Raw genomic sequence first — 103,853 nt, forward strand, 5'->3', positions numbered from 1 at the left:
GCTCACCCGTGGCCTGGATACGGTTGCGGCCCAGCTTCAGGTCCACGTCCAGGCCGTGGATGCGCAGACCGGCCAGCGGATCGGCTTCTGCAGCAGCGGCATCGGCGGCGGCGGCCGCGATGTCGACCTGGGCCTTGAGCGCGCCCGTCAAGGGCTGCTTGTTCCAGCGCGTGCCCTCTTCGAATCGCAGGTCCACCGCGGCATGGCGCAGCTGGCTCAGGTTCTCGATGTCAGCCTGCACATCGCCGCGCACGGTCAGCACGGCGGGCGGGATGTCCTTGCCCAGCCAGGGCGACAGATCCAGGCGCTGCGCGCTTATCGTGCCCGCAATACGGTCGCGGCCTGCTCCCTGCGCGGTATCCGATTGCAGGTCGAGTTGAGCGGCCAGGGTGGATTTGTCGGGCAATTGCGCCCGCGCCCGGGCGCTGCGCAGCACCAGCGGCGTGCGCGGCGCCAGATCGGCCGTCACATCCAGCAGCAGCCCGGAGCCTTCACCGTCCAGCTTTGCCTGGATGCCATCCAGCGACCCGGCCGCATCCGCGCGCAGCACGACCAGGCAGGCAACCCGGGGCGGTTCGGCGGAGTCCGCGCGGACACCGGCCTTGGAATCGGCCTTGGCATCCGCTTTGGCGTCCGCTTTGGCATCCGGTTTCTTGCCGGCGCCCGCAGGACGCTCATACACGCTGCTCAGCTTGTCGGCCTCGCACAGCGGAGAATCGGGGCCGGTTCCACGCGCCGTCACGTCCAGGCGCGCGGTAAACGGCCAGGGGTCCGCCATGCCTTGCAGGTCGGCCTGGCCCGCGATGTCCGCCTGCGCAAGCGCGTGACCCACGCGCAGGCTGGCGATGCGCAATTGCGCGCCCTGCTTGCCCGCCGCAAATGTGGCGTCCAGGTTACCCAGGCTCACCGGCAGGGGCTGGCCGTCCTGTTCGAGCTGGAAGTCACCGAGGGCCAGCCGGTCCACGGCAATGTCCACCGGCAACGAGGGCAGCGTGAACGGCTCACCGTCGTCTTGCGCCGGCGCGGTATCGGCCGTCGCGGGTAGCGAAATATGCACCGATCCCGCCGATACTTCGCGCACGTGCAGCAGGCGGTCGCCCAGGGCGCGCCAATTCACATCCAAACGCAGATCGGTGAGGTCCACGCGGGTGCCGCCGGCATCCAGGTCCAGCTTGCCGACCGAGACGCCGCGCAGCAACGAGCCGTTCACCTCCAGCGCCTGCCCGTTCAGTTGCTGCGCTGCCGTGGTCAACAGCAGCCGCGTTCCGTTCTGCGAGCCGACCAGCCAGAACAGGAATCCTCCCGCCAGCACGGCCAGCATGGCCAGGCCCGGCAACCACCACACCAGCACATGGCGCAGGAATTTGCGCAACCCCTTCAAAACGCGATCCCCAAGGAAAAATGCAGGCGCAGGTCGCGGTCGCGCTGGCCGTATGCGACGTCCAGGAACAAGGGGCCGGCCGGCGTGCGTACCCGCGCGCCAACGCCATAGCCCACCGCCATCGACATGTCGCCGAACGATTCCGCGGCGTCGCCGGCGTCCACGAACACGCCCATGCCCCAGCGTTCATTGAAGTAGTGGTCGTACTCGATGCTGCCGACCAGCAGCGTGGGCGCGCCCACCACGGCATCATCTTGCTTCACGCCTATGCTTTGGTACTTGTAGCCGCGGATGGAGCGCGCACCGCCCGTGCGAAAGCCAAAGTCGTCCGGCACCCGCACCTTGCTGTTGGACCACACCCGGCCAACTTCGCCGCGCACGGTCAGCACGTCCAGCTTGCCGACAGGCCACCATTTCTGCGCCCTCAGCCGGGCACGGGTGTAGGGTTCGCCGGTATCGAGCGTCACGCCCACGCCGCCGCCGACGGCGATCAGGTTGCCCTCGCGCGGATCGTACTTGTTGTCCACATCGCGACGCAGCCATTCGGCCGTCGCGGTCAGGGTCGGCAGCTTGTACTGGTCGCCGCCGTCGATCTTCACATGGTCTTGCGCCAGCAGCAGGCCCCAGCGGGTCTCGTATTCGACCCGGCTGTCGCCCGCGCCCTTGCGCTCCTGCAGGCGCGTCGCGCCCAGGGCGTAACGCGTGACATCCAGCCCCTGGATATCGGAATGGTCGAACAGGACGCCGAAGGAATCCTTGTAGCCTCGCTCGTTCGGGGGCAACAGGAAGTCCGTGTAGGCGCGCTGTTGCAGCCGGTCCACGCTGAAACCCGTCTCCATGGTGACAGGCTGGCCGAACACCACGTTCTGCCGGTAGAGCGACTCCACGCGCAGGCCGGCCTCGTCGTCGACCCCGATGGACCCGGTGAAGCGCTTGGGCGGCGCTTCGACCACCCGCACCTGCACGGGCAGGGTCACCTCGCCATCCGAGTCATAGGCCGGCGGCGGAGGCGGCATGGCGCCGGACACGGTGGGATCGCCCGCCGGCGTGGCCGCGGCCAGGCCGGTCGACCCTGGCGCGCGCGCGCGGTCGGCGTTGGGCTCGGGCGTCGGCTGCGCGTTGCCCGGCTGCTCCAGCGATACGAACGCGCCGCGGAAGAAGGCGGTGGATTGCAGGTCCTGTTGCCAGGTGTCCAGCTTGTTCTGGTCATAGGCGGCGCCGGGCGAATAGCGCACGTAGCGCTCGACGAGTTTCTCCGGCACCCGCTTCAGGCCTTCGGTGGTGAGCTCCCCCATGCGGACCTGGGGGCCGCTGTCTATCGTGACGCGCAGCGCGGCAGACGCCGCGTCTGCCTCGATTTCAGCCTCGGACGCGGTCATGCGCGCCAGCATGAAGTCGCGCGAAGACACCGCGTCCAGCAGATTCGACTTGGCCTTGTTCCAATCGCTGTTGATGAAGGGCTGGCCCGTCTTGAGCTGCCAGTCGTCACGCAGCTTCTGCACCCGTGTGGCGAACTCGGGCCGGGTAATGCGGCCGGTGAACTTGAGGTCCACGGACGAGACCGTGGTGCGCTTGCCGGAGACAATGCTGATGTCCCAGGTTTCCCCGCCGATATCGGTGCCGGCCTCGAGCTTCACCGTGGGGGAAAAATAGCCCTGGGTGGCCAGGGCCGCCAGCGTCGCGTCGCGCGCGCGCCGGCGCAGGCGGTTGATTTCACCGCCGTCCTGGTCCTCTGCCAGCCGCGCGATCGCGTCGACCGCCTCGGTAATCGCCTGCAGGGCGGCCGGCGGCACGCCGCCGGGATCCACGATGATCTCCGGGCGTTTGGCCAAGGCCTCGCCCGTCATCATGAAAAGTCCTGCCAAGAAGGCGCGGGCTGCCCACCGCATGCGTCAGGTCGGTTGTTGCACGACGATGGACGGGAATTTCCCGGCCATGTCGCGGGGAAGCGCTGCCACGCCAGCCGCCAGCTTGCGGGCGATGCCGCGGTAGAGGGCGGCGGCTTCGCTGCCCGGGTCGGACACCACGGTCGGCGAGCCCGCGTCGGTCTGTTCGCGGATCGCCAGGGTCAGCGGCAGGCTGCCCAGCCAGGGCGTTTGGTATTGCTCGGCCATGCGCTGGCCCCCGCCCTCGCCGAAAATGTGCTCGGCATGCCCGCACTGCGAGCAGATGTGGATGGCCATGTTCTCGACCACGCCCAGGATCGGCACGTCGACCTTCTGGAACATGCGCAAACCCTTGCGCGCGTCCAGCAACGCCACGTCCTGCGGCGTAGTGACGATGACCGCACCCACGACTGGCACCTTTTGCGCCAACGTCAGGGCCACATCGCCCGTGCCCGGGGGCATATCGACGATCAGGTAGTCGAGATCGCGCCAGTTGGTCTGGCGCAGCAGCTGCTCCAGCGCCTGAGTCACCATGGGGCCGCGCCAGATGGCGGGCGAATCGGCGTCGATGAGAAAGCCGATGGAGTTGGCTTGCAGGCCGTGGCCGGTGAGCGGCTCCATGCTTTTGTTGTCCAGGCTTTCAGGACGACCGGAGATACCCAGCATGGTCGGCACGCTGGGACCGTAGATATCGGCATCCAGCACGCCCACCTTGGCCCCCTCGGCCGCCAGGGCCAAAGCCAGGTTCACGGCCGTGGTGCTCTTGCCCACCCCGCCCTTGCCGGAGGCCACTGCAATAATGTTGCGCACATTGGGCAGCGGCTTCAGGCCTTTCTGCACCGCATGGGCAGCGACCTTCCAGGTTACGTCGACCTGAGCGTCGGCCACGCCAGCCGCGGCCAGCGCCGCCACGGCGGCGTCGCGCACCTGCGCGCGCACGGCGTCGGCGGGATAACCCAGTTCCAGCGACAGCGAAACACGCCCACCGTCCAGTTTGATGTCACGATCTTTTACAGAAACACCCAAATTCATACCGGTATTCGGGTCTTGCGCGGCGCGCAGCGCGGCGCGAATTTGTTCTATCGTTATACTCATGTCACTATGGTTCCGTAGGCAGCGCGGCTTCTGCGGGCCGCCATCCCCTAAAGGATAGCGGATACCCGGGAACCTTTCGCTGCGTTTTGCATCCGATCTTCATGACCAACACACTTATCCGCTTCTTTCGTGCCGTCCTATTCGCCGCCCTGGCCTTGATCGGCATGGCGATGGCGCTGGTGTTCATGCTTTCCACGGCGATCGCCGTGGCGATCCTGTACGTGGTCGCCAAGGTGCGCGGCAAACCTTTCGGCGTGCGCGCCTATTGGAGCCAGCGCCAAGGCGCCCGCCCGGGACCGTTCCAGCCCGCCACCGCCCCCTTCGCCACGCAGCCGCGCGGCGATGTGATCGACGTCGAAGCCCGCGAAATCCGCTGACGGCGGCTTTCCAGCATGCTTGCGCCGCCCCCGGCGCAGGCGGGCCGGGGTTTGATGCGCCCCCTGGCCGAGCTGCCGCATCCGCCGCAGGTTCCCCTCACATTGCAACCCGCCCGATTCGCCCGCCGCGAAGGGCGGGTTGAGCCATAGCAGGCCCCGGCCGGGCAAGTCCCTGCCGTTGCCCTAAAATGGCCGGCTTACCCCCCTTTTTCCCTCAACCTCCAAAGACAACCATGTCTCGCACCCTCTTTGTCACCACTGCGCTGCCCTACGCCAACGGATCTTTCCACATCGGCCACATCATGGAGTACATCCAGGCTGATATCTGGGTTCGTTCGATGCGAATGGCGGGCCACACGGTGCACTTCGTGGGTGCGGACGACGCGCACGGCGCGCCCATCATGCTGAAGGCGGAAAAGGAAGGCATCACGCCGCAGGCCCTGGTGGCCCGCTACGCCGCCGAACGCCCTCAGTACCTGAACGGCTTCCACATCCGCTTCGACCACTGGCATTCCACCGATTCGGCCGAGAACGTCGCGCTGTCGCAAGACATCTACCGCGCGCTGAAGGCCCAGGACCTGATCGAAACCCGCTCCATCGAGCAGTTCTACGATCCGGTCAAGGGCATGTTCCTGGCAGATCGCTACATCAAGGGCGAATGCCCCAAGTGCCATGCCAAGGACCAATACGGCGACTCCTGCGAGGTCTGTGGCGCGGTTTACGCGCCCACTGAGCTGATCAATCCGTATTCGGCCCTGACCGGCGCCACGCCAGTGCTGAAGTCCTCTGACCACTTCTTCTTCAAGCTGTCCGATCCGCGCTGCGTGGAATTCCTGCAGCAATGGACCACCGGCAGCAACGCCGCCGGCGGCAAGCACCTGCAACCTGAAATGCTGGCCAAGACGCGCGAATGGCTGGGCGCGGACGATGGCGAAGCCAAGCTGGGCGACTGGGACATCTCGCGCGACGCCCCCTACTTCGGCATCGAGATCCCGGACGCGCCGGGCAAGTATTTCTACGTCTGGCTGGACGCCCCCGTGGGCTACCTGGCGTCGCTGAAGTCGTATTGCGCGGTCAAGGGCATGGATTTCGACAAACTGCTCGATCCCGCCGGCCCCACGGAACAGGTCCACTTCATCGGCAAGGACATCGTGTACTTCCACGCGCTGTTCTGGCCCGCGATGCTGAAGTTCGCCGGACGCAAGACGCCTGACGCGGTGAACGTGCACGGCTTCATCACCGTCAGCGGCGAAAAGATGTCCAAGAGCCGCGGCACGGGCATTTCGCCGCTGCGCTACCTGGAACTCGGCATGAATGCCGAATGGATGCGCTACTACATCGCCGCCAAGCTGAACGCGCGGGTCGAAGACATGGACTTCAACCCCGAGGACTTTATCGCGCGCGTCAACAGCGACCTGATCGGCAAGTACGTCAACATCGCCAGCCGCGCCGCCAGCTTCATCACCAAGCATTTCGATGGCGTCCTGGGCTATTCGGGCGACACCTCGGCGCTGGCCGCGGAGTACGCCGAACAGGCTGAGTCCATCCGCGCCGCGTTCGAGGCGCGCGAGTACAACCGCGCCATCCGCGAAATCATGGCCTACGCCGACCGCATCAACCAGGCGTTCGATACGGCCCAGCCGTGGGTACTGGCCAAGGGTATCGCCACGGCCGACGAGGCACAAAAAGCAGCCCTGCAGGACATCTGCTCGCGCTCGCTGGCGGGCTTCAAGGCGTTGTCCGTAATGCTGGCGCCGGTATTGCCCGCGCTGGCCGAACGCGTGGCCCTGGAACTGTTCGGCGCCCAGGCGCCCTTCACCTGGGCGGATGCCTCGGTGCTGCCGCAACGCGTGGCGCCGTTCAAGCACCTGATGCAGCGTGTCGAACCGCAAATGCTGGAAGACCTGTTCGAACCGCCCGCAGCCCCCGTCGTGGTTCCCGGCGGCGAGCCCATCGCCGACACCATCTCCATCGATGATTTCGCACGCGTCGACCTGCGCATCGCCCAGATCGTCAACTGCGAACACGTGGAAGGCTCGACGAAGCTGCTGCGCCTGACCCTGGACGCGGGCGAAGGCCGCCACCGCAACGTGTTCTCGGGCATCAAGTCGGCCTACAAGCCGGAAGACCTGATCGGCAAGCTGACCGTCCTGGTGGCCAACCTGGCGCCTCGCAAGATGAAGTTCGGCGTCTCGGAAGGCATGGTGCTGGCGGCCAGCCACGCGGATGAGGCGGTCGACGCCGGCATCTACGTGCTGGAACCGTTCCCCGGCGCCAAGCCCGGCATGCGCGTGCGCTGATCCCGCAAAGCCCGCGAAATGCAAAGAGCCCGCCTATAGCGGGCTCTTTTTCATTGATGTCCTGGCTTATGCCTTGCTGGGCGCCAGCGCCGGATCCAGCGAGATGCGCTCGTCAAAGACGAAGCACTTGCCGTCGTAACCCGGACCGCCGGTTTCCTCGAAATACTTGAGGATGCCGCCATCGAGCTGGAAGACGTTTTCGATGCCGGCTTCGTTCATATAGATGGCGGCCTTTTCGCAGCGGATGCCGCCGGTGCAAAAGCTCACGACGGTCTTGCCCTCGAGTTCGGCCCGGTGGGCCTGCACTGCTGCGGGAAACTGCGTAAAGCGTTCAATGCGCCAGTCGATGGCGTTCTTGAAAGTGCCCTCATCGACCTCGAAGGCATTGCGCGTGTCCAGCATGACCACGGGCCGCCCTGCATCGTCCGCCCCCTGCTCCAGCCAGCGCGCCAGCGTGCGCGCGTCCACGCCTGGCGCACGGCCCGCCTCCGGGCGGATCGCAGGGTGATTCATGCGGATGATCTCGCGCTTGATCTTGACCAGCAGCTTGCGGAACGGCACCGTCGCGCTGTGGCTGAACTTCACTTCCAGGTCCGCGAAGCGCGGATCCGCGCGCAGCGTGCGCAGGAAGGCGTCGATGCCATCAGCCGAACCTGCCAGGAACAGGTTGATGCCCTCTTCAGCCAACAGGATGGTGCCCTTGAGTCCGGCCAGGCCAGCCTCGTCCAGGAGGCGGGCGCGCAACTCCGGCAAGGAATCCAGCGAAACGAATTTGTAGGCGGCGATATTGACGACGGAAGTCATGGAAAAGCGGAAAAAAGCGGGCGGCGAAAGGCGTAATAGTAATCGCTGGGCGGTTTTTCCCGCCTGCCGCCCGGCTTGATCCCGCTCAACGATTGACGATTTCCTGCTCGACCACCGCGTCCAGCACCCAGTTCAGGGTGGAAGCGTCGGCGGGCGGATTCGGGTTGCTGACTTCGACCACGCGCAGGCGGTAACGGACGCCCGGCTGGAAATTGAAGCCCGTGATTTCGCCGTACCAAAGCTGCCACGGCTGCGCCGCGCTATCACGCACCTGGTAGCACATGGAGCGGCCTGCGCCCGAGCTGCAGGGAACGCGTTCCGAGTTCACGTAGACCAGTTTGGTGGGCCCTTGCTGACCGCCGGCGATGGGATCGGCGCGGCGGCCAAAGTCCAGCCTGTCGCCCGAGCTGAGCACCCATGTCATGCGCTGGGGATTGTTGGCGCTGTCCACGGAGGAGGCAGTAATGCTGGTCAGCGCGGCCAGGAAGTCCTGCTCGAGTTTCATGTTCTGCGGCGCGCAGGCCATCATCGTCGACACCGGGCGCCCCTGCACGATCAACAGGCCATTGGCGACGGTATAGGAACCGTTGTACTGGTTGCAGCCGGAAAACCCCGAGATGCGCGGCGAGCCTCGATCATGGACGAAGCTGGCCGTGAGCGGACGCGAATTGGACGACGGGTGTGGAATCTGCCGCAGGGCTCCGCCGAGCAAGGTCCAGCGCGCCAGATCCCAACTGGTCTGCGCCAACATGTCGGACGCGGAAGCCGGCTGAAAGCGCGGGTCCTGCCCATCCGCGGCGCGCTGGGGCGGCGAAGAGCAAGCGGCCAGTCCGATGGACAACAGGCAAGGCGCCAGCCAGCGCAGGGATGCGGAAAAGGGCATGAGAGTCTCCCGAAAAAACGTGGAATGCCACGCCCGCGCATGGCGGCGGGCCGGACCGCGCCATTGTAGGCCGGGCCCGGCACCGTTTTTCATGACTTGACACGCTTGGACAGGCGTCAAGCCCTACGGGTCAAGGAGTAGGAGGGTCCTGGCGCCGCTCGAATTCCAGCACGTCGCCGCCGCGCAGATTGAAGGTCAGGTGCCGCGGCGCTCCGCCGTTATCCAGCGTGAAAGTGTCGATCGACGCCAGGCCGCGCAGATAATCCGCTTCCAGGCGGGCACGCTCCGGCGCCGGGCAGGCCATGCGCGTGGCGGCCGGCGCGTCGATGTAAAGCTTGCCGCTGTCGAGCTTGTAGGTGCCCATGTAGCGGTTGCATCCGGAAAAACCATTGACGCGGTACTGCTTGCCTTGCGCCAGGAACGTCAGGCGCACAGGCTCGCCGTTGTCGCCATGCGGGATGTCGCGCAGCGCGCCGCCCGCTTGCGTCCAGCGCACCAGTTCCCAGCTGGTCTGAGCCAGCGAATCCGCGCTGCTGGCAGCGTTGGCCGCGGCGGCGCCTTGCGGACGCGCGCCACCCGTGGATCCGGCGCAACCGGCCAGGGCCGCGGCAAGCAGAGCCAGGCCAAACAAACGGCTACGCGTGGACAAGAGCTTAGGCATGTACGGAACTCCATCAATTTCCATACCCCGACTGTAACCGGCCTTGCGGCCGCGCATGCATGTCCTAAGCCCATAAGCGGTATCCAAAAGCAGCACGGCATGCGGCCGCCACGCTCCAATTGCATGGCCTTGCTGCATCGAAAGCCCCATGGCGGCGCTGCACGCCGACGCGCAGAATCAGTACAGATCGTCACCCTGGTCAAGCCGGCACGCGGGGCACGGGAACCGATTGCAACGACCGCAGGCGCAGGTGTCCGGCCCCCTCTGGGGCCAAGAAAAAGATCAATCCGGGGAGACACGGCGATGGGCTTTCTGAGAACGTTGTTGGCATTGTCGGTAGTGCTGGACCACTTGGGCGGGGGCAACACAGATCATCTGGTGGGAGGCCGCCTCGCGGTACAACTGTTCTACGTCATTTCGGGATTCCTGATTTCCTACGTGCTCACCGCCACTGATCACTACCAAGGCGCGGTGGGCAAGTTCTACGCGAACCGCTTCCTGCGCCTGTTTCCGATCTACCTGGCCGTTGCGGGGCTGACGCTTGCGGCCCACGTGATGAGCGGCGGCGCGTTCTTCCGCATCTACGACGCCCTGCCCTTCAGCGCCGAGCTGTTCCTGGTGCTTTCCAATATTTTCATCATGGGCCAGGACTGGCTCATGTTCTTCGGCATCGAGCATTCCGCGCTGAAGTTCACGGGCAGCTTCGCGCACAGCGAAGTACCGCTCTATGAGGGCTTGCTGGTGCCTCAGGCCTGGACGCTGGGCGTGGAAATGAGTTTCTACCTGGTTGCGCCCTTTATTCTCGGCTCACCGCGCAGGCTGCTCGCCTTGCTGGCCGCATCGCTGGCGCTGCGCGGCGTGTTGATCGCCAGCGGTGTCGGCTTGAGCGATCCATGGACCTACCGGTTCTTTCCGACGGAGCTGGCGCTGTTCCTGCTTGGTTCGCTGTCGCACCAGGTGCTGTTGCCGCGCTACAAGGCCTGGACGCAGCGCATCACGCGCCTGCCCGAGATCGGCACTGCGGTCCTCGCAGCGTACTGTGTGCTGCATTTCTCGATCGCCATGAACCACAACATACGCGACGGCCTGGCGGTGCTGCTGTTCGCGGCGCTGCTGCCGCTGGCCTTCCTGTTTCAGTCGCGCCACAGGCTGGACAAGGCGATCGGCGAATTGAGCTACCCGATCTATATCTGCCACTCGCTGGTGATCATGTTCTTCACGTGGATGCTTGAAGACGCGCACCTGGACCAGCCGCTGCTGTTCTCGGCCCTGGTTATCACGAGCACCATTGCGTTCTCGGCCCTGCTCAATAGTGTGATCGCCGATCCCGTGGAACGCCTGCGCAGCCGCCTGCGCACCGACGACGAGGCGCTGGCGCCCGCCGCCGACGCCCGGCGGCGTCCCGCCAGCGCGCCCGCGCAACCTCTGGGGTCTATTCGCCGCGCGCCTTGATGTAGGCGGCCAGCACTTGTTCGATCTGCCGTTTTTCCTGCGAGCTCAGGCGGGCATAGGTGGCGTAGGAGACAGATTCGAAAGGCCAGGCGGCAGGCAGCCCCGCGTGCTCAGTCCCGGACTGGGCACCGTCGGGACCCGGATTCAGCATCGGCCCTTCGCCGGTGCTGAGCCACATGGGATTAACGCACAAGGCCCGGGTCAGCTTGATAAGCGCATCGCTCGACGGCCTGCGGCGCTGCCCGCTTTCGTAGTTGCCGATAGCGCTTTGCGACAGGTTGCTCGCGGCCGCCAAGTCCTTTTGAGTCCATCCCTGAAGCATTCTTGCGTTGCGCAGACGATGGCTAAACGTGTCCAATCGATCAACCCGAGACATTAATAAGAATTTATTTATTTGATTAAAACATCTCAAGACTGACGCCAAATAAACGGATTACGCCCACGTTTGCCGGGCTAATCCTCAAATCGCGTCAGCTGGCTGCCAACACATGCGCCGCATCTGGGAAAAGCCCGTGGCGCCGCGCTGCCACGCCACGGAAAAAATCATATCTATCATTGACTTGCATTTCCTCGCCAGCATTGCTGCGCGGCTGTCGGCGCGGGCGCCTGAACGCCCCCGAGGTGAAAAACCTGCGCAAGTTTATGGCGTTTGAAGTATTCAAAATCGAAAATAATGTATCGGCGATACATAATGGTTCCACGGCGGGAACATCGAAACGGACAAGATTTCAAGTGTTTCCATGGCGCCCTGCCCAGGGTTTCTGTTACTGTCAGAAACTACAGAAACGTATCTTCACAAAAAAACACGCCCGTGTTCAAATGAAACACGGGCGTGACTTCCAAGCAGCATCGAAGCATGGGCGGCCATCGGCGAAGGCATGAAACCAGGGGCACAACCCCCGGCCACGCGCCCATCCGAACAACACCGTCCGGCGCTCTCGCGTCATGGCGCGCAGCACGGGGAGAGGGGCATGACACGCAACGCCACGCCTAGGCATCAGGCACAGCGGCCATACCCTGCCCCCCATTGGAAGCATCAATGAACAACACGCTGGATGTCATTTTTCTGGTCCATGACGGCGCCAGGCACGCAGGACTCATCGAAGCCTTGTCGCACCTGGGCTTCAACGTCCGCCGCTGCCACGATCTGGCGGACGTCTATGACAGATACTCCCACCACCCCAGCCCGCTGGTAGTGCTGAAGGCGCCCTTGCCAGACATCCACAACGCCGCGGTCCGTCTGCGCGCGGTGGATCGCAGCCTGGGCATCGTCGCGATCGCCGCCTTCACCGATGCGGAAAGCCGCATCCGCACGCTGCTATGCGGCGCGGACGCGTGCCTGCCGCCGGATGTATCCGGACTGGAACTGGCGGCGGCGCTGCAGGCGCTGGTGCGACGTGCGGTAGGCCTGGATGGCGCCGATGCGGCGTCCGACGGACACTCCGCTGATGACCCCATGCATGAAACCTGGCGCCTGACGAACAAAGGCTGGACGCTCATCAGCCCTTCGGGCCGGACTCTCGGGCTGACCACAGGCGAACGCGACTTCCTGTCGCGGCTGGTGAACGCCCCCGACCGCAAGGTCAGCCGCGATGCCTTTTACGCGGACGGCTCGGACGAGGCCGATAGCGGCATCACGCGGCGTCGCTTCGTGGACGTCATGATCAGCCGCTTGCGGCGCAAGGCGGCGGCCAACCAGATGACGTTGCCGATCCGCGCCGTGCATGGCTGGGGCTACATGTTCGCAGCGGATATCACGCTGGACCTGGATTTTCGGGTAACGGGGGAAGAGAGCCGACAGGAGGCCCAGCACGACTGGCGCCGTGAGACGGCGGACGCGAGCGCGTCCAATTGACGCCTGGCCCGCAACGGGCCCGGCAGCCGGACGAAAAAAACGCGGCGCTGCCTCGAAAGGTTAAGACGCCGCGCTAAAACAACACGTGAACCTGGAGTCATCAGCCGGCACTGATGCCTACTACCTGGATCACGCGATTCCAACATTCGTGCCTCATACTGCTCACGTACGGTCAGACCGTTGAACCCGAGCGGGGTCTCTAGTCCCTGCACAGGCTGCGACGTGATCAACGCCGAGCGATTCGTCCGCCAGGTAAAACAGCGGGCGTCCCGCCCTTATCAGCGGCGTTCCGTATGGATAGCCGCGTGATGCAAGAAGTTTAGGACCTCGGGCAGGAATGCAGTAATTCTTTGTTGATAGCCTTCCATACATAAATGGTATAGGGCGGCATGCCCCCTACAATGCCGGCAAAGGACTTGGGACGCGTTCCCGCCAAACCTCATGCCCACACTGCCCGTTCCCCTCGCGCGCCGACTCCGGAAGGTGCTGGCACTCTTTCCGCCCAACTGGTGCCTGGCCATCCTGGTGGCCCTGGACGGATATGCTTTCATGCACCCCGTGCTGCGCGAGGTCCGCGCGCGCGAATATGGTTTCTGGCTTGCCATCGACAACTGGCACGAGGTGATGCGCGTGGTCGGCCTGCTGGAAATACCGCGCCTGGTGCTGGGCGTGGGACTGCAGGTCATTGCGCTCGGGCTGATCCTCAAGGCCCGCATCGCGTGGGCGTTTTCGCTGGTGCTGCTTATCGGTGTCGGCACATTCGCCATCATGGGCGACAGCGGCCGCGCCGGCCTGGGGATCTATACGCTGGTTCTCGTCATCGCGCTGATCGCCTATTGGCGCCGCTTCGACCGCGCCAGCGTCACCGCGGGCTCCTTGTTCGCCCTGGTCAGCATGCTTTCCTTGCTGATCTATGCGGTCTTCGGCACGCTCTACCTGGGCAATGAATTCAACCCGCCCATCACGGATGCCACCACCGCGCTGTACTTTTCCATCGTGTCCATGTCCACGGTGGGCTACGGTGACATCACCCCGCACACCGGGACCGCGCGGCTCTTCACCGCGTCGATTATCATTCTCGGCATCACTATCTTCGCCACCTCCATCAGCGCGATCGCCGGACCGGTGATCGGCGGCAATCTGAAACGGCTGGTCAAAGGCAGGTTCTCCACCGCCATGCGCAAAAATCACATCATCATCGCGGGCGCGACGCCCCTGGCCATGAGCGTCTACGACGGTTTGCGCCGGCGCGGCGACGAAGTCACCGTCATCGTGCCTGCCGGCGTGCCGCAGGAATATCCCGCAGCCACAGACTTGATCGAAGGCGACCCCTCCAGCGTGGAAGTGCTGCACAACGCGGGCGTGACGCGCGCCCGTTATGTGCTGGCGCTGCGCGATGACGACGCGGAAAACGCGTTCATCGTGCTGGCCGCGAAGGAAGCGGCCGGAGAAGACGGCGCCAAGACTGTCGCGCTCGTCAACACCAGCAAGCACCTGGAGAAGATCCGCCGGGTCAATCCCGACCTGGTGTTCTCGGTGCAGCTGCTGGGCGCCGAATTGCTGGCCCGCGCCATCAACGGCGAACCCATGGACAGCCAGAGCATCACCGATCTGTTCTTCGCCAAGGCCACCCCGAGCGGAAAAAACGCCTGAAGACTAAGCCGCGGCGCCCGGTTGCTCATGGCCGGCGTACCAGCGCACGAACTCGGCAGACGGCATGGGCCGCGCGAACAGATAGCCCTGGATGAAGGCCACGCCGCGCGCCTTGAGGTAGTCGAACTGATACGGCGTTTCCACGCCCTCCGCCACCACCGCCAGTCCCAGGCGGTGCGACAGCGTAATAATGGCGTCCAGCACCGGCGCCTCTTCGCCCGCAGGCCCGATGGCCTGCACGAAACCCTGATCGACTTTCAGGTAATCCACCGGGAACTTCTGCAGATACGACAGCGAACAATGGCCCGTGCCGAAGTCATCGATGGCCACGCGCACGCCCTGGGCGCGCAAGGCGTCGATATTGCGACGCGCCTGGCCATTGTCCGTGATCAGGCTGCGCTCGGTTATTTCCAGCACCACCAGCGGCCGCCTGGCCGCGACCTTGACAGCAAAGGCCTGCACATCGGACAGCAGTTCCACGCTGGACAGATGCTCGGCCGCGATGTTCACGCCGATATGAAAATCCGGCGGCGTGGGCCAGGCGCGCATGTCGCGTTCGATCAACGCCAGCAGATGCTGGGTCAGGGGAATGATCATGCCCTCGGCCTCGGCCGCGGCAATGAAGACGTCCGGGCGCACCGGCCCGATACCTGGCCGCTCCCAGCGCATGAGCGCCTCCACGCCCTCGCAACGGCCCGTGGCCTGCCCATACACGGGTTGGTAGTGCACCAGGAACTCGTCCGCGAGGATGGCGCGACGCAACTGCTCCTTGAATGATCGCCTGCTGACCTGCAAACGATGCGTGCCCACGGCCAGCCCGAACCCGAGCAGCAGGGCGACCGGCAGATACGTCGCCATGGACCGCGACCACGCGAGCACCAGGATCTCCGGCGGAGCCAGGACATTGACCCTGATCCCTCCCGCCCCGGCCTGGTCCGTTTTCTCGTGTCGCAACGGGACGGCGCGCGCTGCCGAGCCGCCCCACGAGTCGCTGCGGATAGGCGCGCCGTTCCTGCCCACGACCAATTCCAGCTGCAGGTCGTCCATGGTGGCAACGGCGTTCAACAGGTCCTGCACATAACGGCCGTCCACCACAATGATGCCGCCGCGGCCGTCGGCACCGGACTTGCCCATCAGGATGGCCGGGCGCTCCGGCGCCAGGGACGTGCCGGCCACTGAGATCTCCCAGTACTCCGAGACGACATTGAGTTTCCATTTGCTGAAATCGTCGAGCGAGGCATCCACCGGCCCCACGGCCGATGAACAATAGACGCGCTTGTCGCGGACCAGGACCAGTGAGCGGAAATACGGGTTCAGCGTGCCCCAGCGCTGCAACGCCGGCAGCACCTCGGCGCACGGCTTGCCAGCAAGCTCCGCAACCCGCCCCAGCATGTCCCGCGATTGGGAAAGAATGTTCTGGGTCTGGGCGCGCACGATGCGCGCGGCCGTTTCACCGGCAAGCCGCTGCTCGTTGTGAGCCTGAAGCCAGGTCCAGCCCACACAGGCCAGGATGGGAATAACCAATGCCAGCGCCACTGGCAGATAACGCCAGGGCGATGCGCCGCTCGTCACTCCCGATGTCGCCATGTCACCTCGCCGTGTAGGTCGTGCATGGCCGCCACGCGACCAACCTGGATAGGACACCAAGGCGGGCGCAGCGTCAAGGAACTCTGCGCGCGTGCGTCACGCGGGCCCTGCGCGCAGCAGTTCGCAGATAAGCGCCACATGCGCCTGCCGCCGCTCGGGCAGATCAAGGCGTTCGCCTGGCCCCAACAGCACGGACATGACCAGGGTATGGACGATGGGCGACAGCAGCAGCCAGGGATGCTTGAGCGCCACGCAGTCGGCGCACAGGCCGCGAGCCCGCGCGCGCTCCAGAAGCCGCGCGATGTCGGCCTGATGCGCTTCGGCGGTCTCCTGCCGCCAGCGCGCGGCCAGATGGGGGACGCGACCGCTTTCGGCCAGCAGCAGCCGCATGGTGCTGATCATGGCCGGATTGCCCAGGCTGACGTACAGGTGATTGACGATGCGCTCAGCCAGATGGCGCGGCGACTGCGCGCCATCCACCACGGCCTCGATATCGAGTCGCGAGGGACTCAGGTGGCGCGCCAGCAGGGCTTCGAAGACGGCTTCCTTGCTGTCGAAATGCGCATAGAGTCCGCCCTTGGACAGGCCTGCCCGCAGCGCGATGTCATCCATCCTGGCGCCGGCATAGCCCGCCTGCGAGAACTCCTGGAGCGCGGCGTCGAGGATCTGCCCGACGCGCACTGCCGGAGGAAGACGACGGCGCTGCATGACCATCCCTCTGCTCCTGTGCAATGGGTTTCATTAAAAACCGACCAGTCAGTCGTTACTTTGATCCTGGTCAAGGAATGCTCAGCCGCCGCGCCGCACAATACCTACAAGCATCAACCCGGTATCGGGTGCGCCCCGAAGGCGGCGCCACAAGCCTGCCTGCCCAGGGACGCACCCGGCCCCCCGCGCTGGAGAGACCCCGCATGACATGCCGCCCGTTTCCGGCCACGATCGCCACGCGTTTCGTACCCGCAGCCGTGCTTGCGCTGCTGGCCAGCGGCTGCGTTTCCATGGTGCCCGACTACCACCGCCCCGCCCTGCCCGTGCCGACCGCCTACTCGGCCCCCAGCCCTGAAGCAGCGGCAGCGGGAGCCGCGGCGGCAGCCGAAATCGGCTGGCGGACCTACTTCCCGGACCCGGTGCTGCAAACGCTGATATCCACGGCGCTGGACAACAACCGCGACCTGCGCCGCGCGCTGCTGCGCGTGGAAGAAGCCCGTGCGCTGTATGGCATCCAGCGCGCCGACCAGTTCCCCACCGTGGGCGTACAGGCAGACGGTTCCCGCTCGCGCGTGCCGGGCGACCTGAACCTCACCGGGCAACCGCTGGTTTCCAGCCAATATCAGGTCGGCCTGGGCATGGCCAGTTGGGAACTGGACTTCTGGGGCCGCGTGCGCAGCCTGAAAGACGCCGCGCTGCAAAACTACCTGGCTTCCGACGCAGCCGCCCGTGCCGCCACGCTGAGCCTGGTCGCGGAAGTGGCGGACAGCTATCTGTCCTTGCGCGAGCTGGACGAGCGCCTGGCGCTGACCCGCGAAACCATCGCTTCGCGCGAAGAATCGTTGCGCATCTTCCGCCGCCGTTTCGAGGAAGGCGCGATCTCGAAACTGGATCTGACCCAGGTCGAAACGCTGTGGCAGCAAGCCAAGGCGCTGGGCGCGGATCTGGAACAGACCCGCGCCGCGCAGGCCAGTGCGCTGGAACTGCTGGTGGGAGCCCCGCTGGACCTGCCCACGCTGCCCGCTCGCCTGGACGATGGCGCCGTCATGCGTGAACTGCCGGCAGGCCTGCCGTCGGACCTGCTGGTCAACCGCCCCGACATCGTCGCCGCCGAACACCAGCTCAAGGCCGCCAACGCCAACATCGGCGCGGCTCGCGCTGCCTTTCTGCCCACCATCACCCTGACGGGTGCCTTCGGTACCGCCAGCAGTGAACTGGACGGCCTGTTCTCCGGCGCAAGCCGCGCCTGGAATTTCGCGCCCAGCATCAATCTGCCCATCTTCGACGCCGGCCGTCGCTCATCCAACCTGGAGCTGACCGAAGCGCGTCGCGACCAGGCGGTGGCTGCCTACGAAGAAACCATACAGACGGCGTTCAAGGACGTGTCCGATGCGCTGTCGGCCCGCTATTGGCTGGCCGAGCAGGTCGACGTGCTGCGCGCGACCGTGGCGGCGCAAAGCGAACGCGCCCGCCTGGCGCAATTGCGGTATGACCATGGCGCCTCGCCCTATCTGGAGGTGCTGGACGCGCAACGCGATCTGCTGGCGGCCCAGCAGAAACTCGCGCAGACACGTCGCGCGCTGCTGTCCAGCCGGGTCCGGCTGTATGCGGCGCTGGGCGGCGGAACGCAAGCTCCTGCCGCCGCCCCGACCGCGTCCGTCCCCATCCACGGCACCAGCCCCCGATAAACCAAGAACCAAGGATTCCCGATGTCCCTGCCCACCCGAAAACTGGTCCCCGTCCTGATCGCCCTGGCGGTTGCCGCCGGCGGCTATTACGGCTGGCGGTTGCTGTCCGACAATGGCCCGGGCGTAGGGTTCGTCAGCGGCAATGGCCGCATTGAAGCCACCGAAATCGACGTGGCCGCCAAGCTGGCGGGACGCGTGCAGGAAGTGTTGGCGGTCGAGGGCGAATTCGTCGCCGCCGGCCAGCCGCTGGCACGCATGCAGATCGACACCTTGCAGGCGCAGCGCGAGGAAGCCCGCGCCCAGCACCAGCAAGCCGTCAATGGCGCAGCCAGCGCCAGCGCGCAGGTCGCGCAGCGCGAGAGCGATAAGCTGGCCGCCGAAGCCGTCGTGGTCCAGCGCGAAAGCGAACTGGACGCCGCGCGCCGCCGCCTGGCACGCTCGGAAACACTATCCAAGGAAGGCGCCTCGTCCATCCAGGAGCTGGACGACGACCGCGCCCGCGTGCGCAGCGCCCAGGCCTCGGTGCAGGCCGCCCGCGCGCAGGTGAACGCCGCGCAGGCTGCCATCGACGCCGCCCGTGCCGCCGAGGTCGGCGCGCAATCCGCCGTCACTGCAGCGCTGGCCACCATCGCCCGCATCGAAGCCGACATCGCCGACAGCGAACTGCGCGCGCCGCGCGACGGCCGGGTGCAGTACCGCGTGGCGCAACCCGGCGAAGTGCTGGGGGCTGGCGGCAAGGTGCTGAACATGGTGGATCTGTCCGACGTCTACATGACGTTCTTCCTGCCCGAACAGGCGGCAGGCCGCGTGGCGCTGGGGCAGGACGTGCGCATCGTCCTGGATGCCGCGCCCCAATACGTCATCCCCGCCAAGGTGTCGTTCGTGGCCAGCACCGCGCAGTTCACGCCCAAGACCGTGGAAACGGCCAGCGAACGGCAGAAGCTGATGTTCCGCGTCAAGGCCCAGATCAGCCCCGAACTGCTGCAACGTCACTTGAAGCAGGTCAAGACAGGGCTGCCCGGCGTCGCCTGGCTGAAGCTCGATCCCGATGCGCAATGGCCCGCCAGCCTTGAAGTCAAGGTGCCCTGATGGCCTCCCCGGACACCGCGCCCGTGGTGACGCTGTCCGGCGTCAGCCTGCGCTATGGCAAGACCGTGGCGCTGAATGGCATCACGCTGGACGTACCCGCCGGCCGCATGGTCGGGCTGATCGGCCCGGATGGCGTGGGCAAGTCCAGCCTGCTGGCCCTGATCGCGGGGTCGCGCGCGGTGCAGGAAGGCAAGGTGAACGTGCTGGACGGCGACATGGCCAGCCGCCGCCACCGCGACGCCGTCTGCCCACGCATCGCCTACATGCCCCAGGGCCTGGGCAAGAACCTGTATCCCACCCTCTCGGTTGAGGAAAACCTGCAGTTCTTCGGCCGCCTGTTCGGCCACGACGAAGCCGAACGCCGCCGTCGCATCGACAGCCTGACCCGCAGCACCGGCATGTCCGCCTTCCTATCGCGTCCCGCTGGCAAGCTGTCCGGCGGCATGAAGCAGAAGCTGGGGTTGTGCTGCGCGCTGATCCACGACCCCGATCTGCTGATCCTGGACGAGCCGACCACGGGCGTGGATCCGTTGGCGCGCGCGCAATTCTGGGACCTGATCAACGAGATCCGGCGGGAGCGCAGCGGTATGAGCGTGATCGTTGCCACCGCCTACATGGACGAGGCGCAACGCTTCGATTGGCTGATCGCCATGGACGAAGGCCGGGTACTGGCCACGGGCACACCTGCCGAACTGGAGCAACGCACCGGCGCGGATTCGCTGGAAGCCGCCTTCATTGCGCTGTTGCCGGAGGAAAAGCGGCGTGGCCACAAGCCTGTGGAAATCGTGCCGCTGGCGATCGACGAGGACGCCGAGGTCGCCATCGAAGCGCGCGACTTGACCATGCGTTTCGGTGACTTCGTTGCGGTGGACCACGTCAACTTCCGCATCCGAAAAGGAGAGATATTCGGCTTCCTGGGATCCAACGGCTGCGGCAAGTCCACTACGATGAAAATGCTGACCGGGCTGCTGCCCGCCAGCGAAGGACAGGCGTGGCTCTTCGGCGCCGAAGTCGATCCGCGCAACATCGATACGCGCCGCCGCGTGGGCTATATGTCGCAGGCGTTCTCGCTGTATGGCGAATTGACGGTGAAACAGAACCTGGTGCTGCATGCGCGCCTGTTCCACGTTCCGGAGTCCGATATCCCGGCGCGCGTGGACGAGATGACGCAGCGCTTCGACCTGGGTGAAGTGCTGGATACCCTGCCCGAGAACCTGCCCATGGGCGTGCGCCAGCGACTATCTCTGGCCGTGGCCATGGTGCACAAGCCGGAACTGCTGATCCTGGACGAACCGACCTCGGGCGTGGACCCCGTGGCCCGCGACAATTTCTGGCGCCTGCTGATCGCACTGGCGCGGCAGGACCAGGTCACCATCTTCATCTCCACGCATTTCATGAACGAAGCCCAGCGCTGCGACCGCATGTCGCTGATGCATGCGGGCAAGGTGCTGGTCAGCGCTTCGCCGGATGAGATCACCCGCATGCGCGGCGCGAAGACGCTGGAGGAAGCCTTCATCGCCTACCTGATCGACGCCGGCGCGGGCACCAAGCCGGAAGACACGGCAGCCGACACGGCTCCCGCCCTGGCGTCCGCCCCCACTGAAGCGCCAGAACGCGGCGGTTTCAGCCTGCAGCGCATGCTGAGCTATATGTGGCGCGAATCGCTGGAGCTGCGTCGCGACCCAGTTCGCGCCACGCTGGCCCTGGCGGGATCTCTGCTGCTGATGTTCGTGATGGGCTTTGGCATCAGCATGGACGTCGAGGACCTGCGCTACGCGGTCATGGACCGCGACCAGACCGGCCTGAGCCAAAACTACAGCCTTAACCTGGCGGGCTCGCGCTATTTCATCGAACACCCACCGATTTCCAGCTACGAGGAAATGGATGCGCGCATGCGCAGCGGGGAATTGTCCTTGGCCATCGAAATACCGCAGGGCTTTGCCCGCGATGCCGAGCGCGGCAACGGCGCGCAGATCGGCGTCTGGATCGACGGCGCCATGCCGCAACGCGCCGAGACCATCCGCGGCTACGTGCTGGGCATGCACCAGGGATGGCTGATGCAACAGGCGCGCGAGCGCCTGGGCACGGGCGCCACCCTGCCCGTCAGTATCGAAACTCGCTTCCGCTATAACCCGGACGTGCGCAGCCTGCCCGCCATGGTACCCGCCGTGATTCCGCTGTTGCTGCTGATGATGCCGGCGATGCTGACGGCGCTGGCGGTCGTGCGCGAGAAAGAGCTGGGCTCGATCATCAACCTGTATGTCACCCCCGTGACGCGGCTGGAGTTCCTGCTGGGCAAGCAGGCGCCCTACGTCGCGCTGGCCATGCTGAATTTCCTGCTGATGGCCCTGCTGGCCGTAACGCTGTTCGGCGTTCCCATAACCGGCAGCTTCCTGACGTTGCTGGCCGCCGCCCTGATCTACAACGTGGTGGCTACCGCCATCGGCCTGCTGGCCTCCACGTTTACTCGCAGCCAGATTGCGGCGCTGTTCTTCACCATGATAGGCACGCTGGTCCCCGCCGTGCAGTTTGCCGGCCTGCTCAACCCGGTCTCGTCGCTGGAAGGCGCCGGCCGCCTGATCGGGCAGATCTACCCGGCCACGCACATGCTGACGATCAGCCGCGGCGTCTTCAGCAAGGCCCTGGACTTCTCCAACCTGCAAAGCTCGTTCTGGCCTCTGCTGATCGCCATACCCGTCATCCTGGGCGCCTCGGCGCTGCTGCTCAAGAAGCAGGAGACCTGAGATGCGGCACCTGGCCAATATCTACCGTCTGGGCGTGAAGGAATTGTGGAGCCTCGCGCGCGACCCGATGATGCTGATCCTGATCCTCGTGTCGTTCACGCTGATGATCTACACGGCGGCCACCGCCGTGCCGGAAACCCTGCACAACGCCCCCATCGCCGTGGTGGACGAAGATGTATCGCCCCTGTCCGCGCGCATCACCTCCGCCTTCTATCCACCCCATTTCACTGCGCCAGAGGTGACGACCTCGGCACAAGCGGATGCCGGCATGGATGCGGGACGCTACACGTTCTCGGTGAACATTCCGCCCAACTTCCAGCGCGACGTGCTGGCCGGCAGGCCTGCGGAAATCCAGCTCAACGTGGACGCAACCCGCATGAGCCAGGCCTTCACGGGCAGCAGCTACATCCAGCAGATCATCAGCGACGAGATCAACGAGTTCGTCAAACGCTATCGCGCGCCCACCGAGCTGCCGGTGGAGCTGGCCGTGCGCATGCGCTTCAACCCTAATTTGACCCAGGCCTGGTTCGGCGCGCTGATGGAGATCATCAACAACGTCACCATGCTGTCCATCATCCTGACGGGCGCGGCGCTGATCCGCGAACGCGAACACGGCACCATCGAACACCTGCTGGTGATGCCCGTGACGCCCACCGAAATCATGGTTGCCAAGGTCTGGTCGATGGGGCTGGTGGTTTTGGTGTCTGCTGGGCTATCGTTGACTTTCGTGGTACGCGGCTTGCTGCAAGTGCCGATCGAAGGATCGGTGGCGCTTTTCCTGGTTGGAGCGGCGCTGCACCTGTTCGCGACGACTTCAATGGGCATATTCATGGCCACGCTTGCGCGCAGCATGCCGCAGTTCGGCATGTTGCTGGTACTAGTGCTGCTGCCCCTGCAAATGCTGTCGGGCGGCACCACGCCGCGCGAAAGCATGCCTCAGTTCGTGCAGGACATCATGCTGGCCGCCCCCACCACCCACTTCGTGGAACTTGGCCAGGCGATTCTCTACCGCGGCGCGGGCATCAGCGTCGTGTGGCAACCCTTCCTGGCGCTGGCGCTGATAGGTTCGGTCCTGTTTGCGTTTTCCCTGGCGCGCTTTCGCAAGACCCTCAGCCAGATGGCTTGAGGCCTGTGTGTTCGTTACCCCTTACCACTCTTTTAAAAGGACGGATGATGAAGAAAACCACTGCCTCCACGCCCCAGGGCCTCGCCAGCGCCAACGCCGCCTACTGCCAGCGCATGGCCCAGCTTGCGCAAGAAAGCCAGCAACGCTGGATCGAACTGGGCCGCCGCCTGGCCGGCGGCAGCGCCGAGCAATACCTCTCCACGCTCGCGCCATTGCAGCAATCCGGAAACTGGCAGGAGATTGCCCCCGCGCTGGGCGAAATGACGCGCAAGCAATGGCAGTCCCAGCTTGAAGCCAGCCAGGCCATCACGCACGCGCTGCTCGAAGAACAAGCCACCCTTGCCGCCGGCATGAGCGAGGCCATGCGGGGCTGGTTCAAGCAGGCCACGGGCGGCGACATGGGCATGGACGCCACGCCTATGGCCCAGATCTGGAAGACCCTGTCGAACCAGATGGCTTCGGCTTGCTCGGCCATGCGCGAAGCCAGCCAGCCAGGAGCCCACCATGACGGCTGAACGCAAGGCCCTAGTCACGGGCGGCGCCGGTTGCCTGGGCCAGGCCATTGCCCAGGCGCTGCATCAGGCCGGCCACGACGTGATCATCACCTATCACTCCAACGAGACCGCCGCGCGTGATTGGGTGGATTCCGAAGCAGCCCAAGGGCGTCGCTACGCCATGTACCGGGTGGACGTAGCCGACTACGACTCCTGCCAGGCGTTGGCCCGGCGGCTGGAGGAAGACGGCCACCAGATCGACATCCTGGTCAACAACGCTGGCGTCACCCGCGACGCCAGCCTGCGCAAGATGAGCTACGACAACTGGACGGACGTGCTGCGCAGCAACCTGGATTCCATGTTCAACATGACGCAGCCGCTGTGCGGCGCCATGGCTGATCGAGGCTGGGGCCGCATCGTCAACATATCATCCGTCAACGGTAGCAAGGGCGCGTTCGGCCAGACCAACTACGCGGCGTCCAAGGCCGGCATCCACGGTTTCACCAAATCCCTGGCGCTGGAACTGGCCAGGAAGGGGGTCACGGTAAACACTGTGTCGCCGGGTTACCTCGCGACCCGCATGGTGGAAGCGGTGCCCGAGGATGTGCTGAACGAGAAAATACTGCCCCAGATCCCGCTGGGCCGCCTGGGCCGCCCGGAAGAGATCGGCGCGCTGGTCGCCTTCATTTGCAGCGACGCCGCCGGTTTCATGACGGGCAGCAATGTCGCCATGAACGGCGGCCAGCACATGTATTGATGCGGCATCTGGCCGCCGCGGGCTCACTCCCGCGGCGCGCCCAGTTCTTCCAGCAGGAAATCCACAAAGGCGCGCACCTTGGCGACCATGTGGCGGCGCGACGGATACACCGCGTACACGTAGGTTTCGTCCGGTTTCCAGTCCCGCAGCACCGCTTGCAGGGCCCCGCTGTCGAGGTCCTGCTGCACATACACGCGCGGCACCAGGCTGACGCCAAAACCCGCCCGCAGCGCGTCGCGCACCGCCAGGCTGGAGCTGACCTTGTAGCGCCCCCGCACGGGCACGCGCTCGGCCTGCTCTCCGCGCTTGAAGGTCCATTCGTCCGCGTGGCCGGACAGCGTGAACTGCACGCATTCCATGTCGCGCAGCGCCAGCGGCGAGGCCGGCACGCCGTGGCGCTCGAAGTAGGCAGGCGCGCCGCAAAGCACGTGATCCAACGTCATCAGCTTGCGCGCCACCAGGCTAGAATCCTCCAAGCGGTCAGTGCCGCGTATGGCAAGGTCGTAGCCCTCCTTGACGATGTCGATGCGGCGATCCTCCAGGTTCAGGTCCAGCGACACCTGCGGATAGCGTTGCAGGAAGCGCGGCATGGCGTTGGACAGCCGCACCAGGCTTAATGACATGGGCGCGCTGACCCGCAAGGTGCCGGAAGGCTCGTGTTGCAAGGGTCCCAGCGATTGCTCGGCTTCGCTCAAGTCGTCCAGGATGCGCGCCACCTGCTCGTAGTAGCGGGCGCCGGCCTCCGTGAGGCTCATGCGGCGAGTGGTGCGGTTGAGCAGCCGCGCCGCCAGGTGGGCCTCCAGTTCGGCAATGTTCTTACTGACCGCGGCGGGCGACAAACCCATCTGCCGCGATGCGGCCGCAAAGCCGCCACGCTCCACCACTTGCCGGAATACCTTCAACGCCGTCAGATGATCCACGGATTATTTACCCATAGTGAATGATGTTGCCATCCGATTGGATATTATCGCGCCACATTGATTCAATTAGTCTGTCGCTATCTGAACTTTGCCCGGTTCTTCCGGAGCGTCTGACCATGAACCGCGGTCCCGATCTGCTATTGACTGCCGTGGCCCCCGCCATCTGGGGCAGCACTTATGTCGTCACCACCCTGATGCTGCCGCAGGACTATCCGCTGACGGTCGCCATGCTGCGCGCCCTGCCCGCCGGCCTGCTGCTGTTGCTGGCGGTGCGCCAACTGCCGCGGGGCATCTGGTGGCTGCGCGCCTTCATTCTCGGCGCCCTGAACTTCTCCGTCTTCTGGGCGCTGCTGTTCGTGGCCGCCTACCGCCTGCCGGGCGGGGTGGCCGCGACGCTGGGCGCGATCCAGCCCCTGGTGGTGATTCTGCTGGCGCGCAGCCTGTTGGGCACGCCGGTGCGCGGCTTGTCGGTGCTGGCCGCGTTGGGCGGCCTGGGCGGCGTGGCGTTGCTGGTGCTCACGCCCAAGGCCGCGCTGGACCCCGCGGGCATCGCGGCCGGGCTGACCAGCGCGGCCTCGATGGCCCTGGGCACGGTGCTCAGCCGGCGCTGGCAGCCGCCGGTGTCCGCGCTCACTTTCACTTCGTGGCAGCTGACGGCGGGCGGCATCCTGCTGGTGCCGCTGGCGCTCGCCGCCGAGCCCGCCCTGCCGCCGCTGACCGTGCTCAACGTAACCGGCATCGCCTACCTGGGCCTGATCGGGGCGGCGCTGACCTACGTGCTCTGGTTCCGGGGCGTGGCAAGGCTGGAACCCGCCGTGGTGTCTTCGCTGGGTTTTCTCAGTCCCATCACAGCGGTGTTGCTGGGTTGGGGCCTGCTGGGCCAGCACTTGAGCGCCGCGCAGATCGCCGGCATGGCGATCGTGGTCGCCAGCGTGTGGCTGGGCCAGCGCGTGCAGCGCCCGGCTCCGCCCGCGCCAGCCGCGCGGGCGAAGTCGCCGGCCTGATCGACGAAGCGGCGCGCGCCTGCGCCTCGTGAGCGCGCAACAGGCACCTGGCGGCAGGCGCTTCCAAACGAGCGGATCAGGGGACGCACCTACCGTTTCTGTGCTGCTTTTTTTGTAACTTTGCAGTCGCTAAAACATCTGCAGCACAGATCACTTCCCTATGAAAAATGGGTGCAGGCACAAAGATGCGCCAAAACTGATCCGCTTTTTTCATCTGCTTCTGAATCTGTACTGATAACGGCCGCGGTTCTAACTTCGTGGTGTAGCTCAAACACCCGTCAGCGCACGCCGTCTTGTGGCGGTTGAGGCGCGCTGGCGCAGAAGTCAGGAATACCGCCATGGATAGCGACGCGCTATTGCTTGCCCGAATACAGTTCGGCTTTACCATCTCGTTTCACATCATCTTCCCCGCCATTACGATCGGCCTCGCCAGCTACCTCGCTGTGCTGGAGGGCCTGTGGCTGCGCACCCGCAACACCGTCTACCGCGACCTCTATCATTTCTGGACCAAGATCTTCGCCGTCAACTTCGGCATGGGCGTAGTGTCCGGCCTGGTAATGGCGTATCAGTTCGGCACCAACTGGAGCTTCTTCTCCGATTTCGCCGGCAGCGTGACCGGGCCCTTGCTGGCCTATGAAGTGCTGACGGCCTTCTTTTTGGAAGCCGGCTTTCTCGGCGTGATGCTGTTCGGCTGGTCGCGCGTGGGGCCAGGCCTGCATTTCTTCTCGACCGTGATGGTGGCGCTGGGCACCCTGGTGTCGGCCACCTGGATCCTGGCCTCCAACAGCTGGATGCAGACGCCAGCCGGCTATGAAATCCTGGACGGCCGCGTGGTTCCCACGGACTGGCTGGCCGTCATCTTCAACCCTTCGTTCCCCTACCGGCTGGCCCACATGGGCATCGCCGCCTTCCTGGCCACCGCGCTGATGGTGGGGGCCTCGGGGGCCTGGCACATGCTGCGCGGCGACCGCAGCCCCGCCGTCAAGAAGATGTTTGCGATGGCCATGGGCATGCTGCTGCTGGTGGCGCCGCTGCAAGCCGTGGTGGGCGATTTCCATGGTTTGAACACGCTGAAGCATCAGCCCGCCAAGATCGCGGCCATCGAGGGCCATTGGGAAAACGAGCCCGGTGCCGGCGTGCCGCTGACACTGTTCGGCATTCCCGACATGGAGCGCGAAGAAACGCGGTACGCAGTCAACATCCCGCGCCTGGGCAGCCTGATCCTGACGCACAGCTGGGACGGCCAGTTCCCCGGCCTGAAGTCTTACCCGCCGGAAGACCGGCCCAACGCCACGGCCGTTTTCTGGTCGTTCCGGGTGATGGCCGGCCTGGGCATGCTGATGATCGCCCTGGCCGTATGGGCTGCGTGGTCGCGCTGGCGCGGCCGGCTGTACGAATCGCGCTGGCTGCACCGCTGTGCGCTATGGATGGGCCCCTCCGGACTGATCGCCATCCTTGCCGGCTGGTATGTCACGGAGATCGGCCGCCAGCCCTGGGTGGTGTATGGCGTCATGCGCACTGCCGACGCGGCCACGCCGCATGGCCTGGGCGAACTGACGCTGACGCTCGCGCTATTCGTGGTGGTGTACCTGCTGGTGTTCGGCGCGGGCGTGTCCTACATGCTGCGCCTGATCCGCATGGGCCCCAGCCCCGCGCCAGGCCATGCGCCGCTGTCCGGCGGCCCCGGCGAACCGCGCCAGCCGTCGCGGCCGCTGTCGGCCGCCTCCACCCTGGCGGGCATCGAGCCCGCGCAACGCAAGCACACGGGAGTCTGAGGCCATGGGCATCGACCTAGCATTGGTATGGGCCGTCATCATCCTGTTCGGCGTGATGATGTACGTAATCATGGATGGCTTCGATCTGGGTATCGGCATCCTCTTTCCGCTGATTTCCGACCGCGAAGAGCGCGACGTGATGGTCAACACCGTGGCGCCCGTGTGGGATGGCAACGAGACCTGGCTCGTGCTGGGTGGCGCCGGCCTGATGGCGGCCTTTCCGCTGGCCTACTCGGTGATCCTGAGCGCGCTGCACCTGCCACTGGTGTTCATGCTGCTGGGCCTGATCTTCCGCGGCGTGGCGTTCGAATTCCGCTTCAAGGCGGACGAGCATCACCGTCCGCTGTGGGACCGCGCCTTCGTGGCCGGTTCGGTCTGCGCGACCTTCTTCCAGGGCGTGACGCTAGGCGCCTACATCGAAGGCATCCCCGTGGCGGACCGCGTTTACCAAGGCGGCGCCTGGGACTGGATCAGCCCCTTTTCGCTCTTCACCGGCGCGGGGCTCGTGGTGGCCTATGCGTTGCTCGGCTGCACCTGGCTCATCATGAAGACCGAAGGTCGCCTGCATCGCCACATGTGCGACATCGCGCGGCCGCTCACGCTGGCCCTGCTGGCCGTGATCGCGGCGCTCAGCGTCTGGACGCCCTTGGCCCAGCCGCAGATCGCGCAACGCTGGTTCAGCCTGCCCAATATGTTCTGGTTCCTGCCTGTGCCGCTGCTGGTCGCCGTGGCCGGCTTCGATCTCATCCGCCGCGTCAAGGGCGCGCCCAACGCCGGCCCCTTCGTGCTGTCCCTGGCGCTGCTGTTCCTGGGTTACAGCGGCCTGGGCATCAGCATCTGGCCCGCCATCATCCCGCCTGACGTGTCGATCTGGACGGCGTCCGCGCCGCCGCAAAGCCTGGGCTTCGCGCTGGTGGGAGCGCTGGCGATCATTCCGATTATTCTCATGTACACCGCCTGGTCGTACTACGTGTTCCGGGGCAAGGTGCGTCTCGGCGAGGAGTTCCACTGATGAACGGCTCCCAACCCTCCTTGCCCTCGTGGCGCAGCCGCCTGCTCTGGCTGGCGATGATCTGGGCATGCAGCGTCGCAGCGCTGGGTGTTGCGGCTTATGCGCTGCGCCTGGTGATGAGATCCATCGGCATGTCCACCTGAATACGACCCACGCAAACGGACCCACCCATGAAGCGCTATGAACGGCTGACAGAAGAAATCACCGCCTCGATCCGGTCGGGCCTGCTGCAGGCGGGCGACCGCCTGCCCTCGGTGCGGCAGACCAGCGCCAGCCGAGGGGTCAGCCCCTCGACGGTGTTCAAGGCCTACTATCTGCTGGAAGCGCGCGGCCTGATCCGCGCGCGCGACCGCTCCGGCTACTACGTGCTGCGCGCGCCGCATGCCACCCTGCCTGAACTGGACGGCCTGTCCAGCGCCAGCGCCGGCCGCCATCCTGTGGACGTCAGCGACAACGTGCTGCAGGTGCTCAACGCGACGCTGCGGCGCGACATGCAGCCTTTCGGTTCGGCCTTTCCCAGCCCCTCGCTGCTGCCATACGGGCGGCTGGCGAAGTTCATGGCGGCGACCGTCCAGCGCCTGGACCCCTGGGGTTCCATCGATGACCTGAGCCCGGGCGACGCCGCCCTGCGCCGCGCCATCGCGCTGCGCTACCTGGCCGATGGCATGTCCGTGCCCGTGGACGACATCATTATCACCAACGGCGCGCTGGACGCGCTGAACCTGAGCCTGGCGGCGGTCACGAATCCCGGCGACGCAGTGATCGTGGAATCCCCCACGTTCTACGCGGCGCTGCAATCGCTGGAACGCAACCACCTGCATGCGATCGAAGTCGCCACGCATCCGCGCGAAGGCATAGACCTGCAGGCGCTGGAGCAAGCCATCCTGCGCCATCGGCCGCGCGCCTGCTGGCTCATGACCACCTTCCAGAACCCGCTGGGCAGCCTCATGCCAGACGACAAGAAGGAAGCGCTGGTCCGCCTGTTGGCCAGCCATGATGTCGCCCTGATCGAGGACGACGTCTACGGCGAGCTGTACTTCGGAGAAAACCGCCCCAGGCCGGCCAAGGCCTTTGACCGCGACGGCATCGTGATGCACTGTTCGTCGTTTTCCAAGACCCTGGCCCCGGGCTACCGCGTGGGCTGGGTAGCCGCCGGCCGCTACACGCGACGCATCATGCGGAACAAGCTCACCACCAGCCTGGCAACCGCGGCTCCCACTCAGGCCGCCATCGCCGCGTATCTGGAAAAGGGCGGCTTCGACCGCCACCTGCGGCAGTTCCGTCAGGCGCTGGCCCAGCAGCAAGGGGAACTGCTGCAAGCCATCGCCCGCTACTTTCCCAAGGGGACCCGCGCCACGCGGCCGATGGGCGGCTACTTTGTGTGGGTGGAATTACCCGCGCACATCGATACCCTCAAGGTCCACCGCGCCGCGCTCGGACACGGCATCAGCATCGCGCCGGGTCCGTTGTTTTCGGCATCCGGCGCCTTCGGCAACTTCCTGCGGCTTAACTGCGGACATCCCTGGAACCCGGACATGGAGCAAGGCATGGCGACACTGGGCAAGCTGCTGGCGGGCGGCTAGGCGCGACGACCGGCCGGAAACCTCGATACATAGCGGCCCCGAGGGGCCGCTTGGCTTTTGCTCAGTTCGCCGTCGCGCCAGAATCCTTGACCGCCTTCGCCCAGGCCGCGATCTCGCTCTGTATAAAGGCGCCGAACGCCGCCGTGTTCAGGCTGGACGCCTGGGCGCCTTCTTCCATCAAGCGCTGCTTGACGGCCGGCGCCGCCAGCGCGCTGCTCAAAGCCTGGTTCAGCGTGGTGACCACGGCGTCCGGCGTGCCGGCCGGCGCAACGATGCCGTGCCAGGACACCGCCTGAAAGCCCGGCAGGCCCGCCTCCGCCATGGTGGGCGTGTCCGGCATGGCGGGCGAACGCTGCGGCGAGGTGACTGCCAGCGCGCGCAGCGTACCGGCCTTGACGTGCGGCAGCACGCCGGGGATGGTCGTGAACATGAAGTCGATCTGGCCGCCGATCAGGTCCGTAATGGCCGGACTTCCCCCCTTGTAGGGGATGTGCGTGAACTGGAGCTTGGCTGCGCTCTTGAACATCTCGCCCGCCAGGTGGCCGGGGGTACCCGCGCCGGCCGAGCCCATGTTGGTCTTGTCGCCCTGCGACCTGATGTACGCGACCAGCTCCCGCACGTTGGCGGCCTGCACCTGCTTGCCCACCACCAGTACATTCGGCACCGTGGCCAGCAAGGTCACGGGCGTGAAGTCCTTTACCGCGTCGTAGGAAATGCGCGAATACAAGGAAGGATTGATGCCATGCGTGCTGGCGGTGGCCAGCAGCAGCGTGTAGCCGTCCGGCGCGGAAGTCGCCACCTGCTTGGCGGCGATGGTGCCGTTGGCGCCGCCCTTGTTGTCGATGACGATGGTCTGGCCCAGCGCCTTCGCGGCCTCGGCGGCAACGGTGCGCGCCAGGATGTCCGACGTGCCGCCCGCGGAGTGCGGCACGACGAGCGTGATCGGTTTCACGGGGAAGGACTGGGCATGCGCCAACGGCAGCGCAGGCAACAGACAGGCGACCAGCGCGGCGCGCGCCAGCGTGGAAATTCGGAACATTGACGGCTCCAGGTTTGTTATCGATAGCGGCGCCGTCGGCGGGCGCCGTCAAGTCCGCGCGGATGCGCGGTCCCTCAATCCGAGCCCAGTTGCAGCTTGTTGGGCTGGCGCTTCTCGATGGCCCACTTCAATAACGCGGCCGAGCGGTAGATGCCGTGAGCGAACTTGCCGTAAGGCAGCGTCAGGAACAGCGCCATCACGACGCCCAGGTGGATCGCCAGCAACAGCGCCATCGCGCCACCGTCACGGCCCGCCAGCAGGGCCAGGCCCGTGGCGCTGGTCAGGAACAGCAGCGCAATGAAGCCGCGGTCCATCGGCTTTTGCGCCGCGTCGCCCTGTTGTGGATGGCGTTTGAGGTTCAGCCACAGCAGCCCGGCTGGCCCGATCAACAGACCGATGCCGCCCGCCGTGCCCAGCAGAACCGGCGCGCTCCAGAACGGATAGGGCGCCTCCAGGCCGAACGCGTAGTGGTACAGCGTGGCTACGCAGGTGGCCGCGAAGCACAACATGAAGCCGTAGAACGTGAAGTGATGGAAACGCCTGCGCCATAGCGTGAAAGCATCGTCGGCGTTGTTGCAGCCCTTGCCATGGCCACCGTCCAGGTAGCGCAGGCGCAAGGCATCGTGCGCGGCCTCGGCCACCGCCGCGCCGGTGGCGGTCCCCGGGCTCACGTCGCGCCAGAAGCGCGTCACGCCCACGCCCAGTGCCAACACAGCCAGGCCGAACACCACGCCAAACATCAGCGCCAGCGTGTTGTGCGGGAAAACCGCGTAGAAGTTGCCGGCCATGGGTTCATGGAACAGCCCGCCTCCCATCAGCGCGGCCAGGGCCAGGAACAGGGCCAGGCCGGCGGCAGTGGCAAGCGACAAGGCCAGGCCATTGCGCTTGTACAGCTTGCCCAATGCGGGTGGCCAGGCATAGTCGGTGTAGGTCTGCACCCGCACGCGCGCCATGGACTGCGGCACGTTCACCGCGAACTCGTGCGGCGGCGCGTACTGGCAGGCGTGCAGACAGGCGCCGCAGTTGTGGCACAGATTGGCCAGGTAATTGATGTCCGCCTTGCCGAACTCCAGGCGGCGGGTCATCGCCGGAAATACGGCACAGAACCCTTCGCAATAGCGACAGGCGTTGCAGATCTGCATGACGCGCGCCACTTCCGCTTCATCATCCGTCAAGGCGCCGGATCTGGGCTTCCCGCCATGCCATTGAATGGTCTGTTCCGTCATCGCCGGGCCGGAGCCGGCGAAAGACTGGGCCTCGCTGGCCAGGGCTTCAAGCTGCTTCATGTTGTGCTTCCGCGTTGTGCCGGCCGCGCGCGGCCGCTGCGGCCCGCGTGCCGGCAATGCGCCCAAAGGCGGTGCCGATGGACATGCCGACTCCGGCCGTGTAACCCTTGCCCAGCACGTTGCCGGCCATCATTTCGCCCGCCACGAACAAGTTGTCGCTGGGCACGTCGTTGAAGCGGACCGCGGCGGTGTCGTCGACCTTCAAGCCCAGGTAGGTGAAGGTGATGCCGGGCCGCAAGGCATAGCCGTAGAACGGCGCGGTATCGATAGGCCGCGCCCAGTGCGTCTTGGCCGGCGCCAGGCCCTCGGTATGGCAATCGTCCAACGCGGTATGGTCGAACGTGCCGACGCGGCAAGCCGCGTTGTAGTCGCGTATGGTCGTTTCGAATGTCGCCGGATCCAGCCCCAGCTTCACCGCCAATTCCGGCAAGGTATCGGCCTGCACGCCGGGAAATACCGGCGGCATGAAGCGGCCGACGGCCTTGGCATCGATGATGGAATAGGCGATCTGGCCCGGCTGCATGGCAGTCAGGCGGCCCCAGATGGCGTAGCGCTTGGGCCAGAAATCCTCGCCTTCGTCGTAGAAGCGCCTCGCCTCGCGGTTGACCACCACACCCAGCGACACGCAGTCGATGCGCGTACAGATACCGCCATCGTACAAAGGCGCGCGCGCGTCGATCGCCACGCAGTGCGATTGCGACGGGTCGCCGATGCTGTCCGCGCCTGCGTCCAGCATGAACTTCAACAGCACGCCCATGTTGTAGCGCGTGCCGCGGATCAGAAAATTGTCGGCCGGCCACTCGCCGCGCTCGTTCTGGCCCCAGGCCTCCCGCATCCATTCGCGGTTGGACTCGAAGCCTCCGGCCGCCAGCACGCAGGCGCGCGCCTCGATGCGCTCATCGCCGATGCGCGCCGCCACGAAACGCCCTCCATCCAATTCCAGCGAGTCAACCGGCGCGTCGTAGCGGATCCGCACGCCCAGCGCCTCGGCGCTGCGGTAATAGGCATTGACCAGGGCCTTGCCGCCGCCCATGAAGAAGGCATTGGTGCGCGCCACGTGCAGCGCGCCGGACAATGGGGGCTGAAAATTCACGCCATGGCGGCGCATCCAATCCCGACAGGTGGAGGATTCACGGATAACCAGGCGCGCCAGATGCTCGTTGGTCAGGCCGCCGGTCACCTTGAGCAGGTCCTGCCAATATTCTTCCTCGGGATAGGCATCGACCAGCACGTCTTGCGGCGCGTCGTGCATGCAGCGCAGATTGCGCGTGTGCTGCGAATTGCCGCCGCGCCATTCACGTGGCGCCGCTTCCAGCAGCAGCACGCTGGCGCCCGCCTCGCGCGCCATCAGGGCCGCGCACAGCGCCGCGTTACCCCCACCCACCACCAAGACGTCGACCATGCCGTTGTTCCTATTCCAAGGAACGGACTGTAGCGAGCGCGGGCGCCCGCGGATATCAGGCAGGCGTCAACAGGTCTTCATGAATCGTGAAGAGTCACCACCGGCCATTTGCCCTCGCGCGCCAGGGTGCGCGAGACGTCCGCCAGCACCAGCCGGGCGGCCAGCGCCGCAGGCGAAAGCTCGTCCTCGGACAGGCTGGCCAGCAGATTGGGGCGGAACAAATGCGCGTCGTCGATGCGCGCCATGTGCAGTTGGCCCGGCGCAATGCGGGCCATGGCGGAACTGGGCTGGATGGTCGCCACGTGGCCCAGCTGCACCACGTCCATCAGCACGGGCAGGCCGTCCACTTCCACCGCCACCAGCGGCGTGCGGCCCGACTGCTGATAGGCGTGGTTGACCAGAGCCCGCAGCCCGTGGCGCGCGCTGGGCAGGACCAGCGGCAGATGCGCGATGGCCTCGATGCGCGTGGTCGCGCCAGCCGGCAGCCCCGCCATGCCGGGTCGGGCCAGGAGAAACAGCGGTTCATCCAGCAAGGGCGTGACGCTCCAGCGGCGCGCGGACTCGGCCTGAAACACGATCGCCAGATCCAGCAAGCGTCCATTGAGCATGTCGCTCAGGTGCCCTGACAATGCCTCCACCAGGTGCAGGCGAATGTCCGGATAACGCTGGCTCATCGCCTGCACGAACGGCGCGCCCAGGATCGCCGCCGTGGTGGAAGGCAGACCCACGCTGACGTGGCCGGCCAGCCTGGCCTGCTGCGCGGCCTGCACCGCGTCGTCGGCATGCCGCAACGCCAGTTGCGCCTGGCGGAAGAATGCCAAGCCGGCGTCGGTGGGCTCCACGCCGCTGGCGCTGCGCCGCAGCAAGCGGGTGGACAACTCGCCCTCCAGCCGGCTGATCTGCTGGCTGAGCGCCGACGTCACCATGCCTATGGATTGCGCGGCGCGGCCGATGCTGCCCGCCTCCACGACGCGGACGAAGTAACGCAGCTGGCGGAGTTCCATGAGCGGCCCTGGCTTTCGGTGAGGGATGACAGGGCCGATTGTAGAGGCCGGATACGCGTGGCGTTATCCGGGGATCGTCAGGCCCCTGGCCACCGCAGGACGCGCCACGAAGGCTTCCAGCACCCGGGCGACATTCTTGAAGCGCGAGAACTCCACCAGCTCGCCCGCGCCGTAGAAACCCACCAGGTTGCGCACCCAGGGCAGGATGGCGATGTCGGCAATGGTGTACTCGTCGCCCATCACCCAGTCACGGCCTTCCAGGCGCTGGTCCAGCACGTTCAAGAGGCGCTTGGATTCTTCCGCGTAGCGGTCGCGCGGGCGCTTGTCTTCATAGTCCTTGCCCGCGAACTTGTGGAAGAAGCCCAGCTGGCCGAACATCGGGCCGATGCCGCCCATCTGGAACATGACCCATTGCAGGGTCTCATAGCGCCCCGCCGTGTCCGCCGGCAGGAACTTGCCCGCCTTGCTGGCCAGGTAGATCAGGATGGCGCCCGACTCGAACAGGCCCAGCGGCTTGCCCTCGGGACCATTGGGATCGAGGATGGCCGGGATCTTGTTGTTCGGGCTGAGCGACAGGAATTCGGGCGAAAACTGGTCTTTGGCGTCGAAGCTGACCCGGTGGACCTCGTAGGGCAGCCCGGTTTCCTCCAGCAGGATCGACACCTTCACGCCATTGGGCGTGGGCAGCGAATACAGCTGGATGCGGTCGGGGTGCCGGGCGGGCCACTTCTTGGTGATGGGAAAGGCGCTGAGGTCGGTCATGCGGGGGCTCCAGGGAGGGGCGGAAAGGTCGGGGTAATCCTAGCGCAAATCCGGTCCGCCGCGCCGCCGGATGAAATCCCCTAGCGCAGGTCTTCGGGATTCATCGACGCATCGCGCACGTACTTGTCGCCCGGCTCAGGTTGCAGCGTGGCCTCAATCTCCGGCGGAAACGCCGGGATCTTGCTGGTCTGCATCACCGCCCAGCGCATGATGGCGTGTAGAAGATTGAACGGCATCATCAGCAGGGACAGGAAGCCCGGACCTTGTGCATCCTCGGCAAAGGCGCGCTGCTTGGATAGGGCGAAGGTCTCCGGCTTGCCGTCCGCCGGCACGCAATGCAAGACCGCGTCCTGCACGGCTTGCGGGCCGTCCTCCATGTAGCGGCGCAGAAACTCCCAATGGGAATACGCGTCTTCGACCCGGTACGTGACCGAGCTGAACGCAAATGTCTCCCTGACCGTCACGCCGTCCGGATCCAGGATCAGCCCGCGGACATCCCAAGTCCGGTGCTGAAACCCGTCGACCCCTCCGCCAAGCGTGAAGTAGAGCTTGTTCCACTTCGCCGTCAGCACCGCTCCGTCCAGCCGGAACACGTGTACCAGCTTGTGCTTGCGGTCCAGGGCGATGGGATAGTACGTCCACCGGAACATCTCCTTGCCCGCGACCCATGCCCCGGCTGCCGCGAGCGCCGCGCCCATCGCCATGCTGATGAAAACCGCCGTCCAGAGCCCGTTCTCATTGGGCAGCCCGTCCACCAGGGCCCAAGCCAGCTCCCGGATAATGCCCACGCCGAAGGCCACGCCTACGAGCCCCATCAGCGCCAGCATGCCCCGGTAGGCGTACCAGCGGTCCGCCAAGACCAGAGCATTGGAATTCATCTTCACCACGCAGGAATCGGCCGCCAGCGGTACGTCCAGCCGTTTCTTCTGCTGCAAGCGGTGTTCGCGGTCGAAGTCCCCAAGCGGCCGGTCGTTGGGGAATTTGCGTATCAACCCCGTGTAATCCATTCAATGCTCCAGAACTCGCCGGCTCGGTTGCGGCGCGGCCGCGTCAGGCCGACGATCCCTCCGCTCGACGTCTGAACATTCATATGTCCCGTCAATATCTGAAGTAGCGCAAACCGTAGTCCCTGCAATCGCCCGGCTTGCGCCTCTTGTTGGACGCCGCCCGCAGATTCAGTTTGCTGGGGCTAGCCCAACCAAATCCACGAAAGACCGATTCTGAGAATCGCGCGAACCGCTCCGTCTTCCGTCCGGCAAGCCAAGCAAAAAAGATACTGACACCGAGCATGCCCGGCAGCATGAAACCAAAGTAGCCGGCATACACCCACGCATGCCCGCTCCAGCTGAAATTCTCTTGCTTCGTGGCCAGGATCAAGTCAAAGATCAGCACAACAATGAACGTGAAACCCATGATGGCCGCCCAAACGCGAAAGGTCGAAAAATAGTGCGACCAACGTCCCTCAAAGCAATGAGGATAGACAGCAACCAATCCGTCCGACTCGCGGCGGGCTCCTAAAGCCGACCAAACCCCGCTTTCGGACGCTTCCGCGACAACCTCCAGGTTGTCTCCATCATTGAAAGGAAACCTCCAGAACCAGCCCCGCAATGGCTTCCCGTCGAGCGTGAACTCCACATAGTCCGCCGTTTCCGCGGTATCCAGCGTCGCAATCGAGATGGCGGCGCCGGCCATCCCGACCAGGCTAGCCGACACCGCGGCGGGGCCAAGCCCGCCGCCAATCTGACTTAGGACGAAGTCATGTCTGCGACGCGACCGCGTCAGCCCCCTGATCTCCCCGCTCAATTTTTGAACGTTCATTTCCGGCATCAGTACCTGAAATAGCGCAGACCATAGTCCTTGCCATCACCCTGCCGACGCTTCGCTTTCGATATTGCACGCAGATTGATCCCAGCGGGATTGCTCCAACCGAATCCCTTGAAGATCATTTCCGCGACATGCGCGAAGCCTTCCGTCTTGCGCCCCGCCCGCCAGGCCAGGAAGCCGAACACGACGAGCAAGGCCGGCAACAGGTACATGGCATAAATGCCATAGGCCTCGAGCTGGCCCGCGATGCTGAACTTGCCTTTGAACAAGGCAAACACCGCATCCAGGCACATCATGAATCCAAAAATCACCGCGACGATGATGCCCCAGAACCGGAACGTGGACAGATAGTGGGATCTGCGCCCTTCAAAGCAGTGGGGATACACCGCCACCAAGGAGTCCGATTCGCGCCTGACGCCATAGGCGCTCCAGGCGCGCTCGCCACGTTCGGCGACCAGTTCCACGTCGTCTCCTTCTTGAAAGGGGAAACGCCAGAACCAACCCTGAACAGGTTCGCCGTTCAGTGAAAACTCCACGAAGTCGGCGCTCTCCGAACTATCGATCGAGGCAATCGCGATACCCGCCCCGCCCATGCCTGCCAGCGCGGCAGATACCGCGGACGCTCCGACATCACCGCCAATCTGGCTCAGGACAAAGTCCCGATTACGACGGGACTTCTTCAGCTCCGTGATCTTTCCGGCGATCTTCCGGACATTTCCATTGAGCTCATTGGTCATTCCATTCCTCACATCAAATCACGTCACGTCAGCAAGAGCAGCGACGAAGCCTTCCTCCTGCTTCTTCGGTTCGTCCTGAGGTTTGCCGAAAGTACGACGGCCAAACGCGCTGGTTTCACACCACTCTTCCAGTGCATTCGGCGTGAAGTACCAGACCAGCAGCTGAATACCCACCAACACTATCGCGATCTCCCAGCCCACCAGGATACCAAGCACACGAGCGAATGAGGCTACCGCCATCCGCGACGCAACCACATCCACAGCCACCACCATCACATTCATACCTGCGCGCCGTCCCACGATCTTCAGCAACGAGGCAGAAGTCGATATTGCCGTGATCACCGCGGCCCCGCCTGCGACAAAGCCTATGGCCGACTTGATGCCGACCAGCACCATCAGTGTGTACTGCTTCTTTTCCCTGCGCTCCATGGCTTCGTTGAAATCTATGGATGCGCCGATAAAGCTCGCGCCGGCACCCAACATTCCCCCGACCAATTTCCATTTCTGGAATCCGTATGCCTTTTTTCCCGCCAATTGATACGGCACGATGGCGATATCAATCACGGCGGCGCTCAAGGTGGCCGTGGACGCGACCAGCTTTGCATAAGTCGTAGCCGTCTTGTCGGTCGCCGAAATGAGCTTCTTGAAGTTCCAAACTTCAATCAATCCCACCACCACCGTAATGCGCATGGTGGTAGCCCCGTTGCGCCCGGTAGCCGGCCGCATCTTGCCCCACATGTCCCGCAGCACTTTGTGGCTGGGTTCCTTGGCGATGGCCTCGTTGGCCTCCAGGAAAGTGCGCGCAGTCCGCAATCGCTGCAGCGCGACCTGACGCGCCACGCCTTCGGACCGGGCCTGTTCTCTCACCAGCGCCAAGGCGTCGGCGTCGCTGATGCCCGTGGACAACAGAAAGAGATTCTGGACGATCTTCTCACCCACGAAATCGCTTACGCGGTTCAGCTGCAACCAGCGGAAAGCCGTATCGCCCACCGTCATCATCAGCTTGTCGATGCCGGCATTTTTCAAAGCGCGCGGCAATGGCCCCAGCTTTTCCACCTTGCTTTCACCAACCAGGGACACCGCCCTCTTGTAATACCCCGAGAAGGTTTTCAGGTTGCTGAGCACCCGTTCGACGACACCGAGACCCGTAGGCAATGGCGTTTCCTTGCCCTTCACGGCTTCATCGAGGGCATTGGTCACCGCGGGCTTCAGTTGCTTCTGGTTTGCGGCGATTGCGCGCCAGAACAGGGACTTCCTGTCCCCTGCATCACGGCGTTCTTCCACCAAGGTTTTGAGATACTGGGCTCCCGCCGCGCTGGATCCGATGCCTTCGATCAGGTCGCCGACCACTTCAATGAACTCGTGGCCGTCATCCTCGACTTCCTCGCTGTAGTCTTCCAGCGTATCGAACAGAAGGCCCCATTCCAGCCATTTGATGAGTTCCACCGTCCTGGCATTCGCCAGCGTAGTCGCCATCTCCTGGAACCTCTCGTAGTTACTGTTGAAGCGATTCAGCTTGTCCCAGTCGATATTGTCGTTGTAGCGATCCCAGGCATGCGCGACCTGGTCCTTCCGATAATTCTCCAGATTCCGGGCGCGAGTCTCGTCCGCCTGAATGATCTCCGCGTCATAGGCGTTGAAATCCGCCTCCGCCTGCGCTCTATTGGCCGCCGGGACGTACTGGTCCAGCAGCACGCGACGGCGGCTGCGGTACTCGGCGTCCGTTATCACGCCATTGGACCGCTCGTTCTCCAGCCCGGCGAATGCCTGCTTGCCCTTCATGTCCGGCACATGCTGATTGATGACCTGGTTGCGGCGCATCACCTCATAGTGCCGGTTGCCGCCGCGCTGCCCCAGTTGCACGGCCTCGGCGGTGCGCCTTGCGGCCTCGTCGGCCTTGTTCTCCAGCGCCGCCTTGGCGCCTTCGATGTTGCTGGCCGCGGTAATCTGTAGCGCGCGTTCCTCGCCATATCGCGCCATCGCACCCAGCGCGTCATTGCAGTATCCGTTGAGCTCGTCGGCGATTCCGATGGCGTCCCACAGCGCCAAACTCATCGGCCAATAGCTGACGCCCATCGTGGGATCGCCGCATTTATCGAGCATTTGCGCCAGCAACAGCTCAAGCGTCTTATCCACAAGGCCGCCGAGCGGCCGGTTGCGCGGATACCAGGGCGTCTTCGTGAATTGCTCTTTCAGCGTCGCTTCGTCGAAAGACCCGTCGACATTGCTCAACTTGCGCTGGCGATCGAGTCCCGTGTAGGGAAGCCAGGGCGGCTCGCCCGTCAGGCCGCTGAACTGGTGGTCTCCGTATTCCAGGATCTTCTTGAAATTTGATTCGACGGCCAGAATGGATTGATGGTTCTTGGCCTCGCAGCGGCCCTGCGCCCAGACGGCGGGCTCGATCGCCTGCATCCGCGTTGCACGGTGCTCCTGCTTTTCGTAGCGCGCGCGGGTCTGCGCGCTCCATTTGTGTTCGCTATAGGCCAGCCACACCTTGCCGCATTGCTCCGGCTTCTCTATGACGATGTAATGCATGCGCAACCCATTGTGCCCCTGGTTCGCGCATTTCATCGCCGGCTGCAGCCGGGCGCTGTCCGCGTCGTCGCAACGCCAGAGCATGCCGTCGGCCGTCACAGAATAGACTTCCCAGTAGTTAGCGCCCTGCGGGCCTTTCTCGTAGAACAGGTAGAGAAAGCCCATGCGCAGCGTACGGGTCACGTACTTGTACTGTTCGCTGTCCAGCGGCACATCCTTCACGCGTTCGCCGCTTACGCCGTCCAGCGCATGCGCCGGAAACCCCGCGGGCACCACGGCGTAACGCGTCGGCAGTATCGGCAGGCCGCCTGCCTTGCACACATTGCAAGCCGTACTCATTCTTCTTCCCTAACTTGGTGATGCGCCGGGCGCGACTGCCGGCAATCGCGGGCAATCGCCGTCCAGTCCGCTTCGGTCAAATCCATGACGAGCCTGGCAAAGCCGACATCCGGCGCGCGGGCGTCCAGTAGCGCGGCCAGCCTGGGATGTTGGTCGAATGCGGGGTGCACCGTCAGCGCCCGAATGGCCATGGCCTCCCAGTCGCGCGGATCCAGCAATCCCCTGGCAGCCCCGCGCCGCACGCATGCCGCGGTCTGCGTCAAGGTTTCATCTGAAATGGCGGCGGCCTGTCCCGCCACCGCGCGCCACGCGCGGTTGATGGCGGCAGAGGACTCGATGCGCTTCCATTGGTCCGAGTCGAACTGAAGCGTGCCGACGGTCCGAGCGCCGCCTGCCTGTTCCGTCCCGCCCCCACAGATTGCCAGGCGCGTCCAGCGGTCGACGGTCACCCATCGGTCCAACGGACCCAGCAACGCCTGGCGCTGCCCAGGCGTTGCCAGATTCCAGACCAGATCCAGGACGGCGGGATCCTGCAGGCGCAACAGGGAGCGGCCTCCATCCGGCCGCGATTGCAGCATGGCCCGGCCCAGGTGGTGCGCCAAGGCCGCGGCATCCGTTGCGCCAAATAGCCAGCCGCCGATGCGGCGCCCCAGGCCTAGCCGCAGGGATTCCGGCGTCCAATCCCGGATCGCCATGCCGGCCGCCACCCGGCTGATATCGGCGTCGCAGGCGCGCGCCAGATCCAGCGAGACGAGCCGAGGCCAAGCCTTGGAATCGACATTCCGATGCGCAAGCCGGACCGAAGTGGTCCGCGCATCGAGTTCATCGGCCAGGCCCCGCCATTCGGAATCTTCCTCAGGCGGCCGCAACAGAGGGTCTAGCAGCAACCAGCAACGCGACTCCCCATGGGATACCGCAAGCCGTTGCAGCGCCTCTCCCAGTTGAATGTCCGATGTGAATGGCCCCATATCTGTCCGCCCTGGCTACAGTTCAACCGCTGCCGCACCTGAAGCCGCGGCGCTCTGCATTCTCAGCTGGCATCCTTCGAAGTCACCCTCCGGCAGCCCCAGTTGCAAGGGCGCGCTTTGCGGCCCCGCCCAGTTATGCACACCCGCCTTCAACTCCACCTTCCCCGGCGCGTGCAGCTGAATCCCGCCGCCTTCCACCCGCAAATAGGCGCCGCCGGCGGTCGCCAAAACGCGCTTGGCGGCCTGCACGTTCACGGCAGCCTGCGCCGAAGCGAAAGTCACCGCCTTTTCGGCGGACAGCGTCATCTTGGCGTCCTGGCTCTGCAAACGCAGCTTGCCGCCGGCCGCGTGCAGCAGCAGTCCCTGGCCTTGCACCGGGCTGTCGCCCGGCGCCTTGCGGCCTAGCGTGAATAACACCGCGCCGCCGACTACCCCCACCGCCAGGTTGGCGCTGCTGACCCAGTTGACGTCCGGCGCCACCTGCGACAGCGTCGCGCCGGCTGCCAGGAAGGCGTCCGCCGGGGTGTACTGGCCGATGCCGCTGGGCGCGCTCACCTGCAACTGTGGTTCGCTATAGGCGGCAACGGACTCGCCCTTGGGCGCGTCCTGCTTCGCGTCGATCACCTCCAGGACGTGCTTCAGGGCGTCCGGCGCCGGCAACGTTTGCGGATCGCCTTCCAGCACCGCCTTCTGGCGCGTTGCCGCCTGGGCCAGTTCCTCCGCTGAACGTGCCGCCCGCGCAATCTGCTTGGCCGCTTCCGAGCTTTCCAGCAGCGCGCCCTCGGCATCCCTGCGCAAGTCCGCGCTGATCAGCAGCCCGGCGCCTGCCCGCAGCGCCACGGCCTCCCGGGTCGACAGCTCGGCGCCGTGGCCCAGGTCCTGCAGTCTTTCGTTGTCTCGCTGCTGCTTGATGTGGCCCAGATGGAGGCGGCTCTCCGCCTGGGTGGTAGACGCGGTCAGACGGGACTGGCCGGGCGTGTCGTCATGCACCAGTTGGTTGTAGCCTCCCGTGCCCTCCGCGCTGCTGCCCAGTGCCTGCGTCTTGAAGCCGGACATCACCACATTGTGCGCGTGGCCGTCGGCCCCCCCCGCGAACCAGGCAGGCGCGTTGCCGGTGGCATTGGCGCCGCCGGCCTGCACCAGATTGTGCGATGCGTCCTCGGCACCTTCACCGTTGTAGAGCGCGCCGACCACCACGGGCCGGTCGATGTCGCCGTGCAGGAACTCGACCAGCACCTCCTGCCCGACGCGCGGCACGAAGTTGCCGCCCCAGTCGCCGCCCGCCACCGGCTCCGCCACTCGCACCCAGGTGCCCAACTCGTCCTTGGCGGGCGCGTTCTCGTCGCCCGAAGGATGCTCCAGGCGGCTGCTGGATGCCTTGCCGCGTTGCCAATGGAACTGCACCTTGACGCGGTGGTCACGGTCGGTGTGCACCGGCGCCTCGGCGCCCACCACCAGCGCCGTCTGCGCGCCGTACACGGTGGGCCGCGGATGCAGGCGTTCGCCATGCCCGTCGCGTGTGGCCTTGCGGAATTCCGTATCGATGCCTATGCAGGTAAAGGTGTTGCGGTAGAAGTCGGCCTGGGACGGCTCCATTCCGTCCTCGCCCAGCGTCTCGCGGACGGCGCGCCCCAGGTCCTCGTCGAAATTGTTGCGGGCCTCGTGCCGCACGGCGATCGCCACATAGGCGCCCCCGCCCTGCTGGTAATGCCCGGTCAGTTCAAAGCGCTGGCCCGGCGCCAATGTGCGCACGGTGCCCGCACCCTCGCAACTATCCTGGTTCACGCGCAGCGCGGCCAGCGCAATGTGCGCCAGACGCTCGCCCTGCGCGCTGTCCTCGTAGGCGTACTGGCCGGGATAGTCGTTGACGACCAGATCCATCGCGCCCTTGGCGCCGCCGCCATCGACCTGCGCCGCCACGGGTCTGGCCTGGGCGCTGCGGTAATCCCAGCTCGCCATGCGCACCGCGTTGGTCTGCCAGCGGGCACGGCGGCTCCAAAGCTGGATGCTGTCTTCGGTCTCCGTGACGTCGGCGCGCGCAAAGCGCACGCTGGCCTGCGGGCCCGGCGCGAAGGCGTCGTTATGATCGGCGATGATCAGCGTGTGGCTGCCGTCGCCGTCACCGGCCTCATGCTCCACCCAGTAGAACAATCCTTCTTCAGCCAGCAGGCGCTCGACGAAGTCCTGATCGGTCTCCCGGTACTGCACGGTCAGGCTGCGCTTGGGATAGGAAGCGCGATCCTTCACCGCCCAGCGCCACTGCGGCACAAGTCCTCCCTGGCCCTTGTAGTCGCCGAAGACGCTGTCGACGATCTCGAAGACGGTCTTGTCCTGATAGGCAAAGCTGTCGTGCCGGGCGCGCAGGAAAGCCAGCCAGGGCTCCAGCGTCAGGCCGTAGCGCGCCAGGCCGCCATTCGCGCCGCGAAACTCGGCCGCGGTGACATAGCCGTTCCAAATACGCGGCTGTTCGCGGCCCAATGCGGTCTGCATGCGCAACGTCGCAGGCTTGCCCAGCAATTCCGCCAAGGGAATGCCGGCATCGTCGGACAAGGCAGTCAGTTCAAGCCGGAACGCGCCTTCCGACAACGTTTCCGTGGCGGTCAGCGTTTCCGCAACCAGCCGGTTGGCGCCCAGCGGCGTGCGCAAGTCCAGCAGACGGTTGGCCTGGTCGACGGACGCGATCGACATTCGGGAAAGGCCGGCGTTATCCAAGGGCATCTCAGGCTCCGGCGTCAGGCAAGGCGATAGCGGAAGTCGCCGTTCTTGCCGGCGGTTACGCGTATGCGGGCGATGGCCTCTCCTTGCGCCATGCGGCCCAGCACTTGCTCCGCAATCTGCGGCAACAGTGTGCCGTTGAGAATGTGGTCCACGTTGCGCGCGCCGGTATCCACTTCGGTGCAGCGCGCCAGCACCGCCTCCACCAATGCCTCGTCCCACTCGAACGCCGCGCGATGATTGGCTTGCACCCGCTGGGCAATACGCCCGAGCTTCAGCTCGATGATGCGGGCAAGCGCGTCATCGTCCACCGGATAGTAGGCGACGGTCTTCATGCGGCCCAGGAAGGCAGGCTTGAAGGCTTTGTATAGCTGCGGCGCCAGCATTTCCTGCAACGCCTCGGGAGCCGGCCGTTCTTCCGCGCTCTTGTTCAGGCAGGCCTGCATGATGGCCGACGAGCCGACGTTCGAGGTCAGAATGATGAGCGTGTTGCGGAAGTCGATCTCGCGGCCCTCGGCGTCATCCATCACACCCTTGTCGAACACCTGGAAGAACAGCTCCAGCACGTCCGGATGCGCCTTTTCTATTTCGTCCAGCAGCACCACGCTGTAGGGCTGGCGCCGCACAGCCTCTGTCAGCACGCCGCCCTCGCCGTAGCCCACGTAGCCCGGCGGCGAGCCCTTCAGGCCCGATACGCTGTGGGCCTCCTGGTACTCGCTCATGTTGATCGTGACCAGCTTGCGCTCCCCGCCATACAACACGTCCGCCACGGCCAGCGCGGTTTCGGTCTTGCCTACGCCCGAAGGGCCGACGAACAGAAACACGCCCTTGGGCTTGTTCGGATCTTCAAGGCCGGCGCGCGCGGTGCGCACACGCTGCGCGATGGCATGCAGCGCATGGTCCTGTCCGATGACGCGCTCGGCCAGCAAAGGCTGCAATTCGAGCACCGTGCGGATTTCGTCATTGACCATGCGGCCCAGCGGGATTCCGGTCCAGGCGGATACGATCTCGGCGATGACCTGGGCATCCACGAAGGCGGGCACCAGCGGCGCTTCGCCCTGCAAGGCGCGCAACTGCTGCTGCAATTCCGCCAGTTGCGTCTGCCCGGGCGTGGCGGCGGGTTCGGCCACCTTCCCTGAACGGCGCTTGCCGGTGGGTTCCGGCGCGCCGTTGCCGCCGGCCGCTTCCAATTCTTCGCGCAGCGCGTGGATCTGCCTGACCAGTTCGCTTTCCTGCGTCAGTCGCGCCTCCGCTTGCGCAAGCGCGGTGCGCGTTGATTCCATTTCCTGGTCCAGTTCGCGCAGGCGCGCCGATTGCGCCACGCCCGCCGCGGCCTCACGGCGCAGCGCCGCGTGCTCAGTCTCCAGGCGCGCCAGGCGATGGCGGGCGTCGTCGATCAGCGCCGGCGTGGCGCTGCGGCCCAGCGCCACGCGCGCGCATGCCGTATCCAGCACGCTGACGGCCTTGTCCGGCAACTGGCGGCCGGTGATATAGCGGTGCGACAAGCGCGCCGCGGCCACGATGGCCTCGTCCAGGACGCGCACGCCGAAGTGCTGCTCCATCAGTGGCGCCATGCCGCGCAGCATGCTCGCGGCCAGCTCTTCGCTTGGTTCTTCGACCTTCACGACCTGAAAGCGGCGCGCCAGCGCGGCGTCCTTCTCGAAATACTTCTTGTATTCGCTCCAGGTGGTGGCGGCGATGGTGCGCAACTCGCCACGCGCCAGCGCCGGCTTGAGCAGATTGGCCGCGTCGTTCTGGCCTGCCTGTCCGCCCGCGCCGATCATGGTGTGGGCCTCGTCGATGAACAGGATGATGGGCGTGGGACTTTGCTTGACCTCGTCGATCACGTTCTTCAGGCGGTTCTCGAATTCTCCCTTGACGCTGGCGCCGGCCTGCAGCAAGCCCATATCCAGCACCCGCAGCGCCACATTGGCCAGCGCCGGAGGCACGTCGCCCGCCACGATGCGCAGCGCCAGGCCCTCGACGACTGCCGTCTTGCCCACACCGGCCTCGCCGGTCAGGATGGGGTTGTTCTGGCGGCGGCGAGTCAGGATGTCGATCATCTGGCGGATTTCGGCATCACGGCCGATCACCGGGTCGATCTTGCCTTCGCGCGCGCGCTCGGTCAGGTTGGCGGTGTATTGGTCCAGCGCCGGCGTCTTGGACAGGCCGGCAGCAGGGGCCGCGCCGTCCTGCGCAGCACCGCTCGCCGGGCCGTCGCCCAGCGCCACCGACTGGCCCGCCTCTTCGGAACCCGCCGTCAATGCGGCGAAGTCGTGCTTCAGCTCATCCAACCTGAAGGATTCGAACAGGCGCGAACCGCGGCGCGCCAGCTGCGCCAGGTCGGGCTCGGTCAGCAGCGCCAGCAACAGATGGCCGGAGCGAATGCGCGTGGTCTGGGTATCCAGCGAAGCGATCAGCCATGCATGCTCGAAAAGCCGCGGCAGATGCGGCGAGAACACTGGCGTGCGCGTGTTGCCGTTCTTGAAACCGCGGATCTCGGCATTCAGGTCCGCTTCCAGCACCGACGCCTCGATGCCGCTGCGGCGCACGACGATGCTGAAGTCGCTGGCGGGTTTCTCCAGCAAGGCCAGGAACAGGTGTTCCAGGTCCACCTCATAGTGTCCCTGGGCCATGCACAGGCTGGCAGCGCGCTCGGCCGCCTGGCGGCAGGTCTGGTTGAGCTTTCCAATCAGGGTCTTCAACGGTGTGGCCATGTTCTCGGTCGTTTTTTCTTAGTGAATGGTGTGCAATTCGTAGCTGGCGTCGTCGCGGTCGGATGCCACGGGTTCGGTACAGAGAAAGGAGTTCCAGCCCAGGCGCGCGCCGCCCGCTACGCCCAGCACGCTGCCGCCGACGTCCTCTTTCGCCATGACCAGCCGGACTTCATACTCGAAGCTCATGCCGCCGAACATGGTCAGCAGCTTCTCCAGCGCCTGGGCGCGCGCCCCTCCGGGCAGGAAGTCGGTGAACGCTGCCTTGGACAAGGGGCCTATCCACAACCGGATGCGCATGTCGCGCTGCCAGATCCGATCGCCGGCCATCGCCGATACGCCCAGCACCGCGCCGGGCATGCCCAGCTGCGTGCGGTTCTGCGGCGGCACGTGATACCAGCGTCCCACGAACTGCTCCACGCGCAGCGCTACCTGGAAGTAGTCCGCCAGCACGCGCTGCAGATAGGCCGCCGATACGGGCCGCTGTCGCGCCGCCGCCGCGTAGTGCGCCAGCGATTCGTCGAACACCCGGCCCTGTCCCGATTGCAGGCGGTCACGCAACGCCGGATGCCCGATGCCCCCCAACGCCAGCAGCAACGGCAGGTAGTGATGGTCTTGCTCGGTCTCGTGCCGCAAAGGCATGCGGTACTTCTTCCAGGCCGCATAGAACAGCGCCGCCGCCCGGTTGGAGAAGATGTCGAAGAAGGCGCGCGCACCGCGGTCACGCCGCGAGCTTTCGCGCGTGCTCAGGATTTCGGTGTAGTGCAACGGCATCGCGCCTTGCGCGCCCAGGAGGCCGAAGAAGGCGGGCTCTATCTCCACTCGCCCCAGGTTGCCGGAAGCCAACGCCGCCAGCCTGGCCTCGGCATCTTCCAGCGCCTGTCCCTGCTTGTCATAGGCCGTCAGCGCCGCGATCTCGCTGGCGGGAAAGCCCAATGACGAAGAATTCAGGAAGCGCAGGTGGGTGGGCACGGCGTTGCGCGCGCGGCTGCCCTCCTGCCTTGCGAACCATGACTCCAGCACCCGCACGGCCTGGAAGAACTTGAAGCGCTGCGGCTCCGCCAGCAGCGACTCGATTACGCTAGGATCGCGTCGCCGTTGCATGGAGGGCACCGTAGGATTTCTTCCGCGCCGCGGCGCGACAACACGACCAGCTGCACAAAGCTGTTGGCGTGCACATAAAGGCCAAAGAAGCGGTTGATCACCGCCACGAAGGCATGCAGGCTGGTGCCGACGAAGTTGTCTTCGTTGATGGTCAGCCGGATCTCGATGCCGCGCACGAAGGTTGCGAAGGGTTCACCGGGCATCCAATGCGTGGCGGGCTTGTAGTCCAGCCCGACCAGTCCTTCTATCTGACGCGCCGCCACCGCCGAATGCGACAGGTCATACAGCCGCAGCGTCTCTTTCAGCGCGGGCAGGCCACTGTGCACCAACGACAGATGGTTCAGCGCCAGGTGGGAAATGAGCCGCCAGTGCGCCGCCCGCCCCTGCTGGAAGCGGTGCGTGTGCGTGGGACGTCTCAACATGCGGATCTCGCGCGCAATGGAGCCGCCCTCCAGGAACAGGTCCCCGCCGGGCTGTCCCACCGCCAGATGCGCCGGTAGGTCCCGGTTGGTGCAGGTCAGTTCCAGGCTCAAGGTCTCGGTCTGCGGCAGCGAGGGATCGAAGTCGATGTCGACGATGGACAGCTCCATTTCGTAGCCAGGACTGCGTTCAGCCACCATGGCGTTGCGCCGCGCCGTCCAGTAATGACCGGCGCCTTCGGGCGTCTCGCCATGATGCAGCGAATAGAAGGGACGGAACTCCACGACCGAATCGCCCTGCGTGTTCTGCCGCACCTGGCGCACGCGGTCGATGGAATAGATCTCGTAGCCGTATGCGCGGCGCGCATCGGCCACTACCGGATAGGATGCCTGCGCGTGCGTGAGCCGGATGGGATCCGCGCGCTGCGCGAACAGATTCACCACGGGCGAGCAGCCAAGCCGGAAATTGTCGGCAGAGGCAGATTCCAGCAGGCGCGCCGTGTTGGAGTCCGCGCGCACGCCCTTGAGCGCCAGATGCAAGGTAATCTCGCGGACCGGGCCCGCAGCGCGCCGCAACGCCGCAAGATCAATGTCCACGAAATTGAATTTCTCGGAAAACGCAAAGTACTCCGCCAACAGCCGGTATGCCGGATGCGAGCTGGCGGGAAAATCGATCAGGGCCTCGTCCTCGGCCAATCCCACCTCTGACAGCGGCACGTCCTGCATGCGGTTCCAGCGGCCGGGCTGCGTTTCCAGATAAGCCGCGGCCGTGCGCAGGAACAGGCAGTCTCGCAGCGCGGCCACGAACGAGGGCTCGCCATGCAGGTAGACACGCAGGCGGTCCACCGCCAGGCTGGAAAAATCCTGCGTTTCGGCCAGGCAGGCCAGCGTCAGCGAGAGGCGGCCCGTGACCCCGGCCGGCAGGCTGGCTGCGGACGGCGCGTTGGCCGTGGCGGCAAATACCGCTTGGCGGATGCTCACCGGCGCCAGCGTTACCTCGTATGCCGTGCGGAAGCGGCAGGCCACGCCGCGCACGGGGTGCGATTTCAATTCCGTGCCCCGCGTCATGCGCACGGGGGCAGTCAGCTGCGAGGCCAAGCCGCCCATGTCGAACTGCGCTATCGAACATGAAGGGAACGGGCGCAGGTAATGCGGATACATCACCTCGAACAGCGCTTCGGTGAACTCCGGGTAGTCGTCATCCAGCTTCTTGTTGATGCGCGCGCCCAGGAGGGCGAACGACTCGATCATGCGCTCGACATGCGGGTCTTCGCAGGTTTCGCCGGACAGCCCAAGCCGCGCGGCGATCTTGGGATAGCGCTGCGCAAAATCGCGCGACGAACCGCGCAGAAAGCCCAGTTCGCGTTCGTAGTAAGGCAGCAGTTCTTCCATCTTTCCCTTCTTCGCCGGCGAGATGCCGCCGGCGCCCGCGTCCATGGTTTGTTGTCAGGCGGCCGCCGCGGCCTTGGCCCGGCCTTTGCTCACCGAGTACTGCAAGGTGGACGGCTGCAACGTCGCGTCGAACGTGACGGGCTCATGCGCCGGGCCCACGTCCAGCATGGCGGTAATCGCGAAATACAGCACCGAGGTCGCGCGGCTGTCCACCTGCAGCAATACCCTCACGTGCGTCAGGCGCGGCTCGTGACGGGCTATCGCCTGCTCCAGGGAACGGCAAATGAATTCGCGGTCGTAGTGGCTGGCCAGGCTCAAGCCCGAAAAATCCGACAGGCCATAGGTCAGGATGGACCGCTGGCAGTTCGGATAGCGCTTGAGCGATTCCTCGGTGAAGACCATGCGCGTATTGAGCAGGGCCTCGATGTCGCGCGCGACCGTTTCCTTGATTTCTTCCACCGACAGGCGTCGCAACGCGTGCGGTGTCTGCCCGTCGCTGTCGAACAACTTGTCGAACAGGCTGGGTTCGAATCCTTTCATCGCGGCCTCATTCAGGAAAGGCCCCGGACGACCCGGGGCCTTTACCGTTCATGCGGTCAGGTTCAGACCGAGTACGTCTTGTCGTTCTTGGTGAGGCTCCATGCACCCTGGGCATTGCCGCCCTGGTTGCCACCCACCTTCTGTTGCGTGTACTTCCACTGGACCGCGGCGTACTTCAGCGAGAACGACTCGTGGGGCAGGCCTTCGCTGACGACTTCCGGCGCCACGCGCGAGATGATCACGTACTTGAGCTTGATTTCCAGGTACTTGACGCGATTGCCCTCGCCATCGGCGCGCAGGAAATCGATAGTCACTTCGTCGAACGTGGTGCCGCCGGACGCGTGCTGATACAGCAGAGGGCTGACGACGTCGAGATCCTTGGTGAAGACCATCTCGCCATGCTCGGTGCGCTCGGCGGTATGGCCACCGGAGGTGGAAGCGGTAGCCGAACGCGGCTGGATGATCTCATGGCGCCACGATCCGACTTCGATCCAGTCCGGATGGTCCTTATCCTGCGACTCGCCCTTGAGCGCGGGATTGCCGAATTTGACGTAGATGTCCTTCATTAATAGCCTCTCCAGTTAAAAAACGTCGAATCTGACGTCGTTACGACTTCTGAGCCTGGGCGGGGAGTTCCGCAACCAGGCGCAACGAAATCGAGAGCTCGTCGAGCTGAAAGTGAGGCCGCAAAAACGCCACGGCCCGGAACACGCCGGGACGCCCCGGAACCTCGGCAACCTGCACCGATGCCTCCCGCAAGGGGAACTGTGCCTTCTGCTCCTGGCTGGCGTTGTCGTCCAGCAGCACGTACTGGGACACCCAACGGTTCAGGAAGCTCTCGACAGATTGCGCGGAGGCAAAACTGCCGATCTTGTCTCGCATCATGGCTTTCAGGTAGTGCGCCACGCGCGATACCGAAAAGATGTACTGCAGCTGCGCCGACAACACCGCGTTGGCGTTGGCGCTGTCGGTGTTGTATTTCTTGGCCTTCTGCACGGACTGGGCGCCGAAGAACGCCGCGTAGTCCGAGTTCTTGCAATGCACCAGCGGAATCAGGCCCAGATCGCTGAGTTCCTTCTCGCGCCGATCCGTGATGGCAATTTCGGTCGGGCACTTCAGCGCGATCTCGCCGTCGTCGGTCTTGAAGGTATGGGTCGGCAGGTTCTCGACCAGGCCGCCGCCTTCGACGCCGCGAATCGCCGCGCACCAGCCAAAGTCAGCGAACGCCGCGGTCAGGCGCGCGCCGAATGCCCAGGCGGCATTGCACCAAAGGTACTTGGCGTGGTCGGTCCCATCCACTTCCTCTACGAAGTTGAAGCCCTCCACGGAAGTGCCTTCCTTCGGGTCGTAGGGCAAACGGCCCAGGAAGCGCGGCATGGTCAGGCCGACGTAGCGGGAGTCTTCCGAATCGCGGAAGCTGCGCCACTTGGTGTATTCCACGGTATCGAACACTTTGGCCAGATCGCGCGGACGGCCCAGGTCTGCAAAGCTGTCCAGGCCCAGCAGTTCGGGCGACGCCGAAGCGATGAAGGGCGCGTGCGAGGCAGCCGCCACATGCGACATCTGCTCGATGAAATACATGTCCTCGGGCTGGCGCGTGATCTCGAAGTTGCCCAGCAACGCCCCGAACGGCGAACCGCCGAAGGTGCCGAACTCTTCTTCGTAGACCTTCTTGAACATCAGGCTCTGGTCGAAGTCGATAGCGGTCTGGAAGTCGCGCACCAAATCGCGCTTGGTGACGTTGAGGACCTTGATCTTGAGCATCGGGCCAGTGTTGCTCTCCTGGCAGAGGTAATGCAGGCCGCGCCAGGTGCTCTCCAGCTTCTGGAACTCGGCGCCATGCATCACTTCGCTCAACTGAGCCGAAATCAGGCGGTCCAGCTCGGCCACGCGGGCATCGAGCATGGCGGACAGGTTGTCCGACACGACCACGGTGCCTTTCATGACTTCACGGGCAAGTTCGCCAATCAGGTCCTTGGCGCGATCGTGCTCGGCCGTGGACTTGGCCACGCGGCTCTGTTCGACGATCTGGTCCAGCAGGCCCGAGTCTGCCTCGGCGGCATGCGCGGAGGTGTTCTGCGCGGCGGCGGAATTACTCATTGCTGCCTCCCTTGCCGTTCTTGCCGGCTTCGCTGGTCAGTTGCTGCAGTTTCTCCGTGCTGCTGAGCACTTCGCCCAACAGGTCTTCCAGCTTGTCGTTGCCCGCCAGCTTGTTGCGCAGGTCGGCCAGCTTGGTGCGGATATCCAGCAGCTCCTTGAGCGGCTCGATCTGTTGCACCACGGCCTCCGGCCGGAAATCCTCCACCGAGCGGAACTTCAGGTCCACGCCAAAGGTGCCGCCTTCGTCGGTCAGGCGGTTCTTCACGCGATACGCGGCGCGCGGCTCCAGGCCTCGCATCACATCGTCGAAGTTGTCGACGTCGATGTTGACGAACTTGCGGTCCTTCAGGCGCGGCAGCTCGGCTTCCGACTGCGCGCTGAAGTCGCCAACCACACCCACGACAAAGGGCAGTTCCTTCTGCTCGATCGCGTCGCCCTTCTCGACGTCATAGGTCAGCTGCACGCGCGGAGGACGTACTTTCTGGAGTCTTTTCTGAACGCTTTCTTTCTTAGCCATGGGGGCTCCAAGCGAAGTGCATAGTGAAGAGGCCGTGGGCCCGATCAGGGTTTGAGGAGGTTGCCGAACGGATCCGGCGCGCGGCCGGCCGCAGCAGCGCCAGATGCCGCAGGGGCCGTGGACGGCGTTGCGGCTGGCGCCGCCGGGGTATTAGCCGCGGGGGTTGCCGCAGAAGTCGCGGCAGGCGCGGCCGGCGTGGCTGCGGATGTTGCCGCGGTATTGGCGGCAGGCTTGGCCTGTTGCCCGGCGGCCGCGCCTTGGGCGTCCGAGCGCCGCGGCTGGCGCGGGCGGGGCGGCTTATAGCCTTCGGGAAACAGCACGTCCTGGCCCAGGGTTTCACGCATGGCGGCAGCCAGCGCGACCGCATCGGTGCGGGCGTTGCCGGCAAGCAGCGCGTTGGCGCGCAAATCGGCCAAGGACTGCATCGCCACGCGCAGGCCACCCACGGCGCGCACGGTCTTGGCCGTGAAGTCCTCGGGGTCGCGGTTCAGCGCCTCGTCGGCCGCGACGATGGCCTCGCCGTACTTCTGTTCGTCGAAACGGATCTTCGCGATGTACGACCAGGGCTCCCCGCGCGCGGGGTTCAACACGGCAATCTCCTGGAATTCGGCGACGGCCTGATCGTTGCCCTTGGAGGCCAGCGTCTGCGTGGCGTGCGTCATCGACTGCTTGTATTCCGCGTCGGTCTGCGGCTTGGGAGAAGTGGCGCAACCCGCGAGGAAGGCCAGCATTCCGCTGATGAGGAGAACCCGGGATATGTGCATATTTTTGGTGTGTAGGAGGGTGTAACCAAGGCCGCGTATTTCAACAACCTTTTGTTAGCACCACACTACAGTGCATTACTTCATGTAACTCACCACCAAATTTCGCGCATCGTGCTGCGATCTGTATGTTGTCGCAGCCTTCCGGTATAAAGAGCCATGTCAAAACATCTCTATTTTTCTCGGTGCATGGCAGCGGCGGCAGCCGTCGCGGCAAGCGCCGTAATCAGCGGTTGCGCAGCGGTTTCAGCGATTGGAGCGGTGGCGGGAATGACCGGCGGCGTGATGGATATGGCGGGCCTGAAAAAGGACCCGAATGCGCCTGTCGACGTGAAATTGGCGATACACGCCGGAGAAAATTTGAATGCGAGTAGCGGCCAGCCAATGGCTGTGGTTACGAAAATATACTATTTGAAGAATGCCGAGGCATTTCAACGCGCACCGCTCACGCAATTGGTTGATACTGACGCCGAAAAGGCGGCGTTGGGTGACAGCATCATCGCTGCGCGCGAAGTCACCCTGACGCCGGGACAGCGTTACGAGCACCTGGAAAAAGTGCCTAAAACCGCTGCCTACATCGCTGTCGCGGGCTTGTTCTACGCGCCCGCGCCACAGCGTTGGAAATACGTATTCGAAGTAAAAGCCGCCGAGGACACCGGCATCGTCATGGGCGCCCATGCCTGCGCGATGACCGTGGTCACCGGAAAAACCGTGTTGCCACCGGGCGTGCCCGGCTTCGACCCGGCCCGCCTCGGCTCGGTGCAATGCCCGAGCTGAACGCGAGCCGCCCCCGTCGACCCGCCGTCATGGACGCCCTCTATATATAAGAAGCAAGAGCCAGCAAACGTGAGCCATTCAGCGAAGATATTGTGGGGAGAGGGGCTGTTCCTGCGGCCCCAGCATTTTCAACGCCAAGACGCGTACCACGAGGCCCGCCTCGCGGAAATGAGCCGCGCGCTGCACCCCTATTCCTGGGGCTTGCGCGCCGCACGCTTCGACGCAGCCGCCCTCGCCAACGGCATGCTGCGCGCGACCGAACTCTCCGCGATCTTTCCCGATGGCGAAATCTACAGCGCGCCCCACAACGACGACCTGCCGCCCGCTGTGGCGCTGGACGGACTGGATGGGGCCAGCACGGCGGTTTTCTACCTGGCGCTGCATCCGATGAAAGACATCGGCGGCAACTACCGTGACACGCGCCAGGAGCAAGGCTTCGATGCGCGCTACGCGCACCAGGACAGCCCCGCCCCCGATCTCTACACCAACGCCAGCACGGCCGAACTCGCGTTCCTGCGCAAGAACGTGCGCCTGCTTTCGGAACACGAACCGCGCGACGCGCTGCTGACCATTCCCGTCGCGCGCGTGCGCCGTACCGCCAGCGCGGGCTATGAACTGGACACCAGCTTCATCGCCCCCAGCGTCACCGTACAGGCATGCAGCGCGCTCTTCGAACAGCTGCGCCGCCTGCTCGACGCGCTGCAGGCGAAGGTCAATGCGCTCTATGGCTTTCACCGCGAGCCGAACAAGAACATCATCGAGTTCCGCTCGGGCGACGTGGCCTCCTTCTGGCTGCTGCACACCTGCAACGAGGCCTACTCCGCGCTGTCGCACCTGTTCCACAACCCGCAACTGCATCCCGAGCGCCTGTTCCAGGAAATGCTGAGGTTGGCGGGTGCGCTCATGACCTTCTCCAAGGTCCATACGCTGGCGGACCTGCCGGCCTATCAGCACGACGCGCCTGGCGCGGCCTTTGCCCAACTGGACGAGATCCTGCGCGACCTGCTCGACACGGTCATCTCCACCCGCTACTTCTCCATCGTGCTGGAAGAGCTGCGCCCCTCATTCCATGTGGGCCGGCTGGACTCCGGCAAGCTCGACGAGACCACTGCGCTCTATTTGTCGGTCTCTGCCGCCACGCCTGCCAGCGAACTGGCCGAAACCGTGCCGCTGCGCTTCAAAGTGGGCGCGCCCGACGACGTCGAAAAACTGGTGCTGTCGGCGATGCCGGGCGTGCAGCTTGTGTACACGCCGCAGGTTCCCCCCGCCGTGCCCGTCAAACCCGGTGCCTGCTACTTCACCTTGCAGACCCGCGGCTCGCTGTACGACCGCATGCTGCAAGCGCGCAGCATCGCCATCTATGCCCCTTCGGGCATCCCCGACCTGAAACTGGACCTCATCGCCGTCACCCGCTAGAGCTTGCCCATGACCGCCGACGCGCCTTCCCTGATGCCCGGAGCCTCGCTCCCTCCCCGAGCCGCGGACTTTTACGGTTCGCGCCCCGCGAAGTCCTTATTGGACCTGCTGTACGACGGGTTCCTGATGCTGTTCCTGCTGAAAAGCGGCCAGGAGCCCGTAGACGCCGCCTCATTCTCGGCGCGCGTCCAGCAGTTCCTGGCGGACTTCGAACGCAGCGCCAAGAAAATGGACATTCCCGCCGAGGACGTCTACGCCACCAAGTACGCGTTCTGCGCGGCAGTGGACGAAACCGTGCTGAACTCTGGCTTTTCCATCCGCGACGCCTGGATGCTGCAGCCGCTGCAACTGACGCTCTTCGGCGAGCAACTCGCTGGCGAGAACTTCTTTGCCCGCCTGGAAGACCTGCGCGCACAAGGCGCGCCGCGCCTGCAATCGCTGGAAGTGTTCTACATGTGCCTATTGCTGGGTTTCCAAGGCAAGTACATGATCGAAGGCCAGGAAAAGCTGGGCTATCTCACCGCGCGGCTGGGCGACGAAATCACGCTGCTGCGCGGCAAGCGCGCGGGTTTCGCTCCGCACTGGCCCCTGCCCGACAAGATCGCCCACACCCTCAAGCGCGACGTGCCGCTATGGAGCATCGGAGCACTGTTCGCGCTGCTGGGACTGCTGGCCTATCTGGGCATGAGCCATTTCCTCAACCGCGACATGCAGACCGCCATGGCTCCGTACCATGACATCGTCAAGATCGGGCCGCGCGCCGCGCACTTGACCATCTCGCTCCCCTGAAGGCCGCAGGCCGACCGCCCAGCACCATGACCGACCGCCCCCATGCGTCCGCCGGCTTCAGCAGCCTGGATACCGCCGCCCTCTCCCAGAACGCCCGCCTCCTGCAAGTGCGCACGCCCCTGGACGCAGCGCTCGCCGTCGAGCGCATGAGCCTGCGTGAAGGTGTTTCCGAACTGTATGCGTTGACGCTGGATTGCCTGGCATCCAACGCCGAACTGGACGTGCAGGCGCTGTTGGGCCGCGAGATCACCGTCAGCCTGCTGCTGGCCGATGGCGGCAGACGACAGTGGCATGCCGTGGTGGAAGGCGTGGACGCGCTGGGCGCGGACGGCGGCCTGGCGCGCTACCGGCTGCACGCCGGGCCCTGGTTGGCGTCGCTGGGCCTGCGCCGCGACAGCTTTGTGTTCCAGGACAAGTCGGTCACGGACATCTTGACCGAGATCTTCGCCGACTATCCGATGGCGGCCTACTCGTTCGACATCGCCGAGCCGCCCGCACCGAGACCATTGCGCACCCAGTACCGCGAAACCGATCTGGCCTTTGTGTTGCGCATCATGGCCGAAGCCGGCCTCAGCTTCCGTTTCGATCATCAGCAGGACGAACAGGACGGCGACGCCTCCGGCGGCGCGCGCCACCGCCTGGTGGTGTTCGACACACGCGCGGCGCGGCCGGTCTGCCCCGACGCCACGCTGCGCTTTCACCGTAGCGACGCCACCGAAACCCAGGACAGCATTACGCGCTTTGGGGCATCCCGCGCGGTACGGCCCAACGCAGTCACCCGCCTGGCCTGGGACGAACGCAAGCTGCTCGCGCACGCGGCCCATGCGCAATCCGATGTGCAGGCCGGCGCCTTGCCTCTCCTGGAAGACTACGACTACGACGGCCATGGCCGCTATGCCGACAGCGACGACGCGGAACTTGCCGTCGCGCGCCGCTTGCAGGCGCATGAAGCCCGGATGGTGCGTTTCGACGGCAGCGGGACGGCCCGGCAGATGATGCCGGGCCATGATTTCACCCTGACCCAGCACAGCCGTTACGCCGCGGGCTCGGGTCAAGCGCTCGATGAAATGGGCGGAAACCGCTATACCCTCTTGAGCGTGCTGCACCAAGCCGCCAATAACCTGGGTAGCCAGGCCGCCCAGGTGCTGGGCGCGTCGGATCTGGAGCACGGTTCGTACCGCAATGACTTTGACGCGCTGCCCGCGGCGGCGCCGCTGATGCCGGAATGGCGCGCCAAGCCCACGGCGCCCGAAGGCCTGGTGGCCGTGGTGGTGGCGGCGCCGGACACGCCCATTTCCTCGGGCCGCGATCTGCGCATCAAGGTGCAATTTCCTTGGCAACGTGGCGCGCGTCCGCTGGCTGGCGGTCTTGCGCACCGCAGTCATGGCGACGACACCGGCAACGCGCCAGGCGACGACAGTTCCGGCACCTGGCTCCGCGTGGCGGGCGCACAGGCAGGCCCCAACTGGGGCGCGCACCATCTGCCGCGCAAGGACACCGAGATCCTCGTCGAGTTCCTGGACGGCGACATAGACCGGCCCGTGGCCTCGGCGCAGCTGTATAACGATGCAGACCTGCCGCCCTGGTCTGCCGGCGAGGACGCCGGGGCCAACCATCCCGGCACGCTCAGCGGCTGGCACAGCAAGGGCTTGGACAACGACGGCCACAGCCAATGGCTGTTCGACGACACGCCCCGGCAGATGCGCACGCGCCTGTCCAGTTCAGTCGGCGCCACGCAACTGGGCCTGGGCTATCTGGTCCAGCAGGCGGCGGATGAATCCAGCCGCGGCGCATGGCGCGGCACCGGCTTCGAACTACGCTCCGACGCCTGGACCGTGGTGCGCTCAGGACAGGGCATGCTCGTGTCCGCCAATGCGCGCGAAGACGCCCGCTCCACCCAGGCCGACGCCCGGGAAGCGCTGGCGCTGCTGCGCGGCGCGCAGAACGCGGCACAGCGCCTGAATGCTGCCGGCACGCAGCGCCAGGCGCGCCCGCTCGCAGCCACCAGCCAATATGACGCGCTGACTCGCGCCATCGACCCCAAGGGCGACGGCCGCTATCCCGGCAGCGTGGGCGGTCAGCAGGCGGTCAAGGCCAGCGGCGCCGAGCGTACGGGCACAGAGGCGGTGGAGCGCATCGACGGCGCCCGCATGCTGATCGACGCGCCGTCCTCACTCAACTTTGCAACGCCGGCCTCGGCGATCCTGCACGCCAGCGAGAACCTGCACGTCACCGCGCAGGCCGACGGCCACGTGGCAGCGCGCCAGACCTTTGCCACTGCCTCCGGCCGCTCCACCAGCCTGTTTGTGCAGGACGGCGGCATCCGCGCCGTCGCCGCCGAGTCGCCAGTGTCGATCCACGCGCATACCGACATGCTGGAGATGCTGGCCGGTCAGGACATCACCGTCACTTCCACCACCGACAGCATCGAGATCCTGGCGAACCAGAGCATCACTCTGCAGGCGGCGGGCGCCAGCATCGTTATGAACGGCGGCGATATCCTGTTCAAGGGGCCGGGCATGTTCTCGGTCAAGGGCGCGTCGCACAATCTGATCGGGCCAGCCAGCGATGCCGCCACGTTGCCCGCGCTGCCCTCCACCCAGGTTGGCGATCCGATGCTGGTGACGGCCGAACTGGTACACCGGCCCAAGGCCAGGCTGCAGGCGGAAGCCGGCTCCGGCCAGGCGCTGAATGCGGCTGGGGCGACCGGCGCTATCGCCGCGGCTCCAGCGGCGACAGCCCCCACCGCGGCAGCGGCCGCTGGATCGCAAAGCTCCCTGCTGGGCAGCGCCGGCGCGGCACTTGCGAGCGGCGCGACTGCCGTCTCCAAGAGCCTGTCGGCGGCGGCCGATGGCGCGTCCGGCATGCTGGATCAGGCCAAGGACATGGCGGGCGACGCGCTCAAGCCTGTGCAGGACTTGGGCGCGATGGCCGGCAAGACCATGCAGGCAGCGGGCCAGGCGGGCTCGGAGCTGATGTCGGGCGCCATGGCCAAAGCCGGCGGCATGGCGAAGACGGCCATGCAGAATGTGGCGCCGTCGCTGACCAGCGGCGCCACGCAATCCTTGGCCGGCATGGCAACGCCGTCGCTAATGGACGGCGGCCTCTCCACCATGAACATGGCACAAGGCGCTGGCGACGCGCTGGCCGGCGCGGTATCCATGCCCCAGGCGCTGACTGACGCGGCAGGCGCCGTGTCCAAGGCCGGCGGCATGGCCACGCAGGCGTCGGCCCTGGCCTCGCAGGCATCCACCCTCGCCTCGCCGGCCGCAGGCGCCGGTCCATCCGCCTCGGGCATGCTGTCGGGCGCTTCCAGCGCCGCCACGGCAATGGGCAACGCCACGGCAGCATCCGCCCTGGGCGCCGCGTCCAACCTGGCCGCAGCCGGCAGCGGCGGCGTGGGGGCCGCCATCGGCCCGGTCATGACCCAGGCCATGGGCGCCATGGGCGGCCGCCCCGCCGCGCTGAGCTCGGCGGTGAACTCGCTGCTGACCATGCCCGACGTCAACCAGGGCAATCTGCCCGCGGTAGCGGGCGCGATACTCAGCACGCCCGGCCTGACGGACTCCGCGATTCCGTCCGTGGTCGGCGCCATCCTGCAGTCGCCCACGATTTCCAGCGTCACGCTGCCGAAGGTAGCGGAGGCGATCATGAACATCCCCGCGGTGGCGAATTCGCCTTATCCGGCGATGGCCAAGCGCGTCATGGAAATGGCCGGCGTCAGCCTGCCCGGCCCTGTGGCGAGGCCTGCGGGCGCGCCCGGCGGCCAGGACGCGGGCGGCTCCGCGGCGGCCGGGACGCCAGATGCCGGCACACCCACGCCGTCCGCCTACCGAGCCAGGAGCGGCGCCAAGCTCCAGTACGTCAACCTGAAGGAAGAGGACGAGGTCTGGAACGACGGCCAGGCGCTGGACAGCCTGGACCGCCAGACCAACAAGCCCAGAATCCGCGTGCGCTTCAACAAGGCCGGCCAGCATCGCTTCAGCGTCAAGGTCAGCCCGCGTCCGGGCAATGCGGTGTACTCCGCGCGCGAACAAAGCCGCCAGCCGCTGTATCGAGAGCCGAACCAGCGCTCTTACAGCTACGTGACCGATGCCGACGGCACCAAGGTGGTCGACAACATCACCCTGCCGGCCGCGGGCCTGAACACCTATACCTTCGAGGTGGTCAACGACAAGAACCAGACCATCTCCACCGAACAGGTCGAGACTGCAAGGCGGCTGTATCTCCAGGAGATCATGCTGCCCGGTCCCGAGCCCCTGGCACGCCGCCACGGCTTCCAGCCGACCGCGACGGAATACGCGCGGCATGGCGTGGACGTCGTGCAATTGCCGCCAGTCAGCGCACGCGGGGACGCCAACATGGACGTGTTCACGGACGACGGTTATGAACGCCTGCGCCAGCTGGCGGCTTCCGTCTACCCCGGATCGCAGGGCCCGGACCACGAGCCCTATACGCTCGTCGTCTGCCATATCGACCGCTTGGCCTCGATGCTGCCCGTCCAGCCCATTTACGTGCAAGCCTCGGCCGGCCCCGGCGCGGGCGACAAGCAGGTGCAATTCGTCAACGCCGACGGCACCCTCAGCTTCCTGTGGCATCACATCGAGCCTGGCGTGGACTGGTACGTCGAATGCCTGTTCGAATACACCGACCCTGCGGCCGGCATCAGACAGGTGACGATACCCAAGGACCGCATGACCCCGGTGCCTTACGACCCTGCGAATCCCAAAGCCTGCCACGCCCTGAACATCCGCATGGCGGGCCTGGTGCCCGTGCCGACCTCGGGCAAGATCATCCTGAAGGTCCGGTTGCTGGAAAGCTCCGCAGGCGGCGTGGCGTTCCCTGGCACCAACCTCCTCGGCGTGGCGGCAATGAGCCCCTGGGAGCCCAACACGCTGGATTATCTGCAGCAGACGCTGGTGCACGAGATCGGCCATCTGATCGGCATGACGCCCAGCGGACCCGAGTGGGCGCGGACTCACCCGGACGAGGCCGACATGGACTCGTCCAAGCTCGACAAGGGTCCGTATTTCTATTCCCAGTTCGGCAACCATTGCCACTTCGGCCTGCCCGCCAGCCAGGCCGACCCCAGCCACGTCGGCTCCTGCGTCATGTTCGGCGGCGACTGCGTCAGCATCCGCTTCTGCGCCAGTTGCGCCCAGGCCGTGCGCAAGACGGATATGTCCAATGGCTGGCCCTCGTTCTGACGCGCGGCGCCGCACGGCGCCGGTGCTGGCTCTGCTGCTCGCGGCCGCGATGGCCCTGGCCGCGCCTGGCGCCGCCACCGCCGCGCGCCCCACCCCTCATACCCAGAAGACCACGATGAACACCGACTGGATCGACCCGCCCTCGTTCGCTACCGCGCCCATCGGCACGGTGCGTGACCACGCCTGCATTCCGCCCAACCATGGCAGCGACGACCAGCTCAACATCGCCGCGCCCGCCCGCGTGCGCCCGCAGGCTTCCGGCGCGCTGGTCATCCCGGTCTGCGCGCAGGGCATCATCCCCGTCTCGCAAAACCAGAAGCTGCCGCGTTTCGTCGCCATCAATACGCAGACCAAGGCGGTCTATGAAGGGGTGGCCTACGAGTACAAGCCGCGCAAGCGCCCCGGCATGGAAGTGGACGAGATCCCCAGCTCGCGTCCCCCCAAGGGCATTCCCATCAGCCCCGGCATCAGCGTCGGGACGCAGTTCAGCACCGATCTGGCGGCGCAGGTGCAGCTGCCCAAGGATCCGGCGGTCTACGAGGTGTATATCGAATCGAACGGCGTGCGCTCGAATACGGTGAAGATCGAAGTGCAGGCGGCGAAGTAAGCGCCCTGCTTGCAGCGGCCGCTAAGACGCGCGGGCCCCGATCATGCGCAGCACCCGGTCCCGGATCGACCGCCCATAGGCCCAGCACCAGACGGCCAGCGCCAGCATCGCAACGGTGAAGTAGGCCCTGGCCTCGATCGGCACCGGGTTCATCGCCGAGATCGTCAGAAAGGGTTCATAGCCCACGAAATCGCTGGCGGCCAGCGTACTGAAGATCAGCGCCAGGACCGGGCCCGTGAAATGCGGGCGCTCGCCGCGCGTGGCCTTGTCAGCCCACAGGGACCAATAGATGTAACGGCTCAGCTGGATCGTCACCGCGAACAGCGGGATGACGACGGCGAGCATCAGGACGATAAGGGCGACGAGGACTTGAGGCGGAAGCATGGCGGAATTTTAGCGGCACATCAGGCATTGCCCTTCACCCCTTGCACAACCGGTACCGGACCCACAAGCCGATCACGGACAAAATCAGCGCGGGTCCCAGATAGTAGGGAAGAAAGAACAGGAAATACCCATACCCGCGGTCATAGTTCCGGGCGACGTAGTAGGCGAGCAGAGCAGCCACGGCAGCAAACGCCCAGACGGCTACCATGGCCACGGCAAACCACTTGCGCGACGCCTCGGATCCCAAGGCTCCGAAACGGTTTGGGCGCACGTGGACTGCGATCCCGAGGAGATAGAGGATAGGCAGCGCGAACGCCAAGGCTTGTGTCGCATACAGGGCCATGTCAGTGGACCACATGACGAATTCACGCAAAACCGCCTCCCATGGATAGAGCTTTCCGATGCCCCGCTTCTTCAAGGTATATCTCTATCCAGGCATCTAACGTGATCATCGATTCGTCACCCAATCACTTCCCGGAAGCTCTGGGGCCACGTTGCTGGAATCCGATACGAGCGGCGACTTGGCATAGCGCACCGCCGCTTTCCCCTCTGGATATATACGCAACTCCACTACGATCTCGCCAGCGGGACGCTGAGGCTGGGAAAGCGTCACCTGAAACGGAAAGCGGCCCTCCCCGGCTGCATCTGGCCCGGATTCATAGCGCCACGATATGCTCATCGGCGCGTCAGGCGCTTTCGCATCTCTAACCTCATTCCTTGATGGCCAGTTCCGACGCCTGCCCGCCGACGACTAGAACGGCAATCCCAATAGCAGCGGATTCGGTGTCGCCATATTGGAGAAGGTTGCGTCGGCCGCTTTCTTCAATTTTTCCGTAAATGTGGGCTGCCGCGTATCGTCGCCATCGTCGATGTAGCGGGACCGGAAAAGTCGTGCATTGTTGGGCAAGCGTTGAATCGCCCAACCATCATCAGGAGGGTCCACCGGATCATGCATATAGCCCGAGAAAATCCGCATAATCGCCGGCCCCAAACGCGGACGCTCGTTATCCGGTAACGACGACACCTCCATGCAGGCGCGTTGATAGTCGTCGGGAGGCGAGATGCGGGATCCCCCGAAGAACGTCACCTTGCCGGGGTGCTTATGCATGATTTCCAAGCGCGCAAAGTCGATCGCGGCCTGCATCGCCGTGATGTACAAATACCCCGGAGCAGCGCCGGTTCGCGCGTCATTGAGCAGCATCCGCAACCAGACCACGTAAACCATGCGATGAAGGTAGAGTTGCCGCGCAAGCGTCTTGTCGCCTTCCATGCCATCGATAGCATCCCGGGCATGCCGCAGTTCCAGCAGTTGCTTGGAAGGCCTCGCCAGCTGTTGCACGTAGCTTCGCAGATCATTACGCACCGTCGAGGTCGCAGCAATATCGAAATCAGCGCCCAAGGCTCTTGCGTTCGTCTTGGTTTTTTCCAGTCCTTCGAAGGGCACGCCGGAAAGTCTGGCTATGCGCCACATTTCCTGCAGCGTGACGCGGCCTATTCCTGGATCCCGCTGCTGAAACCCAGGCGGATAGCATCCCGACACATCGGCACCCAAACCTGGGTACACACGCTCCTGACGCGCGGGCGGCGACATTGGCGTATCGGTTAAGGCACGCAGTGTCGCACCGCCCAGCGTATGCACCCGCCATCTCAGCTCATGCCCCGCAATGAAATGCGCGGCCTTCGCGAGCGCACGCGGCAGTTCCTGGTCGTCTGCAGCGGTGTTGCGCAAGAAGCCAAATGGAGTTTTTGAAGCCAGGAAGCCGACGACAGAATTGTCGCGATACCCCACTGCATCGTAGAACCCGGCAAACACCATCTTGAGCGGGACCTTGCGCTTATCCTCGAGCGTCCATTCAAGCGTATCGCTATTGGCATCGCCGTCGCATTCCTTGCACAGCTCATTAAGAAAAGCCCGAGCCAGCGCCGCCCCCCAATCGCAACCAAAAACCGAAACCTGGATTTCCTCGATCTTGATCGCCTGCGAGGAAATAGCGTTCTTGAAGTAGGAAACTCCTTGAGAAATACGCGGAGCAACACCGGAGTTGATCGCCTCGAACATGAATCGGGAATCACGAACCGGATCAAGCTGATCCAAAATGGCGCGTGTAATGTTTCCGGCAGCATCCTTGACAATCTTGACACCAGTCCTGCCTGGATTTCGTATCGCATCTCCCACATCCTTGCGCACTTTACCGGGCAGCCCCTTCATTGCGTCACTGGCAGCTTCACCCACGCGCCTGCCTTTGAGGATGTCGAGACCGATGTCCTTGGCAGTATCCTTGGGAAGATCCTTGGCAGGATCCACGGTGACGCTTTTAAGCATATCTCCCGCGATCGATCCCGCTTGATTCTTGGCGAACTCGTAGGCATCCAAATTCATTTCGGTACCCAGGCCGGCCACGTAGTACCCAGCTCTGGCTATCGATCCAACGGCGTCCCTTCCAAACGCCCTGAACAAGCGCCCAACATTGGATGGCGGCAGTACCGGATCCGCTACGTTCAGGCCTATGCCATCAAAGAAAAGCGCGACATGCAATTTCCCATGGCATTTGACGCTACTGCTCGGCTCACATGCGACGGCGCGCATGACTTCGCGTTCCTCATCCAGCGATATTTCTTTCCAACTATCCGCGGCGCTCATCGATTCGACACCCAATCGTTCCCTGGAAGTTCAGGATCCACGTTGCCTGACGCAACTCCGAGAGGCGTCTTGGCATAACGCGCCGCCACTTTTCCCTCTGGATAGAGACGCAGCTCCAGAACCACTTCACCTGCGGGACGTTTTGGCTGAGGGAGCGTCACGTGAAAGGGATAGTTTCCCTCCTCGGTTGCCTGCGGACCAGAGTCATATCGCCAGGACACCTCCAAAGGAGCCTCGGAGGAGGTCGGTTTGTAGCCGAATCCGTATGCATTTTTCCCAGTAGCGTCATTGGCATCGGCAAACCATCGCTGTCCGGTCGTAGTCGAGTACGCGATGTCATAGGGCGTGAAGTTATAGGCATAGACAGTCACTGTCCCTTCCAGAGCGCTTCGTGGAACATTTTGCGTCTGGCTTCGCTCCACGTAGACATAAGTCCCCGCCACCACGGCCATCACCGCCAGTACGCCCAGTGCGACCCACCGCCCGAGTTTCGAACGCCCCGACTTTCCCTGACCTCGCTCAGACATCCCCGACATCCCTCTATCCCTTGTTGATCATTGACTGACCCAGTCGCCGCTGTTCCACACCGATTCCGGCGCGCCCATAGGCTCTGGCATTTCTGTTTCCGTCGCAAAGCGGGCCTGCACCCGGTCCGGCGCGGTAAAGCGCAGCAATAACGCCGCGGCATTTCCCGGACGTGGCACCTTCAATTCAGCGCTATGCGGATACTGCTTATCGCTGCCGTTGATGGCCCCCCACACGACCTGCACAGGCTTGCTACGGCTGTCCGGACCATAAATGCAGGCGCCCGAAAGCGGGCCGCCCGGCGTTCCCGATGCTTTCGCTACCCGATCGCCCGGGAATGCGCCGGATGAGTCCTCCAGGCGATAGCCGATATCGACCTCTGTGTCGTTGCGGGCTTCGCAGATCAGCAATGGAGGCAAGAGCGCGGCGTAGGCCCAGCGGTAGACGGGCGGACCCGCGATGGCGCCAACGGCAACCAAGGCCAGTATCAGCACCGTCCAGAGCCACAGACGTTTGGACTTCATGCAACTCTCCTGTGCGCAGATTCTGTGGGCAGCGGTTCGATGGCATAGCCTGCCGGGGCCTCAAACTCTATCGCGCCATCCTGCATCGCCAACTCGGCCCTGACGGCGGCGCGTTCTTCGGACGCAAGGCGCTCCAACACGCCATCCAGCGCTTCCCCATTTCGTAAACGCGCCTGGACCACCGAGCTGCGGTGCGCCATCGGATGCAGATCCAACGCATCCAGCGCGTAGCAGAACTGGCGCTCGAAGGTCGTCAGCCCATGTGCCGCCGCCACCCGCGAAAGATGACAAGCCAGAGCGTACGGCGTGGGGCGCGTCCAGCGGGCCAGCATGGCTGGGACCCGCTGCATCAGCGCGTCGAGCAGAGGGCCGGGTTCGCATAAGCGCATCACGGCTTCCGTCTGCGGCGGGGTCAGGATCCAGAGCGGTGAGTCCGGTCTTGCCACCGGCCCGCCCGACGCCAACGTCAGGGAGCAGACCCGGTTCCAGGGATCGACCCAGGACCAACTTTCGCCCGGCTTCAACATGCCGCGCAGCACGTCTACTCCCATCAGCATCAGCATGGGTTCCGCGTGGCGGGGATCGTAGTAGCGCAGCAGGAAGTCCAGGCCATCGTCGGTCCGCGCATCCAGCCAACACGCCAGATGCCGGGCCATCTCTTCAAGAGGCCGTTCGGTCCATATCCAGGATACGGCATGATGCGCCTGCCCGACCCGCCACAGCCACTCGGCCTGCGCGAGATCCGGCTGCGCCAGCATCGGGCCGATGGATGCCGCCACGACCTCGTGCCGCCGCGCGTATAGCGATGCATCGCCAGGATCCCCGAAATGGCGCAACAACTCGGCGGGCGCGGGGTCCCGACAACCGTCCAGCATGCCGGGCTCGACCAGGGCAAAGAGATTGAGGTCCGATACTTGGACGCGAGCGCTGGCCTGGACCTTGGCGTGCAGGCTCTTGAGATCGGAATGCAGGACCAGCGGACGAACCTGATTGCTCATGTGCGAAACACCGCTGGCAGTGCCTGCTTCATGGCGTTCTTCAGGCATTCGACGCAAACCTGGCCAGGCATGGCCGGAAACTGATAAGGCATCTGGTCAGGCCCCGCAAACTGCTTGTTCCCTGTCTTCACATCGATCCGCCCCGGCGCCGTCACCGTGATGTTGCCGCCTTCCAGCACGATGCTGGCGCCGGCCGCGGTGGCAATGCGGATGCGCTTGGGCGCGGCATACTCGACATTGGTCTGCGCGCTGCCGATGGTGATGTCCTTCTGTGCCTGCACGCGCAGGATGTCGTGCTGGGCCTGGACGTGCACGTCGCCGGTGGCGGAAATCAGGTCCAGGCCAGAGTCCGCGCCGCCCTGCTGCAACCCGGCGACGATGCCCAGCCCCTGCCCCGTATGCACGCGCAGCGCGCCCATCACGGCCAGGTTCTGGTCCTTGCCGGCCGACCAGTGCACGGTCTCGCCGGCGGTGTATTGCATGTGTTGGCCGGCGACCTGCGCCAGGCCTGCGCGCGCGGCCATGAACACGACCGGATCGGTCAGGTGCGGCACCTTGCCCTCGGCCGCCTGAGTGTGTTTGGCCGAGGCGTCACTGCGCGCGCCATCCAGGCTTTCGCCTGCGACGGTACCGGATACCGCGCAATGCATGGCGGCCAAGGGCGCCTTGCCGTCGTCCAGCACGCTCGCTTCAGCTCCCTTGGAGCCCAGCGCGCTCGCCAGCCGCAGGCCCTGGTGCGCACCGACCACGCCATCCAGCGAGCGCGCCATCTGGTCGGCCTGGCTCGCCAGCGCTTGCAGCCCTGCGGCCTCGCCTGCGGGGCCGGCGCCGGTGCCGGCGTAGGTGCTGAGCAGCACGCCCGCGCCGCCGCGCACGGCGCCGTAGGCGTCGGTGCGCAGTTCGGCGCCCAGGCCGCGCAGGCCGCCGCGGTAGTTGCCAGCCTGATGGATCAGATGGCCCAGGTTCAGCTCGCTGGCTTCCTGGCTGCTCTTGATTTGCAGGCGCAGTTGGCCGTCGCTGTCGTCGAACACGATCTGGTTGTAGCCCGAGCCGCCGAACTCCTTGCTCTTGAAGCCACTTAACGCGGCAGCGTTGCGGTGGTTATCCTCGCCGCCTCCGGCGCCATGCCAGGCAGGCGCATTGCCTCCGGCGAGGTTAGCCTGCGCGCTGGGCGCTGCGTCGCGGGCCGCGGCGTAAACCTGCGTGTCTGCCTGCCCTCCATCGCGGCCGCCCGGCGTAGCCGGCGTGCCGCCTTCGCCCCGGCCGTTGTACAGCGCGCCCACCACGATGGGCTGGTCCACATCGTCGTCCAGGAAACGCACCAGCACCTCCTGACCGATACGCGGCACGAAGCTCATCCCCATGCCGGCTCCGGATTGGCGTTGCGCCACGCGGGCCCAACGGCTTTTCGCCAGGCCCTCTTCGCCCTCGGCCTGCCAATGGAAACGGATGCGCACGTCGCCACGCTTGTTGCGCAGAATTTCGTCCTGGCCCCGCGCCTGCACAGCGCCATCCGCGTCCGTCACGATGGCCGTGTGCACGCCATGGACGGACGGCGCTCCATTCAGGCGCGCGCCACGCGCTTGCGCAAGTGCAGGCCGCCACGGACGATCGCAGCGCACCGCCTGGAAACGGTTGGCGTAGCCCACTTCATGCGCCTTGGCCAGGACGGCGCCGTCGGCCCTCGACGGATCGGCATCCTGGCGCCCGGCGCCGGGAGGCTCGGGCGCCTCGGCGTCCAGCGTCAAATGCGCATCCAGGCCGCCAAGGCGCTGCGCCAGCGAGGCGCGCGTCTCGGGTGGCAGGTTGTTGATGCCGACGTGCTCGATCCGGTCCAGCGCGAAGACCGGCTCAAAGCCCTCTTCACCGGAAGGCCCGAGCGGGGACATGTTCTGCAGGGTGAATCGCGTGCCCGATCGGAAGGTGCGCACACCGCCCAGGCCGGCAAAGGTCTCCGCGCCGGCCTGCACGGCTTCCATTGCCAATCCGGCCTGGCGCCGCGCCTGCGCCTCGTCGGCGAAGCTGCCGTGACCGGCCACCTCATACCATTCAAGGCCCTCCTCTTCGCCGCCGTCCGCCGGGCGCGCCAGCGCCTCTGCCGCCACCGCGCGCTTGCCGCCCGCGTGCCAGCCCAGGACCGTAACGCGGTCCGGACCGCGCCGCCACTGGCGTGCCATGGCCTGCACGGTATCGCTGGACTCGGTCGCGCCCGCGCGGTGAAAGCGCACGCCGCCGCCCGCTGATTCCGCGTCCTCGGCAAGGCTCCGGCTGTCGGCAAACACCAGCACTGCGTGCCGTGCGGGCACCTCGGGATCTTCGACCATCGTCCAGCCCAGTCCTGCTTCGGCCAGCAACCGGCTGATGAAGGCATAGTCGGTTTCGCGGTACTGCGTGGTGTAAGGCCGCGGCGCCACGTCGGCCAGCGCTTCGGTGGCATCCGCCGCCACGCGATGCACATAGCCTTCGTACGCACCCAACACATAGCCGATGATGTCCAGCACCGGCCGCGCTTCGAACACGCGGCTGTTGCGCTGTTGGGTGGCGAGCCACAGCCACGGCACGACCGTCAGGCGGTAACGCGCCACGCCGGCATCGCCAGACAGCAGTTCGGCTTCACGGACCAGGCCGCTGCGGCCCGCACGGCTGCCATCCGCGCGCGTCGTCCACAACGTCACAGGCCGCCCGATCATGTCCCCCAGATCCAGGCTGGCGCTCTCGGCCAGCGCAACCAGCCGCATCTGCGCGATGCCGGACAGGGCTTCGCGTGCAACCCAACCTTCAATCTGCAGCGAGGCGAGCGCGCCTTCGCCTTCCAGGGTGTAGAGGCGAGCGTCGGAGCTGAACAGGCCGGGCGTTGCAGTCGGATCCATTGCGGAAAAAAAACCTTCTCTGAAGACTCAGGGCTCGACGTGGGCTTGCGGATTGGGGCATTCGGGCGCGGTGCCCCAATAGCCCGCGCATACCCGCAAGCGGCATTGTTCGCTTTCCAGGAAGCCCAGCTTGCGGCATTGCTCCAGGCGCGCCGTCAAGGGCGAGCCCGGCAATTCGCGGATGAAGACACCGTCGCTCTTGTAGACCTTGGTCCCGGGCGGCGAAGCTGGCGGCAGGCCGTAGGACATCAGCGCCGCAAGCAACGCGGCGTCGGAATCGTTGTTCGGCGGCTTCGCGCGCTTCGCCGTGGCTGGCGACGCAGTTGAGCGCGCGCTATTGGCAGCATGCTCCGCATGCTGCACCGTGGGTCCGCCGGCCTTGGGCGCGGCGGACGGCGCGGGCGGCTGAGCCTGCAACGCGGCGCGGGGCTGCGGCGCCGTGGCGGTAACGGCGAGTGCCGACAAGGGATTCTCCGGCACGCGGTCCGCGTCGGCATCCGGGCGCGTCAACTGCGCCAGCGGGTGGTCTTCGATAATGGCCGCAGCGGACGGTGGCGCTACGGTTTCGGCGGCGCGCGCAGTGGCCGCCGGCGCGGGAACCGGAGCTGAAGCAAGCACCGGAGCAGTGGGTTGTTGCGCTGGCGCCGGCGCGCCGGCCTCCGCCACCACAGGCAAGGCAGGCGCATCGAACACGCTATACAGCACCCCGCTCGCGGCGCCCGTCAGCAGTAGCAGCAACAGCGCGAGCGGCAGGCGGGAACGGCGCTTGGGCGCCAGGTGCTTGACCTCCGCGTCCGGCATACGGCCCTCCAGCGCGGCAAGGATGCGCGACGCCGCGCGTTCATCCGGTGACGGTGAGCGTCCTGCGAGCAAGCTGGGAACAGAGGTCGGTGATCGCGATCTTTTTTCGTCTTCTGCCATGCGAAGTCCCGTGTCTGCAGAGGTCGTCTAAACCCCTGTAACCAAGGGGTTCGAGAATACCTGATGACTTCTTTCGCATCATCGTTTCTTGTTACGAGTTCTAAGCCACAGACGCGTTTTGCAACGTCCAGGCGCTTGCCTGAATCCCGAATAGAACAAAAGATTACGCCTTCGTAACTGAGGGACCTCTTTGCTTCTCCTCCTGCCTTTCTACTTTCTGCTCGTCATAGGCGTATCCGCGCTGCTCGTCTTCCCATCTTGGCGGGAGGCCGCCGCGCGGGGCGCACGCGCGCTCGCACAGGGAATTCGCCAGGGCATGGCCCGTGGCGCGGGACATGCGGGAGGGGCCGTCGGCGGATCGGCGCATGCGCTGCGCACGGGCTTCGGAAAGGCCGGCGGCGCGTTTTCGGCGTACCGCTGGCACATCGCCGCTGGCCTGCTGGTTGTGTTGCTTCCGTCACTTTTTGCTTTCGTCATGCGACACAATCACACATTTGTTTACGAGGATCGAACCGCTGGCCCCGACCCTCGCATCCAGGCCCTGCTGACCGGCGAAAGGCTGGTGCCTCCGCCTCCGCTGCCGCCTGAAGCCTTCACGACCCGCGAAGTGGAAATGGTGCGTCCCAACCTGGGCGGGGCGAGCCGCGACTGGAACCTGCTGGATGCCGATTACCGCCAACGCCTGCTGGCTGCGTACCGCGTGATGCGCGAAGAACACGGCTACGAGATGGTGCTGATAGAGGGTTATCGCAGCCCCGACCGCCAGGCGGAACTCGCAAAGATGGGCTCGCACGTGACCAATGCCGGCGCCTATCAGAGCTATCACCAGTTCGGACTGGCCGCCGACAGCGCCTTCTTGCGGGACGGCAAGGTGGTCGTGTCCGAGAAGGACCCCTGGGCAATGCGGGGCTACGAACTGTTCGGCGAGACCGCCGAACGCGTTGGCCTGACCTGGGGCGGCCGCTGGAAGATGATGGACTTCGGCCACACCGAGCTGCGCCGCCCAGGCGTCATGCAACGCAATGGCGGGGCCGCGCCATGACCAACACCGGATACGTCGGATCGCATTCATGACCCGCATTTTCAAAACCGGACTGCTGCTGGCCCTCGTCTTTGGCGTGGTCTGGCTCGCCGTCATCATCTGGTGGCAGGAATCGCATACCTTGCCCACCGGAGTGGACATCGGCCTCTATCTGTTCGCCCTGCCGCTGGCGCTGATCGCCACGGCATGGGGCGGCATGCGCATCGTGCGCGCGCGCCGCGAAGCGCGGACCGCGCCGACGCAGCCCGCGCAGGACGGCGGCGCCCAGACAGCCGAAGCCCCGCCCCAGGCCGCGCGCCTGCGCGTTCTGGCCAGCGCGGCCAGCGCCGCCATGGGCAGCGAGCCCGCAGCCATCCACGCGGCGTTGGCCGCGCAGAAGCGTCCGGACCTGGATCCCTCATTCAAAAACACGCACGGATTCCCGGTCTTCAGCGCCCGGGCGCCGCAACTCGATACCGATGCGCTGCGCGCGACCGCGCGCGAGGCCGGCGCCCCGGCCGCCGCGCTCGATGAAGAACGCGTGCGCGCAACCGCCCTGTTGGCAGAGGTCGTGGAGACGCTGTCGCAGGAGGCGCGCGCCGTCGTTCTGAATCAGGGCGAGCCGCAACGCGACGACGCATGGCCCCTCTTGCAGCTGGAATTGCTGCTGCCGGCACCATGGCCCGACGCCGTCCGCGACTACGCCGCGGACCAGCTGCGCGCGTTGACAGCCTGGCCGGCCAGCCGCGTCGTCGTGCACCAGCATGCCGCGCAAGACGCGCTTGCCTGCGACGGCCTGTTGCGCCAACTGGCGCACGACTCCCAGGTCGCTCGCGGTGCAACACTGTGCCTGGTCGCCGTCACCGACTCCTACATCGATGCCGCTCGCGTAGAGCAATGGGACGCCGCCGGCCGGCTTATGTCCAACGTCAATCCGCAGGGCCAGGTGCCCGGCGAAGCCGCGGCGGGCCTGCTGCTGGACCTGGCCTCGCACGCGCCCGGCAGCGAGCCGGCGCGCACCGACGGCGCGCTGAACCTGACCCTGTCGGCGCACGTCAGGCGCGCCGTCGGCGCCGACGCGCGCGGCGCGTTGCATGAACCTCGACTGACCGAATTGGCCACGCAGTTCCTCGCCGAGCAAGGCCAGCCCGCCGACGGCGTCGCCGCGCTGATCAGTGACGCCGACCACCGCGGCAGCCGCCCGCTGGAGGCCGCGGGCCTCGCATCGGCCCTGTTTCCCGCGCTGGATCCCAACCAGGACTGCCTTGCGGTGGGCTCCGGATGCGGCCACACCGGCGCGGCGGCGCATTTGCTGACCGTCGCGGTGGCCGGCATCGCCTGCGCGCAGGCAGACGCCCCCGTACTCGCCCTCATGACCCAGGATCCCGCGCTGCGGACGCTGGTGCTGGTGTCATCCTCCGAACCCCTTCCCGCCTGACCCACAAGAACAAAGCTCAAACCATGCGCAGCCCCTCCGATCTGCTATCCGGCACCTCCCGCGCCATCAGCGAAGGCCGACACTGGTCCTCGCGAGCGCTGGCCAACCCACGCACCTTCATGGCGCTCGGACTGCTGGCCCTGGTGGTGTTTCTTTTCCTGTTCGCCGAAACCGTGGAAATCGGCCTGGTGTGGGCCGGCATCGCCCTGGGCGTTTGCGTGCTGCTGTGGCTGTGCGCCTACCTGTGGCGCCGGCGGCGCGCGCGCCATGCCAATAAAAACCTGGGCGACATGCTGGAACAGCAGGTCCAGACCGGCGCGGCCGCCAACCGCAACGACGTGGAAGCGCTGCGCTCGCGGTTGATCCAGGCGGTGCGCACGATCAAGACCTCGAAGATTGGCCAGACCTCCGGCAACGAGGCCTTGTACGAACTGCCCTGGTACATCGTCATCGGCAATCCCGCGGCGGGCAAGAGCAGCGCCGTGATCAATTCCGGCCTGCAGTTTCCCTTCGCGGACAAGAACGGCGCCGCCGTGCGCGGCGTAGGGGGCACGCGCAACTGCGATTGGTTCTTCACCACCGAAGGCATCCTGCTCGACACTGCGGGGCGCTACTCGGTGCACGAAGAGGACCGCAACGAATGGATGGGATTCCTGGACCTGCTCAAGCGGCACCGTCCCAAGGCCCCCATCAACGGCATCATCGTAGCCGCGAGCATCGACGAGCTGACGGGCACGGGCCCCGAGTTCGCGATCAACCTGGCCAAGAACCTGCGCCAGCGCGTGCAGGAACTGACCGATCGCCTGGAAGTGTTCGCGCCGGTCTACATCATCTTCACCAAGGCGGACCTGATCTCGGGCTTCAGCGAGTTCTTCTCCGACAGCGACCAGAGCGAGCGCGACCGCGTCTGGGGCGCGACCCTGCCCTACGGCGCCGAGGAAAACCGCGACGTGCTGGCGCTGTTCGACAGCCGCTTCGATGAGCTGTACGAAGGTCTGAAGGAAATGGGCACGGCGCAGATATCGCTGCGCAATAGCCGCGACCTGCCGCCGGGCCTGCTCACGTTCCCGCTGGAGTTCGCCGGCATCAAACCCGCGCTGCGCACGTTCCTGTCGACGCTGTTCGAGACCAATCCGTTCCAGTACAAGCCGGTGTTCCGCGGCTTTTACTTCACCAGCGCGCTACAGGAAGGCGTCACGCAAAGCACCTCTACCGAACGCCTGGCTGAACGCTTCGAACTGCGGCCGGCATCACGCGCCCAATCGCGCAGCGTGACGTCCAACAACGGCTTCTTCCTGCGAGACCTGTTCTCCAGCGTGATCTTCGCGGACAAGAAGCTGGTTCGCCAACACGCCAGCCCCGCCAAGACCCGTATGCGCTACCTGGCCTTCTTCGGCCTGGTACTGGCGCTGGGCCTGGTGCTGGGCGGCTGGAGCTGGTCCTACCTGGGCAACCGCCAGTTGGCGCAGAACGTGCAGGCCGACCTGGACAAGGTGGTGCGCCTGCAAAGCGAACGCACCGATCTGCAAAGCCGGCTGGAAGCGATGGAAATCCTTCAGGACCGCATCGAACAGCTGGACCGCTATTCCTCCAGCCGCCCGTGGTCGCTGGGGCTGGGCCTGTACCAGGGCGACGTGCTCAAGGAACGCCTGCTGGCCGAGTACTACAACGGCGCGCGCCAGTTCATGCTGGCCCCGGTAAAGGCCAGCCTGGAGGATTTCCTGGCCAAGGTCGACACTTCCGCCGCAGCAGCCAACGGTGCCGCGCCCCAGCCCGCGCCGCAACAGGCCCGCCCCGCCCACGCTGGCGGCGGCGACACCCTGTTCCAGGATGCCTCGCCCACCAACGCGGACGACGCCTACAACGCGCTCAAGACGTACCTGATGATGGCGAATCACCAGCACGTCGACCCCACGCACCTGTCCGACCAGATCACGCGCTACTGGCGCGGCTGGCTGGAGACCAACCGGGGCGCCATGCCTCGCGACCAGTTGATCCGCAGCGCGGAACGCCTGATCTCGTTCTACGTCGCCCGGGCGCAGGACGAGGGCTGGCCGCAGATCGACACCAATCTTGCGCTGGTCGAAAAGACCCGCGGCAGCCTGCGCGCCGTGATGCAGGGCATGCCGGCGCGTGAACGCGCCTATGCCACGCTCAAAGCGCGCGCCGCCACCCGCTTCCAGGCCATGACGGTAGCGCGCATCGTGGGCGAGAACGACGCGGGCGTGGTCGCCGGCAGCTACGCCATCCCCGGCACGTTCACGCGTGAAGCCTGGGAGCAGTACATCCAGCCTGCCATCGGCGAGGCCGCCAAGAAAGAAGTGCAAACCAGTGACTGGGTGCTGGGCGTAAATGCGCGCGACGACCTGACGCTGGAAGGCAGCCCGGAGCAGATCCAGAAAAGCCTGGCGACGATGTACAAGACCGAGTACGCCGAGGAATGGCAGAAGTTCCTGCGCGGCGTGACGATCAAGCCTTTCACGAGCTTCGAACAATCTGTGGGCGCGATGAACCGCCTGGGCGATCCGCAGACCTCGCCCATCGCCAAGCTCATCAACACCACCTATGAGCAGACCTCGTGGGACAACCCGTCGCTGATCAACGCCGGGCTGCAACAGGCCCAAAGCGGCGTGGTCGGCTGGTTCAAGCGTGTCATCCTGCGCCAGACGCCGCCGTCCGCCGCGCCCGCTACCGCAGCCAATGGCGAAGCAATTCCGATGGGCCCGGTAGGACGTGAATTCTCTGACGTGGCGCGCCTGGTCGTCACCCGAGACAACCAGTCCCTGCTGGGCAATTACATGGGCGCGCTGTCGAAGATCCGCACCCGCTTCAACCTGCTGAATAACCAGGGCGATCCTGGTCCGGGCGCGCTGACGCTGATGCGCCAGACGCTGGAGGGTAAGGACTCAGAACTGGCCGACGCGCTGAAACTGGTGGACGAGCAAATGCTGGCCGGCATGTCGGCGACGCAGCGCGAAACCCTGCGTCCGCTGCTGGTGCGACCGCTGATCCAGGCCTATGCCGTCACCATGCAGCCGGCGGAGTCGGAGCTGAACAAGGTCTGGAACGCACAGGTCTACCGGCCGTTCAACCAGACGCTGGCGGAGAAGTATCCGTTCACTAGCCGCGCCAGCGTGGAGGCCAGCAGCGACGAGATCGGCCAGGTGTTCGGCCCGCAAGGCAGCATTGCCAAGTACGTCAACGACACGCTGGGCCCGCTGACCGTGCGCCGCGGCGACATCCTCACGGCGCGCACGTGGGGCGACATGGGCGTGAGCCTGCAACCCACCTTCACCGCCAACTTCGCGCAATGGGTGGCGCCGCTCTCGGGAGGCGCGGCGGGCAGCGGCGCAACCAGCCAGCCGCAGACGCTGTTCCAGATCCAGCCCAAGCCCGCGGCCGGCGTGACGGAGTACACGATCGAGATCGACGGCCAACAGCTGCGCTACCGCAACACGCCTCCGCAGTGGGTCAATTTCGTGTGGCCCAATGCCCAGGGCGCCCCCGGCGCGCGCATCACCGCCACCACCTTCGACGGCAGCGTGGTCGAGATCGTGAACGAGCCGGGCCGCTTCGGCCTGGAGCGTCTGATCTCCACTGCCCAGCGCACCGCCAATGCGGACGGCAGCTTCAACATGAGCTGGGGCAAATCCAACGTAACGGTGCCGGTGAAGCTGCGCATCATCAGCAACGCCCAGGCGCCCGGCGCCGGCGGCAGCGAGCCCGGCGGCAGCCAGGGCCTGCGCAACCTGCGCCTGCCCTCGTCCGTGATCGGCGCCTCTCCCGAATCCTCCGCCCAGACGCAACCCGGAGCGCCGCAATGAGCAACCCGCAGTCCCCCCTGTTCCGCACGGCCTACTTCGGCAAGATCCCCAGCCGCGGCGATTTCGTGAAGAACACTTCGCATCCGCAGTTGATGGCCACGCTAGACGCATGGGTGGCCACCACCATGGAGATGCTGGCGCAGGAACCTCATTGGAAGGCGCTGTACGACGAAGCCGAGCCCATGCCCTTCGCCATCCTGGGATCTCGCGGCAAGCTGGCCATCGCGGGGCACCTGCAGCCTAGCCAGGACCTGTCCGGCCGCCGGTACCCCTTCCTGTCCGCTACCTCGGTGGAAGTCCAGAAGCCACTGGCCTTCATCGCCCGCAGCCCCATCGCCTTCAGCCGGATGTGGAACCGCATGAGCGGCACCGCGGCCGTATTGATGCAAGACAGCGATCCCGCCGCCGCCCTGCAGACGCTCAACGAACTGGAAGGCGAGATCCGCACCGCGGCCGACGACGGCTTCGACGCCTTCGTCGACCTGCAGACGCTTGAGCGGCTGGAGGCGATGCTCCGCGGCAACGGCCACGCGGCGCGCGTGCACGACATCATCCTGGCGCTAGGCATCCTGCTGGAACCTGTGATGTCCAGCGGTTCCTCGCAGCTGGACAAGGGGTTGTCGCTGCCCCTGCCGGACGATCCGCTTTACATCAATCTGGTGGCCGCCTACTGGATGACACTGATTTCGCCCTTCCTGTCCCGTGCGGACTTCGAGATCACGATCTTCATCGGCCGCATTGCCGGCAAGCACCGGCTGGCAGTGGACTTCCGGGGCGCCTCGCCGCAGACGCTGGCCAGCCTGCTGTCCACGCCGCAGGCTTATGCCGAACAGCACATCGTGCTGGAGGACGCGCCCTGGGTTCGCAACCACGTGTCGGCCAGCCACGGCCTGGCCAAGCTTTCCAGCTACCTGGACCAGCCGCGCCTGTCCCTGCGCCTGGCGCTCGACACCTTTCTCGAAGTCTTTACCGGAGCCTGACCATGCGCCTTTCCTTTCTGCTCATGGCAGCGCTGTACGCCTGCGCCGCCACGGCTCAGGACGCGGCCACCGTGGTGCCCGCCAACGTCATCCCCCAGCCCGGCCAGGTCGTGGCCAGCGGCGCGGTGCCTGACGAAGCCACCAAGGCCAACGTGCTGGCCCGGCTGCAGCAGGTGTACGGCGTGGGCAATGTGATCGACCAGATCGACGTGGGCGGCGTGGTTGCGCCCCCAAACTGGTCTGAGCATGTCGGCAAGCTCATCGGCCAGCCGTTAAAACAGATCAACCGCGGCCAGCTGGAAATCGACGGCACGCAGATCCGCCTGCGCGGCGAAGTCCAGAACGAGGCTTCGCGCCAGCAGATCGCCAGCGCCTTCGCGACGTCGCTCAATCCCACCTACAAGATCGTCAACGGGCTGCGCGTATCCGCCAGCAAGGACGAACAGGGTCTGCTCGACCAGGTGCTGACCAATCGCGTGGTGGAATTCGAGACCGGCAGCGCCACGCTGACCGCGCGCGGCCGCGAGCTGCTGGACAAGGTGGCGGACGTGGTGCCCAAGCTGCACAGTGACAAAGTGCAGATCATCGGCCACACCGACAGCTCCGGCAGCCGTAGCACCAATCTGGCGCTGAGCCAGGCACGTGCCGATGCGGTCCGTGCCTACCTGGTGGACAAAGGCCTGCCGCCCGCCCGCTTCGAAACGCTGGGGGCCGGACCTGACCAGCCCGTCGCCACCAACGCCACCGCGGAAGGCCGGGCGAAGAACCGCCGAATCGAGTTCCGGGCCAGCCGCTAGCCGCCGGGCCGGCCCGCAGAGGCCGGCTCACGCATGCCCACGACCATGTTCAGCCGTTGTGATCCGGCGATTTGGGCACGCCTAGCAGCTCTTCCAGGCCGGATAGCGCATCGTCGTTCTTGAGGACGGTGCGCAACCACAGGTGCAGCGACATCTCGCCCCAGCTGGCGGCTTTGTCGGCCAAATAGGCCACCGGGCTGTGAGGCTCGGTGCGGCGGAAGAACTCCGCCACTTCGCGCAACTGCGCCAGCGCCTGGTCGCGCGTTTGCAGCGGGCCGCGCGCGGCTGCGGGCGCGGCGGGGACGGGATCGGCTGCGGACAAGGTCGGCTCCATCCGGGTCGCTGCGGACGCAGCGGTGGGTGCGGCAGGCGCCGCGGCGGCGGCGCTATCCGCGCGCACCAGCAATCCAGCGTCGCGGGCGAAGCGGCGCGCCAGCTCGGTTACGTCCTTCAATGCCTCTCGCACCGGCGAGAAGGCGGGGCCTTCGTCGCCCAGCCGCGCCGCCAGGGTCTGTTCAAGCGTGTCCACCGCGGTGAAGCAGCTTTGCAGATTGCTTTCCAGTTCCGAATAAAAGGCCGGCGGCGTGTCGCGGCGCGCAGCATCGAACTGGTCCAGCGTGAGCTTGCCACGGGTGATCTCGGCTGCGTTCTGCGGCGCGCGCTTGACCGCGTTGGCCAGCTGCGAGGCGCTCTCCCACAAGGCCGCTCCATAGCGTCCGCCCTCGGACTGCGTCAATGGCAATTCACGGATCAGTTGTTGCGACCGCGCCAGCAGCCACGCCAGGTTGCCCACGCGCTGCTGCACATCGCCCTCGTCCGGCACCGGATGCAAGCCGTCCCAGTAATGGCGGCACAGCCCATCCACCAGCAGGTAGCCGTCTCGCAAGCCGGCAAATCCGCGCGTCTTGGCCCAGGCCTCGGCCAGCCAGGCGGCGACACGCACGTCCTTGCTTTGTTCGCGCAGCACGGTCGTGCAGATGCGGATGACCTCGGGCCAATCGGCCTCCTTGATGTCAATGACCCAGTCGCCCTGGTCCAGGTTGGGGTCATCATGGCGGCGGGCTTCGCGTATGGCATCGAACTCGGCGGAAAACACCATGTCGACGCCGCAGGGCGCTTCGCCCGCAATGGGCTGCAGCAGTGTGTCGATATCGCTCATATAGGTCTTGTCGGATGGCTGAATCTCGGCCACCGGGCCTGCGGCGGGTGGCGAGAAGAGGATCGATCCTCCCATATCTGTAACGACGTTGCGTTTGAAGATGACACGTCCTATTACAAAACGCATCACGGACCATGGATATCATTCGGGTTCTCCACGACGAGGAACCACGATGGACAAGTCATTCCACATGATGCCCGACGGCCACTTCATCAATGGCAAGCCACGCCGCTGCCCGGATGGCACCTATGTGGGCGACGGCGGTCCCATCACGCGCGCGCCTGACGGCACATACGTGGCCGGCAAACCGCAGCGCGCGCCTGACGGCCGTTACCTCGGCGGCGATGGTCCGGTCCGCATGGCGCCCGACGGCACGTTCGTCATCGGCACCCCGAGGCAGGCTCCGGATGGCACCTATCTGTAAGCACACATAACCAATCTGACAAAGCAACAGGCAGCCATGGCGCAGCTATCGGTGATACGCAAGGGCGATCGCACCTCGCATGGCGGGGTGGTCGTCACGGGCGACGAAACAGTAATGATCTTCGGCCAGCCCATGGCCCGCCTGGGTGATCGCGTAACCTGCCCCAAGTGCAGCGGCACCCACACCATCGTCGAAGGAGCGGCCGCCGTCAGTTCGGACCGGCGCACTGCACTGGAAGGCATGAAGACCTCCTGCGGCGCGACACTGATTGCCAGTCAACAGTTCTACCGCCTGGAACAGGGCTAGGGCGCAGATTGCGCGCATGATGTACACGCCATCCAGGCTCTACCCCTTGTTGTTGTCGGGTGCCCTCGCGCTCGCCCCCATCGCCCTGCCGGTGCAAGCCGCCGATGGCGCCGCGGCCCGGAAGGCCTCCACCCGCAGCACGCCCGCGGCACCGCCAAGGGACATGCCCCAGTATGGCAAGGGCGAGCATGGGCGCTATCTGGTGCTCAGGCTGGAAAACAGCCGGGGCGCCGCGGTGGCTCCGGGCACGCCCTACCGGCTGTTCCTGACCGCGAAGGGCGAGTCCATCGAAAACACACCCAGCCAGGACGGCATACTGGAGGGCGTCACCGACGCGCTGGGGCGCAGCGCCTGGGTCTGGACCCGCGAGGCGCACCCCGCGGAAGATTTCACCCTGGTCCGGATGATCGGCGACGGTGCTTGGGGCCATTTCTTCCAACTGCAATCGGGCTCGGGCAGCGAGCCGCTGGCGGGTTGGCCTTACATCACTACCATGCATGTACGCTGGGGCGAGCAATGGGTGGATCTGGGCTACAGCACCGCCCAGGGCAATACTGCCTACTTCAGCCACGACCGGCCCGCTGCAGCCTTGTCGATAGCAGTCGAGGCCGAGGCGGCGCAGGACCGCCGCTGTTTCGACGAACTGGACGCCATCAACCGCAAGTTCAGCCAGAACGATGACGAAGGCGCCCTGCAGTTGGTGGACGCGACGGGCTGCGGCACACTGCCGCAACAACAACTGGATATGGCCAACCTGCTGCTGATGGCGGGCCACACCGACCTGGCGCGGCAATGGCTGGACCGCGCCCGCTCGGCGTCCGAACCGGGCAAGCCCCTGGATCAGGATGTGCTGCGCGCGCGCTACAAGCTGGAACGCTTACTGGGCATGCCCGAGCTGGCGCTTGAGGATGCCCTGGAGTTGCAGCGCCAGCACGCCGAAGTGCCGCTGCCGGACGCGCCCGACTGGGCCAACGACATCGCGTACTACCTGGCGGACTTCCCTGATCATCTGGCCGAAGCCGAAGCCCAGGCGCGCAAGTCTATCGAAACCGCCGGCCCCCTTCCGTACAACCAGGGAACCCTGGGCTGGATCCTGACGCTCAGGGGCGACATCGACGGCGGGCTGGAACTGCTGAAGCGATCCTACCGTGAGATTCCTCGCGATGAGGAAATCGTGGCGGATTATGGCCTGGCGCTGTGGCGCCATGGCCAGCCCGCGATGGCCGCGCGGCTCTGGAACCAGGCGGAGATGCAATGCGTGTGGGGCGGACGCATGCACGACGCACTACAGGAAGCCGGCCATCCCCACCCCTACTTCCAGGCTGCGAATTCCCCCGCGGTGCAGGCCTATCAGCACCGCTGTGCCGCCCCGCAAACCAAGCGCAAGACCAAAGCCGGCGAACAGCATGGCGCCGGCGCCCGGGCGTAAAATAGGCGCGATAGACAAGCCGCGCGCGCCGCTACCCAGACCGGGAAGACGCGCAGGAGACCATCATGAAATCCGCCCTGATCCGCCTGTTTTCCCTTTTGGCCACGGCCCTCGTCGTGGCCGGCTGCGCGCCGGGCAAAGGCGGTCCGCCCCACCCCGGCGCGGTCAATCCGTATAGCAGCGGCGGGTTCAGCGACGCGGGCCCCAACTATCCCGACACCGGCCCCTGAGGGCGACAGCCCTCAGGCCGCGCGCAATGCCCCCGATTTCAGTAGCGGCGCCAGGATTCCGGCGGTGTAGACGCGTGCCAGATTCACCAGGAAATCGGTGAAATCCGCCTTGGCGGCATGGTCGGCCTGGTCCGAAATCACTCGGAGCACCGCATAAGGCACGCCGAATTCATAGCAGACCTGTGCCATCGCACCGCCTTCCATTTCCAGGCAAAGCGCTTCGGGCAGACGCTGGCGCAGTTGATGCGCGTAGTCATTGCTGTTGACGAAGACGTCGCCAGTGGCGATGAGCCCGTGATGCACACGTGGCGGCGGCAAGGCGGCGTCGGGCAGTCCGGCATGGGTGCGCGCAAACTGCCTGGCGCTCTCCAGCAGGCTTGCGCTCAAAACCGGGTCCGCCTCGAAACGCTCGCGCCCCAGCAAGGGGATCTCGTGCTGCTCGAACAACGGCCGAGCATCCATGTCGTGCTGCATCAACGCAGTGGCGACAACCACGTCGCCCACTGCCACATCCTCATGCAGGCCGCCCGCCAGGCCCGTGAAGATCACGCGCGTGGCCTTGAACTCGTGGATCACGATGGACGCGGTGGCCGCCGCGGCCACTTTGCCAATCCGGCTCAGCGCGATCACGCAGGGGGTGCCCCACAGGGTGCCAACGTGAAAATCGCGCATCGCGATGCGGTGGATGGTGGCGCCCGGATCCATCGCCGCGAGCAGGTCGGCGATCTCTTCGTGCAAGGCGCCCAAAATGGCTAAACGTCCCATGGTTTTCTTCTCGGTTCATGCGCGGCGGGAAGCCGCCAAGCCCGCAACATACTCCAAGCCCGGCGCGGCCGCCAACGCAAGGCGCGGCGTCCGGCGGCAAAGTTCGGATTGCGACTTTTGATGTAGTGAGATTTTCCTCGTGCGCGTGTGCCACCCGGCAAATCGCCCACTTGCGTCGGATTGCCACCAATTAGCTAGTCACAAATACGGTGTACGTCCAATCAGCAGGGAAACCACGCACCCGGCGCGCACCGCCCGCCGTGCTAGCGTACGTCGCGCAGGACGCGAGCCATGCCAACAAGCGGATTCATCGCAGACCCAATCTGTGGAGAACGATCATGGTGAAGAATCTAGCCGTATTCTTCGACGGGACCTGGAACGAACCGAACGACCGCACCAACGTCTACGAGCTCTACAAGGCGGCGCCCGAGACCTCCACGCAGGAAACGTTCTACATCGAAGGCGTGGGCACCCAGGGCCATGGCCTGTGGGCGGCGATCGACAAGTTCGCCGGCGGCGCCTTCGGCGCCGGGCTGTCGGCCAACATCCGCACCGGCTATCGTTGGCTTTGCCAGCGCCACGAACCGCGGGACCGCATTTTCCTGTTCGGCTTCAGCCGTGGCGCCTACTCGGCGCGCAGCCTGGCCGGCATGGTCCGCAAGTGTGGCCTGCTCAATAATCCCTCCGACAACAATGTGGCCGAAGCCTATGCGCTGTATCGCGACGACTGCATTCCCTCGTCGCTGGAGGCCACGGCTTTCCGAACCAATTTCTCGCGCGAGACCGATGTGCATTTCGTTGGCGTGTGGGACACGGTAGGCAGCCTGGGCATACCGGTGGGCGGCATACCCTTCCCCGGCTTTTCCAAGTTCTACAACTTCCACGACACCGAACTCAGCAACCACGTGCATCACGCTTATCACGCCATTGCCACCAATGAATTCCGCGAGCCTTACTTTCCAACCTTGTGGACGCGCCAGGCCAATTCCGAGCCGCGTCCCTCCGACCGCCCCGTCGAGCAGCGCTGGTTCATCGGCGCGCACTCCGATGTCGGCGGCGGCTATCGGGACGGCAGCCTGCAAACGCTGCCGGCAGCGTGGCTGCAGGACAAGGCGCGGCAAGCAGGATTGGAAGCCGGATTGGCGCAGCGCATCGCCACGGACTACGAACAATGCGAGCCGCATGATTCCTACCGCGAGTTCACCGACAAGGTGTTGATCCATGTAAGGAAGCGGCCAAGGCTATGGGACGGCGCGACCGTGCTCAACCTGACGGTGGACGAGCGTTTGCTCAAGCGGTTCGGACGCAGTCAGGAATTCCTGAAGGAGTATCCGGATTTCAAGGACGCGCTGGAGAAACTGCCCATCGCCTCGCCCTGAACCACGGGGTCGCGCGAGGGTTCGGAATGACGTGAAAATGCGCGAAATAGAGTGATGTAATGCGCTTAAAAATGAGACTTTGCGACTTAATGCGATACAAACCTTGAGCGGTCAAACAGTCGCCGGAAAACACTGCAGTCCGAGGTCCATTTCAAGTAACCTCCGGCCACCAGTCATTGTTCCGAGCCGATGTTTTCGCATGTTCCGCAATGTCTTTGCTCTCAAATCCCTTGAAAGGTATTTCCTGACACTGGCAGCCGGCGTGGCGCTGCCAGTCTCCATGCTGACCGTGATCGTGGTGCAGCAGAACTGGCGGTCGCTTACCGCCACCGACGACGCCATGCGCGGGTTCGTTGTCGTTCGCACGACCCTGATGACCATGGAGGCCGTGTCAGCCGAGCGCGGCCCCATGAACGCGGCGCTGGGCTCCGACCTGCCCGTTCCCGAGAACATCCTGCACTTGCTGGACGAAGCCCGCCAGCGCACCAACGCGCAGATGGCCGATCTGCTCGCCTTGTACCGCGCGCCCCTCAATCCCAACGGCGCCCGCGAATTCACCAACATCCAACGGATCCGGCAGTCCCTGCTCGACGCCCGCGCCAGCGCCGACAATGCCATCGCCGCGCCGCGCGCAAACGTCTCCGGCCACAACCTGTGGACCGTGGTCGGAGACATGGTCGCGCTGGTGCCCGAGCTGCGCGCGGCGATGTCCGACGGGATAGGCCTGGTGGCACGAAACCAGGGCGAAGACTTCGACCTGCTTTCATTGGCGCTGCTTGCCGGAGAGTTGCGCGAACAGGCGGGACTGGTGGGCTCCACGTTTGCGCCGGCCTTGAGCAAACGCCGCACCCTCACCACCGGCGACCAACTGAGAATCGAACGCGTGATCGGCCGCATCGACGAGCTGCGCGCCCTGATCGAGGCCAATATCGCGAGCATGCCGCAACATGCCGCGTCGCCTGCCTACCGTGAACTGCAGGAGCAGTACTTCGGCGCCGGCATGAATTACCTCGACAGCGTGCGAGCCATTGCCGAACGCGCTCCGGAAGACTCCCTGGTGTCGATGTACGAGCTGGGCGCGAACTACGTCCCGCAGATGAAGTCCATCGTCCAGTTCCGCGATCTCATGCTCGACGCCGTGGAACAGCGCATCGGAGAAAACCGCAAGGCGGCGATCCGCGTCCTGCTGACGACGCTGGCGGCCGCAGCGATGCTCACCGCCGCGCTGGTGCTCGGCCTGGCCATGTTCCGCAAGCGCGTCATCCGTCCTTTCGTCAGGGCCACGAACATCATCGGCGCGATCGCGCTGGGCGGCGAAATTCCGCCCATCCCCGCCGACCAATACCGGGGCGAAGTGAACAGCATGTTCAAGGCATTGAATGTGCTCAACGACAATGCCACCGCAGTGCGCAAGCTGGAACTCGAACGAGACCGACTGATCCAGGATCTCGCCATCATGGCCGAAACGGATTTTCTCACCGGCCTATTGAACCGGCGCGCCTTCGAAAAGCGCCTGGAGGCCGCGTTGGGCGATGTGCGCCACAGCGACGGCGAAGGCTTGGCCTTCATCCTGTTCGACATCGACCACTTCAAGTCCATCAATGACACGCACGGCCATGCCACCGGCGACGAAGCGCTCAGGACCGTGGCCGACCTTTGTCGCAAGACCTTCCGCGAATCCGACGTGGTTGCGCGTGTGGGCGGCGAAGAGTTCGCGGTCCTGTGCCGCAGCCGCAGCCCTGCCCGCGTCTACGACGTTGCAGAACGCATGCGGATCAACATTTCGAACACGCAGATCAACGCTGGCAACGGCGCGCGCTTTGGCATGACCGCTAGCTTCGGCGTCGCCCATGCCCGGGGCGGCGACGCGGCAGCCTTGGATAGCCTGTCGCGCCGCGCGGATGAGCTGCTGTACAAGGCAAAGCTGAACGGCCGCAACTGCGTACTGCTGGAACAGATGGCGTAAAGCGCCGGCCGTCTCAGGCCGCCAGCGTTTCCCGACGTAGCCCCCGGTAGCGCTCCCACAGCGCGGCTTCCTGCCCGCGCGCCCGTTCAACGCTTTTCTCCTTGACATGGCCATAACCTCGGATAGCATCCGGCAGCGCGGCAAGTTCCAGGGCCGCGCCGCGGTTGCTCTCGTCCAGGGTGCGCGAGAACTCCTCCGCCAAGGCCAGGTAATCGGCCGCCAGTTGTCGCTCCATGCGGCGTTCGGCCGATTTACCGAACACGTCCAGCCACGTCCCCCGCCACCGCTTCATAGGGGCAAGCACGCGGAATGCCAGCGCCATCCAGGGACCGTACACGCGCTTTTGCAGCCGCCCGCGCGCATCGCGGCGCGCAAGCGCGGGTGGCGCCAGGTGGTAACGCAGGCGGTAGTCGCGGCCGGGTTCACCTTCGAACTGTTCGCGCAGCCGAGCCTTGAACGCCGGGTCCACGTACAGCCGCGCCACCTCGTACTCATCCTTGTAGGTCATGAGCTTGGCAAGATTGCGCGCGACCGACAGCGTCACCTCGAAACGTTGCGGGTCCGCCAGCAAGGCTTCCCTGGCGCGCACCGCCGCGACGGCCTTCATGTAGCGCGCGGCATACGCATCATCCTGATAGGCGCGCACGTGTTGTGCCAGCCGCTCGATCTGGCCGTCCAGGGATTCTGGCATCGCCAGGACCTGAGCCCGCGGCGCAGGCTTGAGCGCATCCGCGCCGTGATACGCGGCCTGCCGGCCCAGTTCAAAAGCTGCCAGATTTTTTTCCACCGATACCCCGTTCAGTTCGATGGCGCGCCGCAGGCTGTCCAGCGACAGCGGCAATCCGCCTTGCTGCCAGGCATAACCCAGCAGCAAGGGATTGGCGTAGATGGTGTCGCCAAGCAAGGCCTCGGCCAGCGGACCGGCATCGATGAAATCGCAATGGCCGCCGGTGCTGCGCGCCAACGCGGCTTCCGCCTGCGCGCCCGGAAAACGCCAGCTGGGCTGCGACAGAAAGGCCGCCGTGGGCGCGGCGCTGCTGTTCACCACCGCGCGGCCGTGATCCGGACGCAGGCGCGACAGCACCTCTGGCGACGCCGAGACCAGCGCATCGCAGCCTATGACCAGATCCGCCTCTCCCAGCGCCACACGCGTGGCATGCAGGTCTTCGGGACGGCTGGCCAATTGCACGTGGCTGAGCACGGCGCCGCCTTTCTGCGCCAGACCCGCCATGTCCAGCACCGTCACGCCCTTGCCTTCCAGGTGCGCTGCCGCCCCCAGCAACGCGCCTATGGTCACGACGCCGGTGCCGCCCACGCCCGCGATCACCACGCGATAGGCGGCGCGGTGGCCGATTGCGGCCAAGACCGGTTGCGGCGGCTCCAGCAACACGGGCGTGTTCCTGTCCGCGGCCGGTTTGCGCAGGGTCGCGCCTTCCGCCGTGACGAAGCTGGGGCAAAAGCCCTCCACGCAGGAGAAATCCTTGTTGCAGGAAGATTGGTTGATGCGCCGCTTGGTACCGAGCGGCGTGTCCAGCGGCTCAACGGACAGGCAATTGGATTGCACCGAACAGTCGCCGCAGCCTTCGCAGACCGCCTCATTGATGAACGCGCGGCGCGGCGGGTCGGGATATTCCCCACGCTTGCGGCGCCGGCGCTTCTCGGTGGCGCAGGTCTGGTCATAAATCAGCACCGTGGTGCCTTCGATGTCCCGCAGCGCGCGCTGCACGTCGTCGAGCGCCTTGCGGTGATGCACCTCCACATCTTTCGGCAACGCCGCGCCGCCGGCGTACTTTTCCGGCTCATCAGTCACTACCACGGTCTTGCGCACGCCTTCGGCCTGCATCTGTGCAGCGATCTGCGGCACCGTCAGCACGCCGTCCACCGGCTGCCCGCCCGTCATCGCCACGGCGTCGTTGTAGAGGATCTTGTAGGTGATGCTGGCACGCGCCGCCACCGCGGCACGGATCGCCAACAGTCCCGAATGGAAATAGGTGCCGTCGCCCAGGTTGGCAAAAATATGGCGTTCGGACGTGAAATCCTTCTGGCCCAACCATGCGACGCCCTCGCCGCCCATTTGGCTAAACGTGTCGGTCTTGCGATCCATCCACATCGCCATGTAATGGCAGCCTATGCCGGCCACGGCACGCGAGCCCTCCGGCACGCGGGTGGAGGTATTGTGCGGGCAGCCCGAGCAGAACCAGGGTTTGCGTTCTTCCACCAGCATGGGGCGCGCGGCCTCGCGTTCTTTGGCGGCGATGACGGCGAGCCGCGCCGCGATCCTCGCCCGCAACGCCTCCGACAGGTCCGCCTTCTCCAGACGCGCGGCGATGGCGCGCGCGATCACGGCCGGCGACAGCTCATGGCGCGCAGGCAACAGCCAGGCGCCGCGCGGTGTGGACCACTCCCCGCCGCCGTGCTCGCGCACGTCGAACTTGCCGTAGACGCGGGGCCGCACATCGTCGCGCCAGTTGTAGAGCTCTTCCTTCAGCGCATACTCCAGGATCTGTCGCTTTTCCTCCACGACCAGGATCTCTTTCAGCCCGGTGGCGAACTCGCGTGCATCCTGCGCATCCAGTGGCCAGATGCAGCCCACCTTCAACACGCGAATGCCGGCCTCGCTACAGGCTGCCTCGTCCAGGCCCAGGTCATTCAGTGCCTGTCGCACGTCCAGATAGGCCTTGCCGGCGGTCATGATGCCAAAGTGCGCCCGCGGCGAATCCAGCACCACGCGGTTCAGCTTGTTGGCGCGCACATAGGCCAGCGCTGCATACCACTTGTGGTCCAGCAGCCGCGCCTCCTGCGCCAGGGGCGTATCAGGCCAGCGGATATTCAAACCGCCCTCCGGCAGGGCGTCCTGGGGCAGCACCACCTGCACCCGATCGGGGTCCACCTCCACCGATGCGCTGGACTCGACCACGTCTGTCACGCATTTCATGGCCACCCAAAGCCCGGTATAGCGGCTCATGGCCCAGCCGTGCAGGCCATAGTCCAGGTACTCCTGCACGTTGGAGGGGTACAGCACGGGGATGCCGCTGGCAATCAGCACATGCTCCGACTGGTGCGCCCCCGACGAAGATTTGGCGGCGTGGTCGTCGCCCGCAAGCATCAGCACTCCGCCATGTGCGGAACTGCCGGCCGAATTGGCGTGCTTGAGCACGTCCACCGACCTGTCCACGCCCGGGCCCTTGCCGTACCACATGCCGAACACGCCATCGCGCGCCGCGCCCGGAAACAGGTTGAGCTGCTGCGAGCCCCAGACTGCGGTGGCGGCCAGGTCCTCGTTCACGCCCGGCTGGAACACGACGTCGTTCGCCTGCAGGTGGCGCTTGGCCTTCCATAGCGCCTGGTCCAGCCCGCCCAGCGGAGAACCGCGATAGCCCGAGATATAGCCGCCCGTATTCAAGCCGGCCTGCATGTCGCGCTGCTTTTGCAGGAGCGGCAGCCGCACCAGGGCCTGGGTACCGCTCAGATAGATCCGCCCGTGGGTACGGGTGTACTTGTCGTCCAGCGACAGGCCATGGGTATCGGCTGCGCCTGCGGGGTGTGGGGCGTTCACGCTTGTCTCCTGCGGTCCGGGTTTTGGTGTTTTGCCGCAGTGTAGGAAGCCCGGCCGTTATCGTATATTCATATATTCAGGTATCAGGTATGTGCTAATCAGATGGCTAACGACGTCACCTTGCGCCAGTTGCGGTACTTCGCAGCAGCCGCCCGTACCGGGCGGTTTTCCATGGCCGCCGCGGACGAGCACGTCTCGCAATCCGCCGTCACCAACGCGGTCCTCGCGCTGGAAGCGCAGTTGGGCGTACGCCTTTTCGACCGCCACCCGCATGGCGTCACCCTGACTCCCGAAGGACACAACTTCCACCAGCGCGCGCGCGAAGTGCTCGACTCCCTGGACGACGCCCTGCGCGAGCCCGGCTTCCAGCGCTACGCGCTGCGCGGCGCCGTGCGCATCGCGGCGTCCTACACCGTCCTGGGCTACTTCCTGCCCGACCTGCTGGCGCGCTTCAGGCGGCGCTATCCCGACGTGGAGCTGGACCTCGTCGACCTGGACCGGCCCGACATCGAAGCCGCCGTGGCCCGCGGCGAGGTGGAACTTGGTGTAGCGCTGCTCTCCAACGTAGAACGGCGCGAACGCTTCGGACACCAGGTGCTGGTGCGGTCGCGGCGGCAACTATGGACCGCGTCCGGCCACCCGCTGGCGCAAGCGTCGGCCCCGTCGCTGGCCGACATCGCCGGCCATCCCTACATCCTGCTTGAAATGGACGAAGGAGAACGTTCCGCGCTCGCCTATTGGCGCGCCCATGGCTTGCAGCCCGACATCGCCTTCCGCACGCGTTCGATGGAGGCCTTGCGTGGCTTGGTCGCGCATGGCTTCGGCGTCACGATGCTGTCGGACATGGTTTACCGCCCCTGGTCGCTGGAAGGCCGCAAGATCGAAGCCGTGCCCATTACCGACGCCGTTCCGCCCATGGAAGCCGGCCTGCTATGGCATCCGCAGGCACGCCTGGCCAAGCCCGCCGAGGCCTTCCGCCAATTCATGATCTACGCCTGCGGAGTTTGACGCCGCCGCTATACCAGGATCGCGCCCTTGCGACGCGTGAACTGGGACAACGACCGCAGGGCCAATTCATGCATTGCGGCCACCGAGGGCAGCAGCGTTTCTTCCTTGCGGGTTAACACGCCGACGATGCGTTCCACGGTGGGTTCTGCCAGCGGAACAAAGGCCAGCCCGCTGGCTGCCGTGGGCCGCGCCAGCACCGGCAGCACAGTCACGCCTAGCCCGCTGACCACGCTGGCCAAGAGCGACGCGCGGTTGGACACCACCATGAAAGGGTCCTCGATGGCGGCGCCCAACCGCCGGTTCTTCAACGTGTCGAAGGTGGCGTTACCTATCAGGCGTTCTCCTTCCAGCGCCGACCAGGGCACGGGCCCTCGTCGCCGCGCCAACGGATGACTCTTGCGGCATACCAGTCCAAAAGCGTCGCGCGCCACCGGCGCGAAGGCCACCTCCGCCGTGCGCGGCACTTGTCCCGCCACGCCCACCTGTACCTCGCCGCTCAGCACCAGCCGATGCACATCCTGCGACGATTCATCAATGGCCCGGATGCGGATCGCCGGGTGGCTGCGCGCATAGCGCTCCAGCAAGCGTGGCAGCCATTCGTCGGCCAGCGAGGGCATCACCGCCAGCGACACCGGCCCCTGGCTGCCCAGGCCAAACTGGCGCGCCGCATCCAGCACGCGGTCATGGGTGGCAAGCAGTTCCCGGAAAAGCGGCGCCACGGCGATACCCAAGGGCGTGAGCTGCGCGCGCTTGCCGGGCTCGAACAGCGGCGCGCCCAACTGCTGCTCCAGGTCCTGCATGGCCGCCGATACGGCCGCCTGGGAGCGGAACGTGCCTTCGGCCGCGAGGCGGAAGCTGCCATTGTCGGCCGCCAGCAGGAACTGGCGCAGGTGCTGGATCTTCAAAGGTGGCGGCATCGGGAAGGGCGGCTATGAATTCGGATTTTCCGAAATTAACTTGAGTTAATTTGGATTGTCAAAACTGCTTGCCGCCCCCAACAATGGCCGCGTCTTTCATCCAACCGGTACTGGAGCAGCGGTATGTCTTTGCAAGTGCGCAAGGTAGTCAGCTATGTGGAAAAAACCCTGATCGAAGGCGGCCGCGCGGCCGAGCGGCCGCTGGTGATGATCATCGCGGCGGCCGTGATCCGCAATCCCTGGGCTGGCCTGCCCTTCCAGGAAGACCTGCGGCCGAAGATCCTGGAAGCCGCGCCGCCTTTGGGTGAGCTGCTGGTCGCGGAAATCCTGCGCCAGGCCGGCTCCGCCGATCAGGTCGAGGCCTACGGCAAGGCCGCGGTCGTCGGCACGGCCGGCGAGATCGAGCATGCGTCGGCGTTGATCCACACGCTGCGGTTCGGCAACGCCTATCGTGGGGCGGTGGGCGGCACCAGCTACCTGAGCTTCACCAACATGCGGGGCGGTCCCGGCTGCGTGATCACCGTGCCGTTAATGCACAAACTCGACGAAGGCCTGCGCTCGCACTATTTGACGGTGCAGACCACCATCAACGACGCGCCGGCGCCGGACGAGATCGTGGTCGCCCTGGGCGCGGCCACGTCCGGACGACCACAACACCGGATCGGCAACCGCTATTCCGACCTGCAGGAACTCGAGCGCGAGGCGCAGTCCAAATGAGCGCGCATTTTCGGCGTTCGGGTCGCGGCGAGCCATTGGTGCTGCTGCATGGCGTAGGCCTGGACCACACGCTATGGGACGATCTGGCGCCCCTGCTGGAGCCGGACTTCGAGGTGCTGCGCTATGACATGCTGGGCCACGGCCACGCTCGCGCCATCGACGAGAGCGTGACGGTGCAGGACTTCATTGCCCAGCTGGACACGGAACTGGATCGCGCCGGCTGGAAAAGCGCCAACGTGCTGGGCTATTCCATGGGCGGCCTGATCGCCGGCGCCTATGCCGCCGCCCGACCGCAGCGCGTCACCCGGCTGGCCCTGTTGAGCACCGTTTTCCAACGCAACCCCGACGAAGCCCGTGCCGTCCTGGCACGCCTGGACGCGGCTGCGACGCAGGACCGCCAAGCCGCCGCCGAGGTCTCGCTGCAACGCTGGTTCACGCCAGCCTTCCAGGCCCGGTGTCCCGAGCGCGTAACCCGCATCGGCCAGCGCCTGCTGCATAACAACCGCGCCAGCTTCCTGGCCGCCTATCGCATCTTCGCGCTGGGCGACACGATATTGGCGCAAGCGGCGTCCGGTATCGCCTGCCCTGCCCTGGTGATGACGGGTGAGCTGGATGTCGGATCAACCCCGCGCATGACGCGGGAGTTGGCCAGCGCGCTACCGCAAGCCCAGGCCCAGGTGGTGCCAGGTCAACGGCACATGCTGCCAGTGGAAGAGCCCGCCATCGTGGCGGCGGCGCTGCAGGGATTCCTGCTGCAGGCGTCCGGGGCGCCCATCGTGCCCTAGCCCGCGTAGAGTGGATACGGAGACAAACAATATGAATCGCAGAACCCTCCTGAAGAACATGGCGGCCCTGGCCATCACGCCGCTGGGCGCCGCCCTCGGCAGCACGGTCAACGCGCGCGAAGCCCCCCTGCGCGTCATCGTCCCTTTTCCGCCGGGCGGCGGCACCGACGTGCTGGGCCGCGTCATCGCGGCAAGCCTGGAAGGCGCGCTGGACCGCTCCGTGGTGGTTGAGAACAAGCCCGGCGCCAGCGGCATGCTGGGCGCCGACTACACCGCCAACGGCGCCAAGGATGGCAGCGTGCTGCTGTTTGCCGGGCTGGTGCCCTCGGTGCGCTACTACGCCCGGCCGCCCGAGGACGTGCTCAAGCAACTGGCGCCCGTCTGCCCCATCGCGCGGTCGCCCTACATGGTCGCGGTGAACGCCGGCCTGCCGGCCAAGACGCTGGGCGAACTCATCGCCCAGGCCAAACGCGAGCCCAAGGCGCTGACCTTCGGCTCCCCGGGCAATGCCACCCCGCAGCACCTCGCCACCGAGCTGCTACAGGCCGCCTGCGGCATCGACATGCTGCACGTGCCGTACCGCGGCACGGGTCCGATGATGACCGACCTGTTGGGCGGACAGATCCAGGTGGTGGTGGCCACCGTGGCGGCGGTGGAACCCTATCTGCAAAGCGGACGCCTGCGCGTCCTGGCCGTGACCAGCCCGGAGCGCCTGCCCAAGTATCCGGACATTCCGACGGTGGCGGAGAGCGGCCCCGCCGGATTCTCCGCGCAGATCCAGTTCGGCACGTATTGCGCGGCCGGCACTCCGGAAGCCGCCATCGCGGCGCTGAACCAGGGCATCAACCGCGCGCTGCAGACCGACGCCGTGCGCGCCAAGCTGGGCGAACAGGGCTTCCAGCCCACCGGCGGCACGCCCGCCCAGTTGCAGCAGGCGCTGCTGGCGGAAATACGCGACGTCGCCGGGCTGGTACAAGCCGGCAAGGTAAAGGTCGACCTGTAACTTCCCACCGCCCCATGCTGGATAACCAGCATTTACAGGCGTGTCGTCCTCTGTGCATGCTGGCCGTTGATCCGGCGCAGATCGGGCACCATGGAGACGACATGCCTAGCCAGGAATCCCTGCACTCCGCCCATATCCGCGAGATCGAGCAAGTCGGCCTCGGCCGGCCCACCCAGCGCGACGCCCACGTGGTGAGCAGCTGGCTGCGCTGCCTGGACCAATACCGGCTGGATCCGGCCCAGGCCTGCGAGGCCTATATCGTGCCCGACGGCCGGCTGCGCGAGCACCGCCAGCAATCCGAAGCCCTGGTCTCGATCGCGAGATCGGGCCTGGACCACCTGTTCCGCCAGGTCGCCGGCCAGAACTATGTGTTACTGCTGGCGGACCGCCAGGGCGTGACGGTGGAATTCCTGGGCGACGCGCAGCAGACCGCCAGCCTGCGCAAGGCCGGGCTCTATCTGGGGTCGGAATGGTCGGAGCGGCGCGCCGGCACCTGCGCCGTCGGCGCCTGCCTGGAAAGCGGCGAAGCCCTCACCATCCACCAGACCGATCACTTCGACAACACCCACACGCCGCTGTCCTGCACCGCCGCGCCTATCTACAGCGCCGATGGCGAGCTGGCCGCCGTGCTGGACATCTCGCTGCTCAGCTCGCCCATCCTGAAGGCCAGCCAGAACCTGGCGCTGCACCTGGTCACCAGCACCACGCGGCGCATCGAAATGGCCAACCTGATGGCGCGCACCAGCAATGAGTGGGTGCTGCGCTTCGCGCGTTCGCCCGAATTCCTGGACGTGGATCCGGAGGCTGCGATATCGCTGGATGGTTCCGGTCGCATCCTCGGCATGACGCATACGGGCGCCAAGCTGCTGGCCCGTGCCGCCGGGCTGGACTGGCGCAATCCCGCCAGCCTGATGGGCCAGCCCGTCACCCGTTTCTTCGATGTGCAGCTCGACGACCTGCCGCGCTACACCCGCGCCCACGCGCCGCAGCAGCGCCTGATCGTGGCGCGCGATGGCAATGCGTTGTTTGCGCATGCCATCGAACCCAACCGGCACTCCCGCGGCGCGAGCGTATCGGTGCGCGGCACGCCGTCCGCGCTGCGCGGCCTGGACGGCGGCGACGCCCGCATGGCGGCCATGCTGACACGCGCCGCCAAGCTTGCCCGGCAGGGGCTGCCCATCCTGCTGCAAGGCGAAACCGGCGTCGGCAAGGAGTACCTGGCCCGCGCCATCCACGACGGCAGCCAGCGCGCGGGCCGTTTCGTCGCGGTGAACTGCGCGGCGATCCCCGAATCTCTGATCGAAAGCGAACTCTTCGGCTATCTGCCCGGCGCCTACACGGGCGCGGCGGCCAAAGGCCGCAAGGGCTTGATCGAAGAATCCGACGGCGGCACCCTGTTCCTCGATGAAATCGGCGACATGCCCTTGGCGCTGCAAAGCCGCCTGCTGCGCGTGCTGGCCGAATCGGAGGTGACTCCCATCGGCGCCAACGCGCCGCGCCCGCTGCGCCTCAGTCTGGTGTCTGCCTCGCACCGCGACCTTGCCACGCTGGTGCGCGAGGGGCGGTTTCGCGAAGACCTCTATTACCGCATCAACGCCGCCACGCTCACCGTGCCACCGCTGCGCGAACGCGACGACCTCGAATGGCTTATCGCGCGCCTGCTGGCGCGCCACCAGGACGAGTCCGGCGCCCCGTTGCTGGCGCCCGCCGCGCTGATGGCATTGAAGGCGCATGCCTGGCCCGGCAACATCCGCGAACTCGCCAACGCCATCGCAGTGGCCGCGGCATTGTGCGAGAACGGCGTTATCGAACCTGGCGACCTGCCCGACGCGCTGGCGCCGGCCGCGGCGGCGGCCAGCCCTGAAGAGGCGGCCTTGCGCGCCATGCTGGCCAGTTGCGGCGGCAACGTGTCCGAAGCCGCCCGGCGCCTGGGCGTAGACCGCTCCACCGTCCATCGCCAGATGCGGCGCCACGGGCTCGCCTCGCGCTCCTGAGGCGCAACGCCCCGGTGCCACACCCGGGCGCCACAGGTGTGGCGCGGCGCCACGGGATCCGGCCCCGGCCCCCAGGACAACAGGGTTGGCATGCCAATTGCTTGATCGTTATCGACGCTCACCGGCCGGCACAGGCTGGGGCGCCGGCGGACCGCAACCCGGCCCGCCATGACAACGACGCCCGCCAAGGGCAAGGAGACAAGTCATGCAGACCGATCAAGCCGGCGCCACCCTGGACGCCGTGCTCGCGCGCCTGAATACGGCGCTGGGCAACAAAGACATCGATGGCGTCGCCGCACTGTTCCAGGATGACTGCTATTGGCGCGACCTGGTGCTGTTCACCTGGAACCTCCGCACACTGGAGGGACAGGATCAAATTCGCGACATGCTGCGCCAGCAACTGTCGCATGTGGAGCCGGTGCGCTTCAGCCTGGACCAGAAAGAAGCCGTCTCCGACGACGCCGGCCTCCTGCAAGGCTGGATCGAAATCGAGACCAACCGCGCGCGTGGCTACGGCCACATCCGCGTCCGGGATGGCAAGATCTGGACTCTGCTGACCACCATGTCGGAACTCAAGGGGCACGAAGAACCCAGCGGCCTGCGCCGTCCCAAGGGCGCCGAGCACGGCAGCAGCCGCACCCGCAAAACCTGGCTGGAAAAACGCGAACAGGAAGCGGCCGAGCTGGGCTACGAGACACAGCCCTATGTACTCATCATCGGCGGCGGTCAGGGGGGAATCGCGCTGGGCGCCCGCCTGCGCCAGCTGGACGTGCCCACCATCATCATCGAAAAGAACGAACGCGCCGGCGACAGCTGGAGAAAGCGCTACAAGTCGCTGTGCCTGCACGATCCGGTCTGGTACGACCACCTGCCCTACATCCCCTTCCCCGAGAACTGGCCGATCTTTGCTCCCAAGGACAAGATCGGCGACTGGCTGGAGATGTACACCAAGATCATGGAGCTCAATTACTGGACCTCCACCGTCTGCCAGTCGGCGCGCTATGACGAGCAAAAGCAGGAATGGGAAGTCAACGTGCTGCGCGAAGGCAAGCCAGTCGTGCTGCGGCCAAAGCAACTGGTGCTGGCCACCGGCATGTCCGGCAAGCCCAACATTCCCACCTTCCCCGGCCAGGACGAATTCCAGGGCGAGCAGCAGCACTCGTCACGCCACCCCGGCCCCGACGCCTACCGCGGCAAGAACGTGGTGGTCATCGGCGCCAACAACTCCGCGCACGATATCTGCGCAGCGCTATGGGAAGCCGGCGCCAACGTCACCATGGTGCAGCGTTCGTCCACCCACATCGTGCGTTCCGACACGCTGATGGACATCGGCCTGGGCGGCCTGTATTCGGAGCAGGCGCTGGCCAACGGCATGACCACACGCAAGGCCGACCTGACATTCGCATCCCTGCCCTACAAGATCATGGCGCAATTCCAGATCCCGCTCTACGACCAGATGCGCGAGCGCGATGCCGAGTTCTACGCCAAGCTCGAGAAGGCCGGTTTCATGCTGGACTGGGGCGACGACGGCTCCGGCCTGTTCATGAAATACCTGCGGCGCGGATCCGGCTATTACATCGACGTCGGCGCCTGCGACCTGATCATCGACGGCAGCATCAAGCTGCAGTCGCGCACCGACGTCAGCCACCTGACGCGCGACGCCGTGGTCCTGAAGTCAGGCGTCAAACTCCCTGCGGACCTGGTGGTCTACGCAACCGGCTACGGCTCGATGAACGGCTGGGCCGCGGACCTGATCAGCCGCGAAGTCGCGGACAAGGTCGGCAAGTGCTGGGGCCTGGGCTCCGACACCACCAAGGACCCCGGCCCCTGGGAAGGCGAGCAACGTAATATGTGGAAGCCCACACAACAGGAAGCCCTCTGGTTCCACGGCGGCAACCTGCACCAGTCACGGCATTATTCGCAATATCTGTCGCTGCAATTAAAGGCCAGGCAACTGGGGATGCCGGTGCAGGTCTATGGGTTGCAGGAGGTGCATCACAAGCAGTAGGTGCCCGGCGTCTCATGCTATTGGCGGGCCGCGGCTATGGGGGGGTGCGGCCTAAGGGGAAGGTGCCGGAAGGGGATTGCCTTTTTTGGAGGTGTAGGCCGGCCGACACCCTCTTCCAACCCCGGCCTACAGCGGACAAGCGCGGTTAATCCGCGAGCGCTGCCTACTTCTCTGCGACTTGATCCGGGAAATGAAAAATCTCGGTGTAAAGCGGCTCGCTCCAGAAGTTCAGTCTAGCGCCTAGCTCGTCGCGAGCCCCCTTGTGGTCTTCAAGCAAACTCGCGTACGTGAGAAAAGTCTTTTCGGACTCACCGTACATGCGGTCGAAAGAACGAGACATAAGTACCTTTCCATCTTCGTCCTTGAGCGCGTATTCAATAATGGTCATCGGCTTGTAGGTATCTGTCGCAGACGTAGCCCCATATCCGGTGCTCAACCGCAAAAGGAGCTGCATGTGCCCCTCGGTGGGCACCATATCCTCAGATACGCTCGCTGCCAAGTCGTCGCTACCCGAGGGACGCATTACCTTCGTGACCTTTACCCCACGACCATTCTTAACAAGCCAGTCGCCGACTTGGGTGGCAAATGCTTGGTTGATGCTTTGGCCAGGAAAGCTCCTGTCGATGAGTTTGGAAAACTCCTCGGAGCGGCGTGCCGTGCGCGCCCCGGAGTCCAGCTTGTGCGCCATTTGCGCCGTTATGCCCACCAACAGACCTACTGGACCAAGAATGCCGAGCACGTTGGTGGCCTGGATTCCGCCAAGATCCATGATCACGAATTGATCGTCATGATAGAAAACCTCCACTGGTTTGCCGGACTGAATGGCCGCTTGATTGGCCAATTTTTCCAATTGGTACTGGGGAGGCGGGCGCGTGACTGCGCACCCACTCAAAAATAAGAGAATGATAGAAAGTAGCTTTCTCAAGTTTCAAATCGCAAAAAGGCGCCGCAGTTATAGCGACGCTTTGTTTCCCCTCCAACGAGACTACCGAAATCGTTCCAAAATCGTTCATTCTGGCCACAACAATGCAGCTTATGCTGCGCCTCGTCACTGACTCAAAAATTATTTTTTGGTTCTTTCAAAATAGTCTTTCGATTCAATACGAGTCTATTTAAAAAATCGCAAGAAAGGATGTTTTTGCCGAAAACTAAGACAAGGAGAAGCTAACGATGGGCCGCCACCCATGCCAACCAGGGCCGCCCTTTAATCGCTCTTTGGGGACCGGCAATGTCTTACCATTTCATTATGGGCCGCGTTGCGCGGGTTCAAGCCGATCGAATAGAAGTTTAGTCTTGCGGGCCGGCGGCTCTGTTGGGAGAGCTTATTTTTTCAATCTAAGGGATAAGGGGATTTTTTGAATCGCAGCAACACTTCGCCCCGAATAAGCCATGATTATCTGAAATATTTCAAACCCGCCAAGCTCAAGTGGTGTTAGCCCTCCACGCCCGACTTCCAGACGTTGGTAAAATCAAAATGTCTGCGCTCGGCGCGGCAATGAGAGAAGATGGCTCATCCGTGCTTCGGCGTGCTCAAAACGCCTTCACCTTATCCCCCGTATTACGTCTAATGGCTTGACGGGGAAGACGGTATTTAGTCAGTAAATCCACCAGGGCTAATAGATTATCGCCCCCTCTGCCAAGGTAGATGCCTGCACGCCTTAACCAAACTTCCCGAAAAATCCGGGCCAGCTCAGTCTGACACGTTATTTTTTTTCAACGCTTCAAAAAAACTCACAACTGAAGATACATCAACCCTCCACTCAGAGATCTCTAAACCATCCTCATTGACGGTTTCTCTTTCTGAAACATAGGAGTTTATTTCACTAGGAACAAAAGGTGTAGTCAACTCATCCAGAAACAATATTCTATTCTGCACATACGCCTGCTCCTTCTCCATATAGACCACCCAACAAAATACAAAATTGCATATATCTGGATTACGCATCGACGTTGCTAAAACTGCATGCCCACGATCACGAATCGCGTGATCGAGAGACTTCTTCCAACTCTCCAGATAATCCGCGCGGGACCAGAATCCTACTGGAGCCAGGAAGTTCTCCTTGTATCCGTCAAGGTCTATCTCTCCTTGCAACACAGGCTCATCAAACCGTCTGACAATTTTTTCATTCAAGCTAATGCTAAAGCTCATTTCTTTATCCGAACCAAATCTTTATCGTACGTACCCACTCGATTTCCACGGCGATCAAATATCTTCCAACCACCCGAAACATTATGAGCATCTATATCGCGAGTAATATATTCTTTTCCATTCCAGAAAACCACTTGGCCGTGCGAATCGAACGGCGCTTTTTGAGGCGGAATTCGCTGCGCATACCCCAATTCCTTAGCCCTGCGTTGAAGTTCTTTATTCGAACTTAGGATCGGATCAACAATGATAGGGCCATCATTTGGCGTGCTGATCAGTTCTCCGCCCCCGACTTCCGCCCCTTCTTGACCCGGCGCACCAATCTCAGGCACATCCCCCGACTTACCAGGCAACTGCGTGTCCGGCGCCGTACCCACACCACCACCCGGAGGCACACCTACCGGTGGCACCGGCTCTCCAGGTTTCCCGGGAATACTCTGGGGTTCACCGCCGGTCGCGATGTACTGAACGACCGCTAGCAACAGCGCTTGGTCCTCCGACAAACCGGGCGTCTTAGCCATCAGGTCCGCTGTCACCGCAGTGATCGCTGCGAACGCAATTGGCCCGATCACCTTCTCTTCGCAGGCAGGCGAACGGAAGCATGCGCCTACCGCCGCCATGCCACCGCGCTTGAGCAAGGTTCCGACCGCGTTGTTCTCGGTCTCCGACCTGCCGCTATTGACCACGGCGCTCGCGTCAGCGCCCAGGCCGACCGCCACTCCTGCCAACAACGAGGACACCAGATTGCTACGCGCCTCCTTGTCTTCGGGCGACAAGGCCGAGCCGGACTTGCCGCTGGTGGCGTCCAACAAGACGTTGACCACCGAGGCAGCTCCGGCGCCTAGCGCCGAAGCCCCGCACCCATCACCACGCGCCGATCCTGCTGCGCAGCCCACCAGTGTGTGCAATGCAGCACGCGCGGCTTGCGCGTCTGCACCGTCACCCAGCGCATCCGAGTACAGCTTGATCTGTTTCGCGGTCAAACCCTGGAGATAGTTGACCGCGCCGGCTTTCGCGACGGCAGATACAGCCCCAGTAACGTTGCCAGTCGCGCCGCCCAGGATCGCAGTGGCGATCAAACGGTATTGACCACCAGGTTCCCACTTTGCCGCATCACCCAGATCATCAGTCAGCTGGGCAATACGCGCGGGGTCTCCGCCACCTGGCTTCTTCAACTCAGTGGCCAGCTCATCAGAAAGCGCCTTCGCTTCCTTCGCCCGATTTTCTAAGAACTGCCCCGCCTGCCGTTGCGCCTCCGACGCAATCTCAAACCCCGCCTCGATCTTCTCCTTATCAAAAATCGGCTTCAGCGCATTCAAGGTGTCCGAGGTATCCCGGTTCAACGCCACG

The 103,853-nt window shown here is 65.2% G+C and carries 82 protein-coding genes (1 of these 82 cut by a window edge); 38 read left to right on the top strand and 44 right to left on the bottom strand.

The genetic code is table 11. The features are described 5' to 3' along the window. The 3 genes in view from VCS63_RS24535 to apbC are tightly spaced (at most 3 nt apart) and all read right to left on the bottom strand, a layout consistent with a single transcriptional unit that may run on beyond the window. On the bottom strand, positions 1 to 1,381 hold the beginning of the coding sequence (locus VCS63_RS24535) for a translocation/assembly module TamB domain-containing protein (protein WP_416379209.1). 2,273 nt of this gene lie to the left of the window's left edge; only the first 1,381 of its 3,654 coding nucleotides appear in the window; the start codon lies at positions 1,379 to 1,381; its stop codon lies off the left edge, out of view. Beyond that, positions 1,378 to 3,270 carry an autotransporter assembly complex protein TamA gene (locus VCS63_RS24540; protein ID WP_042795189.1) on the bottom strand — a complete coding sequence of 631 codons (1,893 nt, stop codon included), beginning with the start codon at positions 3,268 to 3,270 and terminating at the stop codon, positions 1,378 to 1,380. The genes VCS63_RS24535 and VCS63_RS24540 overlap by 4 nt, the downstream gene beginning before the upstream one ends. Positions 3,271 to 3,273: 3 nt before the next feature. Next, complete coding sequence (gene apbC, locus VCS63_RS24545; protein WP_323881252.1) at positions 3,274 to 4,362, bottom strand: iron-sulfur cluster carrier protein ApbC; 1,089 nt, start codon at positions 4,360 to 4,362, stop codon at positions 3,274 to 3,276. 101 nt (positions 4,363 to 4,463) lie between these two features. Here apbC and VCS63_RS24550 point away from each other — a divergent pair, with 101 nt between their 5' ends. Both VCS63_RS24550 and metG read left to right on the top strand, forming a co-directional pair. Next, on the top strand, positions 4,464 to 4,739 hold the full coding sequence (locus VCS63_RS24550; protein WP_042797363.1) for a hypothetical protein: 276 nt from the start codon (positions 4,464 to 4,466) through the stop codon (positions 4,737 to 4,739). Between the two features lie 233 nt (positions 4,740 to 4,972). Continuing rightward, entirely contained in the window at positions 4,973 to 7,039 is a 2,067-nt protein-coding gene (gene metG / locus VCS63_RS24555) for a methionine--tRNA ligase (RefSeq protein WP_042795191.1), read from the top strand. A 66-nt stretch (positions 7,040 to 7,105) separates the two neighbouring features. Here metG and VCS63_RS24560 read toward each other — a convergent pair whose 3' ends face one another. From VCS63_RS24560 to VCS63_RS24570, 3 genes are all read right to left on the bottom strand, one after another. Continuing rightward, positions 7,106 to 7,843 carry a sulfurtransferase gene (locus VCS63_RS24560; RefSeq protein ID WP_063642864.1) on the bottom strand — a complete coding sequence of 246 codons (738 nt, stop codon included), beginning with the start codon at positions 7,841 to 7,843 and terminating at the stop codon, positions 7,106 to 7,108. 85 nt (positions 7,844 to 7,928) lie between these two features. Further along, on the bottom strand, positions 7,929 to 8,726 hold the full coding sequence (locus VCS63_RS24565) for an META and DUF4377 domain-containing protein (RefSeq protein WP_323881254.1): 798 nt from the start codon (positions 8,724 to 8,726) through the stop codon (positions 7,929 to 7,931). A 130-nt stretch (positions 8,727 to 8,856) separates the two neighbouring features. Beyond that, positions 8,857 to 9,387 (bottom strand): META domain-containing protein, encoded by a 531-nt coding sequence (locus tag VCS63_RS24570; RefSeq protein WP_063642866.1) that lies wholly within the window; start codon positions 9,385 to 9,387, stop codon positions 8,857 to 8,859. A 303-nt stretch (positions 9,388 to 9,690) separates the two neighbouring features. On the opposite strand from VCS63_RS24570, the gene VCS63_RS24575 reads away from it, so the two are divergent. After that, positions 9,691 to 10,839 carry an acyltransferase family protein gene (locus VCS63_RS24575; RefSeq protein WP_042795194.1) on the top strand — a complete coding sequence of 383 codons (1,149 nt, stop codon included), beginning with the start codon at positions 9,691 to 9,693 and terminating at the stop codon, positions 10,837 to 10,839. Here VCS63_RS24575 and VCS63_RS24580 read toward each other — a convergent pair. Beyond that, positions 10,820 to 11,215, bottom strand: coding sequence for a helix-turn-helix domain-containing protein (locus tag VCS63_RS24580; RefSeq protein ID WP_082884769.1), 396 nt, complete (start codon positions 11,213 to 11,215; stop codon positions 10,820 to 10,822). The two genes, VCS63_RS24575 and VCS63_RS24580, sit on opposite strands and share 20 nt — an antisense overlap. A 663-nt stretch (positions 11,216 to 11,878) precedes the next feature. Here VCS63_RS24580 and VCS63_RS24585 point away from each other — a divergent pair. Together VCS63_RS24585 and kch are read left to right on the top strand one after the other, a co-directional pair. Then, complete coding sequence (locus tag VCS63_RS24585) at positions 11,879 to 12,694, top strand: response regulator transcription factor (RefSeq protein WP_164792978.1); 816 nt, start codon at positions 11,879 to 11,881, stop codon at positions 12,692 to 12,694. A 441-nt stretch (positions 12,695 to 13,135) separates the two neighbouring features. Next, on the top strand, positions 13,136 to 14,347 hold the full coding sequence (gene kch, locus VCS63_RS24590; protein ID WP_076815598.1) for a voltage-gated potassium channel protein: 1,212 nt from the start codon (positions 13,136 to 13,138) through the stop codon (positions 14,345 to 14,347). A 3-nt stretch (positions 14,348 to 14,350) separates the two neighbouring features. Here the strand turns inward: kch and VCS63_RS24595 are convergent, their stop codons facing one another. Both VCS63_RS24595 and VCS63_RS24600 read right to left on the bottom strand, forming a co-directional pair. Further along, on the bottom strand, positions 14,351 to 15,934 hold the full coding sequence (locus VCS63_RS24595) for an EAL domain-containing protein (protein WP_063642871.1): 1,584 nt from the start codon (positions 15,932 to 15,934) through the stop codon (positions 14,351 to 14,353). Positions 15,935 to 16,030: 96 nt separating this feature from the next. Further along, entirely contained in the window at positions 16,031 to 16,648 is a 618-nt protein-coding gene (locus VCS63_RS24600; RefSeq protein WP_063959986.1) for a TetR/AcrR family transcriptional regulator, read from the bottom strand. 197 nt (positions 16,649 to 16,845) lie between these two features. On the opposite strand from VCS63_RS24600, the gene VCS63_RS24605 reads away from it, so the two are divergent. From VCS63_RS24605 to phbB, 6 genes are read left to right on the top strand one after another with little or no spacing between them, the layout of a single operon-like run. Continuing rightward, positions 16,846 to 18,330: an efflux transporter outer membrane subunit gene (locus VCS63_RS24605; RefSeq protein WP_323881258.1), complete on the top strand. Its 1,485-nt coding sequence runs from the start codon at positions 16,846 to 16,848 to the stop codon at positions 18,328 to 18,330. A gap of 21 nt (positions 18,331 to 18,351) precedes the next feature. Beyond that, positions 18,352 to 19,419, top strand: a complete 1,068-nt coding sequence (locus VCS63_RS24610; RefSeq protein ID WP_323881260.1) for an HlyD family secretion protein — start codon at positions 18,352 to 18,354, stop codon at positions 19,417 to 19,419. Continuing rightward, complete coding sequence (rbbA, locus tag VCS63_RS24615; protein WP_323881262.1) at positions 19,419 to 22,163, top strand: ribosome-associated ATPase/putative transporter RbbA; 2,745 nt, start codon at positions 19,419 to 19,421, stop codon at positions 22,161 to 22,163. The genes VCS63_RS24610 and rbbA overlap by 1 nt, the downstream gene beginning before the upstream one ends. Before the next feature lies 1 nt (position 22,164). Further along, positions 22,165 to 23,289 carry an ABC transporter permease gene (locus tag VCS63_RS24620; RefSeq protein ID WP_063642876.1) on the top strand — a complete coding sequence of 375 codons (1,125 nt, stop codon included), beginning with the start codon at positions 22,165 to 22,167 and terminating at the stop codon, positions 23,287 to 23,289. Positions 23,290 to 23,333: 44 nt separating this feature from the next. Next, positions 23,334 to 23,804 carry a hypothetical protein gene (locus tag VCS63_RS24625; protein WP_165611754.1) on the top strand — a complete coding sequence of 157 codons (471 nt, stop codon included), beginning with the start codon at positions 23,334 to 23,336 and terminating at the stop codon, positions 23,802 to 23,804. Continuing rightward, positions 23,794 to 24,540: an acetoacetyl-CoA reductase gene (gene phbB / locus VCS63_RS24630; protein WP_112966339.1), complete on the top strand. Its 747-nt coding sequence runs from the start codon at positions 23,794 to 23,796 to the stop codon at positions 24,538 to 24,540. Before VCS63_RS24625 ends, phbB begins: the two co-directional genes overlap by 11 nt. Before the next feature lie 23 nt (positions 24,541 to 24,563). Here the strand turns inward: phbB and VCS63_RS24635 are convergent, their stop codons facing one another. Continuing rightward, a complete protein-coding gene (locus VCS63_RS24635; RefSeq protein ID WP_063642877.1) occupies positions 24,564 to 25,460 on the bottom strand; it encodes a LysR family transcriptional regulator in 897 nt (298 codons plus the stop codon). 116 nt (positions 25,461 to 25,576) lie between these two features. Between VCS63_RS24635 and VCS63_RS24640 the strand changes: the two genes are divergently transcribed. The 5 genes from VCS63_RS24640 (at position 25,577) to VCS63_RS24660 (ending at position 30,834) form a co-directional block, all read left to right on the top strand. Then, positions 25,577 to 26,464 carry an EamA family transporter gene (locus tag VCS63_RS24640; RefSeq protein WP_323881264.1) on the top strand — a complete coding sequence of 296 codons (888 nt, stop codon included), beginning with the start codon at positions 25,577 to 25,579 and terminating at the stop codon, positions 26,462 to 26,464. 338 nt (positions 26,465 to 26,802) lie between these two features. Beyond that, on the top strand, positions 26,803 to 28,239 hold the full coding sequence (locus VCS63_RS24645) for a cytochrome ubiquinol oxidase subunit I (RefSeq protein WP_063960591.1): 1,437 nt from the start codon (positions 26,803 to 26,805) through the stop codon (positions 28,237 to 28,239). 4 nt (positions 28,240 to 28,243) lie between these two features. After that, positions 28,244 to 29,251: a cytochrome d ubiquinol oxidase subunit II gene (gene cydB, locus VCS63_RS24650; protein WP_063642880.1), complete on the top strand. Its 1,008-nt coding sequence runs from the start codon at positions 28,244 to 28,246 to the stop codon at positions 29,249 to 29,251. After that, positions 29,251 to 29,394 carry a DUF2474 domain-containing protein gene (locus VCS63_RS24655; RefSeq protein WP_076815610.1) on the top strand — a complete coding sequence of 48 codons (144 nt, stop codon included), beginning with the start codon at positions 29,251 to 29,253 and terminating at the stop codon, positions 29,392 to 29,394. Before cydB ends, VCS63_RS24655 begins: the two co-directional genes overlap by 1 nt. Before the next feature lie 27 nt (positions 29,395 to 29,421). Continuing rightward, a complete protein-coding gene (locus tag VCS63_RS24660) occupies positions 29,422 to 30,834 on the top strand; it encodes a PLP-dependent aminotransferase family protein (RefSeq protein WP_063642881.1) in 1,413 nt (470 codons plus the stop codon). A 61-nt stretch (positions 30,835 to 30,895) separates the two neighbouring features. On the opposite strand, the gene VCS63_RS24665 is transcribed toward VCS63_RS24660, so the two are convergent. From VCS63_RS24665 to VCS63_RS24755, 19 genes are all read right to left on the bottom strand, one after another. Beyond that, positions 30,896 to 31,873, bottom strand: coding sequence for a tripartite tricarboxylate transporter substrate binding protein (locus VCS63_RS24665; protein ID WP_323881267.1), 978 nt, complete (start codon positions 31,871 to 31,873; stop codon positions 30,896 to 30,898). Positions 31,874 to 31,947: 74 nt separating this feature from the next. Next, the gene (gene tcuB, locus VCS63_RS24670) at positions 31,948 to 33,159 is read right to left on the bottom strand and encodes a tricarballylate utilization 4Fe-4S protein TcuB (protein WP_323881270.1); all 1,212 of its coding nucleotides are present in this window, start codon (positions 33,157 to 33,159) and stop codon (positions 31,948 to 31,950) included. After that, positions 33,146 to 34,561, bottom strand: coding sequence for an FAD-dependent tricarballylate dehydrogenase TcuA (tcuA, locus tag VCS63_RS24675; RefSeq protein WP_042795210.1), 1,416 nt, complete (start codon positions 34,559 to 34,561; stop codon positions 33,146 to 33,148). The genes tcuB and tcuA overlap by 14 nt, the downstream gene beginning before the upstream one ends. Before the next feature lie 77 nt (positions 34,562 to 34,638). Continuing rightward, positions 34,639 to 35,565, bottom strand: coding sequence for a LysR family transcriptional regulator (locus VCS63_RS24680; RefSeq protein WP_042795211.1), 927 nt, complete (start codon positions 35,563 to 35,565; stop codon positions 34,639 to 34,641). A gap of 63 nt (positions 35,566 to 35,628) precedes the next feature. After that, entirely contained in the window at positions 35,629 to 36,327 is a 699-nt protein-coding gene (locus VCS63_RS24685; RefSeq protein WP_119450347.1) for a glutathione S-transferase N-terminal domain-containing protein, read from the bottom strand. An 80-nt stretch (positions 36,328 to 36,407) separates the two neighbouring features. Then, on the bottom strand, positions 36,408 to 37,334 hold the full coding sequence (locus tag VCS63_RS24690; protein WP_042795213.1) for a DUF6708 domain-containing protein: 927 nt from the start codon (positions 37,332 to 37,334) through the stop codon (positions 36,408 to 36,410). A 91-nt stretch (positions 37,335 to 37,425) separates the two neighbouring features. Continuing rightward, complete coding sequence (locus tag VCS63_RS24695; RefSeq protein WP_323881273.1) at positions 37,426 to 38,145, bottom strand: putative type VI secretion system effector; 720 nt, start codon at positions 38,143 to 38,145, stop codon at positions 37,426 to 37,428. A gap of 8 nt (positions 38,146 to 38,153) precedes the next feature. Continuing rightward, positions 38,154 to 38,888 (bottom strand): putative type VI secretion system effector, encoded by a 735-nt coding sequence (locus VCS63_RS24700; RefSeq protein ID WP_042795216.1) that lies wholly within the window; start codon positions 38,886 to 38,888, stop codon positions 38,154 to 38,156. A gap of 18 nt (positions 38,889 to 38,906) precedes the next feature. Further along, positions 38,907 to 41,762 carry a T6SS effector BTH_I2691 family protein gene (locus tag VCS63_RS24705; RefSeq protein ID WP_313379585.1) on the bottom strand — a complete coding sequence of 952 codons (2,856 nt, stop codon included), beginning with the start codon at positions 41,760 to 41,762 and terminating at the stop codon, positions 38,907 to 38,909. Beyond that, positions 41,759 to 42,649 (bottom strand): DUF4123 domain-containing protein, encoded by an 891-nt coding sequence (locus VCS63_RS24710; protein WP_162726393.1) that lies wholly within the window; start codon positions 42,647 to 42,649, stop codon positions 41,759 to 41,761. The genes VCS63_RS24705 and VCS63_RS24710 overlap by 4 nt, the downstream gene beginning before the upstream one ends. Before the next feature lie 96 nt (positions 42,650 to 42,745). Then, the gene (locus VCS63_RS24715; protein WP_323881276.1) at positions 42,746 to 45,448 is read right to left on the bottom strand and encodes a type VI secretion system Vgr family protein; all 2,703 of its coding nucleotides are present in this window, start codon (positions 45,446 to 45,448) and stop codon (positions 42,746 to 42,748) included. A gap of 14 nt (positions 45,449 to 45,462) precedes the next feature. Continuing rightward, positions 45,463 to 48,162: a type VI secretion system ATPase TssH gene (gene tssH, locus VCS63_RS24720; protein WP_063642888.1), complete on the bottom strand. Its 2,700-nt coding sequence runs from the start codon at positions 48,160 to 48,162 to the stop codon at positions 45,463 to 45,465. A gap of 18 nt (positions 48,163 to 48,180) precedes the next feature. After that, a complete protein-coding gene (tssG, locus tag VCS63_RS24725) occupies positions 48,181 to 49,272 on the bottom strand; it encodes a type VI secretion system baseplate subunit TssG (RefSeq protein WP_042795221.1) in 1,092 nt (363 codons plus the stop codon). Further along, a complete protein-coding gene (gene tssF / locus VCS63_RS24730) occupies positions 49,236 to 51,074 on the bottom strand; it encodes a type VI secretion system baseplate subunit TssF (RefSeq protein ID WP_042797368.1) in 1,839 nt (612 codons plus the stop codon). Before tssF ends, tssG begins: the two co-directional genes overlap by 37 nt. Before the next feature lie 54 nt (positions 51,075 to 51,128). Further along, on the bottom strand, positions 51,129 to 51,614 hold the full coding sequence (gene tssE, locus VCS63_RS24735; RefSeq protein WP_042795222.1) for a type VI secretion system baseplate subunit TssE: 486 nt from the start codon (positions 51,612 to 51,614) through the stop codon (positions 51,129 to 51,131). Positions 51,615 to 51,676: 62 nt separating this feature from the next. Then, positions 51,677 to 52,180, bottom strand: coding sequence for an Hcp family type VI secretion system effector (locus VCS63_RS24740; protein ID WP_006395404.1), 504 nt, complete (start codon positions 52,178 to 52,180; stop codon positions 51,677 to 51,679). A 40-nt stretch (positions 52,181 to 52,220) separates the two neighbouring features. Beyond that, complete coding sequence (gene tssC, locus VCS63_RS24745; RefSeq protein WP_042795223.1) at positions 52,221 to 53,714, bottom strand: type VI secretion system contractile sheath large subunit; 1,494 nt, start codon at positions 53,712 to 53,714, stop codon at positions 52,221 to 52,223. Further along, positions 53,707 to 54,231, bottom strand: coding sequence for a type VI secretion system contractile sheath small subunit (gene tssB / locus VCS63_RS24750; RefSeq protein WP_013396290.1), 525 nt, complete (start codon positions 54,229 to 54,231; stop codon positions 53,707 to 53,709). Before tssB ends, tssC begins: the two co-directional genes overlap by 8 nt. Positions 54,232 to 54,275: 44 nt before the next feature. Then, the gene (locus VCS63_RS24755) at positions 54,276 to 54,962 is read right to left on the bottom strand and encodes a hypothetical protein (protein ID WP_042795224.1); all 687 of its coding nucleotides are present in this window, start codon (positions 54,960 to 54,962) and stop codon (positions 54,276 to 54,278) included. A 189-nt stretch (positions 54,963 to 55,151) separates the two neighbouring features. On the opposite strand from VCS63_RS24755, the gene tssJ reads away from it, so the two are divergent. From tssJ to VCS63_RS24780, 5 genes are all read left to right on the top strand, one after another. Then, positions 55,152 to 55,769, top strand: a complete 618-nt coding sequence (gene tssJ / locus VCS63_RS24760; RefSeq protein WP_223306381.1) for a type VI secretion system lipoprotein TssJ — start codon at positions 55,152 to 55,154, stop codon at positions 55,767 to 55,769. Positions 55,770 to 55,838: 69 nt separating this feature from the next. Continuing rightward, positions 55,839 to 57,185, top strand: a complete 1,347-nt coding sequence (gene tssK, locus VCS63_RS24765) for a type VI secretion system baseplate subunit TssK (protein WP_112966346.1) — start codon at positions 55,839 to 55,841, stop codon at positions 57,183 to 57,185. Positions 57,186 to 57,194: 9 nt separating this feature from the next. Continuing rightward, positions 57,195 to 57,974 carry a type IVB secretion system protein IcmH/DotU gene (gene icmH / locus VCS63_RS24770; RefSeq protein WP_042795225.1) on the top strand — a complete coding sequence of 260 codons (780 nt, stop codon included), beginning with the start codon at positions 57,195 to 57,197 and terminating at the stop codon, positions 57,972 to 57,974. 26 nt (positions 57,975 to 58,000) lie between these two features. Continuing rightward, positions 58,001 to 63,181, top strand: a complete 5,181-nt coding sequence (tssI, locus tag VCS63_RS24775; RefSeq protein ID WP_323881282.1) for a type VI secretion system tip protein TssI/VgrG — start codon at positions 58,001 to 58,003, stop codon at positions 63,179 to 63,181. Next, positions 63,162 to 63,788 (top strand): hypothetical protein, encoded by a 627-nt coding sequence (locus VCS63_RS24780; RefSeq protein ID WP_323881284.1) that lies wholly within the window; start codon positions 63,162 to 63,164, stop codon positions 63,786 to 63,788. The genes tssI and VCS63_RS24780 overlap by 20 nt, the downstream gene beginning before the upstream one ends. Positions 63,789 to 63,809: 21 nt before the next feature. Here the strand turns inward: VCS63_RS24780 and VCS63_RS24785 are convergent, their stop codons facing one another. The 8 genes from VCS63_RS24785 to VCS63_RS24820 all read right to left on the bottom strand — a co-directional run bounded on the left by VCS63_RS24785 (position 63,810) and on the right by VCS63_RS24820 (position 72,531). Continuing rightward, positions 63,810 to 64,172, bottom strand: coding sequence for a hypothetical protein (locus VCS63_RS24785; RefSeq protein ID WP_323881286.1), 363 nt, complete (start codon positions 64,170 to 64,172; stop codon positions 63,810 to 63,812). Between the two features lie 34 nt (positions 64,173 to 64,206). Continuing rightward, positions 64,207 to 64,590 (bottom strand): hypothetical protein, encoded by a 384-nt coding sequence (locus tag VCS63_RS24790; RefSeq protein WP_323881287.1) that lies wholly within the window; start codon positions 64,588 to 64,590, stop codon positions 64,207 to 64,209. Between the two features lie 333 nt (positions 64,591 to 64,923). After that, positions 64,924 to 66,813: a hypothetical protein gene (locus VCS63_RS24795; RefSeq protein WP_063642892.1), complete on the bottom strand. Its 1,890-nt coding sequence runs from the start codon at positions 66,811 to 66,813 to the stop codon at positions 64,924 to 64,926. Beyond that, positions 66,810 to 67,340 carry a hypothetical protein gene (locus VCS63_RS24800; protein WP_131798713.1) on the bottom strand — a complete coding sequence of 177 codons (531 nt, stop codon included), beginning with the start codon at positions 67,338 to 67,340 and terminating at the stop codon, positions 66,810 to 66,812. Before VCS63_RS24800 ends, VCS63_RS24795 begins: the two co-directional genes overlap by 4 nt. 27 nt (positions 67,341 to 67,367) lie before the next feature. Then, a complete protein-coding gene (locus VCS63_RS24805) occupies positions 67,368 to 67,862 on the bottom strand; it encodes a hypothetical protein (protein ID WP_323881290.1) in 495 nt (164 codons plus the stop codon). Further along, positions 67,859 to 68,860, bottom strand: a complete 1,002-nt coding sequence (locus tag VCS63_RS24810) for a DUF4123 domain-containing protein (RefSeq protein WP_042795230.1) — start codon at positions 68,858 to 68,860, stop codon at positions 67,859 to 67,861. Before VCS63_RS24810 ends, VCS63_RS24805 begins: the two co-directional genes overlap by 4 nt. Next, entirely contained in the window at positions 68,857 to 71,730 is a 2,874-nt protein-coding gene (locus VCS63_RS24815; protein WP_323881292.1) for a type VI secretion system Vgr family protein, read from the bottom strand. Before VCS63_RS24815 ends, VCS63_RS24810 begins: the two co-directional genes overlap by 4 nt. Before the next feature lie 27 nt (positions 71,731 to 71,757). Further along, entirely contained in the window at positions 71,758 to 72,531 is a 774-nt protein-coding gene (locus tag VCS63_RS24820; protein WP_323881294.1) for a hypothetical protein, read from the bottom strand. A gap of 310 nt (positions 72,532 to 72,841) precedes the next feature. Here VCS63_RS24820 and VCS63_RS24825 point away from each other — a divergent pair, with 310 nt between their 5' ends. The 5 genes from VCS63_RS24825 (at position 72,842) to VCS63_RS24845 (ending at position 80,711) form a co-directional block, all read left to right on the top strand. Continuing rightward, positions 72,842 to 73,693 (top strand): M15 family metallopeptidase, encoded by an 852-nt coding sequence (locus tag VCS63_RS24825; protein ID WP_175199531.1) that lies wholly within the window; start codon positions 72,842 to 72,844, stop codon positions 73,691 to 73,693. 28 nt (positions 73,694 to 73,721) lie between these two features. Further along, positions 73,722 to 75,110, top strand: a complete 1,389-nt coding sequence (locus VCS63_RS24830) for a hypothetical protein (protein WP_149063676.1) — start codon at positions 73,722 to 73,724, stop codon at positions 75,108 to 75,110. 119 nt (positions 75,111 to 75,229) lie between these two features. Next, positions 75,230 to 78,934, top strand: a complete 3,705-nt coding sequence (gene tssM, locus VCS63_RS24835) for a type VI secretion system membrane subunit TssM (protein WP_323881311.1) — start codon at positions 75,230 to 75,232, stop codon at positions 78,932 to 78,934. Further along, entirely contained in the window at positions 78,931 to 79,914 is a 984-nt protein-coding gene (tagF, locus tag VCS63_RS24840) for a type VI secretion system-associated protein TagF (protein ID WP_042795234.1), read from the top strand. The genes tssM and tagF overlap by 4 nt, the downstream gene beginning before the upstream one ends. 2 nt (positions 79,915 to 79,916) lie before the next feature. Next, positions 79,917 to 80,711, top strand: coding sequence for an OmpA family protein (locus VCS63_RS24845; RefSeq protein WP_042795235.1), 795 nt, complete (start codon positions 79,917 to 79,919; stop codon positions 80,709 to 80,711). A 49-nt stretch (positions 80,712 to 80,760) separates the two neighbouring features. Here VCS63_RS24845 and tssA read toward each other — a convergent pair whose 3' ends face one another. After that, a complete protein-coding gene (gene tssA / locus VCS63_RS24850; protein ID WP_042797373.1) occupies positions 80,761 to 81,870 on the bottom strand; it encodes a type VI secretion system protein TssA in 1,110 nt (369 codons plus the stop codon). Positions 81,871 to 82,042: 172 nt separating this feature from the next. On the opposite strand from tssA, the gene VCS63_RS24855 reads away from it, so the two are divergent. The 4 genes from VCS63_RS24855 to VCS63_RS24870 all read left to right on the top strand — a co-directional run bounded on the left by VCS63_RS24855 (position 82,043) and on the right by VCS63_RS24870 (position 84,259). Next, positions 82,043 to 82,294 (top strand): hypothetical protein, encoded by a 252-nt coding sequence (locus VCS63_RS24855; RefSeq protein ID WP_042795236.1) that lies wholly within the window; start codon positions 82,043 to 82,045, stop codon positions 82,292 to 82,294. Between the two features lie 36 nt (positions 82,295 to 82,330). Next, on the top strand, positions 82,331 to 82,600 hold the full coding sequence (locus VCS63_RS24860; RefSeq protein ID WP_042795237.1) for a PAAR domain-containing protein: 270 nt from the start codon (positions 82,331 to 82,333) through the stop codon (positions 82,598 to 82,600). Between the two features lie 16 nt (positions 82,601 to 82,616). After that, a complete protein-coding gene (locus VCS63_RS24865) occupies positions 82,617 to 84,029 on the top strand; it encodes a hypothetical protein (RefSeq protein WP_323881296.1) in 1,413 nt (470 codons plus the stop codon). 65 nt (positions 84,030 to 84,094) lie between these two features. Beyond that, complete coding sequence (locus tag VCS63_RS24870; RefSeq protein WP_088607638.1) at positions 84,095 to 84,259, top strand: hypothetical protein; 165 nt, start codon at positions 84,095 to 84,097, stop codon at positions 84,257 to 84,259. Between the two features lie 12 nt (positions 84,260 to 84,271). Here VCS63_RS24870 and VCS63_RS24875 read toward each other — a convergent pair whose 3' ends face one another. Further along, a complete protein-coding gene (locus tag VCS63_RS24875) occupies positions 84,272 to 85,024 on the bottom strand; it encodes a 5'-methylthioadenosine/adenosylhomocysteine nucleosidase (protein ID WP_149063675.1) in 753 nt (250 codons plus the stop codon). Positions 85,025 to 85,362: 338 nt separating this feature from the next. Between VCS63_RS24875 and VCS63_RS24880 the strand changes: the two genes are divergently transcribed. Then, positions 85,363 to 86,403, top strand: coding sequence for a DUF2235 domain-containing protein (locus VCS63_RS24880; protein ID WP_149063674.1), 1,041 nt, complete (start codon positions 85,363 to 85,365; stop codon positions 86,401 to 86,403). Positions 86,404 to 86,602: 199 nt separating this feature from the next. Next, on the top strand, positions 86,603 to 88,369 hold the full coding sequence (locus tag VCS63_RS24885) for a sensor domain-containing diguanylate cyclase (RefSeq protein WP_112966355.1): 1,767 nt from the start codon (positions 86,603 to 86,605) through the stop codon (positions 88,367 to 88,369). A gap of 13 nt (positions 88,370 to 88,382) precedes the next feature. On the opposite strand, the gene VCS63_RS24890 is transcribed toward VCS63_RS24885, so the two are convergent. Beyond that, on the bottom strand, positions 88,383 to 91,925 hold the full coding sequence (locus tag VCS63_RS24890; protein ID WP_323881298.1) for an indolepyruvate ferredoxin oxidoreductase family protein: 3,543 nt from the start codon (positions 91,923 to 91,925) through the stop codon (positions 88,383 to 88,385). 102 nt (positions 91,926 to 92,027) lie between these two features. On the opposite strand from VCS63_RS24890, the gene VCS63_RS24895 reads away from it, so the two are divergent. Next, the gene (locus VCS63_RS24895; protein ID WP_042795241.1) at positions 92,028 to 92,933 is read left to right on the top strand and encodes a LysR substrate-binding domain-containing protein; all 906 of its coding nucleotides are present in this window, start codon (positions 92,028 to 92,030) and stop codon (positions 92,931 to 92,933) included. 8 nt (positions 92,934 to 92,941) lie between these two features. Here the strand turns inward: VCS63_RS24895 and VCS63_RS24900 are convergent, their stop codons facing one another. Further along, positions 92,942 to 93,850, bottom strand: a complete 909-nt coding sequence (locus tag VCS63_RS24900) for a LysR family transcriptional regulator (RefSeq protein ID WP_042795242.1) — start codon at positions 93,848 to 93,850, stop codon at positions 92,942 to 92,944. Positions 93,851 to 93,973: 123 nt separating this feature from the next. On the opposite strand from VCS63_RS24900, the gene VCS63_RS24905 reads away from it, so the two are divergent. From VCS63_RS24905 to VCS63_RS24925, 5 genes are all read left to right on the top strand, one after another. Beyond that, a complete protein-coding gene (locus VCS63_RS24905; protein ID WP_042795243.1) occupies positions 93,974 to 94,567 on the top strand; it encodes an amino acid synthesis family protein in 594 nt (197 codons plus the stop codon). Then, the gene (locus VCS63_RS24910; RefSeq protein ID WP_063960578.1) at positions 94,564 to 95,352 is read left to right on the top strand and encodes an alpha/beta fold hydrolase; all 789 of its coding nucleotides are present in this window, start codon (positions 94,564 to 94,566) and stop codon (positions 95,350 to 95,352) included. The genes VCS63_RS24905 and VCS63_RS24910 overlap by 4 nt, the downstream gene beginning before the upstream one ends. Positions 95,353 to 95,383: 31 nt before the next feature. After that, positions 95,384 to 96,355, top strand: coding sequence for a Bug family tripartite tricarboxylate transporter substrate binding protein (locus VCS63_RS24915; protein ID WP_063960577.1), 972 nt, complete (start codon positions 95,384 to 95,386; stop codon positions 96,353 to 96,355). Positions 96,356 to 96,456: 101 nt separating this feature from the next. Further along, positions 96,457 to 98,349, top strand: a complete 1,893-nt coding sequence (locus tag VCS63_RS24920) for a sigma-54-dependent Fis family transcriptional regulator (RefSeq protein ID WP_323881300.1) — start codon at positions 96,457 to 96,459, stop codon at positions 98,347 to 98,349. A gap of 205 nt (positions 98,350 to 98,554) precedes the next feature. After that, positions 98,555 to 100,357, top strand: a complete 1,803-nt coding sequence (locus tag VCS63_RS24925) for an NAD(P)/FAD-dependent oxidoreductase (RefSeq protein ID WP_323881302.1) — start codon at positions 98,555 to 98,557, stop codon at positions 100,355 to 100,357. Between the two features lie 163 nt (positions 100,358 to 100,520). Here VCS63_RS24925 and VCS63_RS24930 read toward each other — a convergent pair whose 3' ends face one another. From VCS63_RS24930 to VCS63_RS24940, 3 genes are all read right to left on the bottom strand, one after another. Continuing rightward, a complete protein-coding gene (locus tag VCS63_RS24930; protein WP_323881303.1) occupies positions 100,521 to 101,207 on the bottom strand; it encodes a hypothetical protein in 687 nt (228 codons plus the stop codon). Positions 101,208 to 102,047: 840 nt separating this feature from the next. Continuing rightward, entirely contained in the window at positions 102,048 to 102,506 is a 459-nt protein-coding gene (locus tag VCS63_RS24935; RefSeq protein ID WP_162726395.1) for a hypothetical protein, read from the bottom strand. After that, positions 102,503 to 103,853 (bottom strand): toxin C-terminal domain-containing protein (locus VCS63_RS24940; protein WP_323881305.1); only part of this gene is annotated, 1,351 nt, incomplete at its 5' end. The genes VCS63_RS24940 and VCS63_RS24935, both read right to left, overlap by 4 nt.

It is taken from the genome of Achromobacter sp. D10, from assembly GCF_035282245.1.
In the GTDB taxonomy this organism is placed as follows: domain Bacteria; phylum Pseudomonadota; class Gammaproteobacteria; order Burkholderiales; family Burkholderiaceae_B; genus Achromobacter; species Achromobacter insolitus.

Bases quoted from the DNA above. Each gene is read 5' to 3' on its own strand.
- VCS63_RS24595 (WP_063642871.1), bottom strand. From the start codon at position 15,934: ATGGCGACATCGGGAGTGACGAGCGGCGCATCGCCCTGGCGTTATCTG.
- VCS63_RS24920 (WP_323881300.1), top strand. From the start codon at position 96,457: ATGCCTAGCCAGGAATCCCTGCACTCCGCCCATATCCGCGAGATCGAG.
- VCS63_RS24605 (WP_323881258.1), top strand. From the start codon at position 16,846: ATGACATGCCGCCCGTTTCCGGCCACGATCGCCACGCGTTTCGTACCC.
- VCS63_RS24895 (WP_042795241.1), top strand. From the start codon at position 92,028: ATGGCTAACGACGTCACCTTGCGCCAGTTGCGGTACTTCGCAGCAGCC.
- apbC (WP_323881252.1), bottom strand. From the start codon at position 4,362: ATGAGTATAACGATAGAACAAATTCGCGCCGCGCTGCGCGCCGCGCAA.
- VCS63_RS24800 (WP_131798713.1), bottom strand. From the start codon at position 67,340: ATGTCTGAGCGAGGTCAGGGAAAGTCGGGGCGTTCGAAACTCGGGCGG.
- tssJ (WP_223306381.1), top strand. From the start codon at position 55,152: ATGTCAAAACATCTCTATTTTTCTCGGTGCATGGCAGCGGCGGCAGCC.
- tcuB (WP_323881270.1), bottom strand. From the start codon at position 33,159: ATGAAGCAGCTTGAAGCCCTGGCCAGCGAGGCCCAGTCTTTCGCCGGC.
- VCS63_RS24795 (WP_063642892.1), bottom strand. From the start codon at position 66,813: ATGAGCGCCGCGGATAGTTGGAAAGAAATATCGCTGGATGAGGAACGC.
- VCS63_RS24910 (WP_063960578.1), top strand. From the start codon at position 94,564: ATGAGCGCGCATTTTCGGCGTTCGGGTCGCGGCGAGCCATTGGTGCTG.
- rbbA (WP_323881262.1), top strand. From the start codon at position 19,419: ATGGCCTCCCCGGACACCGCGCCCGTGGTGACGCTGTCCGGCGTCAGC.
- VCS63_RS24580 (WP_082884769.1), bottom strand. From the start codon at position 11,215: ATGTCTCGGGTTGATCGATTGGACACGTTTAGCCATCGTCTGCGCAAC.
- kch (WP_076815598.1), top strand. From the start codon at position 13,136: ATGCCCACACTGCCCGTTCCCCTCGCGCGCCGACTCCGGAAGGTGCTG.
- VCS63_RS24585 (WP_164792978.1), top strand. From the start codon at position 11,879: ATGAACAACACGCTGGATGTCATTTTTCTGGTCCATGACGGCGCCAGG.
- icmH (WP_042795225.1), top strand. From the start codon at position 57,195: ATGACCGCCGACGCGCCTTCCCTGATGCCCGGAGCCTCGCTCCCTCCC.
- tssE (WP_042795222.1), bottom strand. From the start codon at position 51,614: ATGAAAGGATTCGAACCCAGCCTGTTCGACAAGTTGTTCGACAGCGAC.
- VCS63_RS24705 (WP_313379585.1), bottom strand. From the start codon at position 41,762: ATGAGTACGGCTTGCAATGTGTGCAAGGCAGGCGGCCTGCCGATACTG.
- VCS63_RS24565 (WP_323881254.1), bottom strand. From the start codon at position 8,726: ATGCCCTTTTCCGCATCCCTGCGCTGGCTGGCGCCTTGCCTGTTGTCC.
- VCS63_RS24830 (WP_149063676.1), top strand. From the start codon at position 73,722: ATGACCCGCATTTTCAAAACCGGACTGCTGCTGGCCCTCGTCTTTGGC.
- tcuA (WP_042795210.1), bottom strand. From the start codon at position 34,561: ATGGTCGACGTCTTGGTGGTGGGTGGGGGTAACGCGGCGCTGTGCGCG.
- VCS63_RS24625 (WP_165611754.1), top strand. From the start codon at position 23,334: ATGATGAAGAAAACCACTGCCTCCACGCCCCAGGGCCTCGCCAGCGCC.
- VCS63_RS24755 (WP_042795224.1), bottom strand. From the start codon at position 54,962: ATGCTGGCCTTCCTCGCGGGTTGCGCCACTTCTCCCAAGCCGCAGACC.
- tssI (WP_323881282.1), top strand. From the start codon at position 58,001: ATGACCGACCGCCCCCATGCGTCCGCCGGCTTCAGCAGCCTGGATACC.
- VCS63_RS24550 (WP_042797363.1), top strand. From the start codon at position 4,464: ATGACCAACACACTTATCCGCTTCTTTCGTGCCGTCCTATTCGCCGCC.
- VCS63_RS24805 (WP_323881290.1), bottom strand. From the start codon at position 67,862: ATGAAGTCCAAACGTCTGTGGCTCTGGACGGTGCTGATACTGGCCTTG.
- VCS63_RS24915 (WP_063960577.1), top strand. From the start codon at position 95,384: ATGAATCGCAGAACCCTCCTGAAGAACATGGCGGCCCTGGCCATCACG.
- tagF (WP_042795234.1), top strand. From the start codon at position 78,931: ATGAGCAACCCGCAGTCCCCCCTGTTCCGCACGGCCTACTTCGGCAAG.
- VCS63_RS24620 (WP_063642876.1), top strand. From the start codon at position 22,165: ATGCGGCACCTGGCCAATATCTACCGTCTGGGCGTGAAGGAATTGTGG.
- VCS63_RS24785 (WP_323881286.1), bottom strand. From the start codon at position 64,172: ATGCTTCCGCCTCAAGTCCTCGTCGCCCTTATCGTCCTGATGCTCGCC.
- tssA (WP_042797373.1), bottom strand. From the start codon at position 81,870: ATGAGCGATATCGACACACTGCTGCAGCCCATTGCGGGCGAAGCGCCC.
- cydB (WP_063642880.1), top strand. From the start codon at position 28,244: ATGGGCATCGACCTAGCATTGGTATGGGCCGTCATCATCCTGTTCGGC.
- VCS63_RS24875 (WP_149063675.1), bottom strand. From the start codon at position 85,024: ATGGGACGTTTAGCCATTTTGGGCGCCTTGCACGAAGAGATCGCCGAC.
- VCS63_RS24880 (WP_149063674.1), top strand. From the start codon at position 85,363: ATGGTGAAGAATCTAGCCGTATTCTTCGACGGGACCTGGAACGAACCG.
- VCS63_RS24780 (WP_323881284.1), top strand. From the start codon at position 63,162: ATGGCTGGCCCTCGTTCTGACGCGCGGCGCCGCACGGCGCCGGTGCTG.
- tssB (WP_013396290.1), bottom strand. From the start codon at position 54,231: ATGGCTAAGAAAGAAAGCGTTCAGAAAAGACTCCAGAAAGTACGTCCT.
- VCS63_RS24575 (WP_042795194.1), top strand. From the start codon at position 9,691: ATGGGCTTTCTGAGAACGTTGTTGGCATTGTCGGTAGTGCTGGACCAC.
- VCS63_RS24570 (WP_063642866.1), bottom strand. From the start codon at position 9,387: ATGCCTAAGCTCTTGTCCACGCGTAGCCGTTTGTTTGGCCTGGCTCTG.
- VCS63_RS24900 (WP_042795242.1), bottom strand. From the start codon at position 93,850: ATGCCGCCACCTTTGAAGATCCAGCACCTGCGCCAGTTCCTGCTGGCG.
- tssH (WP_063642888.1), bottom strand. From the start codon at position 48,162: ATGGCCACACCGTTGAAGACCCTGATTGGAAAGCTCAACCAGACCTGC.
- VCS63_RS24860 (WP_042795237.1), top strand. From the start codon at position 82,331: ATGGCGCAGCTATCGGTGATACGCAAGGGCGATCGCACCTCGCATGGC.
- tssM (WP_323881311.1), top strand. From the start codon at position 75,230: ATGGCGCTCGGACTGCTGGCCCTGGTGGTGTTTCTTTTCCTGTTCGCC.
- VCS63_RS24660 (WP_063642881.1), top strand. From the start codon at position 29,422: ATGAAGCGCTATGAACGGCTGACAGAAGAAATCACCGCCTCGATCCGG.
- VCS63_RS24865 (WP_323881296.1), top strand. From the start codon at position 82,617: ATGATGTACACGCCATCCAGGCTCTACCCCTTGTTGTTGTCGGGTGCC.
- VCS63_RS24560 (WP_063642864.1), bottom strand. From the start codon at position 7,843: ATGACTTCCGTCGTCAATATCGCCGCCTACAAATTCGTTTCGCTGGAT.
- VCS63_RS24645 (WP_063960591.1), top strand. From the start codon at position 26,803: ATGGATAGCGACGCGCTATTGCTTGCCCGAATACAGTTCGGCTTTACC.
- metG (WP_042795191.1), top strand. From the start codon at position 4,973: ATGTCTCGCACCCTCTTTGTCACCACTGCGCTGCCCTACGCCAACGGA.
- VCS63_RS24700 (WP_042795216.1), bottom strand. From the start codon at position 38,888: ATGACCAATGAGCTCAATGGAAATGTCCGGAAGATCGCCGGAAAGATC.
- VCS63_RS24885 (WP_112966355.1), top strand. From the start codon at position 86,603: ATGTTCCGCAATGTCTTTGCTCTCAAATCCCTTGAAAGGTATTTCCTG.
- VCS63_RS24870 (WP_088607638.1), top strand. From the start codon at position 84,095: ATGAAATCCGCCCTGATCCGCCTGTTTTCCCTTTTGGCCACGGCCCTC.
- VCS63_RS24845 (WP_042795235.1), top strand. From the start codon at position 79,917: ATGCGCCTTTCCTTTCTGCTCATGGCAGCGCTGTACGCCTGCGCCGCC.
- VCS63_RS24640 (WP_323881264.1), top strand. From the start codon at position 25,577: ATGAACCGCGGTCCCGATCTGCTATTGACTGCCGTGGCCCCCGCCATC.
- VCS63_RS24905 (WP_042795243.1), top strand. From the start codon at position 93,974: ATGTCTTTGCAAGTGCGCAAGGTAGTCAGCTATGTGGAAAAAACCCTG.
- tssC (WP_042795223.1), bottom strand. From the start codon at position 53,714: ATGAGTAATTCCGCCGCCGCGCAGAACACCTCCGCGCATGCCGCCGAG.
- VCS63_RS24655 (WP_076815610.1), top strand. From the start codon at position 29,251: ATGAACGGCTCCCAACCCTCCTTGCCCTCGTGGCGCAGCCGCCTGCTC.
- VCS63_RS24685 (WP_119450347.1), bottom strand. From the start codon at position 36,327: ATGACCGACCTCAGCGCCTTTCCCATCACCAAGAAGTGGCCCGCCCGG.
- VCS63_RS24540 (WP_042795189.1), bottom strand. From the start codon at position 3,270: ATGCGGTGGGCAGCCCGCGCCTTCTTGGCAGGACTTTTCATGATGACG.
- VCS63_RS24935 (WP_162726395.1), bottom strand. From the start codon at position 102,506: ATGAGCTTTAGCATTAGCTTGAATGAAAAAATTGTCAGACGGTTTGAT.
- VCS63_RS24815 (WP_323881292.1), bottom strand. From the start codon at position 71,730: ATGGATCCGACTGCAACGCCCGGCCTGTTCAGCTCCGACGCTCGCCTC.
- VCS63_RS24715 (WP_323881276.1), bottom strand. From the start codon at position 45,448: ATGCCCTTGGATAACGCCGGCCTTTCCCGAATGTCGATCGCGTCCGTC.
- VCS63_RS24680 (WP_042795211.1), bottom strand. From the start codon at position 35,565: ATGGAACTCCGCCAGCTGCGTTACTTCGTCCGCGTCGTGGAGGCGGGC.
- VCS63_RS24740 (WP_006395404.1), bottom strand. From the start codon at position 52,180: ATGAAGGACATCTACGTCAAATTCGGCAATCCCGCGCTCAAGGGCGAG.
- tssF (WP_042797368.1), bottom strand. From the start codon at position 51,074: ATGGAAGAACTGCTGCCTTACTACGAACGCGAACTGGGCTTTCTGCGC.
- VCS63_RS24690 (WP_042795213.1), bottom strand. From the start codon at position 37,334: ATGGATTACACGGGGTTGATACGCAAATTCCCCAACGACCGGCCGCTT.
- phbB (WP_112966339.1), top strand. From the start codon at position 23,794: ATGACGGCTGAACGCAAGGCCCTAGTCACGGGCGGCGCCGGTTGCCTG.
- VCS63_RS24925 (WP_323881302.1), top strand. From the start codon at position 98,555: ATGCAGACCGATCAAGCCGGCGCCACCCTGGACGCCGTGCTCGCGCGC.
- VCS63_RS24855 (WP_042795236.1), top strand. From the start codon at position 82,043: ATGGACAAGTCATTCCACATGATGCCCGACGGCCACTTCATCAATGGC.
- VCS63_RS24610 (WP_323881260.1), top strand. From the start codon at position 18,352: ATGTCCCTGCCCACCCGAAAACTGGTCCCCGTCCTGATCGCCCTGGCG.
- VCS63_RS24665 (WP_323881267.1), bottom strand. From the start codon at position 31,873: ATGTTCCGAATTTCCACGCTGGCGCGCGCCGCGCTGGTCGCCTGTCTG.
- VCS63_RS24810 (WP_042795230.1), bottom strand. From the start codon at position 68,860: ATGAGCAATCAGGTTCGTCCGCTGGTCCTGCATTCCGATCTCAAGAGC.
- VCS63_RS24695 (WP_323881273.1), bottom strand. From the start codon at position 38,145: ATGAACGTTCAAAAATTGAGCGGGGAGATCAGGGGGCTGACGCGGTCG.
- VCS63_RS24820 (WP_323881294.1), bottom strand. From the start codon at position 72,531: ATGCCGGACGCGGAGGTCAAGCACCTGGCGCCCAAGCGCCGTTCCCGC.
- VCS63_RS24600 (WP_063959986.1), bottom strand. From the start codon at position 16,648: ATGGTCATGCAGCGCCGTCGTCTTCCTCCGGCAGTGCGCGTCGGGCAG.